Source organism: Pantoea sp. Cy-640 (genome assembly GCF_011752635.1).
GTDB classification, from domain to species: domain Bacteria; phylum Pseudomonadota; class Gammaproteobacteria; order Enterobacterales; family Enterobacteriaceae; genus Pantoea; species Pantoea dispersa.
The window spans coordinates 56,539-171,881 of record NZ_VWXB01000004.1 but is presented as its reverse complement, the minus strand read 5'-3'; the positions used below and the strand labels follow the sequence as shown (position 1 = coordinate 171,881).

At 58.1% G+C, this 115,343-nt stretch carries 97 protein-coding genes, 1 tRNA gene and 1 pseudogene (2 of these 99 only partly in view); 45 read left to right on the top strand and 54 right to left on the bottom strand.

Translation table 11 applies throughout. The features are described 5' to 3' along the window. The 8 genes from lptC to npr all read left to right on the top strand — a co-directional run. Positions 1 to 339: the 3' portion of an LPS export ABC transporter periplasmic protein LptC gene (lptC, locus tag F3J36_RS12290; RefSeq protein ID WP_021507740.1), read on the top strand. It extends 234 nt beyond the left edge of the window; 339 of the gene's 573 nt are visible here — the last part of the coding sequence; its start codon lies off the left edge, out of view; its stop codon occupies positions 337 to 339. Further along, complete coding sequence (gene lptA / locus F3J36_RS12285; protein ID WP_031279739.1) at positions 314 to 868, top strand: lipopolysaccharide ABC transporter substrate-binding protein LptA; 555 nt, start codon at positions 314 to 316, stop codon at positions 866 to 868. The genes lptC and lptA overlap by 26 nt, the downstream gene beginning before the upstream one ends. Positions 869 to 873: 5 nt before the next feature. Next, positions 874 to 1,599, top strand: coding sequence for an LPS export ABC transporter ATP-binding protein (lptB, locus tag F3J36_RS12280; protein WP_010618248.1), 726 nt, complete (start codon positions 874 to 876; stop codon positions 1,597 to 1,599). A gap of 48 nt (positions 1,600 to 1,647) precedes the next feature. Further along, positions 1,648 to 3,081, top strand: coding sequence for an RNA polymerase factor sigma-54 (gene rpoN / locus F3J36_RS12275; RefSeq protein WP_031279740.1), 1,434 nt, complete (start codon positions 1,648 to 1,650; stop codon positions 3,079 to 3,081). Between the two features lie 21 nt (positions 3,082 to 3,102). Next, entirely contained in the window at positions 3,103 to 3,390 is a 288-nt protein-coding gene (gene hpf, locus F3J36_RS12270; protein ID WP_010618250.1) for a ribosome hibernation promoting factor, read from the top strand. A 166-nt stretch (positions 3,391 to 3,556) separates the two neighbouring features. After that, positions 3,557 to 4,039 carry a PTS IIA-like nitrogen regulatory protein PtsN gene (gene ptsN / locus F3J36_RS12265; protein WP_031279741.1) on the top strand — a complete coding sequence of 161 codons (483 nt, stop codon included), beginning with the start codon at positions 3,557 to 3,559 and terminating at the stop codon, positions 4,037 to 4,039. A 52-nt stretch (positions 4,040 to 4,091) separates the two neighbouring features. After that, complete coding sequence (rapZ, locus tag F3J36_RS12260) at positions 4,092 to 4,946, top strand: RNase adapter RapZ (protein WP_021507744.1); 855 nt, start codon at positions 4,092 to 4,094, stop codon at positions 4,944 to 4,946. Further along, the gene (gene npr, locus F3J36_RS12255; RefSeq protein ID WP_058759594.1) at positions 4,943 to 5,215 is read left to right on the top strand and encodes a PTS phosphocarrier protein NPr; all 273 of its coding nucleotides are present in this window, start codon (positions 4,943 to 4,945) and stop codon (positions 5,213 to 5,215) included. Before rapZ ends, npr begins: the two co-directional genes overlap by 4 nt. Positions 5,216 to 5,220: 5 nt before the next feature. Here the strand turns inward: npr and mtgA are convergent, their stop codons facing one another. Beyond that, on the bottom strand, positions 5,221 to 5,943 hold the full coding sequence (gene mtgA, locus F3J36_RS12250; RefSeq protein WP_031279742.1) for a monofunctional biosynthetic peptidoglycan transglycosylase: 723 nt from the start codon (positions 5,941 to 5,943) through the stop codon (positions 5,221 to 5,223). A 306-nt stretch (positions 5,944 to 6,249) separates the two neighbouring features. On the opposite strand from mtgA, the gene F3J36_RS12245 reads away from it, so the two are divergent. Continuing rightward, the gene (locus tag F3J36_RS12245) at positions 6,250 to 6,594 is read left to right on the top strand and encodes a hypothetical protein (protein ID WP_166719796.1); all 345 of its coding nucleotides are present in this window, start codon (positions 6,250 to 6,252) and stop codon (positions 6,592 to 6,594) included. A gap of 248 nt (positions 6,595 to 6,842) precedes the next feature. Here F3J36_RS12245 and arcB read toward each other — a convergent pair whose 3' ends face one another. Further along, positions 6,843 to 9,176 (bottom strand): aerobic respiration two-component sensor histidine kinase ArcB, encoded by a 2,334-nt coding sequence (gene arcB / locus F3J36_RS12240; protein WP_058759597.1) that lies wholly within the window; start codon positions 9,174 to 9,176, stop codon positions 6,843 to 6,845. 884 nt (positions 9,177 to 10,060) lie between these two features. On the opposite strand from arcB, the gene F3J36_RS12235 reads away from it, so the two are divergent. Together F3J36_RS12235 and F3J36_RS12230 are read left to right on the top strand one after the other, a co-directional pair. Beyond that, the gene (locus F3J36_RS12235; RefSeq protein ID WP_166719795.1) at positions 10,061 to 15,592 is read left to right on the top strand and encodes a glutamate synthase-related protein; all 5,532 of its coding nucleotides are present in this window, start codon (positions 10,061 to 10,063) and stop codon (positions 15,590 to 15,592) included. 53 nt (positions 15,593 to 15,645) lie between these two features. Continuing rightward, complete coding sequence (locus F3J36_RS12230) at positions 15,646 to 17,400, top strand: sulfite reductase subunit alpha (protein ID WP_166719794.1); 1,755 nt, start codon at positions 15,646 to 15,648, stop codon at positions 17,398 to 17,400. Positions 17,401 to 17,511: 111 nt separating this feature from the next. Here the strand turns inward: F3J36_RS12230 and sspB are convergent, their stop codons facing one another. The 5 genes from sspB to zapE form a co-directional block, all read right to left on the bottom strand. Next, the gene (gene sspB, locus F3J36_RS12225; RefSeq protein ID WP_166719793.1) at positions 17,512 to 17,979 is read right to left on the bottom strand and encodes a ClpXP protease specificity-enhancing factor; all 468 of its coding nucleotides are present in this window, start codon (positions 17,977 to 17,979) and stop codon (positions 17,512 to 17,514) included. Between the two features lie 3 nt (positions 17,980 to 17,982). After that, positions 17,983 to 18,624, bottom strand: a complete 642-nt coding sequence (sspA, locus tag F3J36_RS12220) for a stringent starvation protein SspA (RefSeq protein ID WP_021507753.1) — start codon at positions 18,622 to 18,624, stop codon at positions 17,983 to 17,985. A gap of 329 nt (positions 18,625 to 18,953) precedes the next feature. Continuing rightward, the gene (gene rpsI / locus F3J36_RS12215; RefSeq protein WP_021507754.1) at positions 18,954 to 19,346 is read right to left on the bottom strand and encodes a 30S ribosomal protein S9; all 393 of its coding nucleotides are present in this window, start codon (positions 19,344 to 19,346) and stop codon (positions 18,954 to 18,956) included. Between the two features lie 15 nt (positions 19,347 to 19,361). Beyond that, on the bottom strand, positions 19,362 to 19,790 hold the full coding sequence (gene rplM / locus F3J36_RS12210) for a 50S ribosomal protein L13 (protein WP_021507755.1): 429 nt from the start codon (positions 19,788 to 19,790) through the stop codon (positions 19,362 to 19,364). Between the two features lie 238 nt (positions 19,791 to 20,028). Further along, complete coding sequence (zapE, locus tag F3J36_RS12205; protein ID WP_058759600.1) at positions 20,029 to 21,156, bottom strand: cell division protein ZapE; 1,128 nt, start codon at positions 21,154 to 21,156, stop codon at positions 20,029 to 20,031. Positions 21,157 to 21,340: 184 nt separating this feature from the next. Here zapE and zapG point away from each other — a divergent pair, with 184 nt between their 5' ends. The 3 genes from zapG to degS all read left to right on the top strand — a co-directional run bounded on the left by zapG (position 21,341) and on the right by degS (position 24,384). Continuing rightward, on the top strand, positions 21,341 to 21,745 hold the full coding sequence (gene zapG, locus F3J36_RS12200) for a Z-ring associated protein ZapG (protein WP_021507757.1): 405 nt from the start codon (positions 21,341 to 21,343) through the stop codon (positions 21,743 to 21,745). A 108-nt stretch (positions 21,746 to 21,853) separates the two neighbouring features. Further along, entirely contained in the window at positions 21,854 to 23,224 is a 1,371-nt protein-coding gene (gene degQ / locus F3J36_RS12195) for a serine endoprotease DegQ (protein ID WP_031279744.1), read from the top strand. 86 nt (positions 23,225 to 23,310) lie between these two features. Then, entirely contained in the window at positions 23,311 to 24,384 is a 1,074-nt protein-coding gene (gene degS / locus F3J36_RS12190; protein WP_021507759.1) for an outer membrane-stress sensor serine endopeptidase DegS, read from the top strand. A gap of 64 nt (positions 24,385 to 24,448) precedes the next feature. Here the strand turns inward: degS and epmA are convergent, their stop codons facing one another. The 3 genes from epmA to efp form a co-directional block, all read right to left on the bottom strand. Further along, the gene (gene epmA, locus F3J36_RS12185) at positions 24,449 to 25,426 is read right to left on the bottom strand and encodes an elongation factor P--(R)-beta-lysine ligase (protein WP_021507760.1); all 978 of its coding nucleotides are present in this window, start codon (positions 25,424 to 25,426) and stop codon (positions 24,449 to 24,451) included. A 164-nt stretch (positions 25,427 to 25,590) separates the two neighbouring features. After that, positions 25,591 to 25,725 carry an entericidin A/B family lipoprotein gene (locus F3J36_RS12180; protein ID WP_031279745.1) on the bottom strand — a complete coding sequence of 45 codons (135 nt, stop codon included), beginning with the start codon at positions 25,723 to 25,725 and terminating at the stop codon, positions 25,591 to 25,593. 151 nt (positions 25,726 to 25,876) lie between these two features. After that, on the bottom strand, positions 25,877 to 26,443 hold the full coding sequence (gene efp / locus F3J36_RS12175) for an elongation factor P (protein ID WP_021507762.1): 567 nt from the start codon (positions 26,441 to 26,443) through the stop codon (positions 25,877 to 25,879). Between the two features lie 40 nt (positions 26,444 to 26,483). On the opposite strand from efp, the gene epmB reads away from it, so the two are divergent. After that, a complete protein-coding gene (epmB, locus tag F3J36_RS12170) occupies positions 26,484 to 27,512 on the top strand; it encodes an EF-P beta-lysylation protein EpmB (RefSeq protein WP_058759602.1) in 1,029 nt (342 codons plus the stop codon). Positions 27,513 to 27,669: 157 nt separating this feature from the next. Here epmB and F3J36_RS12165 read toward each other — a convergent pair whose 3' ends face one another. The 4 genes from F3J36_RS12165 to F3J36_RS12150 all read right to left on the bottom strand — a co-directional run bounded on the left by F3J36_RS12165 (position 27,670) and on the right by F3J36_RS12150 (position 30,855). After that, positions 27,670 to 28,017 carry a DUF4156 domain-containing protein gene (locus tag F3J36_RS12165; protein ID WP_021507764.1) on the bottom strand — a complete coding sequence of 116 codons (348 nt, stop codon included), beginning with the start codon at positions 28,015 to 28,017 and terminating at the stop codon, positions 27,670 to 27,672. A gap of 195 nt (positions 28,018 to 28,212) precedes the next feature. Continuing rightward, positions 28,213 to 29,868: a chaperonin GroEL gene (groL, locus tag F3J36_RS12160; RefSeq protein WP_021507765.1), complete on the bottom strand. Its 1,656-nt coding sequence runs from the start codon at positions 29,866 to 29,868 to the stop codon at positions 28,213 to 28,215. Between the two features lie 46 nt (positions 29,869 to 29,914). Next, positions 29,915 to 30,208, bottom strand: a complete 294-nt coding sequence (locus tag F3J36_RS12155) for a co-chaperone GroES (protein ID WP_021507766.1) — start codon at positions 30,206 to 30,208, stop codon at positions 29,915 to 29,917. 194 nt (positions 30,209 to 30,402) lie between these two features. Next, on the bottom strand, positions 30,403 to 30,855 hold the full coding sequence (locus F3J36_RS12150) for an FxsA family protein (protein ID WP_021507767.1): 453 nt from the start codon (positions 30,853 to 30,855) through the stop codon (positions 30,403 to 30,405). A 375-nt stretch (positions 30,856 to 31,230) separates the two neighbouring features. On the opposite strand from F3J36_RS12150, the gene aspA reads away from it, so the two are divergent. The 6 genes and pseudogenes from aspA to F3J36_RS12120 all read left to right on the top strand — a co-directional run. After that, entirely contained in the window at positions 31,231 to 32,667 is a 1,437-nt protein-coding gene (gene aspA, locus F3J36_RS12145; protein WP_021507768.1) for an aspartate ammonia-lyase, read from the top strand. Between the two features lie 114 nt (positions 32,668 to 32,781). Beyond that, positions 32,782 to 34,083 (top strand): anaerobic C4-dicarboxylate transporter, encoded by a 1,302-nt coding sequence (locus tag F3J36_RS12140; RefSeq protein WP_104187997.1) that lies wholly within the window; start codon positions 32,782 to 32,784, stop codon positions 34,081 to 34,083. 86 nt (positions 34,084 to 34,169) lie between these two features. Continuing rightward, entirely contained in the window at positions 34,170 to 35,867 is a 1,698-nt protein-coding gene (locus F3J36_RS12135) for a protein-disulfide reductase DsbD (protein ID WP_166719792.1), read from the top strand. 66 nt (positions 35,868 to 35,933) lie between these two features. After that, positions 35,934 to 36,512 carry a transcriptional regulator gene (locus F3J36_RS12130; RefSeq protein ID WP_021507771.1) on the top strand — a complete coding sequence of 193 codons (579 nt, stop codon included), beginning with the start codon at positions 35,934 to 35,936 and terminating at the stop codon, positions 36,510 to 36,512. Between the two features lie 108 nt (positions 36,513 to 36,620). Continuing rightward, positions 36,621 to 36,696 (top strand) — tRNA-Phe (locus F3J36_RS12125). 347 nt (positions 36,697 to 37,043) lie between these two features. Next, positions 37,044 to 37,298, top strand: a pseudogene (locus tag F3J36_RS12120) (LysR family transcriptional regulator); the annotation flags it as partial. A 94-nt stretch (positions 37,299 to 37,392) separates the two neighbouring features. On the opposite strand, the gene F3J36_RS12115 reads toward F3J36_RS12120, so the two are convergent. Beyond that, positions 37,393 to 38,562 carry a Gfo/Idh/MocA family protein gene (locus F3J36_RS12115; RefSeq protein WP_166719791.1) on the bottom strand — a complete coding sequence of 390 codons (1,170 nt, stop codon included), beginning with the start codon at positions 38,560 to 38,562 and terminating at the stop codon, positions 37,393 to 37,395. A 10-nt stretch (positions 38,563 to 38,572) separates the two neighbouring features. Next, positions 38,573 to 39,496 carry a TIM barrel protein gene (locus tag F3J36_RS12110; protein ID WP_166719790.1) on the bottom strand — a complete coding sequence of 308 codons (924 nt, stop codon included), beginning with the start codon at positions 39,494 to 39,496 and terminating at the stop codon, positions 38,573 to 38,575. On the opposite strand from F3J36_RS12110, the gene F3J36_RS12105 reads away from it, so the two are divergent. Continuing rightward, positions 39,495 to 39,665 carry a hypothetical protein gene (locus F3J36_RS12105; RefSeq protein WP_166719789.1) on the top strand — a complete coding sequence of 57 codons (171 nt, stop codon included), beginning with the start codon at positions 39,495 to 39,497 and terminating at the stop codon, positions 39,663 to 39,665. The genes F3J36_RS12110 and F3J36_RS12105 overlap by 2 nt on opposite strands. A gap of 29 nt (positions 39,666 to 39,694) precedes the next feature. Here F3J36_RS12105 and F3J36_RS12100 read toward each other — a convergent pair whose 3' ends face one another. Further along, the gene (locus tag F3J36_RS12100) at positions 39,695 to 40,714 is read right to left on the bottom strand and encodes a LacI family DNA-binding transcriptional regulator (RefSeq protein ID WP_166719788.1); all 1,020 of its coding nucleotides are present in this window, start codon (positions 40,712 to 40,714) and stop codon (positions 39,695 to 39,697) included. 320 nt (positions 40,715 to 41,034) lie between these two features. Between F3J36_RS12100 and F3J36_RS12095 the strand changes: the two genes are divergently transcribed. Then, on the top strand, positions 41,035 to 41,919 hold the full coding sequence (locus tag F3J36_RS12095) for a sugar phosphate isomerase/epimerase family protein (RefSeq protein ID WP_021507777.1): 885 nt from the start codon (positions 41,035 to 41,037) through the stop codon (positions 41,917 to 41,919). Positions 41,920 to 42,072: 153 nt separating this feature from the next. On the opposite strand, the gene F3J36_RS12090 is transcribed toward F3J36_RS12095, so the two are convergent. Beyond that, positions 42,073 to 43,083, bottom strand: coding sequence for a Gfo/Idh/MocA family oxidoreductase (locus F3J36_RS12090; protein ID WP_166719787.1), 1,011 nt, complete (start codon positions 43,081 to 43,083; stop codon positions 42,073 to 42,075). A gap of 100 nt (positions 43,084 to 43,183) precedes the next feature. Between F3J36_RS12090 and F3J36_RS12085 the strand changes: the two genes are divergently transcribed. The 3 genes from F3J36_RS12085 to F3J36_RS12075 all read left to right on the top strand — a co-directional run bounded on the left by F3J36_RS12085 (position 43,184) and on the right by F3J36_RS12075 (position 45,476). Beyond that, complete coding sequence (locus tag F3J36_RS12085) at positions 43,184 to 44,203, top strand: LacI family DNA-binding transcriptional regulator (RefSeq protein WP_166719786.1); 1,020 nt, start codon at positions 43,184 to 43,186, stop codon at positions 44,201 to 44,203. A 101-nt stretch (positions 44,204 to 44,304) separates the two neighbouring features. After that, the gene (gene yghU, locus F3J36_RS12080) at positions 44,305 to 45,186 is read left to right on the top strand and encodes a glutathione-dependent disulfide-bond oxidoreductase (protein ID WP_166719785.1); all 882 of its coding nucleotides are present in this window, start codon (positions 44,305 to 44,307) and stop codon (positions 45,184 to 45,186) included. Next, on the top strand, positions 45,186 to 45,476 hold the full coding sequence (locus F3J36_RS12075) for a DUF1330 domain-containing protein (RefSeq protein ID WP_021507781.1): 291 nt from the start codon (positions 45,186 to 45,188) through the stop codon (positions 45,474 to 45,476). The genes yghU and F3J36_RS12075 overlap by 1 nt, the downstream gene beginning before the upstream one ends. 75 nt (positions 45,477 to 45,551) lie before the next feature. On the opposite strand, the gene F3J36_RS12070 is transcribed toward F3J36_RS12075, so the two are convergent. Next, positions 45,552 to 46,646 (bottom strand): YncE family protein, encoded by a 1,095-nt coding sequence (locus F3J36_RS12070; protein WP_021507782.1) that lies wholly within the window; start codon positions 46,644 to 46,646, stop codon positions 45,552 to 45,554. A gap of 205 nt (positions 46,647 to 46,851) precedes the next feature. Between F3J36_RS12070 and F3J36_RS12065 the strand changes: the two genes are divergently transcribed. Then, the gene (locus F3J36_RS12065) at positions 46,852 to 47,781 is read left to right on the top strand and encodes a glycosyltransferase family 2 protein (RefSeq protein WP_058780863.1); all 930 of its coding nucleotides are present in this window, start codon (positions 46,852 to 46,854) and stop codon (positions 47,779 to 47,781) included. Positions 47,782 to 47,810: 29 nt separating this feature from the next. On the opposite strand, the gene F3J36_RS12060 is transcribed toward F3J36_RS12065, so the two are convergent. The 6 genes from F3J36_RS12060 to F3J36_RS12035 form a co-directional block, all read right to left on the bottom strand. After that, entirely contained in the window at positions 47,811 to 49,058 is a 1,248-nt protein-coding gene (locus F3J36_RS12060) for an O-antigen ligase (protein ID WP_260467682.1), read from the bottom strand. After that, positions 49,059 to 50,027, bottom strand: a complete 969-nt coding sequence (locus F3J36_RS12055; protein ID WP_166719784.1) for a glycosyltransferase family 8 protein — start codon at positions 50,025 to 50,027, stop codon at positions 49,059 to 49,061. Between the two features lie 209 nt (positions 50,028 to 50,236). Next, positions 50,237 to 50,914 (bottom strand): SDR family NAD(P)-dependent oxidoreductase, encoded by a 678-nt coding sequence (locus F3J36_RS12050; RefSeq protein WP_166719783.1) that lies wholly within the window; start codon positions 50,912 to 50,914, stop codon positions 50,237 to 50,239. After that, positions 50,911 to 52,101, bottom strand: coding sequence for an exo-alpha-sialidase (locus F3J36_RS12045; protein ID WP_166719782.1), 1,191 nt, complete (start codon positions 52,099 to 52,101; stop codon positions 50,911 to 50,913). Before F3J36_RS12045 ends, F3J36_RS12050 begins: the two co-directional genes overlap by 4 nt. Before the next feature lies 1 nt (position 52,102). Further along, complete coding sequence (locus F3J36_RS12040; protein ID WP_058759283.1) at positions 52,103 to 53,524, bottom strand: sodium:solute symporter family protein; 1,422 nt, start codon at positions 53,522 to 53,524, stop codon at positions 52,103 to 52,105. Between the two features lie 310 nt (positions 53,525 to 53,834). Beyond that, positions 53,835 to 55,073 (bottom strand): MFS transporter, encoded by a 1,239-nt coding sequence (locus F3J36_RS12035; RefSeq protein WP_031279748.1) that lies wholly within the window; start codon positions 55,071 to 55,073, stop codon positions 53,835 to 53,837. Between the two features lie 418 nt (positions 55,074 to 55,491). On the opposite strand from F3J36_RS12035, the gene F3J36_RS12030 reads away from it, so the two are divergent. Continuing rightward, positions 55,492 to 56,091, top strand: a complete 600-nt coding sequence (locus F3J36_RS12030; RefSeq protein ID WP_166719781.1) for a hypothetical protein — start codon at positions 55,492 to 55,494, stop codon at positions 56,089 to 56,091. Positions 56,092 to 56,373: 282 nt separating this feature from the next. Continuing rightward, entirely contained in the window at positions 56,374 to 58,761 is a 2,388-nt protein-coding gene (locus F3J36_RS12025; protein ID WP_058770114.1) for a glucose/quinate/shikimate family membrane-bound PQQ-dependent dehydrogenase, read from the top strand. Positions 58,762 to 58,820: 59 nt separating this feature from the next. Here the strand turns inward: F3J36_RS12025 and F3J36_RS12020 are convergent, their stop codons facing one another. The 3 genes from F3J36_RS12020 to F3J36_RS12010 form a co-directional block, all read right to left on the bottom strand. Continuing rightward, positions 58,821 to 60,050, bottom strand: coding sequence for an MFS transporter (locus tag F3J36_RS12020; RefSeq protein ID WP_166719780.1), 1,230 nt, complete (start codon positions 60,048 to 60,050; stop codon positions 58,821 to 58,823). 112 nt (positions 60,051 to 60,162) lie between these two features. Next, on the bottom strand, positions 60,163 to 61,053 hold the full coding sequence (locus F3J36_RS12015) for a LysR family transcriptional regulator (RefSeq protein WP_058770045.1): 891 nt from the start codon (positions 61,051 to 61,053) through the stop codon (positions 60,163 to 60,165). 108 nt (positions 61,054 to 61,161) lie between these two features. Next, positions 61,162 to 61,530: a helix-turn-helix domain-containing protein gene (locus F3J36_RS12010; RefSeq protein ID WP_021507794.1), complete on the bottom strand. Its 369-nt coding sequence runs from the start codon at positions 61,528 to 61,530 to the stop codon at positions 61,162 to 61,164. 189 nt (positions 61,531 to 61,719) lie between these two features. Here F3J36_RS12010 and F3J36_RS12005 point away from each other — a divergent pair, with 189 nt between their 5' ends. Together F3J36_RS12005 and F3J36_RS12000 are read left to right on the top strand one after the other, a co-directional pair. Next, a complete protein-coding gene (locus tag F3J36_RS12005) occupies positions 61,720 to 62,379 on the top strand; it encodes a response regulator (protein WP_021507795.1) in 660 nt (219 codons plus the stop codon). Continuing rightward, positions 62,376 to 63,734, top strand: coding sequence for a HAMP domain-containing sensor histidine kinase (locus F3J36_RS12000; protein WP_166719779.1), 1,359 nt, complete (start codon positions 62,376 to 62,378; stop codon positions 63,732 to 63,734). The genes F3J36_RS12005 and F3J36_RS12000 overlap by 4 nt, the downstream gene beginning before the upstream one ends. A 226-nt stretch (positions 63,735 to 63,960) precedes the next feature. Here the strand turns inward: F3J36_RS12000 and F3J36_RS11995 are convergent, their stop codons facing one another. Next, entirely contained in the window at positions 63,961 to 64,275 is a 315-nt protein-coding gene (locus F3J36_RS11995) for a hypothetical protein (RefSeq protein ID WP_166719778.1), read from the bottom strand. Next, a complete protein-coding gene (locus tag F3J36_RS11990) occupies positions 64,272 to 64,520 on the bottom strand; it encodes a hypothetical protein (protein WP_166719777.1) in 249 nt (82 codons plus the stop codon). Before F3J36_RS11990 ends, F3J36_RS11995 begins: the two co-directional genes overlap by 4 nt. A 643-nt stretch (positions 64,521 to 65,163) precedes the next feature. Between F3J36_RS11990 and F3J36_RS11985 the strand changes: the two genes are divergently transcribed. Beyond that, entirely contained in the window at positions 65,164 to 66,030 is an 867-nt protein-coding gene (locus tag F3J36_RS11985) for a nucleoside-specific channel-forming protein Tsx (protein WP_021507798.1), read from the top strand. A 45-nt stretch (positions 66,031 to 66,075) separates the two neighbouring features. On the opposite strand, the gene yjdN is transcribed toward F3J36_RS11985, so the two are convergent. Both yjdN and F3J36_RS11975 read right to left on the bottom strand, forming a co-directional pair. Continuing rightward, positions 66,076 to 66,513, bottom strand: coding sequence for a VOC family metalloprotein YjdN (gene yjdN, locus F3J36_RS11980; protein WP_058774910.1), 438 nt, complete (start codon positions 66,511 to 66,513; stop codon positions 66,076 to 66,078). Positions 66,514 to 66,584: 71 nt separating this feature from the next. Beyond that, positions 66,585 to 67,484 carry a LysR family transcriptional regulator gene (locus tag F3J36_RS11975; RefSeq protein WP_058770043.1) on the bottom strand — a complete coding sequence of 300 codons (900 nt, stop codon included), beginning with the start codon at positions 67,482 to 67,484 and terminating at the stop codon, positions 66,585 to 66,587. Positions 67,485 to 67,597: 113 nt separating this feature from the next. Here F3J36_RS11975 and F3J36_RS11970 point away from each other — a divergent pair, with 113 nt between their 5' ends. The 4 genes from F3J36_RS11970 (at position 67,598) to F3J36_RS11955 (ending at position 73,648) form a co-directional block, all read left to right on the top strand. Beyond that, complete coding sequence (locus tag F3J36_RS11970; protein ID WP_059011921.1) at positions 67,598 to 68,911, top strand: amidohydrolase; 1,314 nt, start codon at positions 67,598 to 67,600, stop codon at positions 68,909 to 68,911. Further along, on the top strand, positions 68,908 to 70,347 hold the full coding sequence (locus tag F3J36_RS11965; protein ID WP_166719776.1) for a M20 family metallopeptidase: 1,440 nt from the start codon (positions 68,908 to 68,910) through the stop codon (positions 70,345 to 70,347). Before F3J36_RS11970 ends, F3J36_RS11965 begins: the two co-directional genes overlap by 4 nt. Positions 70,348 to 70,531: 184 nt before the next feature. Beyond that, positions 70,532 to 72,052: a p-aminobenzoyl-glutamate transporter gene (abgT, locus tag F3J36_RS11960; protein WP_058759275.1), complete on the top strand. Its 1,521-nt coding sequence runs from the start codon at positions 70,532 to 70,534 to the stop codon at positions 72,050 to 72,052. A gap of 186 nt (positions 72,053 to 72,238) precedes the next feature. Beyond that, positions 72,239 to 73,648: an MFS transporter gene (locus F3J36_RS11955; protein ID WP_166719775.1), complete on the top strand. Its 1,410-nt coding sequence runs from the start codon at positions 72,239 to 72,241 to the stop codon at positions 73,646 to 73,648. Positions 73,649 to 73,787: 139 nt separating this feature from the next. On the opposite strand, the gene F3J36_RS11950 is transcribed toward F3J36_RS11955, so the two are convergent. The 4 genes from F3J36_RS11950 to F3J36_RS11935 all read right to left on the bottom strand — a co-directional run bounded on the left by F3J36_RS11950 (position 73,788) and on the right by F3J36_RS11935 (position 81,345). Next, on the bottom strand, positions 73,788 to 77,291 hold the full coding sequence (locus F3J36_RS11950; RefSeq protein ID WP_166719774.1) for an Ig-like domain-containing protein: 3,504 nt from the start codon (positions 77,289 to 77,291) through the stop codon (positions 73,788 to 73,790). Positions 77,292 to 77,489: 198 nt separating this feature from the next. After that, the gene (locus tag F3J36_RS11945) at positions 77,490 to 78,809 is read right to left on the bottom strand and encodes a cytochrome c (RefSeq protein WP_166719773.1); all 1,320 of its coding nucleotides are present in this window, start codon (positions 78,807 to 78,809) and stop codon (positions 77,490 to 77,492) included. Positions 78,810 to 78,820: 11 nt separating this feature from the next. Next, positions 78,821 to 80,605: a GMC family oxidoreductase gene (locus F3J36_RS11940; protein WP_021507807.1), complete on the bottom strand. Its 1,785-nt coding sequence runs from the start codon at positions 80,603 to 80,605 to the stop codon at positions 78,821 to 78,823. A gap of 2 nt (positions 80,606 to 80,607) precedes the next feature. Further along, positions 80,608 to 81,345: a gluconate 2-dehydrogenase subunit 3 family protein gene (locus F3J36_RS11935; protein ID WP_058780874.1), complete on the bottom strand. Its 738-nt coding sequence runs from the start codon at positions 81,343 to 81,345 to the stop codon at positions 80,608 to 80,610. Positions 81,346 to 81,639: 294 nt separating this feature from the next. Here F3J36_RS11935 and sbmA point away from each other — a divergent pair, with 294 nt between their 5' ends. Further along, the gene (gene sbmA, locus F3J36_RS11930; RefSeq protein WP_021507809.1) at positions 81,640 to 82,875 is read left to right on the top strand and encodes a peptide antibiotic transporter SbmA; all 1,236 of its coding nucleotides are present in this window, start codon (positions 81,640 to 81,642) and stop codon (positions 82,873 to 82,875) included. Between the two features lie 118 nt (positions 82,876 to 82,993). On the opposite strand, the gene F3J36_RS11925 is transcribed toward sbmA, so the two are convergent. The 4 genes from F3J36_RS11925 to F3J36_RS11910 all read right to left on the bottom strand — a co-directional run bounded on the left by F3J36_RS11925 (position 82,994) and on the right by F3J36_RS11910 (position 87,710). Further along, positions 82,994 to 84,634, bottom strand: a complete 1,641-nt coding sequence (locus F3J36_RS11925; RefSeq protein ID WP_166719772.1) for a dihydroxyacetone kinase subunit DhaK — start codon at positions 84,632 to 84,634, stop codon at positions 82,994 to 82,996. 121 nt (positions 84,635 to 84,755) lie between these two features. Beyond that, positions 84,756 to 85,811 carry a YncE family protein gene (locus F3J36_RS11920; protein ID WP_166719771.1) on the bottom strand — a complete coding sequence of 352 codons (1,056 nt, stop codon included), beginning with the start codon at positions 85,809 to 85,811 and terminating at the stop codon, positions 84,756 to 84,758. Positions 85,812 to 86,022: 211 nt separating this feature from the next. Further along, positions 86,023 to 86,232 (bottom strand): DUF1471 domain-containing protein, encoded by a 210-nt coding sequence (locus F3J36_RS11915; protein ID WP_058757538.1) that lies wholly within the window; start codon positions 86,230 to 86,232, stop codon positions 86,023 to 86,025. A 290-nt stretch (positions 86,233 to 86,522) separates the two neighbouring features. Next, the gene (locus tag F3J36_RS11910; RefSeq protein WP_166719770.1) at positions 86,523 to 87,710 is read right to left on the bottom strand and encodes an MFS transporter; all 1,188 of its coding nucleotides are present in this window, start codon (positions 87,708 to 87,710) and stop codon (positions 86,523 to 86,525) included. 102 nt (positions 87,711 to 87,812) lie between these two features. On the opposite strand from F3J36_RS11910, the gene F3J36_RS11905 reads away from it, so the two are divergent. Continuing rightward, positions 87,813 to 88,769 (top strand): AraC family transcriptional regulator, encoded by a 957-nt coding sequence (locus F3J36_RS11905; protein WP_021507815.1) that lies wholly within the window; start codon positions 87,813 to 87,815, stop codon positions 88,767 to 88,769. Between the two features lie 3 nt (positions 88,770 to 88,772). On the opposite strand, the gene F3J36_RS11900 is transcribed toward F3J36_RS11905, so the two are convergent. Beyond that, positions 88,773 to 90,317 carry a PAS domain-containing methyl-accepting chemotaxis protein gene (locus F3J36_RS11900; protein ID WP_166719769.1) on the bottom strand — a complete coding sequence of 515 codons (1,545 nt, stop codon included), beginning with the start codon at positions 90,315 to 90,317 and terminating at the stop codon, positions 88,773 to 88,775. Positions 90,318 to 90,690: 373 nt separating this feature from the next. Further along, on the bottom strand, positions 90,691 to 96,750 hold the full coding sequence (locus F3J36_RS11895; RefSeq protein WP_166719768.1) for an autotransporter outer membrane beta-barrel domain-containing protein: 6,060 nt from the start codon (positions 96,748 to 96,750) through the stop codon (positions 90,691 to 90,693). Positions 96,751 to 96,881: 131 nt separating this feature from the next. On the opposite strand from F3J36_RS11895, the gene F3J36_RS11890 reads away from it, so the two are divergent. Continuing rightward, complete coding sequence (locus F3J36_RS11890; RefSeq protein ID WP_166719767.1) at positions 96,882 to 97,109, top strand: hypothetical protein; 228 nt, start codon at positions 96,882 to 96,884, stop codon at positions 97,107 to 97,109. 107 nt (positions 97,110 to 97,216) lie between these two features. Here F3J36_RS11890 and murP read toward each other — a convergent pair whose 3' ends face one another. From murP to gltP, 4 genes are all read right to left on the bottom strand, one after another. After that, positions 97,217 to 98,656, bottom strand: coding sequence for a PTS N-acetylmuramic acid transporter subunit IIBC (murP, locus tag F3J36_RS11885; RefSeq protein ID WP_058774923.1), 1,440 nt, complete (start codon positions 98,654 to 98,656; stop codon positions 97,217 to 97,219). Next, entirely contained in the window at positions 98,656 to 99,567 is a 912-nt protein-coding gene (gene murQ / locus F3J36_RS11880; RefSeq protein WP_166719766.1) for an N-acetylmuramic acid 6-phosphate etherase, read from the bottom strand. The genes murP and murQ overlap by 1 nt, the downstream gene beginning before the upstream one ends. A gap of 146 nt (positions 99,568 to 99,713) precedes the next feature. After that, the gene (locus tag F3J36_RS11875; protein ID WP_058757543.1) at positions 99,714 to 100,118 is read right to left on the bottom strand and encodes a type II toxin-antitoxin system HicB family antitoxin; all 405 of its coding nucleotides are present in this window, start codon (positions 100,116 to 100,118) and stop codon (positions 99,714 to 99,716) included. Between the two features lie 163 nt (positions 100,119 to 100,281). Beyond that, a complete protein-coding gene (gene gltP, locus F3J36_RS11870) occupies positions 100,282 to 101,583 on the bottom strand; it encodes a glutamate/aspartate:proton symporter GltP (RefSeq protein ID WP_021507820.1) in 1,302 nt (433 codons plus the stop codon). Positions 101,584 to 102,163: 580 nt separating this feature from the next. Here gltP and acs point away from each other — a divergent pair. From acs to F3J36_RS11855, 3 genes are all read left to right on the top strand, one after another. Further along, positions 102,164 to 104,119 (top strand): acetate--CoA ligase, encoded by a 1,956-nt coding sequence (acs, locus tag F3J36_RS11865; protein ID WP_166719765.1) that lies wholly within the window; start codon positions 102,164 to 102,166, stop codon positions 104,117 to 104,119. Positions 104,120 to 104,292: 173 nt separating this feature from the next. After that, the gene (locus F3J36_RS11860; RefSeq protein ID WP_058757546.1) at positions 104,293 to 104,622 is read left to right on the top strand and encodes a DUF485 domain-containing protein; all 330 of its coding nucleotides are present in this window, start codon (positions 104,293 to 104,295) and stop codon (positions 104,620 to 104,622) included. Further along, positions 104,619 to 106,271, top strand: a complete 1,653-nt coding sequence (locus F3J36_RS11855) for a cation acetate symporter (RefSeq protein WP_021507822.1) — start codon at positions 104,619 to 104,621, stop codon at positions 106,269 to 106,271. The genes F3J36_RS11860 and F3J36_RS11855 overlap by 4 nt, the downstream gene beginning before the upstream one ends. 127 nt (positions 106,272 to 106,398) lie before the next feature. On the opposite strand, the gene F3J36_RS11850 is transcribed toward F3J36_RS11855, so the two are convergent. From F3J36_RS11850 to F3J36_RS11840, 3 genes are all read right to left on the bottom strand, one after another. Beyond that, positions 106,399 to 106,944 (bottom strand): YfaZ family outer membrane protein, encoded by a 546-nt coding sequence (locus F3J36_RS11850; protein ID WP_166719764.1) that lies wholly within the window; start codon positions 106,942 to 106,944, stop codon positions 106,399 to 106,401. A 163-nt stretch (positions 106,945 to 107,107) separates the two neighbouring features. Beyond that, a complete protein-coding gene (locus F3J36_RS11845; RefSeq protein WP_021507825.1) occupies positions 107,108 to 107,803 on the bottom strand; it encodes an LrgB family protein in 696 nt (231 codons plus the stop codon). Further along, on the bottom strand, positions 107,796 to 108,221 hold the full coding sequence (locus F3J36_RS11840; protein WP_166719763.1) for a CidA/LrgA family protein: 426 nt from the start codon (positions 108,219 to 108,221) through the stop codon (positions 107,796 to 107,798). The genes F3J36_RS11845 and F3J36_RS11840 overlap by 8 nt, the downstream gene beginning before the upstream one ends. 103 nt (positions 108,222 to 108,324) lie before the next feature. Here F3J36_RS11840 and F3J36_RS11835 point away from each other — a divergent pair, with 103 nt between their 5' ends. Then, positions 108,325 to 109,227, top strand: a complete 903-nt coding sequence (locus F3J36_RS11835; RefSeq protein ID WP_021507827.1) for a LysR family transcriptional regulator — start codon at positions 108,325 to 108,327, stop codon at positions 109,225 to 109,227. A 60-nt stretch (positions 109,228 to 109,287) separates the two neighbouring features. Here the strand turns inward: F3J36_RS11835 and F3J36_RS11830 are convergent, their stop codons facing one another. The 4 genes from F3J36_RS11830 to soxR all read right to left on the bottom strand — a co-directional run bounded on the left by F3J36_RS11830 (position 109,288) and on the right by soxR (position 113,968). After that, a complete protein-coding gene (locus F3J36_RS11830) occupies positions 109,288 to 110,937 on the bottom strand; it encodes a Na+/H+ antiporter (protein ID WP_021507828.1) in 1,650 nt (549 codons plus the stop codon). Between the two features lie 136 nt (positions 110,938 to 111,073). After that, positions 111,074 to 112,423 (bottom strand): NCS2 family permease, encoded by a 1,350-nt coding sequence (locus F3J36_RS11825; protein ID WP_058757550.1) that lies wholly within the window; start codon positions 112,421 to 112,423, stop codon positions 111,074 to 111,076. Between the two features lie 356 nt (positions 112,424 to 112,779). Further along, complete coding sequence (locus F3J36_RS11820; RefSeq protein WP_166719762.1) at positions 112,780 to 113,448, bottom strand: glutathione S-transferase family protein; 669 nt, start codon at positions 113,446 to 113,448, stop codon at positions 112,780 to 112,782. A gap of 43 nt (positions 113,449 to 113,491) precedes the next feature. Further along, on the bottom strand, positions 113,492 to 113,968 hold the full coding sequence (soxR, locus tag F3J36_RS11815) for a redox-sensitive transcriptional activator SoxR (RefSeq protein WP_021507832.1): 477 nt from the start codon (positions 113,966 to 113,968) through the stop codon (positions 113,492 to 113,494). 99 nt (positions 113,969 to 114,067) lie between these two features. Here soxR and soxS point away from each other — a divergent pair, with 99 nt between their 5' ends. After that, positions 114,068 to 114,496: a superoxide response transcriptional regulator SoxS gene (gene soxS, locus F3J36_RS11810; protein WP_058757551.1), complete on the top strand. Its 429-nt coding sequence runs from the start codon at positions 114,068 to 114,070 to the stop codon at positions 114,494 to 114,496. A gap of 244 nt (positions 114,497 to 114,740) precedes the next feature. Then, complete coding sequence (locus F3J36_RS11805) at positions 114,741 to 115,022, top strand: YjcB family protein (protein WP_058770027.1); 282 nt, start codon at positions 114,741 to 114,743, stop codon at positions 115,020 to 115,022. A gap of 54 nt (positions 115,023 to 115,076) precedes the next feature. On the opposite strand, the gene F3J36_RS11800 is transcribed toward F3J36_RS11805, so the two are convergent. Further along, positions 115,077 to 115,343, bottom strand: partial view of an ATP-grasp fold amidoligase family protein gene (locus F3J36_RS11800; RefSeq protein WP_031279756.1) — the final stretch only. The gene runs 684 nt beyond the window's last position; 267 of the gene's 951 nt are visible here — the last part of the coding sequence; its start codon lies off the right edge, out of view; it ends in the stop codon at positions 115,077 to 115,079.

The window sequence follows — 115,343 nt, the reverse complement described above, 5'->3', positions numbered from 1 at the left end:
TTCGATAATCCGGTGATGACCACTTACGACGAAAACAAAGTGCCCACGTGGTCGGTTCGTGCTGACAAGGCAAAGCTGACGAAAGATCGTATGCTGTATCTTTATGGCCACGTTGAAGTACACACATTGACGCAGGATTCCCAGCTTGAGCGCATCATCACGGATAATGCTCAGGTTAATCTGGTCAGCCAGGATGTGACGTCTGACGATCAGGTCACCCTATTTGGCCGCAGTTTTAACTCCACTGGCATGAAGATGCGCGGCAACCTACGGACAAAGAATGCCGAGCTGCTTGAAAAGGTCAAAACCTCCTATGAAATTCAAAATGAACAAAAATAGCCTTAAGTTGCTGCTGGTGAGTGCGCTGCTGGCAACCAGCCTGCCGGCGCTGGCGTTAACGGGCGATTCGGACAAGCCGGTTAACATCGACTCGGTGAACCAGGCGCTCGATTTGCAGGGTAACGTCGCCACCTTTACCGGCAACGTGATCGTGACCCAGGGCACCATCAAAATTACCGCCGATAAAGTGGTGGTAACGCGTCCGGGCGGCGACAGCAATAAAACCATCGTTGATGCCTACGGCAATCCGGCCACCTTTTATCAGATGCAGGACAACGGCAAACCGGTGCAGGGTCACGCCGCCAAACTGCACTATGAGCTGGCCAACGATTTCGTCGAGCTGACCGGCAACGCCTTTATCGAGCAGCAGGACAGCAACATTAAAGGCGATCGCATCACCTATCTGGTGAAAGAGCAGAAAATGCAGGCCTACAGTCAGGGCCAGAGCAAGCGCGTCACCACCGTGCTGGTGCCGTCGCAGCTGCAGGATAAAAACGGTTCGTCTGCGAGCCCCAAAAAGAGTAACTGATCGCTATGGCCACATTAGTCGCTGAAAACCTGGCGAAAGCCTACAAAGGCCGTCGCGTAGTAGAAGATGTCAGCCTGCAGGTGAAATCCGGCGAGATTGTCGGCCTGCTGGGCCCCAACGGGGCCGGTAAAACCACCACCTTCTACATGGTGGTAGGCATCGTGCCGCGTGATGCCGGCCGCATCATCATTGATGAAGAAGATATCAGTATTCTGCCGCTGCATGCGCGCGCGCGTCGCGGCATCGGTTATCTGCCGCAGGAAGCGTCGATCTTTCGCCGTCTGAGCGTCTACGACAACCTGATGGCGGTACTGCAGGTGCGTGACGACCTGACGGAAGAGCAGCGTCAGGATCGCGCCAATGAGCTGATGGACGAGTTCCACATCGGCCATCTGCGCGACAGCATGGGCCAGGCGCTGTCGGGCGGTGAACGTCGCCGCGTCGAGATTGCCCGTGCGCTGGCCGCCAATCCAAAGTTTATCCTGCTGGATGAACCTTTTGCCGGCGTTGACCCCATCTCCGTTATCGATATCAAAAAGATCATCGAACACCTGCGTGACAGCGGCCTCGGCGTGCTGATCACCGACCACAACGTGCGTGAAACGCTCGCGGTGTGTGAGCGCGCATATATCGTCAGCCAGGGCCATCTGATTGCCCACGGCACGCCAGATGAAATTCTTGCAGATGAGCAGGTTAAGCGGGTTTATTTGGGCGAAGAGTTCAGACTCTGATAAGGTGTCGGCATACCCGACATTTGCTTAGGAAATTCTAGCCGGATTATGAAGCAAGGTTTGCAACTCAGGCTCAGCCAACAGCTGGCGATGACCCCCCAGTTGCAGCAGGCAATCCGCTTGCTGCAACTCTCTACGCTTGAACTCCAGCAGGAACTGCAACTGGCGCTGGAAAGCAATCCGCTGCTTGAACAAACCGATCTGCACGATGAAGTCGACGCCCGCGAGTTTCAGGAGAACGAGGCGTTAGATACTCGTGAGGCACTCGAACAGAAAGAGATGCCGGAAGAGCTGCCGCTCGATGCCACCTGGGACGAAATCTACACGGCCGGTACGCCCTCCGGCACCGGCACCGATTACCAGGACGACGAGCTGCCGGTGTATCAGGGTGAAACCACGCAGTCGCTGCAGGACTATCTGATGTGGCAGGTAGAACTGACGCCGTTCACCGACACCGACCGCGCCATCGCTACCTCCATCGTCGATGCCATCGACGATACCGGTTATCTCACCGTCAGCTTACAGGACATTTGTGACAGTATTGGTGACGAAGAGCTGACGCTGGAAGAGGTGGAAGCGGTGCTGAAGCGCGTACAGCGTTTCGATCCGGTGGGCGTCGGCGCACGCGATCTGCGTGACTGCCTGCTGGTACAGCTGTCGCAGTATGCGGCCGATATGCCGATGCTGAACGAAGCACGGCTGATTGTCAGCGAGCACCTCGACCTGCTGGCTAACCACGATTTCCGCAGCCTGATGCGCGTGACGCGGCTGAAAGAAGAGGTGCTGAAGGAAGCGATGCTGCTGATTCAGTCGCTCGATCCGCGCCCCGGGCAGTCCATCAATACCAGCGAGCCCGAGTATGTGATTCCCGATGTGCTGGTGCGCAAGACTGGCACGCGCTGGACGGTGGAGCTGAACGCTGACAGCCTGCCGCGCCTGAAGATTAATCAGCATTACGCCGCGATGGGCGGTTCTGCGCGTAATGACAGTGACAGTCAGTTTATTCGCAGCAACTTACAGGAAGCCCGCTGGCTGATTAAGAGCCTGGAGAGCCGCAACGACACGCTGCTGAAAGTGACGCGCTGTATTGTCGAACAGCAGCAGGCGTTTTTTGAACAGGGTGAAGAGTATATGCGTCCGATGGTGCTGGCGGATATCGCCCAGGCCGTGGATATGCATGAATCCACCATTTCCCGCGTCACCACGCAAAAGTATTTGCACAGCCCGCGTGGCATTTTTGAACTGAAGTATTTTTTCTCCAGTCACGTCAGCACCGAAGGCGGTGGCGAAGCCTCGTCGACGGCGATCCGTGCACTGGTGAAAAAATTAATCTCCGCGGAAAATCCCGCAAAACCCTTGAGCGACAGCAAACTGACCTCCATGTTATCTGAACAGGGCATCATGGTGGCGCGACGTACGGTTGCTAAGTATCGCGAGTCTTTATCTATACCGCCATCAAACCAGCGCAAGCAGCTGGTTTGACCGAAACAAGAAGGAAGACCTATGCAGCTAAACCTTACCGGACTGAATGTTGAGATAACCGACCCACTGCGCGAATTTGTAAATAACAAATTTGCCAAACTGGAACACTATTTTGATCGTATCAATCAGGTTTATATTGTTCTGAAAGTGGAGAAGGTGACGCAGATTGCGGAAGCAACCCTGCACGTCAACGGCGGGGAGCTGCACGCCACATCGGAAGCGGAAGACATGTACGCGGCCATCGACGGGCTGATTGACAAGCTGGCCCGTCAGCTGACCAAACACAAAGACAAACTGAAAAAACACTAACCTTCACGCTTGCAGAGTGCTGACGGGTTCGGCACTCAGAGGAGAAATGGGGCGGGTCACCGCCCCGTTTTGTCATCTGCGCAAGCGCCTGCAGTCACCTGCCCTGCCCGTTCGCGGTGTCCCGGTACGTGCCTTACGGCTATGTGAACACGCAAGTGAAACGATGATGAACAACGATCTGACACTGGAATTGAGCGCGGTCCTTTCGCTGGACTGCACCCGCAGCGGCGTACACTGCCAGAGTAAAAAGCGCGCGCTGGAAATTATCAGCGAGCTGGCCGCTAAGCAGCTCAATCTGCCGCACCAGACGCTTTTTGAAGCCATCCTGACCCGTGAACGCATGGGCAGTACCGGCATTGGCAACGGCATCGCCATCCCGCACGGCAAGCTGGAGGAGGATACGCTGCGCGCTGTTGGCGTGTTTATCAGCCTCGACCAGCCTATCGCCTTTGACGCCGTCGACAACCAGCCGGTTGACCTGCTGTTTGCCCTGCTGGTGCCCGCAGACCAGTGCAAAACCCATCTGCACACCCTGTCGCTGGTGGCGAAACGCCTGGCGGATAAAACCGTCTGCCGCCGTTTGCGCGCGGCACAGAGCGATGAAGAGCTCTACGCCATCATTACAGAAGCTCAGGAAGATCACGCTTAAGCGACAGACACTTTTACCGGCCTGCGTGCCGGTTTAACACGGGAGAAATGTGATGGTGCTGATGATCGTTAGCGGTCGGTCAGGCTCAGGAAAATCAGTCGCGCTGCGCGCCCTTGAGGATATGGGCTTCTACTGTGTCGATAACCTGCCGGTGGTGCTGCTGCCGGAGCTGGCGAACACCTTAACCGAGCGCAATATCTCAGCGGCGGTTAGCATTGACGTGCGCAACATGCCGGAATCACCGGAAGTGTTTGAGCAGGCACTGAACAATCTGCCGGAAGCGTTCTCGCCACAGCTGCTGTTTCTGGACGCCGATCGCAACACGCTGATCCGCCGCTACAGCGACACGCGCCGCCTGCATCCGCTCTCCAGCAAAAATCTGTCGCTGGAAAGCGCCATTGATGAGGAAAACGATCTGCTGGAGCCGCTGCGCTCGCGTGCGGATCTGATCATCGATACCTCAGAGATGTCGGTGCATGAGCTGGCAGAAATGCTGCGCACGCGCCTGCTGGGCAAGCGTGAGCGTGAACTCACCATGGTGTTTGAATCCTTCGGCTTCAAGCACGGCATCCCGATCGATGCCGATTACGTGTTTGACGTGCGTTTCCTGCCTAACCCGCACTGGGATCCGAAGCTGCGTCCGATGACCGGGCTCGATCGTCCGGTGGCGGCCTTCCTCGATCGTCACACCGAAGTGCACAACTTTATCTACCAGACGCGCAGCTATCTCGAGCTGTGGCTGCCGATGCTGGAAACCAATAACCGCAGCTATCTGACGGTGGCGATTGGCTGTACCGGCGGTAAGCACCGTTCGGTCTACATTGCCGAACAGCTGGCAGACTATTTCCGTTCGCGCGGTAAGAATGTGCAGTCCCGTCATCGCACCCTGGAAAAACGCAAATCATGACCGTGAAGCAAACCGTTGAGATTCGAAATAAGCTGGGTATGCATGCGCGCCCGGCGATGAAGCTGTTTGAGCTGGTGCAGAGTTTTGATGCGGAAGTGCTGCTGCGTAACGAGGCCGGTACCGAAGCCGAAGCCAGCAGCGTGATTGCGCTACTGATGCTCGACTCCGCTAAAGGCGGTCATATCGAAATCGAGGCCAGCGGCCCGCAGGAAACCCAGGCGCTGGCCGCGGTCATTGAGCTGTTTGAAGCCGGTTTTGACGAAGACTAACCGCGTCAGTGCAGCTGGTAACGGTTGAGGAAGCCCTCGCCGCCCAGCTGGCGCATCTGGCGCATAATCCACTGCTGGCGCTGACGAATGTAGCCGGACGGCGCATCCGCGCGGAAGCGAATCGGATTCGGCAGCACCGCCGCCAGCAAAGCGGCTTCCGCCATGCTCAGCCGACTGGCAGGCTTGTGGAAATAGCGCTGCGATGCCTCTTCCACACCAAACACTCCATTACCGAACTCCGCAATATTCAGGTACACCGTCAGAATGCGGCGTTTGGTCCATACCGTTTCCAGCCCCACCGTCAGCCCGGCCTCCAGCCCTTTGCGCACCCAACTGCGGCCATCCCACAAAAACAGGTTCTTCGCCGTCTGCTGAGACAGCGTTGATGCGCCGCGCATCCGTTCGCTGCCGTCATTGTCCAGCACCTGCTGAATGGCATGCACGTCAAAGCCCCAGTGCTCGGGGAATTTCTGATCTTCCGAGGCGATCACCGCCAGCGCCATCCACGGTGAAATCTCATCCATTCCCACCCAGTCTGAATGGGCGACATAATCGAAGCGTCCGCTGAACCACGCGCCAAGCTGCCGCTCCACCATTACCGCCGAAAACGGCACCGGCAAAAATGCGAACAGCACGATGCCGGCCAGCCACAGACCCAGCCATGCCAGAAGCACCCTGCCAGCCAGCCGCTTCAGGCGCTGGACCATCTTCCCTTTACTCTTACTCATGCAATCGTCTCTTACCGGTTCCCTGGATTAATCAATTACTCAGGTCATGATTTCAAATAGCGGTGATGCAAGCCGGAATTTTATCTCTGCGGCATCGCGACCACCAGCCAAACTCATTGCGCGGGCAACCATCGTTCCTCTATTAGAGCCAGTCGCATCAAGCACTTCCGGCAAAAAGGAATCGGTTCCATGCAGAAAAATCGCGCAGCGCGCACGGGCATAAATACTTAACCGATTGTGATGCCGCTCACGTTAAACCTTTCACGATGTTTAACTATCATCTTTAGTAGTCAGTGAAGATGTTCATTGACAACCGAGACCATTCTGAAAAACACGGCGCAAATAGCGACAATTACGCTTCAGACCAGGGCGCAACCTGTAAAACGTTTTACCGCCCATCCGGTTTACGCTAACCGTTCAATGCCCGAACTGGAACTTTCAGCCGGGGGTTTCCAAAACGTTTTGGATAACCGCCGCAAAATCTGGTTATTCATTATTAGAATCAATAACATGAGCATAAAAACGGCCGTTGCGCTGCGCTTTTTGCCGTTTCCCTTCGCCGCGCAGCGCTTTCCGGACCGCGACTGTGGGAAAACCAGGCAAAAAAGCGAACATTTGCTCAAAAATAGTGCAATACGCCAAAGAAATTGATTCCTTGCTTGACTGTGTCAGCAAATTAATGTTTTCTGTATTTAAACGCTGCTCAACATCACACAATTTAATGAATCTTGTCACAAGCTGTGGCGAATTTGCTAAGGTGATTTTGAAGCGTTAACCAATACCACGCTGTTGCTTTTGTATTCGATTTCTAATAATAGCAGCAGCGCCCATTTCCCTGGTGTTGGCGCAGTATTCGCGCACCCCGGTTTCGACTGGGGTCATTTTTTTTCTGGCCCGCGCTATTTTTCCCGCTCCGCAACCCAGTTCCGTAATACTTCAACGTCGTGCCGCCATTCGTGCTTTAGCTCGTCAACCCACTCCTGCACGTTGTCCCACCAGGCGGGCAATTCAGGTGACTGAATCTGTTTCGCCAGCTTCTGCAGATGCAGCAGGCCGACGGATCCCGCCGCGCCTTTGATCTTGTGCCCCTCTTCGGCGATGCCCTTCTGGTCACGCGCCATCATGTTGGAGTCCAGCACTTCAAGATAACCCGGCATCATCTGCTCGAACATCGTCAGGCTTTGGGTGATCAGCCCCGGACCAACCAGCTCGATATACTGCTCCAGCATGTCGACATCCAGCAGCGTGCGTGACTGTTCCGCGTCGGCGTCACTCACCACCGCTTCGGCTTCGGCCTGGTAATCCCAGAATTTCTTGATCATCGCGGTCAGCGCCGGCACCGCCAGCGGTTTGCTCAGCACATCGTCCATGCCGGCATCGAGATACTCTTTTTTATCCTTCAGCACGTTGGCAGTCAGCGCCACCAGCGGCGGCAGCGTCACGCCGGCGTGCTGCTGATGAATGGCGCGCGACACATCGAGGCCGGTCATGTCCGGCAGCTGGATATCCAGCAGCACCAGGTCGAACTCCTGCGGATCGAACATCGCCAGCGCCTCACCGCCGGTCATCGCCACTTCCACGCTGCAACCCAGCTTCTCCAGTACCGAGCGCGCCACAATCACGTTGAGTTCGATATCTTCTACCAGCAGCACGTGCAGCGCCGGCAGCGGCATGCTGTCGTCCTGATCCTCATCTTCCACTTCATCCGCCACGCGCGGCGCGTGGATTTCCACGGTAAAGCACGAGCCCTGACCCGGTGCGCTGCTGACGGTGATATCGCCGCCCATCGCCTGCGCCAGCCGGCGTGACACCGCCAGGCCAATCCCGGTGCCGGTGGCCGGTTTACCGCCGTGCTGATCTTTCACCTGGTAATACATGGCGAAGATTTTGTCCTGCTCTTCCTGCGGAATGCCCATCCCGGAGTCCTGCACCTCAAAGTGCAGCGTTTCGTCCTGGCGATAAGCGACGCGCACCACGATTTCGCCCTGCCGGGTAAACTTCACAGCATTGCCAATCAGGTTCCACAGAATCTGGCGCAGGCGCGTGCCGTCGGCGGAGATCTTGTGCGGCAGCGGCAACTCCGGTGCCATGACGAACTTCAGCCCTTTCGGCTGCGCCAGCAGGCCGGAGAGGTTTTCCAGGTCGGCGAGGAAGCCGGTGAAATCCAGCGGCTGGTTATCCAGCTGCACTTTGCGCCGCTCAATCTTGTCGACTTCAATCACATCATTAAAGATGTTGCCGAGGGTGATGGCCGAGACGTGAATGGTTTTCAGGTACTTCAGCTGCTCCTGATTGAGATCGGTATCCAGCAGGATGCGGCTTAATCCGACGATGCCGTTAAGCGGCGTACGCAGCTCGTGGCTGATGGTGGAGATAAAGGTGGTCTTTTCACGGCTGGCGTTCTCCAGCGCGTCCTGATAGCGCTTACGCTCGGTAATATCGCGTCCGAAGCCCATCAGGCCGCTGCGCTTACCGACGCGGTCGTAATACGGCACTTTGCGGATTTCAAAGCAGGCTTTGCGCCCGTCCGGATACTGCAGCCACTGTTCATAGGTGAGCGACACATTGTGGCGAAACACCTTCTCATCGGTCTCCAGCACTTTGGTGGCGGCATCTTCGTCATAAATGTCGCGCGGCGTCAGGCCAATCAGCTGCTTCTCGCTCAGGCCGGTGAGCAGTTCCATGGCGCGGTTACAGCCGGAGAACTGTTTGTCGATGTTGCGATAGAACACCAGGTCGGGCGAGGCATCAAGGAACGAACGCAGGAAGGAAGATTGCTGCTCCAGCTCAATCTGCGCCTGTTCACGCCGCGTCATCTCTTCGCGCAGCTTATCCATCACCTGCTCGCGCGCCTGCTCTGCTTTAATACGGTCGCTGATTTCCTGGTTCAGCTGGCTGATGGTCTCTTTCATCTGCTGATTCAGTTCAAGGTCGCGCGTGCGCATCTCCTCCAGCTTGTCCACCAGCTTCGACAGCCGCTGGCGCGACTCCTCCAGCTGATCGACCACCACGGAGAGAAAGTAGACCGCCCACGGGGTAATCAGCAGGCCAAAAAACACCGAACGCACCACGTCGATACTTTCAACGTGGCCACGCAGCACCATGGTGACCGCCATCTGCACCACCATTGCCAGCACCACCAGCGCCGAAGCCAGCAGCAGCGAAAACCGCACCAGCCCGAGCTTGACCATTAAATCCACGTAGTACTGTGCTAAAAGACGAATCTGTTTCATTACGCGCTCCCTGAACGAATCTGGCTCATCATAGCGTAATTATCTGCGCGCTGCGCCGCCGCACGCGCCGTGCGGACTGACTTTACGCCCTGTTATGGTGCAGCAGCGCGGCGTTTCGCCGACGTTCGCGCCTTTATGCCTAAAGCGCTTGACTAATTCTGCTAACTGAATAATCTGGAGGGCCGCGCTTTTGCGGGTCCCGGTGCCGCGTGCCCGGCGCATCCGCTTTCTGCAGCCATCCCTCCTGATGGTTGCCTTCCGTTATTGCATATCCATTCAGCTTAAGTGCTGTTTTAATCACACCCTGGTTAATTAATTTTACTAATGGCAACCGCGTTTTGATTCAAATGTTCCGCCATAAGAAAAACAGATACATGCTGTGCACGAAACGGTCCAAACAGAATTTTGTGCTGGCATCCCCACATTCAACAGCATGGTCTGGAAATATGAGGCCGATCACACAGTGAGACGGCTCACACTTCATAAGGGAATCAGCAAGGTCAGATTGACATATATTTACGTAATAAAAACATAATAATCATACAGTTAAATCGCAAAAAGGCTGATTAACCGTAATAAAGCTGGCTATTTGACCTGAGTTCGCTTTCCCGATAAGTTGGAATTCCGCTGGATGCTTTCCAGTCGGGACTGTGTCTCGGCATATCTATGCAGCAAGAAGACTCCCTCTGGATGCAAGTTATCTCCCTTAGAGACCGGATTTTATGGACAGCCAATCAAGGACGTGAATCAGTGCCTTGATTGTCGTTGTCCGGTGTTGCGACGTCCGCGTAAAAGCGCGCGAAAACAAATTGATACAGCACGCAGCAGCGCTCTGTGCCTGAAATAATGCAGGTAATGTCTAAAGCAGTTTAAGGAGACCCTCAATGTCCACTCAACAACCTAACCCCTGGGGTTTGTATGATCCATCAGCAGGAAGCGACAGCTGTGGTGTAGGTTTCATTACCCGCAAGGACGGCGAGCAGACCCATGAAATCCTGCAGATGGCGCATAGCGCCCTGTGCACGGTACCGCACCGTGGCGGGATGTCTGCAGAGGGTGTGGGCGATGGCGCGGGCGTTAACGTTGACCTCTCCCTGAACTTCTTCCGTAAGCTGACCGGTCAGGCGCTGGAAGCGGGCCGCTTTGGCGTGGGCAACTTCTTTGTGCCAAAAGATGCGGCGCTGCGCGCGAACGCAGAGCGTCTGGTTGAAGAGACGCTGGCGGCTTACAACTTCCCGGTGCTGCTGAAGCGTGATATGCCGCTGGACAACAGCGTCACGCGCCCGGCCGCACAGCAGTTCCAGCTGCCGATCGTGCAGTGGGTGTTTGCCGCACCGCAGGACGTTACCGAGCAGAGCGACTTCGAGCGCCACATTTACCGTGCGCTGCTGGACATCGAAGCACGCGCCTTTACCGAAAGCGAATTCGGCGGCCTTTATCCGCTGTCGCTGTCGTCGCGCACTCAGGTGTTCAAAGCCCGCCTGAACTCCAATGAAGTGATTCCCTACTTCAAAGATCTGACCGATCCCGATCATCAGGTGCGCGGACTGTTTTTCCATACCCGCTTCTCCACCAATACCGATCCGCATACCACGATGGCGCAGCCGTTCCGCCTGATGGCGCACAACGGTGAGCTGAACACGGACCGTAAAAACCGCATCGCGGAAGCGGCACTGATGCTGGCGCGCGGCAAAAAGATCGTGCGGCCAAAAGGCCAGTCTGACAGTTCGCGTCTCGATCAGAGCATCCACAGCCGTCTGATGGAAGATAACCTCGATCTGATCAACGCCGTGGTTTCAATGATGCCGCCGGCGTGGGAAAACGACACCTCGCTGTCGGCTGAAGTGCGTGCCATGCTGGAATACTTCTCGCTGTATGAAGAGAAGAACGACGGCCCCGCCGCGCTGATCTTCGGAAACGGCGAAGTGATTGGCGCACGGCTGGACCGTCTTGGTCTGCGTCCGCTGCGCTCCGTCGAAACCGCTGAGTACATCGGTGCGATGTCAGAAGCCGGCCAGATCGCCTTCCCACCGGAGAGCGTGCTGCGCCGTGGCCGTATCGAAGCTGGCGGCATGCTCTATTACGATCACAAAGAGAAACGCTCTTACACCACCGTGCAGGCGCTGGAAAAGCTGGCGGCGGAAAAAGATTATCTGTCCCTGGTGCAGGCGGCACGCGTTGAACTGCAGCAGCTGCCGGAAGTGCCGGCAGAGAAACTCGGCTCGCCGCTGCGCTATCGCGGCGACCTGAAAACCTATCAGCGCTTTGTGGCTTACTACTACAACCAGGAAAGCTTCAAATTCATGATGGATCCGATGCTGCAAACCGGCGCTGAGAAGATCTCCGCGATGGGTTACGGCAACGCCATCAATGGCCTGTCCGATCATGAAGGCGGCATGGCGCACTACTTCTCGCAGCGCTTTGCACAGGTCACCAACCCGCCGCTCGACTCCATCCGTGAAGCGGACGGCATGACGCTGCGCGTGGCGCTCGGCGCCAAACCGCATCTCGGCCGCAGTAAAGGCCAGCAGATCATCGTGCCAAGCCCGATCCTGACGCACCTGGACATGCTGCGTCTGCGCGAGCAGAAAGTGGCGCCGTATGCGCGCTTCGAGATGCTGTATGAGCCGGTCATCGGTAAAGACATCGTCAGCCGCGCCGCCAACGCCAAAGCGCTGGAAAACGCTATCGATAACCTGGCGCAGCAGGTGGTGGATTTTGCCCGTCAGCAGGGCGGCATCGCGGTGATCACCGATCGCCATATCTCTTCAACCCATGCTGCCATTCCGATGCTGCTGATGGTGTCGGCCATCAACCAGCGTCTGGTGCAGGAAGGTCTGCGTCTGGATGTGTCACTGGTGGTCGAGAGCGGCCAGAGCATCTCCTCACACCACATCGCCGCCACGCTCGGCTTCGGCGCCTCTGCCGTGTATCCGCTGGGCGTACAAATGCGCGCGGAAGAGAAGTTTGGTGAAGGTGAAGAAGGCAACAAAGCGTTCAAACGCTATGCCAAAGCGGCAGAAAAAGCGCTGATGAAAACCATGGGCAAAGTGGGCCTGTGTACCGTTGAGAGCTACAGCTGCGGTGAGTTCTTCGAGCCGAACTTCCTCGATACCGAAGATCCGGTGCTGAAGAAATATTTCCCGAATATCAAAACTCCGGTGGGCGGCGCGGGCTTCCCGGCCATCGCGCAGATGGCGGTGGACTGGCACCAGAGCGCACTGAAAATTCAGGGCGAAGCCGAAGTGCCACTGCTGGGTCTGTTCAAAGAACGTTCTGAGGGTGCGGGCCACTCGTATGGCACCATCGCAGTACGTACCTTTATTGATATGACAGAGCAGCCGATTCGTTTCGCCGACAAAGCGCGCGAAGAGGACAACTTTATCCGTCTGATGACGCTGGCCAGGCTGGACAACGCGTTCAGCATCAAAGCCGAGTCGTTTAAAGACAGCAGCTTCGAGCGCATCCCGAATGCGGTGATCGACAGCTTTGCTATCACGCCGGATTACCGTCAGTTCTCCAGCCTGATGCACGCTGAGCGTAAGCGTCGTCCGGCGGCGCTGCGCGACATCCTCGCGCTGCCGTGCGATCTGACCCACGTGGACAGCGAAGCCGAATTTGGCCGCAAGCTGGGCCGCTACTCGCTGGTCAACAACGGCTTCGCCATTCGCGGCCTGCGCTGCGAAGCGGTGAACGGCAGCCTCAACCAGTTTGAGCTGCGTCTGATTGATGCCATTGCTGGCCTGAAGCCGGAGAGCGAGCGTCTGGCCGCGCTGTCACGCGCGCTGAAAACCCGCTTCAACGATGAAATCGAAAGCAGCAGCATCACTGAAGGCGTGTTGCACATTACCGCTTACGGTCAGGCAGCAGATTATCTGGCGAAAATCTTTACCGCGCTGCCCTCGCTGCCGCTGGAAGAGATCCAGCCGGCGCACGAAATCACCCGTACCTTCGCCTCAGGCGCCATGAGCCACGGCGCGCTGGTCGCGCCGGCGCACGAAGCGGTAGCGCACGGCACCAATATGGTGGGCGGAATGAGTAACTGTGGTGAAGGTGGCGAACACTATTCACGCCACGGCACCATTCGCGCATCGCGCATCAAACAGCTGGCGTCCGGTCGTTTCGGCGTGTGGGCGGCTTATCTGGCCGACCCGATGCTGGAAGAGCTGGAGATCAAAATCGGTCAGGGCGCTAAACCGGGCGAAGGCGGTCAGCTGCCGGCACCGAAAGTGACGGTGGAGATTGCGGCCGCACGTGGCGGTACGCCGGGCGTTGAGCTGGTATCACCGCCGCCGCATCACGATACTTATTCTATCGAGGATTTGGCGCAGCTGATCCACGACTGTAAAGCGGCGCGCGTGCGCGTTATCGTCAAACTGGTGTCGTCTGAAGGCATCGGCACTATCGCAGTCGGCGTGGCAAAAGCCGGCGCAGACGTCATCAACGTCGCCGGTAACACCGGCGGCACCGGCGCGGCGTCGGTCACCAGCCTGAAATACACCGGGCGCGTGGCGGAAATCGGTATCGCCGAAGTACACCAGGCGCTGTGCGCTAACGGGCTGCGTGACAAAGTGCAGCTGCGCTGTTCCGGCGCACAACAGACCGGCAGCGACGTGATCAAATCGGCCCTGCTCGGCGGCGACAGCTTCGAGTTTGGCACCACCGCGCTGATGATGCTGAAATGCGTGATGGCGAAAAACTGTAACGTCAAATGCCCGGCTGGCCTCACCACTAACGCTGAAGCCTTCGATGGCGATCCGCGTCAGCTGGCGCAGTACTTCATCAACGTGGCGCAGGAAGTGCGTGAGTTCCTCGCACGCCTCGGTCTGCGTTCGCTGCGTGAAGCGCGCGGCCGCTCTGACCTGCTGCACCTGATGGATCATCCGCTGGAAGTGGGCAAACTCGATCTGCGCGCCATGCTGACCGTGGTGCCGGAGCAGAAGATCGCTCAGCCGGTGTATCTGGAAAAAGATTTCGAACTGGACGATGGCTGGGTAGACGAGCTGAAAGCGCAGCTGGTTGATACCGCCCGCCGCGAGGCTACGCTGGGTAACGGCGTAACGCTGAACAACCGTAACAAGAGCGTTGGCGGTCAGCTGGCGATCGATATTGAGCGCATGCTGAACCACGAGCTGTCGGCGCAGCAGCTGGCCGCGCTGCCGGCGGTACTGCAGGATGACCGTGGCCGGAAATATCTGGCACCGCGCACAGTGCAGATTGATACCCGCGGGTCAGCCGGTCAGTCATTTGGCGCGTTCTGCAACGACGGCATGCAGATGAAGCATTACGGCACCTGTAACGATGGCGTCAGTAAAGGTCAGTGTGGCGGCGAACTGGTGGTGATGTCACCGGGCGGCGGCGCACAGGACAGCGACGGCAACGTGCTGATCGGTAACTTTGCGCTGTTCGGCGCGACCGGCGGTCGTCTGTTTGTTCAGGGCCAGGCCGGTGACCGTTTCGCCGTGCGTAACTCGGGCGCCACCGCGGTGGTGGAAGGCGTCGGCGACTTCTGCTGTGAATACATGACCAACGGCGCGATTCTTAACCTCGGCACCTTTGGTAAAGGTTTCGGTAACGGCATGAGCGGCGGCTTCGCCTATCAGTATGATCCGTACCGTTCCCTGGCCGCGCACGCCGCCGGTGATTCGGTGCTGTTCGGCTCCATCGCTGACGAAGACGAAATGGCGCAGGTGCACAAGCAGGCAGTGCTGACCATGCTGCACTGGCACCTCGAAGCTACCCAGTCGCCGCGCGCGGCGTGGCTGCTGGAGAACTGGGAAACCGAGTGTCAGCACTTCGTTTATGTGATGCCGCGCTCGCTGCTGCTGTATCAGGACGGCGGCGAAATTCTGAAAGCGAAAACGCGTAAGGATCTGCTGGAAGAGCTGTCCACGTCGCTGGCCGCGCATCAGGTTGCCAAGTTCAAATCAGCCTGGCGTGCGGGCAAAACCATCGCCGACGGTGCGGTACCGGCCTACGGCGCGACCGATACGCAGGAGATGTTTGTTCTGCTGAATAACTACACCGTTCTGAGCTTCGCGCAGCAGCTGGCGCTGGGCAAACTGCCGAAAGGCACAGCGGTGGAAGATGCGGCAGTCGAGAAAGCGGTTCGTAACCTGCTGATGACCGAAGATTTCGCGCTGGTCAGCAAGCTGCAGCGTCATGCCCGTGCGGCCATTGAGAACTACAGTGATGATGAGCTGGCAAGCCTGATCGCTGCCAAACGTATGTCGGATTACAAAGCCGCGCTGACGCAGCGCAACATTCGCTCCATGGACAGCCTGGCAACCTATGGCTGGATCATTTATCAGGACGCCTGCAACCGTGAGGTGCTGGGCCATCTGCCTGATTTTGAAGAGCTGTTTGCACGCGCCGCACTGCCAGAGATTGCCGCCGCGGTCGGGAAACTCTCCTGATTGCGCTGCGAAAGAAGATTGATGACGATAAAACGGTTTGAGTACTGATATCCATGAAGATTCCTTACATTCCTGAAGACGCGCCGTTTAACGGCGAACAGAAATACTGGCTGGCGGGGTTTCTCGCCGGTCTCCACTCGCGCCTGCTGGTATTAGAAGACAAGCAGACCGCACCGGCAGCGGGCGCCAGCGCCACCACCCAGCTGCATATTCTGTTTGGTTCCCAGACCGGTAACGCCGAAGCGCTGGCGCAGACCGCAGCCAAAGCGGCGCGCGCTAAAGGCCTGGTGCCGGTAGTGCAGGCGCTGGGTGAAGTGGATCTGGATGTGTTCGCCACCATGCGTCATGTACTGATCGTCACCTCCACCTACGGCGAAGGCGAAATGCCGGACAACGCACAGCTGTTCTGGCAGGCCATCTCAGCCAGCACCGCGCCGCGTCTGGAGCAGATGCACTTTGCCGTGCTGGCAATCGGCGATACCGGCTACGACGGTTTCTGCCAGGCCGGTAAGTTCATTGATATGCGCCTGGAGCAGCTGGGGGCGAAACGCGTGGTGGATCGCATCGACTGCGACATCGATTACGAAGAGCCTTCCAGCGAGTGGATTGGCAGCGCCATGCCACAGTTTGCCGCCAGCGCGGGCAGCAGCGGCACGGTGCTGGAGAGCGCGCCGGAAGCGCCGGTAATCCCGGGCAGCAACAAGCAAAACCCGTACGCGGCGGCGCTGGTGACCAATAAGCGTCTGTCCGGCGAGCAGTCCGCCAAAGATATCCGTCACTTCGAATTTGACCTGAGCGACAGCGGCCTGAAATACGAAGCCGGCGATGCGCTGGGCGTGATCCCGGTGAACGATGCCGGGCTGGTGAGCCTGCTGCTGAGCGAACTGAAAGCCGACTACGAAACCCCGGTGCCGGGCTTTGACCGTAACCTCGGCGATCTGCTGACCTATCAGTTTGAGATTTCTGAGCCGTCGCGCAAGCTGATTGAGTGGGTCGGACAGCACACCACTAATCAGGAGCTGCTGCACGTCCTGCAGCACGACGATAAAGACACGCTGGCCAACTGGCTGTGGGGCAAAGATACGCTGGATCTGCTGCAGCTCGAGCTGAAGCGTAATCTGTCGGTGCCGGAGCTGGTGGCGATGCTGCGTCCGCTGCAGCACCGTGCTTACTCCATTTCGTCCAGCTCGAAGGCGCACCCTAACCAGGTGCATCTGACCATCGCTTCCGTGTGCTATCACAGCGGTGGCCGCGAGCGTAAAGGCGTGTGCTCCACCTATCTGGCTGAACGCGTGCGTCGCGGAGAGAAGCCGGCGATCTTTATTTCGCCGAACAAAGCGTTCCGCGTGCCGGCGAACAATAACGCCCCGCTGATCATGGTCGGTCCGGGTACCGGCATCGCGCCGTTCCGCGCCTTCCTGCAGGAGCGTCAGGCGACCGGTGCTGAAGGTAAAAACTGGCTGTTCTTCGGCGACCAGCATCAGGAACATGATTATATTTACGCGGATGAGCTGGCGGGTTGGCAGCAGAGCGGTTTGCTGACGCATCTCGACCTGGCCTTCTCCCGCGATCAGGAAGAGAAGATTTACGTGCAGAACCGCATGCTGGAGAAAGGCGCTGAGCTGTACGCCTGGCTGCAGGAAGGCGCCTACTTCTACGTCTGTGGCGATGCCTCACGCATGGCGAAAGATGTCGATGCCGCGCTGTATGAAGTGGTGCGTCAGTTCGGTGGTCTTTCCAGCGAACGTGCCGCAGCCTATATCGATCAGCTGAAGAAAGATAAGCGTTATCTGCGCGACGTTTATTAAGATCGGTACAAAGGGAGCGCTACGCTCCCTTTGGTCTGCTGCGCACTAAGCCGCGCCGCGACACAGGCATAAAAAAACGGGCTAATCAGCCCGTTTTTTATTTTCCGCGATTTACTTCACTACGCGCAGTGAAGGACGTCCACCGCGCGGCGGCGGTTCGTCATCCGTCGCATCGTCCGGACGGTCACCATCAATCACCGACATCAGCGTCTCTTCCTGGCCGCCTTCCTGCTCGTCGCCGGACAGCTCATAAGCAGGCTCCGGTTCGAACATGGTGCCGGCGCCGTTTTCGCGCGCGTAAATCGCCAGCACCGCAGCCATCGGCACGGATACCTGGCGCGGCACGCCGCCGAAACGCGCATTGAAGCGCACCTGATCGTTGGCAAGCTCAAGGTTACCCACCGCGCGCGGTGCGATGTTCAGGACAATCTGTCCGTCACGAGCGTACTCCAGCGGCACCTGTACGCCAGGCAGATTGATATCCACCACCAGATGCGGCGTCAGCTGGTTGTCGAGCAGCCATTCATAAAAGGCCCGCAGCAGATAGGGACGGCGGGCAGTAAGTTGCGACATTTCCATAGATTAGCCCCGGGCTTGCAGGCGCATTTCACGTTCGGCTTCCGTCAAAGAAGCGAGGAAGGAGTCACGTTCAAATACGCGCGTCATGTAGCCTTTCAGCTCTTTCGAACCTGCGCCAGCCAGATCCACACCCAGCTGCGGCAGACGCCACAACAGCGGCGCCAGATAGCAATCAACCAGGCTGAACTCTTCGCTCATAAAGAACGGCGTACGTGAGAACAGCGGCGCAATGGCCAGCAGCTCTTCGCGCAGTTGCTTGCGCGCGGCATCGGCTTCGGCACCGCTGCTGGTTTCAATGGTACGCATCAGGCTGTACCAGTCCTGCTCAATGCGGTGCATCATCAGACGGCTTTCACCGCGCGCGACCGGATAAACCGGCATCAGTGGCGGATGCGGGAAACGCTCATCGAGGTATTCCATGATGATGCGGGATTCATACAGCGTCAGTTCACGGTCGACCAGCGTTGGCACAGTGCGATACGGGTTGAGGTCAATCAGATCCTGCGGCAGATTATCCGTTTCAACCTGCTCGATCTCCACGCTGACGCCCTTCTCAGCCAGCACGATACGTACCTGATGGCTGAAAATGTCAGTCGGACCAGAAAACAGCGTCATTACCGAACGTTTGTTGGCAGCGACAGCCATGAAAACCTCCAAGTTTGTTCACAAAAAAATACTGCGAATAGCCAACCACGCGGCGACTCACCTGCTCATCAGATTCGCACACAGCCGGGCGTTACGGGCATTGTCCGGTCGTCCCGACAGGAGCAGTATGCACAACGCCGCGACTCGCGGGCGCAAAGTGTCAGTCAGTTTACCAGATTTTAAGCAGCTTGTGGGGCGGGGATAATCATTTGCGGGCAAAATGCGGGGAAAGCTCGCGTTTTTGCGCTGAAAAAGCCGCGATTCAGGCAATAAAAAACCCGCCGAAGCGGGTTTTTTGAGCCAATTGTAACTGCCGAAGCAGCCAGCAATTAACGCTTGGAGAACTGTGGACGACGGCGTGCTTTACGCAGACCGACTTTCTTACGTTCAACCTGACGCGCGTCACGGGTAACGAAGCCCGCTTTACGCAGTTCAGAACGCAGAGACTCGTCGTATTCCATCAGAGCGCGGGTGATACCGTGACGGATCGCACCAGCCTGACCAGAAATACCACCACCTTTAACGGTGATGTACAGGTCCAGTTTACCAACCATATCAACCAGCTCCAGCGGCTGACGCACGACCATGCGTGCAGTCTCACGACCGAAGTACTGCTCCAGAGAGCGCTGGTTAATTACGATGTTACCGCTACCCGGCTTGATAAAGACGCGAGCGGCAGAGCTTTTGCGGCGACCAGTGCCGTAGTTTTGAGTTTCAGCCATTGCCTATAATCCCGATTAAATGTCAAGAACTTGCGGTTGCTGCGCCGCGTGGTTGTGCTCGTTACCTGCGTAAACTTTCAGTTTACGGTACATAGCACGACCCAGTGGGCCTTTTGGCAGCATGCCTTTAACCGCGATTTCAATCACACGCTCAGGACGGCGTTCGATCATCTCTGCAAAGGTCGCTTGCTTGATACCACCGATGTGGCCAGTGTGGTGATAGTAAATCTTGTCGTTACGCTTGTTGCCGGTTACAGCAACTTTGTCAGCGTTCAGAACGATGATGTAATCACCGGTATCAACGTGCGGAGTGTATTCCGCTTTGTGCTTACCACGCAGACGGCGCGCCAGTTCAGTCGCCAGGCGACCCAGGGTTTTGCCAGTTGCGTCAACAACATACCAGTCACGCTGTACGGTTTCTGGTTTAGCTGTAAAAGTTTTCATTGAAAAGCTTACCCAAATAAAAGTTACACGTTGGTGAAATCCCAAACGCTAAGTTAACGATTGAGGCTCACACGACCAATTCGCCCAGCAAGCCCACCCCCTCAGGTAGAGTTACCGGATCACACAGTTTTCCGGGAAAAGAAAGCCTGTGCTGTAACGTGGGGTCGCAAGATTATAGAGAAGTCGAATCTAAAGATCGACTCTTTTTGCGCCCGAAGCGGTGATTTCTGTTTGCCCCTCAGGGCAGGTGCGGCAGGCGAAGATACTCCTCGCTCTGCATCTCCTGCAGGCGCGACAGACAGCGCTGATATTCGAATTTCAGCCGCGTGCCCTGATAGATTTCAAACAGCGAGGTTTCTGCCGCCACCACCAGCTTGACGTGGCGCTCGTAGAACTCATCCACCAGCGCGAGGAACCGCCGCGCCTGGTCTTCCGTTTTGTAAATCATCACCGGCACATCGTACAGCAGCACGCTGTGGAAGCGGCGCGACAGCTCAATGTAATCGTGCTGGCTGCGTCCTTCACCGCACAGCGCGAGGAAATTGATGGCCAGTACGCCTTCGTGAACGCCAAGCGTCGGCAGCTGGCGATGGTTAATCTCCAGCACCGGCGCGTCGCCGCGCGGTTTACCGGACAGCGCGCTGAACATGCGCTCCATCTCCGCGTGCGTTGCGTCGTTAAGCGGGAAATTCCACAGATGGGCTGATGTCAGGGTGCGCAGGCGATAATCAATGCCGGCATCGACATTCATCACATCGCAGTGGCGCTTAATCTGCTCGATAGCCGGCAGAAAACGCGCCCGCTGCAGGCCGTTGCGGTACAGCTCATCCGGAGGAATGTTGGAGGTCGCCACCAGCGTAATGCCGCGGGCAAACAGCGCTTCCATCAGGGTACCAAGCAGCATTGCGTCGGTAATGTCGGAGACGAAAAACTCGTCGAAACAGAGAATATCGGTTTCCGCTTTGAAACGGTCAGCGACAATCAGCAGCGGGTCGCTGTGGCCCTGCAGCTGCGTTAACTCTTCGTGCACCCGCAGCATGAAGCGATGGAAATGCAGACGCAGCTTGCGATCGCCAGGAATAGACTGAAAAAACAGATCCATTACCCAGGTTTTACCGCGTCCGACGCCGCCCCACATATACAGGCCACGCACCGGCGCTTCATGGCTCTCCGGCGCTTTATTCATCAGCTTTGATAAGCGGCCAAACAGCCCTTTAGCTGCCGGTTGCGGCTGCTGCTGACGGGCAATCAGGCCTTGCTGAATGCGATCTAAACGGGTGATGGCGTCACGTTGTACATCGTCCGGACGAAACTCGCCCTGCGACAGCGCCTGCTCATAGCGCGCAAGCGGAGATGAGGTTTGCATGGTTCTCTCAGAATCCCTGAAAAAGTCCGATTCACGTGTCGGTTGTCGAAAATTAGGCCGCTCTACACTAAGCGATACAGCCCGAGGATTCCACTTCCGATGGATTAACGGGTATAGTGGCTACTATTGAAGTTGAAACAGAAGCAATGCCCTACGAAGCAACGGAAATTACACGGGAGTCATTATGACCTGGGAATACGGGCTGATTGGTTTAGTGATTGGCATTATTGTCGGCGCGGTAGCGATGCGTTTTGGCAACAAAAAGCTGCGTGAGCAGCGCAGCATGCAGTACGAACTGGAAAAATCCAAAGCGGAGCTGGCGGATTACCGCGAAGAGCTCACCAACCACTTTGCGCGCAGCGCAGAGTTGCTGGACAACATGGCGCGCGACTATCGCCAGCTGTATCAGCACATGGCGAAAGGGTCGAATGACCTGCTGCCAAATCTGCCGGGCGAGAAAAACCCGTTTGCTTACCAGCTGACGGAAGCCGAGGCCGATAACGACCAGGCGCCGGTGCAGATCCCGCGCGACTACTCTGAAGGCGCATCGGGCCTGCTGCGCAGCGGCGAACGCACCACCCGCAGTTAATCGTTTTGGGGCACAGCATGGCTGTGCCCTTTTTGTTTTCCGAACGCTTATTACCAATAACTGTCACACTTCTTTTATCCCCCTTTTCGCAGCGAGAGCGTCATAGCAATGAAAAAACCAGCACGACTGTTAAGCGCATTAGCCTTGAGCATTGGGATGAGTCTGGCGGCGACGCCGGGTGCCATGGCCACGTTGCCGGCACAGATTCAGGGACAAGCACTGCCAAGCCTGGCACCGATGCTGGAAAAAGTGCTGCCGGCGGTGGTCAGCGTGCATGTCGAGGGCACCGACAGCGGTCAGCAGGGCCAGGATATTCCCGAGCCGCTGAAGCGCTTCTTTGGCCAGGCGCCCGGCCAGTCTCAGCCACAGCCATTTGAAGGACTGGGTTCCGGCGTCATCATCGACGCGGCCAAAGGCTACATTCTGACCAACAATCACGTGGTAAACGGTGCGGATAAAATCAGCGTGCAGCTGAGCGATGGCAACGAATATGACGCAAAGCTGATTGGTCATGACGAGCAAACCGACATCGCGCTGATTCAGGTAGAAGGCGCAAAAAACCTCACGCAGGTGAAAATTGCTGATTCTGACGCGCTGAAAGTGGGTGACTTCGCCGTGGCGATCGGCAACCCGTTCGGCCTCGGCCAGACGGCGACGTCCGGCATTATTTCGGCGCTGGGCCGCAGCGGGCTGAATCTGGAAGGGCTGGAGAACTTTATTCAGACCGATGCCGCCATCAACCGTGGCAACTCCGGCGGCGCGCTGGTGAACCTCAACGGCGAGCTGATCGGCATTAACACCGCCATTCTGGCGTCGAGCGGCGGCAACATTGGTATTGGCTTTGCCATCCCCAGCAATATGGCGATGAATCTGGCGCAGCAGCTGATTCAGTTCGGCGAAGTGAAGCGCGGTCAGCTCGGGATCAAAGGGACAGAAATGACCGCCGATATCGCGAAAGCGTTTAACGTCGATGCGCAGCGCGGGGCATTTGTCTCTGAAGTGCTGCCGAAGTCGGCGGCGGAACAGGCGGGCATCAAAGCGGGCGACATCATCACCGCCATTAACGATAAGCCAATCACCAGCTTTGCCGAGCTGCGGGTGAAAGTCGGCACTACGCCGCCAGGCCAGCAGGTGAAAATCGGTCTGCTGCGCGATGGCAAACCGCTGACGGTGACCGTAACGCTGGAACAGAGCGCGCAGAGCACCGCCAGCGCCCAGCTGATGTCGCCGGCGCTGCAGGGCGCCACGCTCAGTGACGGCAATACCAAAGCCGGCGATAAAGGGGTCAAAGTCGATACCATCGAAAAAGGCACGCCGGCAGAACAGGTTGGCCTGCAGAAAGATGATGTGATTGTCGGCGTCAACCGTACGCGGGTGCAGAGCCTCGCCGAGATGCGCAAAGTGCTGGAGGGCAAACCGCCGGTACTGGCGCTGAACGTGGTGCGCGGCGACGAGAGTATTTACCTGCTTCTGCGATAATCCTCGCAACAGGCGGACAAGCAGGTGTTTGTCCGCCCTTCTCGTGCTATTCTGCCCTGCGATCAACTCTTGCCTGAAATAACACCATGTTTCTTAAACTTTTACGTTCTGTGGTGATGGGCCTGATCGTGGCAGGTTTACTGCTTGTCGCGATCCCGGCGCTGCGAATGGGCAGCAACGTCACCTTTGATCACGACAGCAGCGCCGATGAAGCGCCCTTCAGTTTCAATCAGGGCGTGCGCCGTGCTGTGCCGGCGGTGGTCAACGTCTATAACCGCAGCGCGCACGGTAACAATAATCGCGGCATTACCACGCTCGGTTCCGGCGTCATCATGAACGCGAAAGGCTACATCCTCACCAACAAACATGTCATCAATAACGCTGACCAGATTATCGTCGCGCTGCAGGACGGACGCTTTTTTGAAGCGACGCTGGTGGGCTCCGACGCCATGACCGATCTGGCGGTGTTAAAAATCAGCGCCTCCAATCTGCCGGTAATTCCGATTAACGCCAAACGTGTCGCGCATATTGGTGATGTGGTGATGGCGATTGGCAACCCGTACAACCTCGGCCAGACGGTCACCCAGGGCATCATCAGCGCCACCGGCCGCATCGGTCTGAGCTCCTCCGGTCGGCAGAACTTCCTGCAAACCGATGCCTCGATCAACCAGGGGAACTCCGGCGGCGCACTGATTAACTCGCTGGGTGAGCTGATGGGCATCAACACGCTGACCTTCGACAAAAGCAACGACGGCGAAACCCCGGAAGGCATTGGTTTTGCCATTCCGACCGCGCTGGCGACCAAAATTATGGATAAGCTGATTCGCGATGGCCGGGTGATCCGCGGTTATATCGGTATTACCGGGCGCGAGCTGCCGCCGCTGCACGGTCAGGGCAGCAACCTCGATCGGGTGCAGGGCATTATTGTTAGTGAAGTGACGCCGGGCGGTCCGGCGGATCGCGCCGGCATTCAGGCCAACGATGTCCTGCTGCAGGTGAACGGTAAGCCGGCGCTGTCCGCGCAGGAGACCATGGACCAGGTGGCGGAAATCCGCCCGGGATCGGTGATTGATGTGCAGGTGCTGCGCAATGAGCAGAAGATGACGCTACCGGTTACCATCCAGGAGTTTCCGGAAGCGGCCAATAATACCTCGCCGTAAACGCACCCGGCCGCGGCTCAGCGATGGCGCTGTCCGCGGCCGGGTGTGCAGAACCGCGGCGTAACTAGCTGCGATCGACCGGGAAAGCGATCACCTCACTGAGCGCATCGGCCTTCAGCGCCAGCATAATCAGGCGATCGACGCCCAGCGCCACGCCGGAACAGGCCGGCATGCCGTGCGCCAGCGCATCCAGCAGGTAAGTATCAATCGGATGCTGTGGCAAACCGCGCGCAGCGCGACGGCGATTATCCTGCTCAAAGCGCTGACGCTGTTCGCGGCTATCGGTCAGTTCGCGGAAACCGTTGGCGAGCTCCACGCCTTTGTAATAGACCTCAAAACGCTCTGCCACGCGGTGATCTTCGGTACTGATCTCCGCCAGCGCCGCCTGACTGGCCGGGAAGTGATAGACGAAGCACGGCTTATCGAGACCAATTTTCGGTTCCACGCCCAGCATAAACAGCAACTGCAGCAGCGTGTCGCGATCGTCTTCGCGATTCGCCAGCTCGCCCTCACCCAGCTTTTCCGCCGCTTCGCGCAGCTGCGCCTTGTCCGCCGACAGCGGATCGATCTCCAGATGACGGATAAACGCCTGCTGATACGATAGCGATTCGGCGCTGTCGCACTCCAGCACCTGCTGCAGCAGGTCGTCGACTTCGTTCATCAGCCGATACATGTCGTAGTGCGGCCGATACCACTCCAGCATGGTGAATTCCGGATTATGGTGGCGCCCGGCCTCTTCATTACGGAAGCAGCGCCCCATCTGATAAATCGGGCCGCTGCCCGCCGCCAGCAGGCGCTTCATGTGATATTCCGGACTGGTCATCAGCCACAGATCGCGCCCGTCTGCCGCGCCAGGTCCGACAAAGCGCGTCTGGAATGGCACCAGGTGGATGTCGGTGATCGTCGCCTGGCTCATGGCAGGCGTATCCACTTCCAGTACGCCGCGATCGGCAAAGAAACGCCGGATTTCCGCCAGGATGGCGGCGCGTTTCAACAAATTGGCAATGGGTGCGCTCGGCTGCCAGCTTGCCGTTTCGCTCATGGTGATGACTCCTTATACAGACAAGGGGAGGAAGTCTACCCGTATTGCTGACGGCAAACAACGGCACCGCCGTCGCGGTAGGCAGTTTCAGAAATCACAGGCGCTGGCAGGACAACAGGAGGAAGAGAAAGCCGGTACGAAAGCAGGTTTCGCACCGGTTTTAGTTACTGCGCGCTGCGCTGAATTGCCTGACCGCCCGCTTCAACATCTTCGCCTACGCCACGCGTGGTGTTACAGGCTGAAAGCAGCGAGGAAAGCACCAGTACCGAGAAAATCGCGACAATACTTTTCTTTAACATAGCCATATCCTTGTTGGTTGCAGTAAAAGTACAGCTTTTAAAGCATAGACCGGATACGCCATGATGGCGGTTAAGCTGCTGAAAAAAGACGCGGTGCGGGGATGAGCGCGGAAATAAAAAAGGCGCATCAATGATGCGCCTGATTTGACGATTATTTTACGCGGGAAACGTATTCGCCAGAGCGGGTGTCCACTTTTACCACTTCGCCAATCTGTACGAACAGTGGCACTTTGATCACGGCGCCGGTAGACAGCGTCGCTGGCTTGCCGCCGGTACCGGCAGTATCACCTTTCAGACCTGGGTCAGTTTCGGTGATTTCAGCTTCGATGAAGTTCGGTGGCTGAACGGCGATCGGTTTATCGTTCCACAGGGTTACGATACACTCGGCGTTGTCCTGCAGCCATTTGGTCACGTCGTCCAGTACCTTGGCTTCAACCTGATACTGTTCGAAGGTTTCCGGGTGCATGAAGTAGAAGAAGTCACCGTCGTTGTAGGAGTACTGCAGCGTCATGTCACGCACGTCTGCGCCTTCGGCGGAGTCGGTAGACTTGAAGGTTTTCTCAACGCGTGAACCGGTCAGCAGACGACGCATTTTAACACGTGCAAACGCCTGGCCTTTACCCGGCTTAACGAATTCACTGGATTCGATGGCATACGGTTCGCCTTCAAACATGATTTTAAGACCGGCACGAAAATCGTTGCTAAGATAAGTCGCCATAAAGGCCCTCTGTAGATATTAACTGGTAATAGCCAAAAAAATGGCACACATTGTAACCCTAAATCCCCCCGTCAGAGAAGATTGGTTGCAGCAACTTGCTGATGTTGTCACCGATCCTGCTGAATTACTGCAACTTTTAGCCCTCGAAAACCACGCGGATCTGGCAGCCGGGAGCGAAGCGCGCCGTCTGTTTGCCCTGCGCGTACCGCGCGCCTTTATTCAGCGCATGCAGCGCGGCAATGCGCAGGACCCGCTGCTGCTGCAGGTGCTGACCAGCCGTCAGGAGTTTACCGATGCGCCGGGCTACAGTACCGATCCGCTCGATGAGCAGAGCAGCGTGGTGCCGGGCTTACTGCATAAGTATAGAAACCGTGCGCTGCTGCTGGTCAAGGGCGGCTGCGCGGTGAACTGTCGCTACTGCTTCCGCCGGCATTTCCCCTATCAGGATAATCAGGGCAACAAGCGCAACTGGCAGGCGGCGATTGATTACATTGCCGCCCATCCCGAGCTCGACGAGATCATCTTCTCCGGCGGCGATCCGCTGATGGCGAAAGATCAGGAGCTGGCGTGGCTGATTGGCGCGCTGGAAAACATTCCGCACCTGAAACGCCTGCGCATTCACAGCCGGCTGCCGGTAGTGATCCCGGCGCGCATTACCGAAGGGCTATGCCAGCTGCTGGCGGATACGCGTCTGCAGGTGCTGCTGGTCAGCCACATCAACCACGCGCAGGAGATTGACGAGGCGCTGCGCGAACGCATGCAGAGGCTGAAGCGCGCCGGCGTCACCCTGCTGAACCAGAGCGTGCTGCTGCGCGGCGTTAATGACGATGCGCAGACCCTGGCACAGCTCAGCAATGCGCTGTTTGATGCCGGCATCCTGCCCTACTATTTACATGTGCTGGATAAGGTGCAGGGGGCGGCGCACTTCTTTGTGCCGGATGAGCAGGCGCGGGCGCTGGTGCGGCAGCTGCTGACCATGGTGTCGGGCTATATGGTGCCGAAGCTGGCGCGGGAAATTGGTGGTGAGCCGAGCAAAACGCCGCTGGATCTGCAGCTGCGTCAGGAGTGACGTTCCCTGCCAGCTGCCCGGTGCGCATGAATGCGCACCCTACAGTATTCCTGTGGCGGCGCCATCACCGTAGTGTCGCCATTGATGGCGACTACGCAGGGGCTGAACTCAAAAACAAAAAAGCCGCTCTCGCGGCTTTTTTATTGCTGCTCTGCCATTACGGGCACTTATACACCTGACCCGACATTTTGCTGTCGAGCGGGGCAAAGGCAGACAGCAGGTTCTGCGTCGGGCTGGTGGCACCATAAATTACGTTGCCGCCCATCTCCGCTGCGCGGTTACGCAGGTCGTTGGCCGCACCGCGCAGTGAACTGCCTTCACCGCCTGAGCCGGTCAGCCAATTGCTCTGCGAGCCGGTAACATTGCCCAGCAGCTGACATTGGCTGCCTGGCTGTTGATCAACAAAGGTGACACGTTCGCCGGCGGCACTCAGTTGGTTGGAGGTGCTACAGCCCGCCAGCAGTAAGGTACCGACTGCCAGTCCGAGCGAGAGGTTAATCCGCATTATAATCCCCATTTATTATCATCAGTGTCGGGCGGCAGCGTAGCAGAAAAGCGCACATTTTTTCTGAACATTCATTGCCCTAAACCCGCAAAGCCGAAGTATTGCGCCCTTACTTATACCTTGTTCGCCGGCAAAAGAAAAACCCCCGACCGTTTCCGATCGGGGGTTTCTCAACAGCTCAGACGTTCAGGGCAATTACATCATGCCGCCCATACCGCCCATGCCACCCATGCCGCCAGCGCCAGCACCTAAGTCAGGTGCGTCGCCTTTCGGCAGGTCGGTGACCATCGCTTCGGTGGTGATCATCAGACCGGCCACAGAAGATGCGTACTGCAGTGCAGAACGGGTCACTTTGGTTGGATCAAGGATACCGAAGTCGATCATGTTGCCGTACTCTTCGGTCTGTGCGTTGTAACCGTAGTTACCGTCGCCGGCTTTCACGTTGTTAGCAACCACAGATGGCTCTTCACCGGCGTTAGAAACGATCTGACGCAGTGGCGCTTCCATCGCACGCAGAGCAACCTTGATACCGACGTTCTGGTCTTCGTTCTGACCTTTCAGGCCAGATGCTGCGATTTTCGCCGCAACACGCACCAGTGCGACACCACCACCGGCAACCACGCCTTCTTCAACCGCAGCACGGGTAGCGTGCAGGGCATCTTCAACGCGTGCTTTCTTCTCTTTCATTTCAACTTCAGTCGCTGCGCCTACTTTCAGTACGGCTACACCGCCTGCCAGTTTAGCAACGCGCTCCTGCAGTTTCTCTTTGTCGTAGTCAGACGTCGCTTCTTCGATCTGCTGACGGATCTGCGTCACGCGGCCAGAGATTGCGCCCTGATCGCCCACACCATCGATGATGGTGGTGGTGTCTTTGTTGATCACCACGCGTTTTGCCTGACCCAGGTCTTCCAGCGTCGCTTTTTCCAGCTCCATACCGATCTCTTCAGAGATCACGGTACCGCCAGTCAGGATAGCAATGTCCTGCAGCATCGCTTTACGACGGTCGCCGAAGCCCGGTGCTTTCACCGCAGCCACTTTCACGATACCGCGCATGGTGTTGACCACCAGCGTAGCCAGCGCTTCGCCTTCCACGTCTTCTGCGATGATCAGCAGTGGTTTGCCGGCTTTCGCCACAGCTTCCAGCACTGGCAGCATTTCGCGGATGTTAGAGATTTTCTTGTCAGCCAGCAGGATGAATGGGCTTTCCAGCTCCACTGCACCGGTTTCTGGCTTGTTGATGAAGTACGGAGACAGGTAGCCACGGTCGAACTGCATACCTTCAACCACGTCCAGCTCGTCCTGCAGACCGGTGCCTTCTTCAACGGTGATTACGCCTTCTTTACCCACTTTGTCCATCGCCTGAGCGATCAGGGTACCGACGCTTTCATCGGAGTTGGCAGAAATGGTACCTACCTGCGCGATAGCGCGGGAATCCTGGCAGGGTACAGACAGGGTTTTCAGCTCTTCAACGGCTGCCGCAACGGCTTTATCGATACCGCGCTTCAGATCCATTGGGTTCATGCCCGCCGCGACGGCTTTCAGGCCTTCGTTGACGATAGCCTGTGCCAGAACGGTAGCGGTGGTGGTGCCGTCGCCTGCTGCGTCGTTGGCTTTAGAAGCGACTTCTTTCACCATCTGCGCACCCATGTTTTCGAACTTGTCTTCCAGCTCGATTTCACGTGCCACAGAAACACCATCTTTAGTGATGGTCGGTGCACCAAAAGATTTATCCAGAACCACGTTACGGCCTTTCGGGCCCAGGGTAACTTTTACTGCATCTGCCAGTACGTTCACGCCACGCAGCATTTTTACGCGTGCGTCATTACCGAATTTTACGTCTTTAGCTGCCATTTCAAATATCCCTTAAATTCGTTTCGTTCAGTGAATTACGCGTAAATTACGCTTCAACAATCGCCAGAATGTCGCTTTCAGAGATGATCAGAACTTCTTCGTTGTCGATTTTCTCAGTCTTGGCACCGTAGCCTTCGCTGAAAATCACCAGATCACCCACTTTCACGTCCAGCGGCTTCACGTCGCCGTTTTCCAGGATGCGGCCATTGCCAACAGCCAGTACTTCACCGCGGGTTGATTTGCCTGCTGCAGAGCCGGTCAGAACGATACCGCCAGCAGATTTGGCTTCAACTTCTTTACGCTTGACGATAACGCGATCGTGCAACGGACGAATTTTCATTTGATAGCTCTCCTTTGAGAAGTCCAATCATTCATTTTTGGGTTGAACGCCGGGCTTGAGGGTTCCGGCCTCGTGGAGAGAGAGATAGGGGCAGAAAAGGGGCTTTCAAGGGCAAAAAAATAAAAAATTTTCGTTTGCGTAACAGATGACGAAAAAGACAGCAAAAAGGGCGGCTTACGCCGCCCCGCTTACATTCAGCGATCTTTATCGTGACCGATACGATCCTGATCTTTGCGCTCAAACTCGCCGTCCATGGTGACGCCGCTGTCCGGGCCCTGCCCCGGGCCGCGCCATACGCGCAGGTGCGGCATCAGCTTCAGCGTCAGGTGTTTCTGCACCGGCGGCAGCAACAGCAGCAGGCCGAGGAAATCGGTGAAGAAGCCCGGTAGCAGCAGCAGAAAACCGGCGATGATCAGCGACACGCTTTTGATCATCTCCGCCGCCGGGCTCTCGTTACGCGCCAGCTTCTCCTGCATCAGCATAAAGTTCTTCATGCCCTGGTTTTTCACCAGCGACACACCAATGCACGAGGTAAAAATCACCAGCAGCATGGTCAGCAGCACGCCGAGCGCGTGCGCTACCTGGATGAAAATCGAGATCTCAATCCAGGCCAGAACAAAAAAAATCACTAACGGTAACCAGCGCACCGATATCTCCTGTGAGTCGCGCCGCCACGCAGCGTGCGGGGCAGCAAAATTGAAGGGTCAGCATGACCATAACGTATGAGATGGGCACGCGGCCGGGGAAATTCAACCGCCGCTGTTAAATTTATGCCACTGACTTAAAATTGCGAAGTACATCACATATCGTTATTACCGCTGGGCCAGCAAATGTCCGTAAAGTGATCTGTGCACAAGCATTTCTGCAGTGACAGAATATGATCGTGCTCGCCAGCCCGAAGATGGATAAAATGTCGGCACTGGTATTCCACGACAATATAATTGCTTCACCTGCACGTTATTCGCCGCCCATCCATTCCGGATGCCCGGCAGTAACACAGCAGCAATAATAAGAAGGTAATCATGGCGAACAACATTCGTATCGAAGAAGACCTGTTAGGCATGCGTGAAGTTCCGGCAGATGCCTATTACGGTGTTCATACTCTGCGTGCGATTGAGAACTTCTATATCAGTAACAGTAAAATCAGCGACATCCCCGAGTTTGTTCGCGGCATGGTGATGGTGAAAAAAGCCGCCGCGCTCGCCAACAAAGAGCTGCAAACCATCCCCCGCCACATCGCCAACACCATCATTCAGGCCTGTGATGAAGTGCTGAACAACGGTAAGTGCATGGACCAGTTCCCGGTTGATGTCTATCAGGGCGGCGCGGGCACCTCGGTCAACATGAACACCAACGAGGTGCTGGCTAACATCGGTCTGGAGCTGATGGGTCACCAGAAAGGTGAATATCAGTATCTCAACCCAAACGATCACGTGAATAAGTGTCAGTCCACTAACGACGCTTATCCTACCGGTTTCCGCATTGCGGTTTACGCCTCGATTCTCAAACTGCTCGACGCGATTGGCCAGCTGAGCGAAGGTTTTCAGCGCAAAGCGGTGGAGTTTGAAAACATCCTGAAGATGGGCCGCACCCAGCTGCAGGATGCGGTGCCGATGTCGCTCGGTCAGGAGTTCCACGCGTTTAACGTACTGTTGAACGAAGAGACGCGCAGCATTCTGCGCACCGCCGAACTGTTGCTGGAGGTCAACCTCGGCGCCACGGCAATCGGTACCCGCCTCAACACGCCGGACGGCTACCAGCAGCTGGCAGTACAGCGCCTGGCGGAAGTCAGCAACCTGCCGGTGGTGCCCGCCGAAGATCTGATTGAAGCCACCTCAGACTGCGGCGCTTACGTCATGGTGCACTCAGCGCTGAAGCGCCTGGCGGTGAAACTGTCGAAAATCTGTAACGACCTGCGCCTGCTGTCATCCGGTCCGCGCGCCGGCCTGAACGAAATCAACCTGCCGGAACTGCAGGCCGGTTCTTCGATCATGCCTGCGAAAGTTAACCCGGTGGTACCGGAAGTGGTCAATCAGGTGTGCTTTAAAGTGATTGGCAACGACACCACGGTGACCATGGCTTCTGAAGCCGGTCAGCTGCAGCTCAACGTGATGGAACCGGTGATTGGCCAGGCGCTGTTTGAGTCGATCAGCATCCTGACCAACGCCTGCTACAACCTGCTGGAAAAATGCGTTAACGGCATCACCGCCAACAAAGCGGTCTGTGAAGCCTACGTGTTCAACTCCATCGGTATCGTCACTTACCTCAACCCGTACATCGGCCATCACAACGGTGATATCGTCGGGAAAATTTGTGCTGAAACCGGTAAGAGCGTACGCGAAGTGGTGCTGGAACGCGGTCTGCTGACCGAAGCCGAGCTGGACGATATTTTCTCCATCCAGAACCTGATGCACCCGGAATACAAAGCCAAACGCTACACCGACGAAAACGAACAGTAATCCGTTCCGGATCAAGTCGTCTGAAGCACGCCTGTATACAATACGGCGTGCTTTTTTATTTTGACGTCTATAACTAAAGTGGCTGCGTGTGGCGGCACTTCAGGGAGTGAAACTATGGTAGTGGTGGAATTGCTCATCGTCCTGCTGGCGATCTGGCTGGGTGCGCGCCTTGGCGGCATCGGCATTGGCTTTGCCGGCGGTTTAGGCGTGCTGGTGCTGACGCTGGTTTGCGGCATGAAACCCGGCGCGATCCCGTTTGATGTCATCGAGATCATTATGGCGGTGATTGCGGCCATCGCCGCGATGCAGGTGGCCGGCGGCATGGATTATCTGGTCGGGCTGGCGGAACGCCTGCTGCGCCGCCATCCGCGCTATGTCACGTTCCTTGCGCCGCTGGTGACCTATGTGATGACGCTGCTGGCGGGTACCGGGCACACCGCTTTTTCTACCCTGCCGGTGATTGCGGAAGTGGCCAAAGAGCAAGGCGTACGCCCTTCGCGCCCGCTGTCGATAGCCGTAGTGGCGTCGCAAATCGCCATCACCGCCTCGCCGCTTTCAGCCGCGGTGGTATTTTTTGCCTCGATTCTTGAACCGCGCGGCGTCAGTTATCTGGCGCTGCTCGGCGTCGCACTGCCTGCCACCATGCTGGCCATTTTCTGTGCCGCCGTGATCACCAACTTCCTCGGCAAAGAGCTCAAAGAAGATGACGTCTACCAGGCGCGCCTGGCGAAAGGTGAAGTGACGCTGCGCGGTGAGCAGGTTTATCACATCAAGCCGGGAGCCAGACGCGCGGTGCTGCTGTTCCTGATCGGTATTGCGGCGGTCGTGCTGTACGCGACGGCAATCAGCGACAGCGTGGGCCTGATCAGCAATCCGGTGCTGCCGCGTAACGAAGCCATTGTGGTGTTTATGCTGACGGTTGCTACGCTGATTTGCCTGACCTGCAAAGTGGAAACCGGTGAAATCCTCAGTGCCAGCACGTTTAAATCCGGCATGAGCGCCTGTATCTGCGTGATGGGCGTCGCCTGGCTGGGCGATACCTTTGTCAAAGCGCACCTGAGCGACATCCAGACGCTGGCCGGCGACATGCTGCAGAGCTATCCGTGGATGCTGGCGCTGGTGCTGTTCTTTGCTGCCACGTTGCTCTACTCGCAGGCGGCCACCACCAAAGCGCTGATGCCGGCGGCACTGATGCTCGGCGTATCGCCGCTGGCGGCGGTCGCCTCCTTCGCCGCAGTGTCCGCGCTGTTCGTGCTGCCCACCTACCCGACGCTGCTGGCCGCGGTGGAGATGGACGACACCGGCTCGACCCGCATTGGGAAGTACGTGTTCAACCACTCGTTTATCATTCCCGGCGTACTGGCAATTACCTTCTCGGTGGCGTTTGGCTTCCTGTTCGGCAGCCTGATTCTGTAGCGTCGTGGTTACATCCTGAAAACCTCGTGGCGAATGAGCCGTGTTATTATCGCGGCTCATTCGCCACCGGAGCTGATTAATTCGTCATGGCTGCTCGATTTTCCCGCCTGCTAAGCCTGTGCCTGGCGCTGCTGTTTTGCCTGTCGGCGCAGGCCAGCCTGTTCTCGCCCACCACCAACAACCGCTTTGTGCCGGTCGATCAGGCCTTTGGCTTCGATTTCAGCCAGCAGGGCCATCAGCTGACGCTGAGCTGGAAAGTGAAGGACGGCTATTACCTCTATCGCCAGCAATTCCACATCAGCGCGCAACACGCGCAGCTGGCGCCGGTCACGCTGCCACCGGGCCAGCCGCACGAAGATGAGTTTTACGGCAAGAGCGAAATCTATCCGCAGGACGTAAAGCTGCCGATCACCCTGCGCCAGGCCGATGCCGGTGCAACGCTCAGCGTGACCTATCAGGGCTGCGCCGCGGCCGGTTTCTGCTATCCGCCGGAGACCCGCTCCGTGCCGCTGACGGCGATGGCTGCCGATAGCGCCGCGCCGGCAATCGCGGCATCACCGGCCGCTGACCGCACGCCGCTGCCGTTTTCGCCGCTGTGGGCGCTGCTGATTGGCATCGGCGTGGCCTTTACGCCGTGCGTGCTGCCCATGTATCCGCTGATCTCCGGCATCATTCTTGGTGGCCAGCGCCGCTACTCGCTGGGCCGGCTGTTCGCCCTCGCACTGGTTTACGTGCAGGGCATGGCGCTGACTTACACCCTGCTCGGTATGGTGGTGGCAGCGGCGGGGCTGCGTTTCCAGGCTGCGCTGCAGCATCCTTACGTGTTGATCGGCTTCTCCGTGCTGTTTGTGCTGCTGGCGCTGTCGATGTTTGGCCTGTTCACGCTGCAGCTGCCTGCCAGCCTCCAGACGCGTCTGACGCTGTGGAGCAACCGTCAGCAAGGCGGCTCGCTGGCGGGCGTGTTTATGATGGGCGCACTGGCTGGGCTAATCTGCTCACCCTGCACCACCGCGCCGCTCAGCGCCATCCTGCTGTATATCGCGCAGAGCGGTAATCTGTGGGCCGGTGCCGGCACGCTGTGGCTGTACGCCTTCGGCATGGGACTGCCGCTGATTGCTGTAACGATGTTCGGCAACCGGCTGCTGCCGAAAAGCGGTCCGTGGATGCAGAGCGTAAAAGAGGGTTTTGGCTTTGTGATTCTGGCGCTGCCGGTGTTTCTGCTGGAGCGCGTGCTGGGCGATATCTGGGGACTGCGGCTGTGGAGCCTGCTCGGCGTGGCGTTTTTTGCCTGGGCGTTCAGCCTGAGTCTCAGCGCGCGCGGCACAGCGCGCGTGCTGCCGATCATCATGCTGGCGGCCGCGCTGGTGGTGGCGCGCCCGCTGCAGGACTGGGCATTTGGCAGCAGCAGTACGCAAAGCGTCGCGCATCTGCCGTTTCAGCGCATCAGCAGCAGCCAGCAGCTGGATAGCGCATTACAGCAGGCGCAGGGGCGTATCACCATGGTCGATCTCTATGCCGACTGGTGCGTGGCCTGCAAAGAGTTTGAAAAATACACCTTCAGTGATGACGGCGTGCGCAGTGCCCTGAGCAACGTGCAGCTGCTGCAGGCTAACGTGACAGCCAACAACACGCAGGATAACGCGCTGCTGCAGCATCTGCAGGTGCTTGGCCTGCCGACCATCCTGTTCTTTGATGCGCAGGGCAAAGAGATTGCCGATTCACGCGTCACCGGGTTCCTTAACGCCGCGGATTTCCGCGCCCATTTGCACAATCTGCCGCGTTAAACGAAACTGGTTGCACGACACTGCCCGGGCGTACGCGCCCGGGCCCGCATTCCGGAGGAGAGTCTTTTGCAACGCGAACAGATCCTTGAGCATGCGCTGAATGTGCTCGAACAGAGCGGCCTGGCCGCGACCACCTCGCTGCAGCAGCTGGCTGGCGAAAGCGGCCTCGCCAGCGATCAGCTGGAGCGCTACTGGCCCGATCGCGATGCCCTGCTGTATGACGCGCTGCGCTTTCACGGCCAGCAGATCGACAGCTGGCGCCGCCAGGTGCAGCTGGATGAGCGCCTCAGTGCGGCACAAAAGCTGCTGGCGCGTTACGACGTGCTGGCAGAGCACGTCAGTAAAGGCCGCTTTCCCGGCTGCCTGTTTATTGCCGCCTGCAGTTTCTATCCCCAGCCGGATCAGCCGGTGCACCAGCTCGCCGAACAGCAGAAGCGCAGTTCCTGGCAGTTCACCCATGAAATCCTCGTCGACCTGGCGCTGGACAACCCCAGCATGGTGGCCGATCAGATGGAGCTGATCCTCGAAGGCTGTCTGAGTAAGCTGCTGGTGAAGCGCAACGTGCAGGATGTCGCTACCGCGCGGCGTCTGGCTGAAGATGTGCTGAGCATCGCGCTGTGCCGGCAAAACGGTGCGCTGGCGTAGGCTTTTTGTTCACCCTGCCTGAAAAGCAGGCAATCAGTCACGATTGCTACGCTTTTTTTACGAAACCCGTTGACGGCTGTGAGCCATTAGGGTTTAATGCGCCCCGTTGCCCGGATAGCTCAGTCGGTAGAGCAGGGGATTGAAAATCCCCGTGTCCGTGGTTCGATTCCGCGTCCGGGCACCACTATTCAGAAAACCCAGCCTTATGGCTGGGTTTTTGCTTTTCTGCGTCGGCATATTGATTCGCTATATCGCCGGTCTTAGCGCTAAAAATTCGCAGCTGTATCGCTGCTATTTCTCTCTTTCCAGTCCCCCATTTGCGCGACGCGTCGCACACTTTTGCGATTGCGCCCAAACCTTTCCAGCGAATTGCGCCACCGGTCACGCCGCGTGGCGCGTGTCGATGTTAAAAAACTGTTAATCGCAGTACCTGCCTGCCGTCGTGGCTTTTGTCCTTAACTTAGCGTCTGCTGCATCTCATCGTGCCGGACGCATTTGATACACCGAATCGTGTCGCCAGAGGGAGTAATCGTGAACCTTCGTCGCCTTAAATATTTCATCAAAATCGTCGACGCGGGCAGCCTGACGCAGGCCGCTGAAAGTTTGCATATTGCGCAACCGGCGCTAAGCCAGCAGCTTGCCACGCTGGAAGGAGAAGTGAATCAGCAGTTACTGATCCGCACCAAACGCGGCGTAACGCCTACCGAAGCGGGGAAAATGCTTTACCATCATGCCTTCACTATTTTGCATCAGTGCGAACAGGCACAGCGCGCCATTGACCAGATCGCCGCAGCGACTGCAGAAGGCATGCGCAGCGGCTCCCAGTAAAGCACGGATGCCGCCTCGCTGCCTCTCACTCCGGTTAAATTTCGTCAGCTAATCAGCACTCAACCCACACCGCACCGGCATCCGCCGATTTGACACACTGTTCCACCCAGCGTACCCCCATCAGCCCGGCGTGTACGTCCGGATACCAGAAGTCCTGCAGGAAAGCGTGATCGCCGCGGTCGGTGGCGTCCATCGCCAGCGCAAAACGGCGATAGAGATTCGACCAGGCTTCAAATAATCCTTCGGGATGGCCGCCACCAATACGGTCATCGGCCAGCGCGCTGGCGTGCAGATAACCCATGCCGCGCTCAAGAATCTGCACCGGCTCGCCCTGCACTTCATAGCGCAGCTGGTTTGGCTGTTCGTCCCACCACTCCAGACTGGCTCGGGCCCCCACCACGCGAATTTTCTGGCCGTGCATCGATCCGCAGTTCACCGCTGACGCCCACAGCGTACCGACCGCGCCGTTGTCGTATTCCATCATCACAAAGGCGTTATCTTCCAGCGGCGCACGCGAGGCCACAAAGCTCTGGCGGCTGCACAGCAGACGTTTTATTTGCAACTGCGGCAACAGAGTTTCAGCGATAAACAGCGGATGGGTGGCCAGATCGCCCAGCACATAGCTCGGGCCGACAAAACTCGGATCGACGCGCCAGCGGGTGCTGGCGTTCTGTAGCTCCACCGCTTCGTGATGAAAGCCGTGAGCAAACTGCATGTTCACAATGCGGATCTCACCCAACAGCCCGTCAGCAATCATGGTGCGCGCCTGCTGAATCAGCTGATGCCCGGCATAACCGTAGGTCACGCCGATGATCTTCTGCTGCGCTTTACACAGTTGCTGCAGTTCCTCAGCTTCAGCGGAGGTGAAACACAACGGTTTTTCACACACCACGTGCAGCCCGGCGCTGAGCGCGGCGCGGCAGATAGCAAAGTGCGTATTGTTCGGCGTGGCGATGGAGACGGCTTCAATGCCATCAGCACGCGCGGCTTCCGCTTTAAACAGGGTTTCGTAATCGCTATAGCAGCGCTCCGCCGCCACGCCCAGCGCGCGACCAAACGCTTGTCCGCGCTCCGCATCAATATCAAACGCACCCGCCACTAAGGTAAAGTTGCCGTCGCGTAAAGCAGCGGAACGGTGGATGTAACCGATCTGGCTGGTGCCGCCGCCGCCCACCATGCCCCAGCGCAGCGCGCGATCCAGTACTTTGCTCCCATTAATCATGCTGTTCTCCTCAGAATCCGATGAAATGCAGGTAGTGCAGGCTGGCCGTGACGTCCAGCAGACTGGTGGCGGCGTTGCGCGGATCGCGCTCCTGCTCAATGGTGATCCAGCCCTGATAGTGACGTTCAGCGAGAAACGCCCGCAGCGCCGGGTAATCAATCGCGCCCTGGCCAAGCGGGCACATCACGCCCTCGGCACAGGCAGTGAAAAAGTCGACGCCGCGCGCAATCACATCGCGCCAGACGGCCGCATTAATGTCTTTGAAATGCAGATAGTCGATGCGCGACCAGTAGCGTTGCAGCCAGGTCTGCGGATCCATACCGGAATAAAAAAGATGGCCGGTATCGAGACACAGTCCGGCGACCTCGTGCGGGATGTCCTGCACCAGCTGTTCCAGTTCATCAGCAAACTCAATGCAGCCACCGGCATGAGGATGAATCACCGGTCGCACGCCGTAATCATGCCAGGCGATGTGACTGAGCTGAGTGATGTGCTGCATCATGCGCTGCCAGTCCGCGGGTGCCAGGCGTGGCGCTTTCTCTGTCTGACCAGCAAATTGCGCCCGCAGCGGGTTGCCGAAATCGATAATCACCAGATAGGGCGCGGGCCGGTTATCACCGTGCGTGCGTGCCGCGCACGGCACCTGCGACAGGTTGCGGCAGATGTTGTGCGTCAGCTCAACCATCGCCGGGAAATTCGCCTCGCTGACCAAATCATCAAAAATGGTGCCGGCCACCAGCGACAGCTGATGCACTTCCAGCTGCTGGCGCAGTTCGGCGGCATCGGTCGGCAGATAGCGCCACGGCCCGAGTTCAATGCTGCGGTAACCGGCCTGGGCCGCCTCGCGCAGCACCGTTTGCCATGGCGGCAGAAAAGGATTGTCAGGATCGTCTACGCCCCAGCTGCAGGGCGCATTGGCAATGTGTAGGGTCATGATGGTTCCTTATGATGAGGGCTGGTGTCAGTATCAAATAGATATTTCACCAACCTCAATCATGGAACTTTCATTCTTTGATAGCGATCATAAATTTAATTATCAAATTTTTGATAATTTTTTATCAAATACGGTCGTCATGCGCCCTGCCGCGGCTGTCGCCCGGTGAGCAATCATAAAGGGTAACGGCGCAACGCCTCAGACATTTTCCCGCATGACGATCTCAAATGGCAGGGTGACCTGAGAAAAATGATCGCTGCGCTCAGCGTGACGTTGCTGCACGGTTTGCGCCAGCTGTCGTGCCATGTCATCGATCTGATGGCGCAGCATCACCGTGATAGTGCCATCTATCAGCGCCAGGTCGCCATCATTGACCGGGCCGTGACAAATCAGCGCCACCTTACGCTGCGGCTGCTCACGCAGCGCCTGAACGACCCCTTCTATGCCACCGCACGGCGCATAGATCAGCGCCAGATCGGCATGTTGCTCCAGCAGCTGGCGAGTCGCCTGATAACCACCGGCAATCGATTCGTGGGTTTTGAGCGGCTCCAGCACGCGGCGCGCACTGTCCTGCTCGCGCAGATACGAGCGAAAACCACTCTCGCAGTTCTCCTGACAGATAAAGCGGTGATCCCCCAGCAGCACGCCCGCCGGCCCCGGCTGATGCAGCAGATGGCTGGCGATCCAGCCCGCGCTGCGCCCGGCTTTCTGATTATCCAGGCCGAAATAGCCAGCATGCCCACAGGGCGAAAAGTCAGAAAACAGCGCGTAGACGCGCACGCCCTGACGCGAAACGTGCGCTATCGCGTGGCGGATCAGCGGATGATCCAGCGCCACCACGCCGATAGCCTCCACCTGCTCAGCCAGCCGGTAGAGCGAATCCACCACCGCTGCCACCTCATCAATCTCGTGCCAGACAAACAGCGGCTCGCTGCCGGCCGGATGAAATGGCTGCGTCTGCTGGCGCAGCGCATCGGTTAGCGTTTGATAAAAAGAGTACGAAGCCGACAGCAGGATAAACCCCATGCGCAGCGTCACGCCGTCACTCTGCGCACTGAGCGGGGCGTGGCTACTGCGGTAACCCAGCCGATGCGCCGCTGCCAGTACTTTCTGTTCGGTCTGCGCCCGCACCGGCGCGCGGCGATTGAGCACCCGATCCACGGTGGCGATCCCCACCCCGGCAGCGGCGGCAATCGCGCTCATGGTAATTTTGCTCATTGTTAAGCCCCTTAATGATAATAAACTATCAAAAATAATGCCTGACGTTATGCTTTCACGCCATATAAGCCGGTCGTTATCTCTCAATTAATGAGAATATCCTCTCATTCTTTTGATCGCTGTCGCACAAACACCATCATTCGTTTCATTTTTCACATAAATAGAATAATTATTTGGCAAACGATCGCCGCAGCGTGTCGCCGGCACTGATGGAAATGCATCAGCAAAGCATTAGAGCCGGTGCCGGGCTGTTTTTATAGTTGACGCGACACCAGCCGCCGATTGCGGTGGTGGGTAACGTAACGCGCAGGAGAACAACAATGAAAATCGCTTTTGATGTGGATGTTATCCGCGATCTCGGCATCACGCGTATGGTGCATCAGGTCGCGGAGTGGGGTTATAAATACATTGAACAGTCGCCGCATCCGCAGATCAATCCGTTCTATAAACACCCGAAAGCCAGCCGGGAGATCATGCGCGAGTACAAAAATGCGCTCAACGCTACCGGACTGGAAATCTCCTCGTTTATTACCGTCTATCGCTGGTCGGGACCGGATGAGCTGCGGCGCCAGGCGGCGGTGAAAAACTGGAAGCGAATGATTGAGATTGCCGTGGAGATGGGCGTGCAGGTGATCAATACCGAGCTCTCCGGTAACCCGAACGAGCCCGAAATCTGCGAAGAGATGTTCTATCGCTCAATGGACGAGCTGCTGCCGATTTTCGAGCGTGAAGGGATTCGCGTGGAAATTCAGGCGCATCCGTGGGATTTCTGCGAAGAGAGCAATGAAACGGCCGATATCGTCAAGTCGTTCCGCAGCGACAACGTCAAATACATCTACAGCGCACCGCATACGTTCTACTATGACAAGGGCAAAGGCGACGTGAAGAGTATGCTGCATTACGCTGGCGACGATCTGTCGCACATGCTGATTGCCGATACCATGAACCACACCAAACACTGTCGCTACATCGTTAACCCGCCGGGTGTCGATGCCACCATCCACCAGCACGTGGCCGTTGGCGAAGGTGAGGTGAATTTCGACGCGCTGTTCGAAGCGCTGCGCGAGATGGATTTCGCTAACCGCCACTATAAAGTGGGCGGCGAGTCGATTATCTCCGCCGCGCTGTTTGGCTATCCGGAGAAGATGAAGTATCAGGCGGTGGAAACCCGCGAGCTGATTGAGCGCGAGCTGCTGAATCTGTAAATCGCCCGCACAATCACCCCCTTTCCCGCCAGCGATAAAGGGACGCACAATCAGCCCCCTCTCCCGCTAATGACAGATAGGCGCACAATCAGCTCCCTCTCCCGCCTGCGGGAGAGGGTTGGGGTGAGGGCAAACGCCATCGCCCACTCCCCATTAAACCGTCACCCACTCCACCTCAACAAACTCGCCGCGCGTCAGCGACAGCTGCGCCGCTTCCGCGATGGCCTGCGCGCGCAGCCCGTCAATCAGCCCCGGCAGACCGGCCACTTTCTCGCCGCCAAGATGGCGCACAAACGCATCGAGATGGCTGTAATAGGTCTCCTGTACCCGGCTGAACCAGTCCGCATACAGTCCCGGCTGGCGGATGTGCTGCCCCTGATAAAGGGTCGCACCGCGCACCGCCTGGCTTTCCGACGCCAGCATGCCCAGGCTGCCCATCACGCTGATGCGCTCGTCATAACCGTAAGCGGTACGACGGGCATTATCGAGCTGCGCCAGCGCACCCTGCTGCAGGCGCATAATCAGCACCGAGGTATCGACGTCAATGTCGCGGATCGCCGGCATCGCCAGCGCGGCACCGAGCGCGCCCACGGTGACCACTTCATCCTCAGTTAGCCAGCGCAGCAGATCGAAAAAGTGGATGGCCTGGTCGCGCATCTGTCCGCCGGACGCCTGCAGATAGCTCAGCGGCGGCAGTTCAGAGGCGCGGCACACCATCTGGATGAGCTCGCTGCGTCCAATCACGCCCTGCTGCAGCTGGGCTTTCAGTTGTGCATGGCTGCGATCAAAACGCCGATTAAAGCCTACCGTCACCGGCACCTGCAGCGGGGAGATGCTGGCTACTACTTCCCGGGCGCGTGACAGCGACAAATCGATCGGTTTTTCACAGTACACCGCTTTGCCCGCCAGCACCGCCTGCTCCAGTAGCGGAGCATGAGTCGGCGTCGCACTGGCAATCAGCACCGCATCAATGGCCTTACTGCTCAGCGCCTGCGGCACGCTGGCGGCCCGCGCCCCAAACTGCTCTGCCAGCGCAGCGGCGCGCGCGGCGTCAATATCGCACACCAGCGCCAGCTCAGCGCCGGGATGGCGCGCCAGGTTTGCGGCATGCACCTGGCCAATAAATCCACAGCCAATCAAGGCAAAACGTTGCGCACTGCGCATGATAACGCTCCTGTTGCTCACACTTCGGCATCGTCGGTCTTGTCAAAATATCGCTTTCTGGCAGGCTGTCTGAACGCGGTTTTTGATGGAATTCACTCAGATGAAAACAATGACGCTGGCCGAACTGGCTAAGCGGGTGGGCGTGGGCGTCGCCACGGTAGATCGGGTGCTGAACGACCGGGGCGGCGTGTCGCCCGCGATGACGAAAAAGATTTTACTGGCGGCGCGCGAAGCGGGTTTGAAACGCATCCTGCCGGAGGAGCACCGCCACGCGTGGCAGATAGAGGTGCTGCTGAGCGGTAACGGTTCCTTCTTCTTTCAACAGCTGGCGCAGGATTTTGCCCGGCTGGCTGATGAGCTCGGCTATCGTCGCCTGCGGCTGCACCGCACGCTGATTCCGGAGCATGCGCCCGAAAAGCTGGCGGCGCATATCGAAGCCAGCAGCAAAAAGATGGACGGGCTGATTGTTTTCGCCCATGAAAATCCGCTGATTTACACGGCGCTTGAGGCCTGTAAAGCGCGTGGCGTACCGGTCATTACGCTGGTGGCCGATCTGCCTGATGCGCCGCGCCTGTGTCATGTCGGTGTTGATCAGCTGAAGGCCGGACGCACCGCCGCGCTGATGCTCGGCAGCATGCTGCCCGTGGCGGGAGATGTGGTGCTGGTTAGCGGTCGCGCTGATTACGCCGCGCACCGTCTGCGCATCGAAGGGTTTCAGGCAGTGCTGGCGGAGCGTTTCCCGCATCTGCGGCTGCGGGAGATCATCGCAGGCCAGGACGAGCGCGAGCGCATCAGCCGGCTGCTGGAGAAAACGCTGGCCGCATCGCAGCAGATTGTCGGCTTGTACAATACCGGCATGGGCAACACGCAGATTCACGAAGCGCTGGCGCGCCACCGGCTGTGCGGCAAGGTGGTGTATGTGACGCACGAACTTTACCAAACCACCCGTGAGCTGCTGGCCAAACGCGTGCTGACGCTGACGCTCGATCAAAACACCCTGCGTCACGCACAACTGGCGCTGACGCTGCTGCTGCGACATCTGGAAGAGGGTGAGCAACCAGAGACCTATCAGCCCGGCAAAGTCGACTTTATGCTGTTTACGCAAGAGAATTTTGCCTGATTCGACTTTGTCTTTTATCGCCAGCGCGGTTAAATCGGCGTGATAGCGTGCTGCTACACTCAGTAGCAGCAAAAATCTTCTCACAACAAGGCGAACGCATTATGTCGGAAAATCAGTATCAGCCCGCGAAAGTCTGGACCTGGGACCCGGAAGCCAAAGGTAACGGGGCAAAGACTAACCGTCCAACCGCCGGGCCGACGCATGAGCAAACGCTGCCGGTCGGTAAGCATCCGCTGCAGCTCTATTCGCTGGGGACGCCAAACGGCCTGAAAGTGACCATCCTGCTGGAAGAGCTGCTGGCGCTCGGCGTGCAGGAAGCGGAGTATGACGCCTGGCTGATCCGCATCGGCGACGGCGATCAGTTCTCCAGCGGCTTCGTTGAGGTTAACCCCAACTCAAAAATTCCGGCGCTGCGCGACCACTCGATCACGCCGCCACTGCGCGTGTTTGAATCCGGCAATATCCTGCTCTATCTGGCAGATAAATTCGGCCACTTTATTCCCTCTGACGTGGCGGGCCGCACGGAAACCCTGAACTGGCTGTTCTGGTTGCAGGGATCCGCGCCTTACCTTGGCGGCGGTTTCGGCCACTTCTATCACTACGCGCCAGAAAAAATAGAATACGCCATTAACCGCTTCACGCTGGAAGCCAAACGTCAGCTTGATGTGCTGGATCGCCAGCTGGCGGACCACCGTTTCCTCGCCGGCGACGAATATACCATTGCCGATATCGCAACCTGGCCGTGGTACGGCAATCTGGTGCTGAACAACCAGTACGGCGGCGGCGAATTCCTCGATGTGCAGTCGTACAAAAATGTGGTGCGCTGGGCAAAAGAGATTGCCGACCGTCCGGCGGTGATCCGCGGGCGTAAAGTGAACCGGGCATTTGGCGCCGAGCCGCAGGATCAGCTGCTGGAACGGCACGATGCGAGCGATTTTGATACCAATACTGAAGACAAGCGTCAGGCGCGAGGCGAACAATAATGGCCGCATATGTCGTTATGATTAAAGACGAAACGCTGGACAAAGACGAGCTGGCCACCTATTCGCAGAAAGCCGGCGCGGCGCGTGGCGATCACCACATCACGCCACTGGCTTTTTACGGCGATCTGGAGGTACTGGAAGGGCGCGATGCTGAAGGCGTGGTGGTGCTGCAGTTTGAAGATGCCGAGGCCGCCAAAGCCTGGTACTTCAGCCCGGCCTACCAGGAAGCCAAAGCGCATCGCCTGAAAGGCGCCAACTACCGCGTACTGCTGGTGAACGGCGTGGCGTAATGGATGACGTAACCCGTTGCTCAGCACGGGTTATCTGCGGCGCGATCCCTCGCGCCGCGATTAAATCCAGCGCGGTTAATCCAGCGTAATCCGCACCACGCTATCCGGCCCTTGCGGCGAGCGATCTTTATTAAGTCCCTGCTTCACCGTCACGTACAGCGTCTGACCATCTGGCGACACCAGCAGGCTGTTAGGATGGGTCGGCAGCGTCCAGCTATTTTTCACTGCGTAGGTCGTCGCGTCCAGCTGCAGCACTTTGCCGCCGAGTCGCTGGCTGATGTAAATCTCGTTGCGCTTCGCATTGAATTTGATGCCAAGCGAATCGCCGACATCCAGGCGTTTGATCACCTTACCGCTGCGCTCATCGAACACCAGCGTGGTTTTGCCCTTAGAATTATCAGTGACGTACAGGCGGCCATTGGCGGCATCTTCGGCCAGATTTAGCAGCAGATACTCTTTGCCATCGCCTGGCGTCCAGCGCTGCTCAATTTTGTGACTGCGCGGATTGATCACCAGCACTTCGCCACTGCCGTTCGCCGCGTAAATACGGTCGGTTGACGCCGAATAGAGCAACCCGGTCACCCACTTGCCGGCGTTTTTGATGGTGGTTTTCAGCCGCAGCGTATTCGCATCGACCACCCAAATCATCGCCGGATTCTCAATCGCACCGATGTACAGCAGGCCGTCATGCAGCAGGATTTCACGCGCGCCAACCGGATTGCCTTTGTCGTTTTTCAGGCCAAACAGCAGACGCTGCAGCACTTTACCGCTTCTGGCGTCCACTTTCGTCACGCCCCCGTCCAGCGTGTTGGTAATGTACAGCACGCTGCCGTCCGGTGAAGCCGTCATGCCAAAGTTTTTCAGATCGGTGTGGGTTTCGCCCAGCGTTGCCAGCGTGCGGGCATCCAGGCGATACAGCACGCCACCGTTGACGGTTTTAAACGCCTGCGCGCTGGCCACATACAGCGCAGCCGGATCGCCCGGCACATAGGCCATTTCATACAGGCCGTCGCCCAGTTCACGCTGCTGTACCTTCTCCGCTGCCGCTGGCTTAGCCGCGGCGGCAGGCGCTACTGATTTTTTAGCCGGCGCCTGACAGGCGCTCAGGCTCATGGCTGCCAGCAGCGCCAGAGCCAGCGCGGTGGCGCGCGGGCGTAATGATGAAGTCATTGCTGTCTCCGGTAAGGACCGATGGGTTACCTGCGCGAGCAGGAAGCATAAAAAGGAATGAGAATCATACGCATTATTGTATCAGTCGTAAATGTGCCTGATCGGTGGCAGGAGGCGCAGGGCTGCGCTGCGTCAATGCCCTCCCCTCAAATTGCCACTTGTAGTATGCTTGACGGCATTCCAGCCTTAGATGTTGACTTAAAAAATGATGGTTCCTGACTATTTAATCAGTGTGTTGCTAACGGCCCATAACAGTGAAAAATTTCTGCCTGACACGCTGGCGAGTTTAGAAAAGGCCTGTCATGGTGTTGAGCAGTATATTGAATTTATTCTTATCAATGACGCATCCGTCGACAACACAGCAGCGTTACTCGATGATTTTTCCCGGCGGCATCCGCAGGCGAAAGTATTTAATATTGATTACCGCAACATTGGCCGGGTGCGTAATTTTGGCGTTCAGCAGTGCAGCGGTGAATATATTACGATGCTGGATGGCGACGATCAGTTGCTGGCCGACGCCCTCGCCGATATTGTCCGCTACCTGAAAAGCCATCGTCCGGATGCACTGTTCACGGCGCTTAATGAGGTATATGAATCCCGGCCTCAGCACATCACGTGGCAGGGCCTGCAGGCGGAAACACTGTCACGGCATCAGGCCATTGAAAAATTCCTGATCCATCGCGATTTGCAGGCGCACTTTATCGGTCAGTTTATTAAGCGCACCATGCTGCTGGCACATCCCTTCCCGGATTATACCTGCTACGAGGACGCCTGGCTTTTCCCGGAAATCCTGGTCAGCAGTGATGCAATCGCTTATAGCCGCCAGAGCCCTTATCTCTATTTTAAACGCGGCAACAGTTTATCCAGCCAGCTGGATAAACACAAAATTTCACTCTTAGTGAGCGCAACGCAGCATATGGATGAGGTGTTGCAGGAGCGCTATCGCAATCTGCTATCCTGCCACTGGATTAATATTGCACATAAACATCGGCAAGCCCTGGATAATCCTGACGACAGAAAGCAGGTTATTGAGGCGATCACTAAAATCAGGCCGCTGTCTTTTCTTTTCGATAGTAAAATCAGAACCAGCTTTAAAAAGAAATATCTGGCTCTGAAGTTAAACAAACCGCTGTAACTACCGGGCGCTATGCCAGCGCCGGTTTATCAGGACGATGCTTTCTCAGGCGGATGAATCATGGCATAGCTGATGATAATCGCCATCACCAGGATTAGCACCGAACCACTCTGAATTAACACCGTGTCGGTCAGCCCAAAGATGATAATTGACAGCGGCAGCAGTGTTAATCCGGCGACGCCGCGGCGTGCGGCTACTATCAGCAGCACCAGGTAAAAAATCAGCAGGGAAAGTGCGCCAGCGATCCCCTGCAGCGAAAGCGTTTCAAGGAAATCATCGTGCAGGTGATACATGACGTTTTTATACGCTTCGGGATTGTGGCGTTCATGCTGCGTGATGTATTCCCGCGCTTTTGCCGTACGCTGATCCGGACTTTGCCCCAGCAGCGACCACGAAACGCTGTGCCAGCCGCCTTTCCAGATAGAGAAACGGGCACCAATCGAGGTGTTGTTGTTGGTTTGATAAGTATCGACTTCATTGTGGATGCTGTCTAAGCGCTGCCAGACGCTGCCCGGCATAAATAAAGCGCCCACGATAATAAACAGCGCTAACACCACCAGCGAAATTTTCCCCGCCCAGCGGTGGGTAAAATAAAACCAGGCCAGATAAATCAGTGGCAGGGTTAATACGCCGGCGCGTGACTCGGTCAGAATCATCAGCATCATATTCACGACAAAAACCGCGCTGAATAAGATCATTTGTCCGCCGCGATGGGTGATTACCCGGTGGCCGGTGTACAAAGTACAGAGCGCCAGCGCGGTAATCAGATAAGAGACGGTACCGGCGGAATCGGTCAGCAATCTGATGCGGGTCAGCGTTTTTGCGTGTTCACTGATAGCGAAACCTAACGTCACCAGCAGCCCGACAAATAAGATGGCGCTGCAGGTTATCAGGAGTGGACGGCTAAGGTAGTGGCGCCAGGCGACGATAAAATAGCTGAGAAAAGCCGCGATAATAAACAGCTTACCGCCCTGGAAGTAGTTATTCACCACGTCACTGAATTCAGCGTGGGAAAACATCTTTGCCCAGATGAGCCTGACCAGCCCAATGAACAGCAGCGGAAGCGCTACCGTTATGGCCGTTTTATCTGTTAGCCACTGTTTTTTCACCGCCAGAATTACTAAATACAGAGCCACCAGATAACTGGAAAAATAGAATATTTTGCGCGGTAAGGCTTCAACCACCAGTGACGACGCCAGCGCGATACTCAGCAGCACAAAACAGAGCTGGTAAATATTTTTTCCCGTCATCAGCTGGCGAAAAGCGTGAGCTTGCACTTAACAATACCTCATCTTGATATGTTTCAGGCGCCACAGCATGGCCTGCCACCATCTTTTTTGACGAAAAAGCGACTTATACATTCTTTTTGCCTGCTGCGCATTGGCTGGCTGGTCAAACGCCATGGTGGACAGCGGTGAATCCTGATAAATATCGCGATAATGGTGGACCACAAACTGTTGATTCCATACCTGCCAGGGCTTATCCGCACCGGCATAATGAATCAGGCAGGTTTCCGCTGGCACGTCGAGCGTATAGCCACGATCGTCATGGCCCAGCATGGTCAGGGTATTGAAGCGAGGAGAAACAAAGGTCACTTTATCTTCCAGTAAAATATTCAACGCATCCTGGTCGAGATACTGGAAGTTTCGCCCGTGTTCGGACAGTAAAGTAAACGCGCGTTCGCTGATATTGTCAGCGCGCCATTGCGCTACATCAATCAGCATCATGCCGGCGTTAAAATAGCGCTCGCCGCGCAAGCCGGCATTCTTCGCCAGCACCGGCTGCAGCGAGGCAATTTCACCGACCACCAGCGCAACCGCCTCGGGGCCGGTCGGGATCTGCCACAGTTCATTGAGCGGATTAATGCACACCATATCGGCATCAAGATAAAGCAGTTTTTCCGCCTGCGGCAAAATCAGCGGTGCCAGAAAGCGATAGTAGGTCGCACGGGTAAAAAGTTCGGTAACCGGCAGCGTGGCAAACAGCTGGTCCGGCAGATGATGCAGCGTCACGCCGTGGCGCGATCCCTGAAACAGCCTGGCGAGCCGGGGGTTATCGGCCGGTGTCAGTTCTGACGAGATCAGATGGAAATGATACACGCGGTCTCCGGCGTGTTTCATGATGGACAGAATCGTGATTAGCGCATGCGCTTTAAACTTTCCGTCAACGCCAAAAACAATATGTTGATCGCTCTGTACCGGAAAAAGTGGTTCGGCGTTTATTTCCTGAAGAACATCATGATTCATTGCGCGCTTCTCTGCTGCGGAGCGCTACACTCCGTAACCACTTAATATGTAGACAATAAAATTGGGTTTACCAAAACGGTGAAAAGATTACCATTTTGGTAAACCCAAAGAAAGCGTAGCACGATAAGCCAGGAGTTTTCGCAGACGAGACATAATCAGCCTCTCCCATCCTGTTTTTTACGATGGGAGAGGCACGCTGGAGAATAAAGCTACAGCGACGCGCCGCCGCAAATTACCAGCTCCTGTCCGGTAATGGCAGCGGCAGCCGGCGACAGCACAAAGCCAGCCAGCGCGGCCACCTCTTCGGGATGGATATAGCGTCCGATAGGCGGCAGTTGCGGCGGCGAGCTGGCGCGGTCCGGCTGCAGCAGCATCGGCGTGGCGGTGGCACCGGGAGCGATCACATTGACCGTAATGCCCTGCGGAGCCAGTTCGGCGGCCCAGCTGCGCGCCATGCCCACCATCGCCGCCTTGGTGCTGACATACTGGCTGCGATTCGCCGCGCCGCGTGACGTGCGGCTGCCGAGCAGCAGGATACGATCGCCGTGGCCCATCTGCGGCAGCAAGGTGTTGGCCATGATTTGCGCCACCTGCACGTGCAGATACCACAGCCGCGCCCCCTGCTCTTCCTCCAGCTCACCCAGCGGCGCGGCCAGCATCATGCCTGCCGCGTGCACCAGCGCATCCACCTTCGCCAGCCCGGCCAAAGCCCGTTTCAGCTGACCGGCGTCAAACAGGTCGACGCTGACGGAGGTAAACGCCGGATGATCTTTCTCTACCGGCGTACGGCTAAAACCGGTGACCTGCCAGCCCTGCGTCAGCAGCTCATCGGCAATCGCCGCACCAATGCCGGAACTGACACCGGTCACCAGCGCGTGGCGGCTCATGCTTTGTCCCTCACCCAGCGTTCGTCGACGCGCACGTATTTGATGGCCTGGCGGAAATAGGTGTAGGCAATGTGCAGTGCGCCGTCCGCGCTCTGCTTAATGCTGGGATAGGAGAACTCGCGGTTCAGTTTCTGCTGTGAATTGTTGGTCATGCAGTAGCCGTCCCCCTCATCCAGATTACGCTGCCACGGCCAGCTCACTCCGCCATCGGCAGAAATAGCCAGCGTCATCGGTGCGCGCGGAGCTCCCCAGAAGGCGGTGCGTGCGCCCTGAACCACCGGCTGCGCCGCCACGGCCACCGCGGCGTCATCTTCGTCTTCGATTTCGTCGTACAGTGACAGGCGACGCTCGCTGGCATCACGTGCGCTCATGGCGTTAAACACCAGCGCCAGATGGCCGTTGTGCAGCGTAGTCACCTGAATCGATGAGTTATTATTTGGCAGATCGGTTGCCTGCGGCGTGCTCCAGCTTTCACCGCCGTCGTCCGAACGACTCTGGTAGATATAATCAGCCCAGCGGCTGCGATACAGCGCCAGCAGGCTGCCATCCTGCAGCAGCGTAATGTTCATGTGCACGCAGCCGAGACTGTCCGGCACCGCCACATCGCGCCAGCTCTGGCCTTTGTCACTGGAGATTTTTACCGCACTGATGTCATCATTGCCCACCCATTTCACTCCCGGCTGGGTGCGACAATAGAACACCGGCAGCAGCCAGTTACCGTTTGGCAGCACCACCAGCGGCTGGCGGATAAACGTGCCCGGCTGATCGAGCAGCGTATCGATGGCACTCCAGCTGTGACCCAAATCGTGTGACTGGCGATAGCGCACAATTGCCGTGTCCTGATTACCGGACTTCTGCGCGGTCCACAGCAGCCACAGCACGCCCTCGGGATCGAGAAACAGCACCGGATTCTGTTCCGATCGCGCCGGATCGTCGGATAACTGCAAGGGATCGCTCCACTGCGCGCTGCCCTGCGCCAGCCGCGAGCACCACACCGAAATATCCGCGATGCCTTCCTGCGTGCCGCCAAACCACACGCACAGCAGGTCGCCGTTCGGTAACGGCAGCAGATTAGCGGCGTGGTTCTGCGGACAGACCGAAGGCAGCATCGCCGTGAGCTGCTGCGCGTCCTGCGCGTGCGGATGAAGCTTACCGTTACGTTCGACGGTAATGGTTGAGTCGGTCATGTCAGGCTCCACTGTTTTGCATTGATGAATCAGGTGCATTTTTGCGCTGCGGCTGGCGTGACGGGATCAGGCGGTCAATCAGCATGATCACCGCCGGTGTGACCAGCGCGACGTACATATTGTTGATGCCGAACGGATCGCCCAGCAGATACCACAGCGAGGTCATGACGCAGGCACCAATCAGGCCGGCGTTCGCGCCGCGCGTACTTTTATAAAACGGCAGGTAGAAAGCGATGATCGCCACCACCGAAATTGACAGGCGAATGGCGCGGGTAAAGAACGATAGCTTCAGCACTTCCGGTACGAACAGCACGAAGATCAGCGGCAGGAAACCGATCAGCAGTGACAGCCAGCGCGTCATGCGAAATTCGCGTTCCGGCGTCGGATTACGGTATGGCACATAAAAGTCCTTCACCACCAGCGAAGCGATGGCCAGCGCCACGGTGCTGACGCTGACAAAAATCGATGCCACCAGCGAAGTGGTGACAATCCCTGCCAGCCACGGGCTCATGTCCTGCAGGAACACCGGCAGCGCGTACAGGCTGTTGATCTCCGGATGCAGATACTTTGCCGCCACGCCAATCAGCGCAATGGCGATGGCAATCGGCATACAGAAGAAGAACGCGACCCAGGTGGCCCGCTTCGCAGACGCCGCACTTTTGGTCGAGGCAATGGCCTGAATCACAAACTGGGTGCAGAAGATCGACCCGATGGTGCCAATCATCCAGGCAAAAATGGTGCTGGCGCCCACGTTACCGTCCCAGGTCCAGTAAAAGTGCGGCATCTCTTTGATCATCGGGCTGACGCCGCCAGTCATGTGCAGCGCCACGCCGAGAATGACCAGAATACCGATATATTTCAGGCCGCTGTGCAGCAGCGTCACCCAGGCGATGCCTTTCATGCCGCCGAACATAAAATAGAAGGTACTGACCAGCGCGGTGATCACCGCCGCCGTGGTGAGGTCAAGGTTTAGTACCGTAGAGATCGCCGCCGCACCGCTGACATAGTTACCGACGTTCACCAGCAGCAGCGCGTAGATCATGATGATAGAAATAATATTTTTGGTGGAGTTGCCATAGCGCTCGGCAATCGCGCCGGAAATGGTGATTTTGCCGGTGTTGTAGATACGTTTGACCAGCAAAATACCAAACAGCGGAAAGCCGATGGCGGCACCGATCACCGACCAGGACGCGGCGAAGCCATCCTCAAAAGCCGCCTGCGCCGTACCGATGGTTGACTTGGCGCCAATGTATTCAGACATCAGCATCACGCCGACCACAAACGCTGGCATCACGTTTGAACCCGCCATGAAGTCGCCGCTGTTTTTACTGCGCAACCGCCAGGTCAGCCAGGTAGTGAACAGGATGTAGGCAATGACAATCCCGACAATAATCACCATCCCTTCTGCAGAGAACTGTTTCATGTTCGCCTCATTGATAACGTAGGGTCGTGGTGCGTGCCGGGCTTCACACACACCGTTAATGAGGCAGCCATGATTATTGTTGTTGCGTCGCTGCGCTGGCTACCCCGCACCGTGCAAAATGATTCACTTCACTCAAAAATGAATAAATTTACGCACAGGCAGGGCAATTTATAGATTAACTGGCGCTTAATTAGTTTGATCATGCTCACAAACAGTCAAATGTGATTAATAATAATCAAACCTGACTGTGTGAGATAGCGAGGCAGACGGCGTGCCTGGCCGCGGCCACCGCGCCGGGCAGCCGCGAACGTCAGGCGAGACTGTCGTTTTCCAGTTTCTGCCGTTTGCGCAGATGAGGGAACAGCGCCATCCACAGCGCCACGACCACCAGGGTGCCGACACCGCCAATCGCCGCTGCGGGCACCGCACCGAACCATGCGGCCAACAGGCCGGATTCGAACTCCCCCAGCTGGTTAGAGGTATTAATGAAGATTGCGTTGACCGCATTGACGCGCCCGCGCATCTCATCCGGCGTGTCCAGCTGCACCAGCGCGCCGCGAATCACCATGCTCACCATATCGAAGCCGCCGAGTGCCGCCAGCGCCAGCAGCGAGAGCCACAGCTGCGTCGATAGCGCAAATACCAGCGTAGCCAGACCAAAACCGGCTACCGAGCCAAACATGATCATGCCCACGTGCTTTTCCAGCTTGTGACGGCTGAGCCACACCCCGACCAGCAGCGCCCCGACCGACGGGGCACCGCGCAGCATGCCCAGCCCCCACGGACCGGTATGGAGAATATCCTGGGCGAAGATCGGCAGCAGCGCCGTGGCGCCGCCCAGCAGCACGGCAAACAGATCGAGCGAGATCACCCCAAGCACATCTTTGCGTTCGCGGATGAAGCGGACGCCGGCAAACATGGTGCTGAGGCTGGCCGGAATACGTGCCTGCGGCGGTCGTTCGTAGCGCAATCGGCTGACCAGCACAATCGACAGCAGATAGAACAGCGCCGAAACACCGTACACCACCTCCGGCCCGGCCACGTACAGTAAGCCGCCCAGCGTCGGACCGACAATCACCGCCGCCTGACCGCCCACCGAGCTGGCCGCCATGGCGCGCGCGAGGATGGGCGGCGGTACCAACGCTGGCAGCATTGAGGTGATTGCCGGCCACTCCAGCGCTTTGGCCAGCGAAATCAGGAATACCAGACCCCAGATTTCAATCCGGCCCGCCCAGTGCAGCAGCGTCAGCGCCACCAGCCCGAGCAGCGCCAGCCACTCAATCAGCTGCCCCAGCAGCACGATGCGGCGACGGTCATACTGATCCGCAAGGTGACCCGCCGGCAGCGCCAGCAATACTGAAGGTAAAAATTGCATCAGACCGATCATGCCCAGCGCCATAGCACTGTGGGTAAGCGCATAGATTTGCCAGCTGACGGCCACGGAGAACATCTGAAAACCAAACGATGAACAGGTACGCGCCAGCCAGAAGGCGACGAACGACCTGTGTCGCAGCAGCGAATCTTCCGCTGCGGTGACCGGTGAACCCATAGTTTTATCCCATCCTGAAGCAGAACCGGCCGGCGTCATGGCACCGGCCTGGTGAAAAGCCACCATCGGCTTTCCTTATGTTTTTCACGCCATAGAGTGCGATAACTGACCGGGGCAGGCAATGGCTGGATGTGCGCTGTAAAAACAGGTGCTTATCCGGATTGACAGTTATACATGGCGTTCTGAATATTAGCAGACTGATTGTTTTACTTTGAAAATAGCCGAATCATTCCAGATAATTCAGTAAAGCGTTAATTAATGCCTGACCAATTCTTTTTATCTCTTTATCAGAAACAGCTAAAAAAGGTGATCTTTGCCGGCGAATCGATCTATATTGCCCCCTGTGATAATCACAGCAGTCTTCCCGTCCTTATAATAATTAAGACGCTATCGTTCATTAATTTATTCATAGAGATAAATGGAAAACAATTCATACCATCCTTATGTTACTGAGCGTGTCTGTCGCTTCGACGGCACACCTATCGGCGCATGCTATTCAGCGTCCTTAATGCATTGCGTACCGAAACGTGATGCATTACTTCATGAAGGCGAGATAATTACTCAACATTATCAGTCAGCGGATGCTGCGGGATTAATAATTATTCCACTGGCGGGAAATAGTGTGATGTCCTTTTTGCATGACGTGGATAATTATTCCAGCCTGCAACATGAGAATGTAAGGCTGGCGATCAACTATGCCACTTTACGTCAGTCAGGATCCGCCTTACGCGCTGTGGCGTCTCGTTTTTCCTTCTGGCTTTACGATCTCGCGCCGCCGGGAACCGAGTGGAAAAATATTACCGATTTTCCCTTCAGCGGTATTGTTCTGAGCGATGACTTCTTCCGCGAAAATTATCTCAAGTTCAGCTTTCCTTTTCTGCTCGCTTCGCTGCGGGAAACACAAGCAGAGGTAATATTACGTACGCCCCAGCTCCAATTACCGGCCGAAGATTACCTGCATTTACAGCTAAGCGGCTGGCAAACGCAGCGGAACTGTCATCCGCTCTTCCCGGGGTAAACGTTTACACAAAATTCTGCGCGTCGGCGTTATCACCCGATTACGCCGGACAGGATGGCGCAATATCCTCATAAAATGTCGTGTCACTGCCTGATAAAAAGAGCAAAGCGCTAAAAAAATCAAACCTGTTAACGTTTTTAAGATAAAATTTAACGCAAAGGGATCATCCTGCTTAACGGAAAAGCACTGACAGAACACCTTAAGTCACTTCGTACTCTATGTCGGGATACAGCCTAATCGGTTGTTTCCTTTGATTTTATGGCAAAGAAAGAGGTCAATATTATGGGGAAAGCTTCCTCATCTTTTGGCGTAATTCGCTTCCTGACGGTGCTGTTTGCACTGCTGACGGGCGCATTTATGCTGATTGGCGGCGTTTGGTTAGCCGCCATTGGAGGTTCCTGGTACTACGTTATTGGCGGTGTGATTATGCTGATCACCGCTGTTCTGCTGTGGCGCCGTAGCGGTTCCGCACTGCTGCTGTATGCCCTGTTACTGCTGGCAACGCTGGTGTGGGGCGTATGGGAAGTCGGCTTCGACTTCTGGGCGCTGGCACCACGTACCGACGTGCTGGTGATCTTCGGTATCTGGCTGATTCTGCCGTTTGTGTATCGCGGCCTGAATCATGCGGGTAAAGGTGCGCTGGGTGCGATGGCCGTTGCGCTGGTAGCCAGCGTACTGGTGCTGGCGTGGGCAGTATTCCACGATCCGCAGGAGCTGAATGGCAACCTGCCGGAAGCCGCTAACGTCCCGCAGGCCCAGCCGCTGAGTAACATCAACGATGCTGACTGGCCAGCCTACGCGCGTGACCAGCAGGGCACCCGCTTCTCGCCGCTGAAGCAGATCAACACCAGCAACGTGAAAGAGTTGCAGGTTGCCTGGCAGTTCCAGACCGGCGATCTCAAAACCGCCAACGATCCGGGTGAAATCACTGACGAAGTGACGCCGATTAAAATCCGCGACACGCTGTACCTTTGCTCGCCACACCAGATTCTGTTTGCGCTGGATGCGACGACCGGTAAGCAGAAGTGGAAATTCGATCCGGGCCTGAAGCCGAATCCAACCTTCCAGCACGTGACCTGCCGCGGTGTTTCATACCATGAAGTGCCTGCCGCTGCCGATGCCGCCAACAGCCAGCCTGCGCTGTGCTCACGCCGCATCTACCTGCCAGTGAACGACGGTCGTCTGTTCGCGCTGGATGCCGATACCGGTGCCCGTTGCCCATCCTTTGGCAACAACGGTGAGCTGGATCTGCAGCACAAGCAGCCGGTACAGACGCCAGGCCAGTATGAGCCTACGTCACCGCCAGTTATCACTGACACCACCATCGTCATTGCTGGTGCGGTCACCGATAACTACTCTACCCGTGAGCCGTCTGGTGCCATCCGTGGCTTCGACGTCAACACCGGTAAACTGCTGTGGGTGTTCGACCCGGGCGCGAAAGATCCTAACGCGATTCCGGCCGATGAACACACCTTCACCATGAACTCGCCGAACTCGTGGGCGCCGGCGGTATACGATCCAAAACTGGATACCGTTTACCTGCCAATGGGCGTTTCCACCCCGGATATCTGGGGCGGTAACCGCACACCAGAGCAGGAGCGCTACGCGAGCAGCGTTCTGGCGCTGAACGCCACCACCGGTAAGCTGGTGTGGTCGTATCAGACCGTGCACCACGATCTGTGGGATATGGACCTGCCGTCACAGCCGACGCTGGCCGATATCACGGACAAAGATGGCAACACCGTACCGGTGATTTATGCCCCGGCGAAAACCGGTAACATCTTTGTGCTGGATCGTCGTACCGGTAAGCCGGTCGTGCCTGCACCGGAGACGCCGGTACCGCAGGGCGCGGCGAAAGGTGACCACGTGGCACCGACCCAGCCGTACTCCGAACTGACCTTCCGTCCGAAGCAGAACCTGACGGACAAGGACATGTGGGGCGCGACGATGTATGACCAGCTGGTGTGCCGCGTGATCTTCAAGCGTCTGCGCTACGAAGGTCCGTTCACGCCGCCGTCTGAGCAGGGTACGCTGGTGTTCCCGGGCAACCTCGGTATGTTCGAGTGGGGCGGCATCGCGGTTGATCCACATCGTCAGATCGCGATTGCTAACCCAATGGCGCTGCCGTTTGTGTCTAAGCTGATTCCGCGCGGTCCGGGCAACCCGATTGAACCACCGCAGGGCGCAGAAGGCGGTTCCGGTACCGAAACCGGCATTCAGCCGCAGTACGGTGTGCCGTTTGGCGTCGAGCTGAACCCGTTCCTGTCGCCGTTTGGTCTGCCGTGTAAACAGCCGGCCTGGGGTTACGTTTCAGCGATCGACCTGAAGACCAACGAAACCGTGTGGAAGAAACGTATCGGTACCGTTCGCGATAGCGCACCGGTTCCGCTGCCGTTCAAAATGGGTATGCCAATGCTGGGTGGCCCAATCACCACCGCCGGTAACGTGTTCTTCATCGGCGCGACCGCAGATAACTACCTGCGCGCGTTCGATACCAACACCGGTGAGATGCTGTGGCAGGCGCGTCTGCCAGCGGGTGGCCAGGCTACGCCGATGACCTATGAAGTGAATGGCAAACAGTACGTTGTCATCGCGGCCGGTGGTCACGGTTCGTTTGGTACCAAGCTGGGCGATTACGTGATTGCCTATGCGCTGCCAGATGCGAAGTAATTTTTCGCACTGAAGTAAAAAAGCGGGCAATGCCCGCTTTTTTTATATGCCGGTCGGCATTACACTCGATCCTGCGGTTGAGGTTTACGCAGCACCCGCGCATTCAATAGCGCGCACAGCGCCATAATCACACAGGTGGCGAGAAACACCGGGCGCATGCCAAACGCGCCGCCGATAAAGCCACCGAACAGCGGGCCGCTCACCTGGCCGACATACTGGGCTGAGGTCGCATAGCCCAGCATTTTCCCGACCTGCCGCTGCGGCACATTATGACGAATCAACGCCGTCACGCAGGGCATCAGGCCGCCCAGCGCCATCCCCATCAGGAAACGCAGCACCACCAGTTGCCATGCCGCGCTAATAAATGCCTGCGGAATCAGCAGCAGCGCGCAGACCAGCAGGCCATAAATCAGCACGCGCGCATGTCCGATGCGATCGGCCAGCCGGCCAAGGCGCGGCGCGGAGAGAATGCTGCCCAGCGCAGCGGCCGCCATCACCAGTCCGGCCGTCACCGTCACCGCATGATCGCCGTGAACAAACTGCGCGATATACAGCGTGATAATCGGCTCAATCGACATGTTGGCAAAAATCAGCAGCATGCCCGACAGCCACATCAGCCGCACCACTGGCCGGTTGATCGACGCCTCCGGCTCATCACCCTCCCCGGCTGCGGCTTTCTTCGCCGCACGTGGCGCTTCTTTCAGCAGAAAAGTGGTGGCGAGAAACGCGAGAAAAATCACCGCACCGGTGAGCCAGAAAGTGTGGCGGATACCGATCAGCGGTGGCAGCACACCGCCCAGCAGCGGGCCGACCACGTTACCGGCCATGATGCCGGAGGACAGCACGCCCAGCGCCCAGCCGGTCTGCGCTTTCGGCGTTTGCGCCGCCACCAGAATGGTGGAACCCGACGCATAGCCACCGAGCAGGCCGGCCAGCAGGCGCAGCGCCACTAGCTGCCACGGCGCGGTGGCCATACCAATCAGCGACATGGCGACGGCCATTCCGAGGCTGGCGCGGATCAGCATCAGCTTGCGGCCATAGCGATCCGCCAGTTTGCCCCACAGCGGTGCCGTCAGCGCCGCGCTAAGAAAAGTGGCACCGTAGGCGGCGCCTGACCAGCGCGCAATTGCTGCCGGTTCCTGCACGCCCAGCTGCTTTACATAAAGGGGCAGAAAGGGCAGCAGCAGGGTCATGGCGACGATAGTACTGAACGAGCCCAGCACGCAAACCCACAAATTGCGCCGCCAGTGTTGCTGCTCAGGCGCTAACGCGATAGAAGAGTGCGACATAGTGATATCCCTGTTTTTGGCTTTTTTAGCAGGCTATCAGCGGTAGCACACATAAAACAGGGAGAAGCGGATATTTGCCAGCCAGCGCGCTATTGTTGCCAGAAAACAATAATCATGACGCACCCAGCGCGGTGATCAGCGCGTCGCAGAGCAAGGTGATCGGTGACGAGGGCTGCGGCTGCTCTTTCAGCAGCAGGTAACTGTGCAGGCGATCCATCTGCCATTCCGGCAGCACCTGCTGAATCTCGCCGCGCGCCAGCGCCTCCTGCGTCATATAGGCCGGCAGATACGCCACGCCGGTTCCGGCCAGGGCCGCATTGAGCAGCGCCATGCTGTTATTCGCGCGAAAGCGGCTGTGCACATCCAGCGCCAGGCGCTGCTTATCACGGCGAAACGGCAACGCCGCCGTGTGTGCCGGGCCGTGAAACAGCAGCAGATCGTGGCGCATCAGACGTTCAGGATGATCGATGGCCGGATGCGCGGCCAGATACGCTGGCGACGCATATAGTCCCCAGTCAATGCTGCTCAGCTCGCGGTAGTTCGCCACCTCCGGCGCACGTGCGCGGATCACAATCGCCACGTCCGCACTGGGCTGCGGATCGTCGCTGGTGGTCAGTTCGAGATCGACGTTGATGTGAATGTGACGGCGGATAAAGGTATTCAGCGTCGGCACCACGCACTGGCAGCCGAAGGTGATCGGCGCCTGCAGCCGCACGTTGCCGGCAGGCTGCTGATGCACCTGCTGCACAAACGCGTCGGCGCGATGCATCTCTTCCAGCATGCGGGTGCAGAACGGATAGTAAGCCTGGCCCAGCTCGGTCAGCGCCACTTTGCGCGTGGTGCGCTGCAGCAGTTTGATACCCAGCCGCACCTCCAGCCGGGCGATTTCGCGGCTGACGTGCGATTTTGATACCCCCAGCGTACGGGCCGCTTCGCTGAAGCTTTGCCGCTCAACGACGCGTGCAAACAGCATCATGGCGGTGAGATTATCGCTGTTGTCCATGTTCTCTGGCTGATTCGAAAGAGTGAGAACCGCAGCTTAAAAGTAAACACGCGAATGCGCACCCGATTTCCCGTTACGCAGCGGCCACGGGAAATCGGGCGAGGGATGTCACACCGCCACCGCTAGCGGAAACAGCAGGCGGTCCGGCTCGACGCGACGCTGACGCCGCAGCTGGCCTGGCGTGACGCGAAAATAATTTTTAAAGGTGCGGGTGTAAGCCTGCTGGGTATCAAAGCCGTAGCTCATCGCTACCTGCAGAATCGCCTCATCACTGTTGATCAGCGTGAGCGCTGACTCAGTCAGCCGGCGCTGGCGAATGTATTCTGCCAGGGAAAAACCGGTGTGCTGACGGAACAGACGTTGCAGATGCCAGCGGGAATATCCCGAGCGGCGTGCTACTTCATCCAGATGCAGATCGTGCCCTAAATTTTTTTCAATCCACTCCAGCAAACTACGGATAAATTCGCGCTGATTCATGACTTCCTCCGGCGTCGGTAAAATGTCCAGTGACGTCACTGTAGCGCGTTAAATTTATCCCTTAATTAGCAGAAAATTAGCGCAGAATTAGCAAGCAAAAAAACGGCTTTCCCGACGAAACAGCGCGCCAGGTTAATTCTGCGCTAATTATCGGGCGCTACACTGCGACAAGTTATTCAGGAGGGCATCATGCGTGTGCTGCTGGTAGAAGATGATGAAATGATCGGCGCCAACCTGCAGCAGGCGCTGGAGGCCGCCGGCTGGTCGGTGGACTGGGTGCGTGACGGCGTATTTGCCAGCAACGCCTGGCAGGAAGGCGGTTATACCTGCGTCCTGCTCGATCTCGGTTTACCGCGTGAAGATGGCATCAATGTGCTGCGGCGTGCGCGCACGCGCGGTGACATGACGCCAGTGCTGGTGCTGACCGCGCGTGATACCGTGCAGCAGCGCATCCAGGGCCTGGACAGCGGCGCCGATGACTACTTACTCAAACCCTTTGATCTGCAAGAGGTTCTGGCGCGTATGCGAGCCATCACCCGACGCCGCCACGGTGCGGCGGACTCCCTGCTGGGCAACGGCGACGTGCAGCTCGATATGATGACGCGTGAAGTGCTGTACAAAGGCCAGCGCGAGCAGCTAACCGCACGTGAATACGCCCTGCTCTATGCGCTGCTGGAACGTCCGGGGGCGATCCTGTCGCGTGAGCAGTTAGAAAACCGCATCTACGGCTGGGGCGAAGAGGTCACCAGCAACGCCGTGGACGTGCTGATCCACGGCATGCGGCGCAAACTCGATAACGAAGTGATTCGCAACGTGCGCGGTCTGGGCTGGCGGGTGCCGGCAATATGAGATCCTTTACGTTTATGCGGTCGCTGCGCAACAAACTGCTGGCCACGCTGGTGCTGCTGCATCTGGCGATGATCGGCGGTGTCACCTGGTATTTCTACCACTGCTATGGCGACATGATGGGCACCATGAAGGACGACCAGCTCGCCAAAATTGCCGATGCCTGGTCAAGCAGCCAGCGCATGCCGGCACTGATGCCGATGGTGATGCAGCAGGAGAAACTGAAAAGTACCTATATCGTTCAGCTCTGGGACACCAATAATCACCTGCGCGCCAGTTCCTGGCCGGCGCTGCATGCGCCCCTGCAGAGCAAAAAAGGCTGGTCAGATTTAAAAGTTGGCGACTGCGGCGATGACTGCCAGTGGCGCGTTTACACCCGACCCGGCGAGCTGGGCAGCGAGATCGGCAATATTCAGGTGCTGCACAACGTCGGCTACATGAAGAGCCTGATGGTGAAACGCGTACTCTCCGCCATCATTCCGCTCATCCTGATGATGCCGCTGTCGCTGCTGGTGATCTGGCTGGTAGTGCGGGCCATTACGCGCGATCTGCGCGTGGCGTCGCGCCAGATTGCGGCGCAGGAAACCCTGCATCCGCACAGCGTGTCGCCGGACGGTCTGCCGGACGAAGTGCTGCCGCTGGTGGATGCCTATAACTCGCTACTGGATAAACTACGCGCGGCCTGGTCGTCACAGCGCCAGTTCCTTGAGGATGCCGCGCATGAACTGCGCACGCCGGTCACCGCCGTCACATTACAGCTGGAGAACCTGCGTCAGCACATCCTGCCGGGCGAAGCCAGCCGCCAGTTTGATCAGCTGGAAGCGGGCGTCACGCGCACGCGCCATCTGGTGACGCAGTTGCTTAATATTTCACGCCAGGAGGATCAGTCCGTGGTCGCCAGCGTCGAGACCATTGAGCTTGATGACCTGCTGAAGGAGAGCATTGAGCAGCTGATGGTGGTGGCGGACAAGCGCGGCATTGATATCGGCTTCAACGGCACCGCGCACTATCGTCTGCACGCCAGCCGCTCCGATCTGCGCAGCCTGTTCGATAACCTGATCGGCAACGCCATGCTGCACACGCCGGAAGGCAGCCTGGTGGATGTGCTGCTGCACCGCGTCGGTCATCATACGGTGGTGGATATTGTCGATAACGGCCCCGGCATGCCGGAGTCGTTTATCGAGCGCGCCTTCGATCGCTTTACCCGCTCGCCGGATGTCCAGGCGCAGGGCAGCGGCTTAGGATTATCGATCGTGCGCAGCGTGGCGCAGAAGCATCAGATGCAGGTGGCGCTGTCGAATTGCCTTAACCCGCAGGGTGAGATCTGTGGATTACAGGTAAGAGTGACACTACCGTAAGGTTTGAGCGGGCGCTGCCGCAGGGTTAACAGGGCTATAAACATCAAAGGTTAGAGCTCTATGCATATAGCATGGCAAGACTCATTATTGAGCCTCAGACATGCCGTTTTCCATTCCCTGCCCCCAACCATGTCAGAGATATAAAAACATGCGTCTTTTTTTCCTGACATTGAATATATCATGACTCAATGTCTATAAGATCCATTCACAATGACATGAAAGAAAATTAAAGTTTCTTTTTAAACATGAATGCTTTGAAACCCAGCTTCATGGGTGTCATAAAATAAATTATAGGGATGACGACCAGCATCGTAAAAGAATATGACAAAATCTCTGCTTTATCCCCAGTGAAAATATAAAATATCCATACGGAAGTCAAAATCGCAAGCAGGACACAAAAAACGATAAATCGTCTCCTCAACTCTCCAAGCAATGATGAATACGTTGCGCCATCCTCCCCCAGGTATTGTCGTATCGCGGCAATATCTTTGCCGGTGAAGCCGTTTCTGGCAAGTGTCTCTTCAAATTCGATATTGTTCATTTTGTAGCCTCTTCAGTCTGAGAAAGGCTACGTATACGGGGTGTCAGTGACAGACCATATCCAATACAGCCAACAGCCAGAATCACGTGAAAAAGAAGCGCTGCGGGTTCTTCCGGACCGGTGAACACATTCAGTAGGGTCTGCATACCCACGGCAGCGCCGCCAATAATACTCCAGAGCCTCAGCCGTTTCGTCTTACGCAGCAGTTTACCCGCATCTTGCGGCTTAGTTTTATCTCGCTTCATCCTTGTCCTTTTCGTTGACTGACCGATACGCTGTGACTTAGTGCCTCATAAAGCAGGTGATGTCAATAACGGGAAAAATGATCCGCTTATCGGTCAACAGCTCTTCACCCTTTCATACCCATCAAAGTCCGCCTTCGGAGCGGGCTATATGGAAGCGTTAGCTGAAAATTTAAATCAATGCGCGCAGCGCATCAAAGTTTAAATAGCTCAATCCTTAATTACAACGCGGACTGGCATCGCTGATGCACGGAAATTATTTCAGGTCGAGCCAACAGAGTGTCGGTGAAAGCTGGCGTTTAACCCTGTCTGGCAAATCACTGTCGGTCCAACGAAGGCAATTACACCTCTCTCTTCGGGTTCAGACAAGGTTCCGCATAATCCCGACAACGTAAACGGTTGCGGGGTTCCGTTCGTTACACGGCCTTTATGTGATCAACTTCACATATTTACTGAATCCAAATGCAACACTTTTTGACAAACGTGATCAAAATCTATTTTCTATCGCTCTGTTACAGGCACATTACGCGGGCCTGAAAATCCGGCGCGTCAGACCGGCGACAACAGCACACTGCCCATCCCCTGGGATCGATTTCACCCGATCGCAGCATTTGCGCGGCGATCACGAGCAAGTGGTTAAAAAATAATGAAATTTAAAACGTTGATAGCAGGGGCCTTACTGGCCAGTAGCTGGACCGGCGCCGCACAGGCGGCGGAAAGCGATCCGCAGTACCTTTCTGACTGGTGGCATCAGAGCGTGAACGTGGTAGGCAGTTATCACACCCGCTTCGGACCTCAGTTCAACAATGATGTGTATCTCGAATACGAAGCCTTTACTAAAAAGGACTGGTTTGATTTCTACGGCTACCTTGACCTGACCAACTTCTTTGGCGTGGGTAACAGCAATGCCAACGGTATTTTTGACCACGGTTCGCCGATGTTCATGGAAATTGAGCCACGCTTCTCCATCGATAAGCTGACCGGCACCAGCCTGGCGTTCGGACCGTTCAAAGAGTGGTACTTCGCTAACAACTACATCTACGACATGGGTCGCAACAGCGACAGCCGTCAGAACACCTGGTATATGGGTCTGGGTACTGACATCGATACCCATAGCGATATCGGCCTGTCACTGAACGTGTACGCGAAATACCAGTGGGAAAACTACGGTGCGGCGAACGAAAACAGCTGGGATGGTTATCGCTTCAAGGTGAAATACTTTGTGCCGATCACTGATCTGTGGGGCGGCAAGCTGAGTTATATCGGCTTCACCAACTTTGACTGGGGTTCCGATCTGCGTGACAAGTCTGACCGCTCGCGCACCAGCAACTCGATTGCCTCCAGCCACATTCTGTCGCTGAACTACGATCACTGGCATGTCTCTACCGTGGCGCGTTACTTCCACAACGGCGGCCAGTGGGCTGATGGCCAGGAGCTCAACTTCGGCAACGGTCCGTTTGAAGTGAAATCAACCGGCTGGGGTTACTACCTGGTGGTGGGTTACAACTTCTAAACCACTTCCGGCGTGGCCGCTCACCATCGCGGCCACGCCAGTCTGTTACGCCTGTGGCTTCACCACGTTGATGCGCCATGGGATGCCAAACTTATCGATAAACATCCCGAAGCCGTTCGACCAGAAGGTTTTCTGCCATTCAGTGGTCACTTTGCCGCCCGCAGAGAGCTTATCAAACCAGGCTTTACCCTCCGCTTCATCTGGCGTGGCCAGGCTCACCGCATAACCGGCATGTTCGGACGCCGGTGGCTGGGCGGTATTGCCATCACTCAGCATCAGCTCGCCCTGACCAATGCGCAGATGCGCATGCATAATCTTTTCCGGCGGCAGCGGCGGCGCCGACCGATCGCCCACCTGTTCGCCCTGCTCCGGCATATCGCCAAACGTCATTTTTTGCAGAATTTCGCCGCCGGTGGCCTCCAGATAGAAGGCAATGGCTTCTTCACAGCGGCCGTAGAGAAATAAATAAGGACTCACCTGCATCGTAACCTCCGTTGAGAGTGCGTTAACGCGTGTCGTACACCTAAAGTGTAGACGATGCAGTTTTTCGCCCGTCACGGCTGGCAGTAGCGGCGGAACAGCTGCGCCATGTAAGCGCTCATCGGCGTCAGCGCGGTGTCTTTACGCTGAATCAGATAGAAGGTGGCTTTCGGCAGCGGATCGTCGAGATCCAGCGCGATCAGCTGCCCGCCGTGCGTAGGGTCTTCAATCACGTCGCGCGAAATGATGCTGACAAAATCACTCTTCGCCACCAGGCTGGTGCAGGCCATAAAGGTCTCGCAGGTCACCGCGATTTTGGGTGCCATGCCGCGCTCACCGAACAGGTCATGCAGCAGTCGGTAATAACTGCCCTGCGGTGTCGGCATAGTCCAGTCGCAGTGCTGCAACTCGGCCAGCGAGCGCGCATGCGCCATCGGATGCCCTTTACGCATCACCACCTGATACTCGCGCTGCATCAGCCGCTCGAAAATCAGCTCCTGATCGAAGTGATGCCGGTCGTAGGTATTGATGGTGAAATCCAGCGCGCCCTGACGCAGTTCATGCACCATCGACACCAGCTGGCCCTCCACGATACGCACTTTCACCAGTGGATATTCACGATGAAACTGTGTTATCACCTGCGGCATCACGGTACGCGCAATGCTGCCGCCCACCCCAATATTCACTTTGCCACCGGCCAGACCGAGCCGCTGCTGGATATCCTCCTGCGCCACGCGCAGTTCCTCCAGCACCAGACAGGCATGACGAAAAAAGGTTTCACCGACATCGGTCAGCATCACGCCCTGCTGGCGACGCTCGAACAGGCGCGCCCCCAGCGCCAGTTCCAGTTCCTGAATCGCTTTGGTTAACGCCGGCTGTGACAGGCCCGACAGCCGGCTGGCGGCGCGAATACTGCCCTGGCGCGCCACGTCAACAAAGGCGCGCAGCTGATGAAGTTTGAGATTGGCCGCCATGATCAGGTGATAACCGTTGTCTATCGGTCACAAGATATTCGCATCTTATGCGCCCTAATACCATTGTGTAGATTCGGTTGAATGCATAAAAAACCAACACTAAGGAACAGCCGATGAACACCCTTTCCGACCTCGTCAACGCGCGGATACCGCAGATGCAGACATGGCGCCGCGACCTGCACCAGTATGCTGAATCCGGCTGGCTGGAGTTCCGCACCGCCACGCTGGTGGCGGAAGAGCTGCATCGTCTTGGTTATCAGCTGCAGCTGGGCCGTGAGGTGATTGATGCCGATGCGCGCATGGGCCTGCCGTCTGCTGAAGTGCTGGCGCAGCAGGAAGCGCGGGCGCTGCAGCAGGGCGCGCTGCCACAGTGGCTGCCCCACTTCTCCGGCGGTTTCTGCGGCGTGGTGGCAACGCTGGACACCGGACGTCCCGGTCCGGTGATGGGCTTTCGTGTTGATATGGACGCGCTCGACCAGACGGAAAGCGCCGCCGCCGATCACCTGCCGACGCGCGAAGGCTTCGCCTCGTGCAATCCCGGCATGATGCACGCCTGCGGCCACGACGGTCACACCACCATAGGTCTGGCGCTGGCGGGCGTGCTGATGGCGATGAAGCACCAGCTGAGCGGTCGCATAAAACTCATTTTTCAGCCGGCGGAAGAAGGCGTACGCGGTGCCAAAGCCATGGTGGCCGCGGGCGTGCTTGATGATGTCGATCTGTTCACCGCCATTCACCTTGGAACCGGCGTGCCGCCGGGCGAGATCGTCTGCGGCAGTGACAGCTTTCTCGCCACGACCAAACTGGACGTGCGTTTTACCGGGGTCGGCGCGCATGCCGGTGGCAAACCGGAAGAGGGACGCAACGCACTGCTGGCGGCGGCGCAGGCTACGCTGGCGCTGCACACTCTGCCACAGCACAGCGGCGGCGTGGCGCGCGTTAACGTTGGTGTCTTACAGGCCGGCAGCGGACGCAACGTAGTGCCGGATGTTGCGCTGATGAAGGTGGAAACGCGCGGCGCGAGTAATCAGGTTAATGACGATATCTATCAGCAGGCGCTGCGCGTGATTGCCGGTGCCGCGGCGATGTACGGCGTTGAGCACGAGGTCACGCTGATGGGCGGTGCACGCAGCTGCACGCCGAGCCCGGCGTGGGTCAGTTTTATCCATCAGCAGGCCGAAGCGCTGGGTCTGTTCAGTTCGGTGATAGACAGCAAACAGCAGGCGGCCGGTTCCGAAGATGCCACCTATATGATGGAGCGCGTGCAGCAGCGCGGCGGCCAGGCGTCTTACGTCATCTTCGGCTGCGAGCTGGCGGCGGGCCACCACAATGCGCGGTTCGATTTTGATGAAGCGGTGATGGCTACTGCCGTGCAGATGCTGGCTACGCTGGCGCTTAACCAGACGCAATTCGGCGGTGCCCGATGAGCGCACACGACTTTATCGATCGCTATATCGACCAGCATCAGGCGCGCTTCAGTGCCCTCAGCGATGCCATCTGGGACGTGCCGGAAACCCGTTTCGAAGAGACGCAATCGTCTGCGCTGCTGGCCGATGCGCTGGCGCAGGAGGGGTTTGAGGTCGAGTGCGGCGTCGGCGGTCTCGATACCGCATTTATCGCCTCAATCGGCCACGGCCAGCCGGTGATCGCCATCCTCGGCGAGTTTGATGCGTTGGCCGGCCTGAGCCAGCAGGCGGGCTGCGCCACGCCCAGCCCGCTGGTGGAAAACGGCAACGGTCACGGCTGCGGCCACAACCTGCTCGGTACCGCCGGCCTGGCCGCCGCTTTCGCCATCAAAGCCTGGTGGGCAGAACAGGGCGGACGCGGCACGCTGCGCTTTTACGGCTGCCCTGGCGAGGAGGGCGGCTCGGGTAAAACCTTTATGGTGCGCGAGGGGCTGTTTGATGATGTCGATGCTGCCGTGACCTGGCACCCGGAAGGCTTCAGCGGCATGTTCAACCTCAGCACCCTCGCCAATATTCAGGCGGCGTTTCACTTCAAAGGCGTGGCAGCGCATGCCGCTAACTCGCCGCATCTCGGGCGCAGCGCGCTGGACGCGGTGACGCTGATGAATACCGGCGCAAATTTCCTGCGCGAGCACATCGTGCAGGAGGCGCGCCTGCACTATGCGGTCACCCAAACCGGCGGCGTATCGCCCAACGTGGTGCAGGCCGATGCCGAAGTGCTGTACCTGATTCGCGCGCCGCAGCTCGACCAGGCCCAGGATATCTACCAGCGCGTGATCAACATCGCCAAAGGCGCGGCGCTGATGACCGATACGCAGATGACGGTACGTTTTGATAAAGCCTGCTCCAACTATGTGCCCAACCGCGCGCTGGAAGCGGTGATGGAACGTAATTTGCACCTTTTTGGTCTGCCGCACTACAGCGCGCAGGAACAGGCGTTTGCGGCAGAGATCCGCGCCACGCTGAGCAAAGACGATCTGCGTAACGCGCGACTGAATGCGGCGCGCACCGGCGGCGAAGCGGGTATCGCCTGGGCTGAGGCGCTGGGGGATAAAGTGCTGATGGATGAGGTAGCGCCGTATGCGGTCACGCGAGAGTTGCTGTACGGCTCAACTGACGTTGGGGATGTTAGCTGGGTAACGCCGACGGCGCAGTGTTTTGCCCCCTGCTTTGCCTTCGGCACGCCGCTGCACACCTGGCAGCTGGTGGCACAGGGCCGCACGCCGATTGCCCACAAAGGGATGTGCCTCGCCGCCAAAGTGCTGGCCGCCACCGCGCTGACGCTGTTGCACGATGCCGCCGCGCTGGCGCGCTGTCGTGAAGAGTTTGACCGCGTGCGCCGTGAGCAGCCGTACGTGTGCCCGATTCCGGCCGGCGTGCAGCCATCGACATTATAAAGCGAAGCGCACTGGCCCGTAGCGGCGCGATTAATCGCGCGGGTTTAACAAGACGCGCAATAAATTGCGCCGCTACAGGCTGGTGTGAAAGGTCACTCCGCAACACATGCGGAAGCAGTAAATAAAAAAATAAAAAATAACAGCCCTTCCGGGCATGCAAATACAACATGACGAGGATCTACCGATGGAAGTGATGACCGAAAATCGCAGCCCCGGCAAGCTGTTCAGCTGGATTGAGCGGGTCGGCAACAAAGTGCCGAACCCGTTCTTACTGTTTGTCTACCTGATCGTGGTGCTGATGATCGCCACCGCGCTTCTCAGCAGCCTCGATGTGGCTGTTAAAAATCCGGCCAATGGCGAACTGGTGCGGGTCAATAACCTGCTGAGCGTGGCGGGCATTCAGTGGATCCTGCCCAACATCATCAAAAACTTCAGCGGCTTCACCCCACTGGGCTCCATTCTGGCGCTGGTGATCGGGGCCGGGCTGGCGGAAAAAGTCGGCCTGCTGCAGTCGCTGATGGTGAAGATGGCGTCGCGCGTCAGCCGTCGCTACGCCAGCTATATGGTGCTGTTTATCGCGTTCTTCAGCCATATCTCTTCCGACGCCGCACTGGTGGTGATGCCGCCGCTCGGCGCGCTGATCTTCCTTGCCGTCGGGCGTCATCCGGTGGCGGGCCTGCTGGCGGCGATTGCCGGCGTCGCGTCGGGTTTTACCGCGAATCTGCTGATCGTCACCACCGACGTACTGCTCTCCGGCATCAGTACAGAGGCCGCCAAAGCGGTCAGCGACACGGTCCACGTCAGCGTGATCGATAACTGGTTCTTCATGGCCAGCTCGGTCATCGTACTGACTGTGGCCGGCGCGCTGCTGACCGATAAATTTGTCGAACCGCGCCTGCCCGTCTGGAACAGCGGCCATCACGATCGCCTGCCACCGCTGACGGCGCAGGAGAATCGCGGCCTGAAGGCGGCCGGTCTCGCCGCACTGGTGTTCATCGGCGTGATGGCGCTGCTGGTGGTGCCGGAGCATGCGCCGCTGCGCAACCCGAAAACCGGCGGCATCATCCCTTCGCCGTTTATTCAGGGCATCGTGCCGATCATCATCCTGTTCTTCTTTGTGGTGGCGATTGCCTATGGCGCGGTGACGCAGCAGATTCGCCGCGCTGACGACATCCCCCGACTGCTGGTGGATCCGATGAAGAGCATGGCCGGCTTTATCGTCATGGTATTTCCGCTGTCGCAGTTCGTGGCGTTCTTTAACTGGAGCAACATGGGCAAGTTTATGGCCATCGGCCTGACCGATATGCTGGAGAGCGCCGGCATCAGCGGTGCGCCGGCCTTTCTCGGCCTGATGTTCCTCTCGGCGTTTCTGTGCATGTTTATCGCCAGCGGCTCGGCGATCTGGTCGATCCTCGCGCCGGTGTTTGTGCCGATGTTTATGCTGCTCGGCTTTCACCCGGCGTTTGCCCAGATGATTTTCCGCATCGCCGATTCCGCCGTGCTGCCGCTGGCGCCGATGTCGCCGTTTCTGCCGCTGTTCCTCGGTTTCCTGCAGCGCTATCAAAAAGACGCGCAGCTCGGCACCTATTACGTGCTGATCTTCCCATATCCGCTGGTGTTCTTTGTGACGTGGATCGCGCTGCTGCTGGTGTGGTATCTGCTGGGCCTGCCCATCGGTCCGGGCGTTTATCCGCATCTGCCCTGACCTGGCGCCATGGACGGCGTACCGCTTTCTGTGAACTGCAACGCACGTTGCCAAAATGTCACCGCTGCGCCTCTCGGCAACCCCGGACGAATTGATTATTCTGCTATTTCTTCGCTTGCTAACGGTTAATGATTTCTGACAAACCACCACCGGGCGGATCCTGCAAACACCGAGGTAACAATCATAATGACAACCACCTATTCGACAGGGGTGGCGACCGATCGCATCGCGACCGAACGCCAGACGCTGGCCGGGCGCATCGACGCTCTGCCCTCTTCCGCCGGGCTGTGGCGCTTTATTACGCTGCTGGCGCTCGGCGGCTTCTTCGAGCTGTACGATCTGTTTGAAACCGGCTACATCAGCGCTGGGCTGGTCGCCGCAGGCGTGTTCCACACCGGCACCGCTGGCGTGTTTGGTATCGCCGATCAGGCGGCGTTCGCCTCGGCGACTTTTCTCGGCCTGTTTGTCGGTGCCAGCCTGCTGACGCCCTATGCTGACCGCTTCGGCCGTCGCCTGACCTTTATGTGCGCGCTGGCGTGGTACGGTGCGTTCTCACTGCTGATGGCGTTCCAGCACAGCGCGGAGATGATTATTCTGTGCCGCTTTCTGGTCGGAATCGGTCTGGGCGTCGAGCTGGTGACCATCGATACCTATCTGTCGGAGTGGGTGCCGGCCCATCTGCGCAGCCGCGCGTTTGCCTTCTCTTTTTTCATTCAGTTCCTGTCGGTGCCGACGGTAGCGCTGATGTCATGGTGGCTGGTACCGCAAACCCTGCTCGGCCTCGAAGGCTGGCGCTGGGTCGTGATCGCCGGTGCGCTGTGCTCGCTGGTGATCTGGTTTATCCGGAAAAACCTGCCGGAGTCGGCGCGCTGGCTGGCGCAGCAGGGGCGGCATCAGGACGCGCACCGGGTGCTGAGCGAGATGGAAAAACGCTGCGGCATTGCGCCGGGAAACGATTTCTCTCAGCGTGATGCGGCGGTACAGCTGCCGAAAAAAGGGCGTTTTAGCGAAATCTGGGCACCGGCTTATCGCCAGCGTACGCTGATGCTGGTGGTGATGAACTTCTTCCAGGCGATTGGCTTCTTCGGCTTCGGTAACTGGCTGCCGGCGCTGCTGTCCGGTAAGGGCGCCACCGTTACCCACAGCCTGCTGTACGCCTTTTTCATCACGCTGGCCTATCCGCTCGGCTCGCTGATCTGCAGCCGCTACGCCGACCGGCTGGAAAACAAATGGCAGATCGTTTTTTCATCACTGATGACGGTGGTGTTCGGCACGCTGTTCGCGCTGACCAGCAACCCGCTGCTGATGGTGGTGTGCGGTTTCCTGATCACCTACAGCAACGCCTGGCTCACCTTCAGCTATCACGCTTATCAGACTGAGATCTTCCCGACGCACATTCGTGCGCGCGCCGTCGGCTTCTGCTATTCATTCAGCCGGCTGTCGACCGCTTTCAGCAGTATTCTGATTGGCCTGATTCTGCAGTATGCCGGCAGTCAGGGAGTGATCGTGTTTATCGTGCTGAGTATGCTGATGGTGATGCTGTCGGTCGGGATTTACGGGCCGAAGACACGGGGGCTGGATCTGGAGAACATTTAAACCGGATGGGCGCAGGGTGAGCGGCGGCCGGTTTAGCCCGGCAATGCGCACTCTTTGGAGCGGCACGATTCATCGCGCGATAAATCGCGCCGCTACGTCCTGGTGCAAACTTTTGGGGGCGTTTCCGCCCCCGCCAGATTTACACCAGTTCGGTTTTCACCCCTTCCTGGATCAGCACGTCGGCATCGACGCCGCTGTGGCTGTAAACCTGATATTTCACGCCAGCCACCGTGGTGCTGCCCTGCTGTTTCACCCAATCGCCCACGTCACCGCCGTCGCCGAGGATGTCATCCAGTTTTACCACGTCCTGCGCATCGCCTTTGATCAGCAACTGGGTTTTGCCGTCTTTCACGAACAGATCCTGACTTCCAACCTGCAGGATATCGTCAACCGCTACGCTCAGGACGTTTTTGCCGTGACCCGTCATATCGATGGTGCTGCCCTGCTTGCCCTGCGCCAGCACATCGCTCAGGGAAACGGCGAATTCATCGCCCAGGGTGATGACGGCAGGAACATCAAAGGCGGTGATACCGACATGATCATCATGCATGCCCCATTCAACGTCACTGATGCGCACGCCGCCCGGATTGTTCACCGAATCCACTTCTGCCGGATTGACGCGCACCACGGCTGAACCGATCAGCTTACCGGCCGGGGCGTGGTACTCGACAATGTCGCTTCGCAGGGTGCCAGGATGCGCCTTCAGCTCATAGCTGTGCAGCAATTTACCTTGCGTGTCATAGAAATCGATGTAATTGCCTTTGCTGTGCACATAATCCGATTTCAGCACCACTTTCTCCGCCACGCCGTCGAAATCCAGCTTCATCTGGCCGCCACGGCCAACAATGATTTCGCCATGCTTCAGCGTTTTTTGCTCGCCGCCGATATTCGGTCCTTTAATCAGCGTCATTTTCAGACTGTCGTCGATGGTATAACTGACCCCGGTTTTAAAATCGATATAGCGCGGATGACCGTTAGCGTCTTTCACCAGATCAGGTTGTCCACGAACCCGGCTGATTTCTTTAACCCCGATGTTGTCGATAGCGAAATCGTTGCCGTTACCGTTATTAACCTCATTGGTTACCGCCACGCGAACCACTTCTGTTTTGCTGGCGGTATACAGTCCGCTGAAATGATTCCAGGCAGCATCCAGCCCCATGTTGGGAATCACTTTCTGTCCATTAACGTCCAGACCGATTTTCGGTTTCAGGCTACCGCCAGGAATACGGTAGCCATCAAAATCGAACTGGTAGGTTTTACCCGCTTCAACCTGAATATAGCGATAAACCACTTCTCCTTTGAACCCGTTGGTGTTTGAACCGTTGGTCATGGAACCCAACTCATAAGAGGAATTGCCTGCGCTCCAGCGCTTAACCGCAATGTTGTCATTTTTGTGATACAGACCGCTGGCGATCCAGCCCTGCTGGGTGCCGTCGTTGAAATTCCACAATAACCCCTTGTGATCGACCTTTGGCGGATCGACATTGATCTCCAGCAGAAAGGTTGGCGCATTCACATCACGAATGGCGCTATCACTGACCTGAAATTGCGTCAGTCCTTTCCACGGCGAGCGATCGTAAGACTGGTAGCTCCAGTTACCCGTAGCATCCGCTGTGACCGAGTCCATTAATACCCAGTGGCCCTCAATATGGCAGCCGAAAATGTACACCACCTTATTGGGTGCAGACGTGCCTTTCAGGGTTGGCGTCATATCATCGGTGATATCACCGCTTTTCAGCTGGCCCTGCTTTGGTCCGCTATCATCCCATGCAGAAATAATCTCCGTCTTGCCGGAGATAATCGTCAGGTCGAAAACGTCGGCGGCGGCGTCACGCACCGGGCTGTCTGACACCTGGAACTCGTATTTGCCAAAGCCGCCGCGTAACGCACGCACTTCGCTTTGCCAGTGACCATGAGCATCCGCAACGGCGCTGCCGAGCGTCACCCATACCCCGTTCACGTGACGGGCATAGATATAAACCACGCTGTTTGCTGCAGCATGGCCTTTCAGCGTTGGCGTCAGGTCATCAGTGACATCGCCCTGATGCAGCACGCCGGTCTGCGCGCCAAAATTATCCCAGGCAGAAACGATGCCGGGTTTTTCCGGCACCATGTTGAGACTGAACACCTCGGCGCTGGTGTCGCGATCAAAAGTTTTGGCAGCCTGAAACTCATAAGTGCCGTATCCCCCGCGCAGCGCGCGCACTTCCGTTATCCAGTTGCCCCAGGCATCGGCCTTAACGCTGCCTAATACCACCCAGTGGCCATCAATATGCCGCGCATGGATATACACCATGCTGTTGGCTTCGGCTTTGCCCTGCAGCGTCGGTGCCATGTCATCGGTGGTGGCGCCGTTGATTAATTTGCCCTGCTCGGGCCCGACATTATCGTGCGCCGCGTTGATGGTGGGCTTCAGGCGGGTGCCGTTGTCTGACACATACAGGTCGAACAGCGGCGCAGCGGGATCGCGCGTCGGGCTGTTACTGGCCTGGAAGTGATACGGGCCGGCACCGCCATCCAGTCGGGCGATTTCCACCTGCCAGTGGCCAAAGGCATCCGCCTGGGTGCTGCCTTTCAGCCACCAGCTGCCGTTTTCGCGTGTGGCATACACGTAGACGATACTGTTGGCTTCCGCCGTGCCTTTGAGCGTGGGGGTGAAGTCATCGGTCAGCGCGCCGTTTTCCAGTTTGCCCTGTGCCGTGCCAAAATTATCCAGCGCATACTCAATCTTCACCGGCGCGGTGGGCACCACCGTATAGGTAAACGGCTCGCTCGCATCGCTCAACTCACCACGGTTATTTTGCGCGCGGGTAGTAATGGTGTTTTCACCGTAGCCCAGCAGATCAACGTTGCTCTCCCAGCGCCACTGCCCGTCAATCACCGGTGCCACGCCGACGCGTACCCCGTTGACGTAGATGATGACGTTTTCTGCGTCCAGCGGCGCGTTGCCGCTCAGGCGCGGGCTACGATCGTCGCTTGCGCTACCGGCTTTGATCACACCGGTGTTCACCCCTTCATTATCATAGACTTCAAGCAGCTGCGGCTTATCGATGCGCGGCGAATTGACGTAAAGCGTATAGACCGGGGAATCAAAACTGACCTGACCGAATTTATCGGTGGCGGTGACGTACAGGCGCTGTTCACCGTCACTCAGTTCCGGCGTGATGGTCCACTGACCATTTTTCGCCGCCTGCACGCTACCAATCAGCACGCCGTTGCTGTACAGGCGGACAATGCTGTCCGGCTCGGCATAACCGGAAATGGCTGGCGTTTTATCATCGGTAAAGCCTTTGTTGCCAACCGGGCCCTGCACCGGTCCGAAATCATCCAGTACGCGCATAATCGCCGGCATATCGGGCGGGCTGAGATCGACCTCCAGCCGTGTCTGAACCGGAATCCCGGCGTTGCCGGCCCGGTCGAAAAAGCGGATGGTGAGATTATGCCCACCTTCCTCCAGCCGCAGCGGCAGCTGATACTCCCAGCTACCGTCCGCGTTTACCTGCGTAGTAAAAAGCTGGCCGTTAATGGCAAATTCGATATAGCTGACGCTCTTATCTTCAACCACCCCTTTCCAGTACTGATAAGGTGAATTGACGAAATTTTCTTGTCCCGGTTTGGTCGGGTCGTAATAGCCAACTGACATAGGGTCATCCTTTTCGCTAAAGTTAATATCGTTAAAGTAACGCTTAATAAGCGGCAGGGATTTTTAAACGTGGGGGAAGAAATCTCTTACAAGAAACGTCTGAAAGGAAAATCGTAAAATAATGAATTTTAGTGGGATTTTTCGCACCCCTCAGGTCATGAACCGCGTCATGACCTGAAGGTAATGCTTAAGACAGGCTTACTGCTTTTCCAGCACCCGGATATCCGCGCTGCCCTGTTTTGGCTGCACGCTGTCATCCTGGCGCAGTTTCGCCACCTGTTTCGCCGTGACTTTGGTCTGCACGCCGTTGCCCCAGCTGCTGCGGATAAAGTTCACCACATCCGCCACCTGGCTGTCGTTCAGACGCCAGCCAAACGCCGGCATGGTGATCGCCGTCGGTGCGCCTTGCACGACCGGCAGCGTGCCGCCGACCAGTACGATGTGAATCAGCGACGTCGGATCCTCTGCCATCACCACCGGATTCCCGCGCAGTGCCGGATAGAAGCGTTGATAGCCGCTGCCGTCGGTTTTATGACACGCCGCACAGCTGTCGACATACACGCCGGCACCCGGCTGGCTGTCGTCACCTTTCCACAGCGCCCGGGCCACTGCGTCATCCTCACGGAACACCGCCTGAGACGGATCTTTCGCGCCGAGCGATTTCAGGTAACGGGCAATCGCGCTGATATCCGCATCGCTGAGATACTGCAGGCTGTGCTGCACCACCTCGGTCATGCCACCAAACGCCGCCGTGTGATCGTTACGGCCATAGCGCAGGAACTGCTGCAGATCCGCTTCGCTCCAGCGCCCCAGACCATCGCGGTTGTCACCGCGCAGGTTGCTGGCGGTCCAGCCGTCAATCGGCGCGCTGCTGCCGGCAAGGTAATCATTGCCCTGGCCGTTATTCAGCGCCTTCTCCTGCATAGTGAAGCTGCGCGGCGTGTGGCAGGCACCGCAGTGGCCCAGTCCTTCCACCAGATAGCGACCGCGCGCCAGCGCCGGATCTTCCTGCGCGGCCGGCTGGAACGCCTTCACATCTGGCGCAAACAGGCCGCGCCAGATCGCCAGCGGCCAGCGCATCGACAGCGGCCACGGAATGTCGCTCTCTTTGTTAGCCTGTGCCACCGGTGCCACGCCGTGCATAAAGTAGGCATACAGCGCCTTCATGTCGTCATCGCTGACCACCGCATAGGACGGATACGGCATCGCCGGATAGAGCGTGTCGCCGTTTTTCGCCACGCCATGACGCACCGCTTTCTGGAAGTCGTCATAGCTGTAGTCACCAATGCCGGTTGCCTTATCCGGCGTGATATTGGTGGAGTAGATGGTGCCAATCGGCGTCGCCATCGGCAGGCCGCCGGCAAACGGTTTGCCGCCTGCGGTGCTGTGGCAAGCGACGCAGTCACCGGCGCGCGCCAGATACTCACCGCGCTGCACCAGCGCATCGGCAGCGGTGTCCTCCGCCAGCGCGGCGAACGACAGGGTGCCCAGCAACAGGGCTGTTAAACTTTTGATCATCGCCATGTTCCTTATGCCTGTACCAGCGGGCCGGGGTTCTTCAGATACTGTTCACGAATCGCTTTAGCGGACCAGTAGCTCAGCGCCGCCACCATGCCGGTGGGGTTGTAGCCCAGCCCCTGCGGGAAGGCAGAAGCGCCGGCGACAAACACGTTAGGCACATCCCAGCTCTGGAGATAGCGGTTCACCGCGCTGGTTTTAGGATCTTCGCCCATGATGGCGCCGCCGCTCATGTGCGTGGTCTGGTACACGGTAGTATCGAAATGGGCACCCGGCCCTTTCGCGCCGCCAATGATCATCTTCGGATTCATCGCTTCGGTGATTTTGCGCATCTTGCCGATCATGAACTGCGCCATTTTGATGTCGTTGTCCTGCCAGTCAAAGGTCATACGCAGCAGCGGCTGGCCGTAAGCATCTTTGTAGTTGGGATCGAGATCGAGGTAGTTAGCGCGATACGACTGGTGCGCACCGTGCGCATCCATCGACACGTGATGGTTATAGGTATCCGCCACCGCCGCTTTCCACTGGCTGCCCCAGTTCGGCGTGCCTGTTGGCGTCGGCAGGCCGGAGATCGGCTTGGTGCCCGCCTGGTTGACCCAGAACGGTGAACCGCCGACAAAGCCGTACGGACCATGGTCAAAGTTATCGGCGTTGTAATCATCCACCGCCACGCCCGCGCCACCGGCACCGATGAACGGATTGGTGGTGGTGTTTTTATCAAACAGCGCCTTCAGCGTGGAGATGTTCTGATAGGCAAAGTTACGGCCGACCACACCCTCGTTGCTGATAGGGTTGTACGGCTTGCCGATGCCGGACAGCAGCATCAGATGCACGTTGTGGAACTGGAAGGCGGAGAGGATCACCAGATCCGCCGGCTGCTCCACTTCACGTCCCTGACCGTCCAGATAGGTGACGCCGGTCGCGCGTTTTTTATCGTCGGTCAGATTGACGCGCAGCACATACGCGTTGTTGCGCAGCTCAAACTTCGGCTCCTGGCGCAGCGCGGGCAGAATGTTAACGTTCGGCGACGCTTTGGAGTACATGTAGCAGGCGTAGCCGCTGCAGTAGCCGCAGAAGTTGCACGGCCCCATCTGCGCGCCGTAAGTATTGGTGTAAGGACCGGAGGTGTTGGCCGACGGCATATCGTAAGGGTGATAGCCCACCGATTCCGCCGCCTGGGCAAACAGCTGGGCCGACCAGGTGCGCTTCTGCGCGGGCAGCGGGAAGTCGCTGGAGCGATCCGGCGCATACGGGTTGCCGCCTTTCTCTTTGCCCACCACTTTGCCCTTGATTGACCAGGCGCTGCCGGAGGTGCCGAACACTTTTTCCGCCTGATCGAAGAACGGTTCCAGCTCGTCATAGCTGACGCCGAAATCCTGAATGGTCATGCCTTCCGGGATAAAGTTTTTGCCGTAACGCTGCTCGTAGTGACTGCGCAGATTCAGCTCGACCGGGTCGACGCGGAAGTGCACGCCCGACCAGTGCAGGCCGGCGCCGCCGGTGCCGGTGCCCGGCAGGAATGCCGCCAGCTGACGATACGGTACGGCGGTTTGTGAGGCATCGTGACGGATAGTTACGGTGCTTTTTGACAGATCCTGGAACAGCTTTTTGCGGATGTTATACGTCAGTTCATCAATGGACTGTGGATAGGATCCATCCGGATAGGTATCGCGATGCGGCCCGCGCTCCAGCGCCACCACATGCAGACCGGCCTCGGTCAGCTCTTTCGCCATGATCGCCCCGGCCCAGCCGAAACCGACGATCGCCACATCCACTTTTTTTAACGCATTTGCCACGGTTACGCCCTCTCGCCGCGAATATCAACTGACGGGAACGGATAACGTTCGCCGCGCTCTACCCAATCCATAAAGTCGGCGCGTGCGCCAGGGAAGCCGATCAGCTTCCAGCCCACCATGCCCTGATTGCCGCCGTGGATCGGATCGCTGAAGTAGCCCTCGCGGGTGTTTTGCAACAGAAAGGCGAAGAAGGTTTTGGCCGGCACCTGCGGGAATTGCGCGCTGCCGTTTTCGAAGGCGCTCAGCAGCGCGTCCTGCTGTGTGGGCGTCAGCTCAGCAAATACCTTGCCGTGCTGCTGTTTGCTCCAGCCATCGGCATCGGCCAGGCCGAGACGGTAGATCTGCTGCGGCACCAGCGGCAGTTGATAGCCGAGCTCTTTTGGCAGATCCGGATTAAACGGTCCCTGCATATACCAGTTGCTGCCGGTGGCATACGGCGTATTCATCTGGCGATCGATAAACTCCGGTACGCCGGCTTCCAGCGCGCCAGGACCACGTTCATCGTTGGGGATCAGGCGCGCCACGGCGGCTTTGATGAAGGCAAACTCTTCGGCGGTAAACCACACCGGTTGATACTCGCGCGCCTGCTGCGGCGCAGCGGCCGACGACGCTGCCGCACCGGCGGCCATTGGCGCGACCAGTGCGCCCATCGCCGTACTGCCTACCGCCATTGCCGGCGCCAGGGTAATGGTTCTCAGCAGGAAATCCCGGCGAGTGTGACCCTTTTTTTCTTCTGACATGACATTGCCTCATTACCGCATATAATGCGGCATGAAAGTTAAGTAGTTGCGTTGTAATGATTTTTATTGGCGTTTTAAGGGATACAGCAAGACTGTTACCGGTAACAGTTGACGTAGTGTAACACCATCGCCGTTAATAATTTAGTTTCCCGAAACAAATGAGCACAAAAAACTTAACAACTAACTCTGCCGCTTTACATAAATGCGGCGATGCTGTCATCGTCGGATACAACCGACAACAGACAGATAAATGCCGGAAGCGGTATAAAGAGTACACACAACAGCGGAGTGCCTATGTTTAAGTCCTATTTTCCGCGGCCGGCGCTGTTTTTCAGCTCGGCCGCGATTTGGAGCCTGATTGCCATTTTTGCCTGGTTTGGCTTTTTCAATGATTTTCCGGCGCGCTTTCCCGCTTTGCAGGCGGCGATGCAGCAGCCGCTGCCGACCAACGCCAGCCGCTTTATCCACGCCAGCCAGCTGTGGTTTTATGCCTATTACTGGATCATGGGCGGCGCCTTTGCGCTGGTGTGGCGCATCATCGACAACCATCCGTGGCAGCGCTGGTCGGTATGGGGATCGTTACTGATTATCTTTGTCACCTGGTTTGGCGTGCAGGTTGGCGTCGGCGTTAACGCCTGGTATGGTCCGTTTTACGACATGATTCAGCAGGCGCTGACCAAAGCTGGCTCGGTGAGCATCAATCAGTTCTATGTGCAGGTACTGGCGTTTCTCGGCATTGCGCTGATCGCGGTAGTGATCGGCGTGATGAACTCGTTTTTCGTCAGCCACTGGGTGTTCCGCTGGCGTACCGCGATGAACAACTACTACATGCATAACTGGCAGCGCCTGCGTCTGGTAGAAGGTGCCGCACAGCGTGTGCAGGAAGACACCATGCGCTTCGCCAGTACGCTGCAGGACTGGGGCATTAGCTTTATTCAGGCCATCATGACGCTGGTGGCGTTTCTGCCGGTGCTGGTGACGCTATCGCATCACGTGAAAGAAGTACCGATCCTCGGCAATATCCCTTATGCGCTGGTGATCGCCGCGCTGCTGTGGTCGCTGTTTGGTACCGCGCTGCTGGCGCTGGTGGGGATTAAACTGCCGGGGCTGGAGTTTCGCAATCAGCGCGTGGAAGCCGCGTACCGTAAAGAACTGGTGTACGGCGAGGACGATCCGCAGCGCGCCGCGCCGCCTACGGTGCAGGAGCTCTTCAGCCGCGTGCGTCACAACTATTTCCGCCTCTATTTCCACTATCTCTATTTCAACATCACGCGCATTCTCTATCTGCAGGTGGACAATGTGTTCGGGCTGTTCGTGCTGTTCCCCTCGATTGTTGCGGGCACCATCACGCTGGGGCTGCTTAACCAGATCACCAACGTGTTCGACCAGGTGCGCTCCTCCTTTCAGTATCTGATCACCTCGTGGTCCACGCTGATTACGCTGATGTCGATCTATAAACGTCTGCGCAGCTTCGAGCAGATTCTGCAGGATATTCCGCACGACGAGATGCTGCGCGAAGCCTCGGAGTAAGCGGAAAAGCTCGGCGGCAGAAGCGCGCGCGACTTCAGCATCACTCCGGACAGTCCCCTCTCCCGCCCGCGGGAGAGGGTTAGGGTGAGGGCGAACTCCGCACCCATCCGCCCCATCCTCAGCCCGCCAGCACCGCAAACACCTTCTCGATGGCGTACGCGCCCGGATCCTTCACGCCATCCAGACTCTGCTGATTCAGATAAGCCGAACGACCCGCCTTCGCACTCTGCATCTGCGCCGTCGCGTCGGCACCCTGTTGCGCAGCGGCCGCCGCCGCAGCCAGCGACTCTCCGGCCGCTAACGCCTCCAGTGCCGGCTGCAGCGCGTCCACCAGAGTGCGATGTCCCGGCTGCGCGCCGCCGTAGTGCTTCACCCGTTCCAGCCCGTGCATCAGCGCCTGCGGCAGCGTGCTGCCCTCTTCCAGCTGCTGTCCGGCCGAAGTAAACAGAATCGACATCAGCACGCCGCTCGATCCGCCCATCACCGTCGCCAGCTGTTCGCCCACCAGCGCCAGCAGCGTAGGCAGCTCATCCAGCGGTAGCTGCTGTTCACGCAGGCCGCGCTGGATTTTCTTCGCGCCGGCGGCAAAGGTCGAGCCGGTATCGCCATCGCCGACTTTGGCGTCCAGCGCATTCAGCTCGCTCTCCAGATCGATCAGCGTCTGCGTCACGCGCTCAACCACCTGCGCCACTTCAGCGTTATCGGAAGGATCGAAATCCAGCACGCTGCCGATGCGTTCAGCGCGCTGCAGGCTGATGGGCGCAAAGTCGTACATCGGCGTCCAGCCCAGCACCTGCACCGGCGCATGCAGCGCCTCGAAAAACGCCTCTTCCAGCGCCAGCAGCGTCAGCGAAAACCCTTTCATATCCAGCGCGCTGACCAGGGTTGCCGGGCCAATTAAATGGGTGATGCGTGCCGCCAGCGGCGACTGCAGTACCTCGCGCGTGAGCAGCGCCAGCTCCAGCTGGGAAAAGCCGCCGAGATTGTTGATCATCAACAGCGCCTGTTTGCCGTCGGGCAGCGCCTGCGCCAGCTGATCGGTCATAATGCTGGTAATTTTGCGGCTGTTTTGCGTATCCAGCGTGATCACGCCCGGCTCACCGTGAATGCCCATCCCCAGCTCGCTATGACCGGCTGCCACGCGATCGTCGCGCTTTTCACCCGGAATGTGACAGGTGGCAAACGCCAGGCCGATAGAGGACGTGGCGTCGATGGTGCGCTGCGCCAGCGCTTTAACCTCTTCAAGCGATTGGCCGTGCTCCGCAGCGAAGCCGGCGATTTTGTGCACCAGCACGGTGCCGGCAATGCCGCGTGGCTGCGGGTTCTCCGGCAGTGCGATATCGTCCTGCACCATCACCAGCTCCACCTTGTAACCGAGATTTTTCGCCTTCTCCGCGGCGAGGCCAAAGTTGAGCCGGTCACCGGTGTAATTTTTCACAATCAGCAGACAGCCCGCCTCACCGGTGACGTTAACGATGGCGTTCAGCACCGCATCTACGCTCGGCGAGGCGAAGATATCGCCGCACACCGCAGCGGTCAGCATTCCTTTGCCGACAAAGCCCGCGTGCGCCGGTTCGTGGCCGGAGCCACCGCCGGAAATCAGTGCGACTTTGCTTTTATCCCAGTCCGAACGCACCACCACGCGAATCTCATCGCCCAGATCGAGACGGGTCAGGTTGTGCCACGGTGTGCTGAGTAACACGCCTTCGATCGCTTCGTTCACCAGATCGTTTTTTTCATGCATAAAAAACTGGCTCATTGCACTCTCCCCTTAGGTGTTGTCGTCCTAAAGGTAGCGTAAGCCGGGCGGGAAAGGGGGGATCAAGGCCGGAAATGCAAAGGGCGACACACGTCGCCCCTGAGTTTCGGATAATTACGCCCTACAGCGCGATGCGTAACACGCTGTCCGGGTTTTTTGGCGGTTCCTTGCGTGAGCCCGGCTGCTTGATGCTGACGAACAGCGTGTTGCCATCGGCGGAGAGCGCCAGGCTGTTCGGCAGGCCCGGCGCTTTCACCGTGCGTTTCACTTTATAGCTGCTGGCATCGATGATGCTGATCTCACCGGCTTTACGGTGCGTGACATACAGCTCGTCACGGTCAGCATTGAACAGCACCGCCAGCGATTCCGGTACCTCAATACGCTGAATCACCTGCTGTGTCCGGGTATCCAGCACCAGTACCTGCGGCTGCTTCGCATCGCTGAGGAAAGCACGGTGGCCTTTGCTATCCAGCGCAATATTCAGGAAAAAGTGCTCTTTATTACCGTCAATTTTCTGGCGCTTTTCAATCGCGTTCAGGCGGGTATTGATGGTGACCAGTTCACCATCGGCATTGGTGACATACAGTTTCTGCGCGGCAGCATCCAGTGCCAGCCCGGTGCCCATTTTGCCGGTATTCGGGATAGTGCTGATGAGCTGTAGCGTTTTGCCATCCACTACCCACACCACGCTTTGCGCGCCGAGACCGGTGATGTACACGCGATTGGTTAGCGCATCCGCGACCAGTTCACGCGGCTGCAGCGGACGAACCGTATCACCGCGCTTGCGGCCATCCAGCACCAGCGTGTTGATCACCTTACCGCTGCTGGCATCCACTGCCGTCAGCGCACCGTTGACCGTGTTGCCAAAGTACAGCACGTTGGTGTGCTGATTGATGGCGGCACCAAAGGTCTTCAGCTCAGTGCTGATGGTTTGTTTCACCGCCAGATTCTGCGGATCGAGACGGTACACGGTACCGCCCTGCGCATTGCCGGCGTTTTGCGCCGTGGCGAGGAACAGCGCGTTGTCGCTGTTGCTGAAGGCCAGTTCGTAGGCACCTTTGGCGATCGGCTGATTGAGCGGCTGCGTTTCCGCCGCCTGCAGCGCGCTGCAGGACAGCAGCGCCGTGGCCACCAGTAGCGGACGCAGCGCCCACTGCATTGTTTTATTCGCTTTCATAACTTCTCCATAGCAAAACCACCGCCGTGCGGCAGTGAAATGAAAGCCCGACATTGCAACCAATAGGAAATTCAGCCCGAGGCGAGCCGATAAGGATGTTAGTTTTTGCGAATAATAATCATTTATGCGGAAAAGGGACAGGATTTTATGGCGTTAGCAACGCCGCCAGGGCGCCCGAAGGCACCCTGTCAGCACAGAGGGTAAGGCGAACTTATTGGGTCAGTTCTGCGGTCATGTGAACGCCGTTGTTGAAGTTGGCTTCAGTCACTTTGTAGGAAGCACCAAGTTCCTGCGCTTTAGCAGCGATTTGCGCTTCAGCACCGTCAAGCGTAGAGGCGGTAGCGGTCACGCTTTGCGCGAAGCTGGCAAATGGCAGAACAGAGAGAGCAATAACAGCAGCAAAAGTTTTGATGGTTTTCATGGTCATTTCCTTAAAGATGTTTGATTGAATAAGGCGACATCGCCTTGATGAAAGATATAGTAGGCCGGCAACCGATCAAAAAAAAGCGCAGAGATTTGCCTAAGTCATTCGAATATTTTGACTATAAAAAGCACATTTAGCGCAACCTGTGCGCAAAGGGTTAAAAAACCACGATTTGATTAAAAGGCAGGATTTATTGCTGTGATTGGTGAGACCAGCATGGGCGGCAAAAGCGGCGCCGCGACACACCCTGAAGCGTGTCGCGCCGCGCCGGATGGCGGTAAACGGATTTAACCGTGATGCCGCACGCGGGTAAAGATGGTGATGGCGGCCAGCAGCATCAGCACGCCGCTGGCAAGGAATACGCCGCCCGCGCCCTGCAGATCGAACATCCAGCCACCGGCTGCCGCACCGGCGGTGATCGCCAGCTGAATAGTTGCCACCAGCAGCCCGCCGCCCGATTCGGCGTCGTCCGGCACCGCGCGCGACAGCCAGGTTGACCAGCCAGTCGGCATTGAACCAAACGCCAGCCCCCACAGCGCGACGCCGCTCGCCACCAGCCAGGAGACGTGGCCAAAGCTCACCAGCAGCACCGCCGTCACGCTCATCACCAGCGCCATGCCGGTCAGCGTCAGCGACACGCTGCGCGTCACCAGCCACGCAGCCAGCGAGGTGCCGAAGAAGTTCGCCACGCCGAACGCCAGCAGCACCAGCGACAGCTGATTCACATTCAGCTGCGCGCTGGTTTCCAGGAACGGGCGCAGATAGGTAAAGAAAGCAAAATGGCCGGTAAACATCATGATCACCGCCAGCATGCCCCAGCGCATCACGCTCTGACGCAGCAGGTCCAGCACGCCGGCGCTGCGCGCTTTGTTCTCCGGCGGCATCGACGGCAGGGTGAAGAACTGCCAGAACAGCGCCAGCACGCCCAAAACACCGGTCAGCAGGAAGATGTTACGCCAGCCAATCAACCCGCCAAGGTAGCTGCCCAGCGGCGCGGCAATGATGGTGGCCAGCGAAATACCGCTGAACACAATCGACAGCGCGCGCGGCACCTGATCGGCGGGCACCAGCCGCATGGTAATGGCGGTCGACAGCGTCCAGAAGCCGCCAATCGCCATGCCGAGCAGCACGCGCGCCAGTAAAATCATCGGCAGATTTTCGGCAAACGCCACCAGCAGCGCCGAGGCGATGAGCAGCAACGTGAACGCCAGCATCACCAGGCGGCGGTCGAGGCGGCGCGTGACGTTACCAATCACCAGGCTGGTCAGCAGCGCCACCAGCGCGGTAACCGTGACCGTCTGGCCCGCCTGCCCTTCGCTGACGCGCAGCGAGTCGGCAATCGGTGTCAGCAAGCTCACCGGCAGAAATTCTGCGGTGATCAGGCCGAAGACGCCAAACGCCATTGCGAACACCGCGCCCCATGCGGGTTTCTCTACCGCAATGCTTGTTTCCACTACTTCAGTATCCAGACTCATCTGCGATCCCCATCACAAAATATCAGGCTGTAAGCATAGAGAGACGACGCAAGACGATCTATGATACAGAAACTTTGTTTTTTGATAATTCGTCTGGATTGTATGAGCCGCTATGAAGATTTGACCAGCGAACTGCTGATGGGCATGCGCCTGTACGGCGTCAAATATCAGCGCATCGCGCTGCATGCGCCGTTTGGCCTGCAATATGATGACGCGCCGGGCAAGGCACAGCTGCATTTTGTTGGCCGCGGCTCGCTGCTGATTCGCTCCGCTTCCGGCACCGTCTATCCGCTGCAGGCGGGCGATGCGCTGCTGATTCCGCACGGTAAGCCGCACGCGCTGATCTCCGGCGAAGATGCGGTGTGCGTGCCGATCGCTACCTTTAACAGCAAACCCATCTGCGACAGCGTGTGCGCCATCAACGATGCGCCGGATGCGGATGCCTGCCCGGATGACAGCGATGTGATTTTATTCAGCGCTTGCATGGCGTTTGAGCTGGGCGGCATGCAGCCGCTGGTGCACACCATGCCGGATGTAATGCTGGTCAGCACGCTGCTGGCGCAATACCCGGAAATCCAGCCGATTCTGGATGCCATGGAGCGTGAAACACGTCAGCGCAAAGCGGGCTTTGCCGGCATTTTGTCGCGGCTGGCCGATGTGGTGGCGGCGCAAATTGTGCGGGGCTGGGTGGAGAATGGCTGTGGTCAGGGCAGCGGGCTGGTGCAGGCCCTGCGCGATCCGCGCCTCAGCCTGGCGATGGCGGCCATGCACCGCGCGCCCGGCGAAAACTGGACGGTGGAGCGGCTGGCGCGCGAATCCGGCAGTTCACGCTCGGTGTTTGCCGCGCGCTTTCAAAACGCCACCGGCATGACGCCGCTGCGCTACCTTACCGAACTGCGCATGCGTCTGGCGGTGGAGCGTATTGTTAACGATGGCGAAGCGGTGGAGAGCGTAGCGTTCCACCTCGGTTACGGTTCACTGGCCGCCTTCAGTCGCGCCTTCAAACGCATTGTCGGCACACCGCCCGGCGCGCTGCGCGCCGGACGTGAAGCGTCGTGAAACTTAGCGAAACACGCTGATCGCTTCAACCAGCCGGTTGGCCTGATGCGCCATTCGGCCGGAGGCTTCTGCGCCTTCCGCCACGCGCGCCGCGTTCTGATGGGTGATGTCGTCGAGATCCTCCACCGCGCTACTGACTTCGCTCAGCGCGATGGATTGTTCGGCCGTCGCCGCGCTGATTTGCGCGATCAGGGCGGTGACATTCTGCACCTGATCGACAATCGCCTGCATCGTGTGGCCGGCCGCATCGGCGTGATCGCTGCCCGACTGCACGCGGCCGGCGCTGGTTTCCACCAGGTTTTTGATCTCGCTGGCGGCTTTGGCGCTGCGCTGTGCCAGACTGCGCACCTCGCCCGCCACCACCGCAAAGCCTTTGCCCTGCTCACCGGCACGTGCCGCCTCCACCGCCGCGTTCAGCGCCAGAATATTGGTCTGGAAAGCGATGCCGTCAATCACGCTGGTGATGTTGGCGATACGCTTCGAGCTGTCGGCAATTTCCGCCATCATGCCGACCATCTCCTGCATCACTTCACCGCCTTTGATCGCCGCTGCGCTGGTGCTGGCCGACAGCGTATTCACTTCGCTGGCGGTTTCCGTGTTGCTTTTGACCGTAGCGGTCATTTCGTTCATGGTCGCCGCCGTTTGCTGCACGTTCGCCGCCGCCTGCTCGGTGCGACGGCTCAGTTCATCATTGCTGCGCGCGATGGCGTCGCTGGCACTCAGGACGTTGATCGCCTGGCCGCTGACGTCATCCACCAGCCAGCGGAACATCAGGCCCAGCTGGCCGATAGCGCGCTGCGTCATGCCGATCTCATCCACCCGATCGATGTGCTCGACTTTGTGGCTGGCGCCGGTGGCCACGCTCAGCGCCTGGCGACACATGCGCTCCATCGGGCGCGAGATTTGATGCTCCAGCCACAGGCTGGCCAGCAGCAGCAACCCGGCCATGCCGCCGCTGAAGCAGCCGATCGCCAGCGGTGCCATGCCCAGCAGCCAGACGCTCAGCACCGACAACGGCAGCAGCGCGATCAGCGTGCTGCGGATGCGCCAGCGCAGCGGCAGCGTTTTCAGCACTGAGGTCAGTCGCCGCCAGCCGCTGCCGACAATCAGCCCTTTATGGAAGCGACGCCCTTTGGCACGCCCTTCACGAAAATCACGGTACAGCGCCTCGCACTGACGGATCTCCTCCGCCGACGGTTTGGTGCGTACCGACATATAGCCCTGCAGCTTGCCCTCGCGCACCACCGGAATGGCATTGGCGCGCACCCAGTAGTGATCGCCATTCTTGCGCCGGTTTTTGACCAGCGCAGTCCAGGGTTCGCCCTGCTTCAGCGTGCTCCACATATCGGCGAACGCTTCCGGCGGCATATCCGGATGACGCACCATGTTGTGCGGCTGGCCGTTGACCTCTTCCGGGCTGAATCCGCTGACCTCAATAAAGGCGTCATTGGCGTAGGTGATGTGGCTGTTGAGATCGGTGGTCGACATCAGCGTGGCGCGATCGTCGAAGACGAATTCACGCTGGGTGATGGGCTGGTTATTACGCATGTGTGAGTCCTTGCAAAACGCAGGCTGAAGAGAAATCGATAATACTTTTTTACCTTTTCGGCAGCACAATGGCCTGGCTTTAGCGCGGCTATTTAATTTTTGTTCTTAATAAAGCCGGAGTGCGCGGCGCTTCACAGTTCTGGCCGCGGGCGGGATCGATAAAAAATCATTTAGGGTAAATGAGATCGAGCTTTGGCTGAGTACGATAAGTTTGTCAGTTGAACCTCAAACTGCTCGACAATCGTTGCACATTTGGTAGCGGCGCAATTTATTGCGCGATAAATCGCGCCGCTACAAATTTTGTGCGATTTGCGGCTGCCCTGACCGGTCGGCATTACACCGTTCACGGCGACCGCGCCATGCACACATACTGTCAGAACTGCCAGCGCACGCCGAGGTTGTAACGCCAGCCTCTGGCGCCGTTGCCGTCGATCTCCTTGCGGTAATCCGCTTCGGCATACAGCGACACATCCTGCTGCAGCGTCACCGTGCCGCCGGCACCCACTTCCCACATCTGGCCAAAATTACCGCTGCTGAAGCTGGCGCCGAGCGCCGGATTATCGGCAGCCGACACCGATGTCTGCGCCGTACCGCCCCAGCCTTTGTAATAATTCGCGCGCAGATAAGGCGTGTACTGGCGGTTGCTGTCATCGGTCCAGCTGCGGTCGAGACGCGCGCCGAGACGGCCAATCGTCTGGTGATAATCGCCATAGCGCACCTGGTTATTGTCCTCATCCGTGAAATCATTCATGTTCAGTTTCAGGTACATCAACTGCGCCTGCGGCTCCAGCTTGTAGCCCTCGCCGAGTTCAAACGGATAGCCGCTCTCCAGCGAGGCGGTCCAGCCGTGGCCCTTCAGCCTGGCCTCGCGCTGCTGGCGCGCAATGTCAGTTTCACCTCGATGCCAGTCAAACGACAGCACGCCGTCGAGGTAAAAGCCGCTCTGGCGCTGCCAGGTGCCGTACAGCGCCAGGCTGTCGCTATCGAAGCTGGTGCTGCTGTAACCGTCTGCCGCCTGCGGACGGATGCGCGTATTGCCGCGCGTGTAGGCCACGCCGCCGCGCAGGCTGTCCTGCTCACCGTCGAGACGCAGCAGGTTGCCGCCAAGCTGCACCGCGCTGTAGTCGAGGTCAAAACCGTAGCCGTAATCGCTAAAGCTGCGGTCGCTTTTGTATTTCAGGTTTGAGCCGATATAGCGCAGGAACATCTCACCGCCGTTACCCGCCGGGCGCGTCTGCTCGTGACGCAGTTCGCCGAGACGCTTGTGCAGGTCATCAATAATCGCGGCGGTGTAATAGGCGAGGCCAACCGGTGCTGAAATGTACGAGGGCACCTGCGGCACCACCGCCGGACGCGCATCGTAGCGCTGTGGCGTGCCAAATCCGCTGGTCACCAGCGCTGGCTGGCAGCTGTCGCTGTCCTCGCACACGTAGTAGTTTGCCAGCCGGTAATCCCAGTAATTGTTGCCGCTGCCGCTCAGCAGGCGCTGCGCCGGATCGCTGCTGCCCGGCGCGAAGCTGTACAGCCGGTACTGCCACGGTCCGGCACCGAGATAGCCATCCCTGAGCGCAAAGCTGTTCTGGCCGGCGTTGCCGCCCACCTGCGCCAGCGAAATGCCTTCATTGCCCTCAATGCCGCCGTTGCGGTTGCGATCGGTGAGCGCCGCGCTGCTTGCCGCATCGAGCCTGACGTTGAGCAGCGTGGTGCCGCTGGCGTTACCGCTGACGTTGATGTGGTCGGTGAACTGGTTGCTCAGCGCGCCGCCGTCATTCAGGCGCGTCACCAGATTCGCCTGACCGCCCAGCGACGCCAGCGAGCCGTTGATGTCCAGCGTATTGCCCGGCGAACCGCCGCCATTGGTGAGATCCAGCGTGCCGCTGTTATTTACCTGCAGCGAATCCGCTGTGCCGCCCGCCAGCGTGGGATGCACGTTGTCACCGGCATACAGCGTCGAGCGCCCATCAATGTTGATGGTGCTGTGCGCCAGCTGCAGATTGTCGGTCAGCGTCCAGCGGCTATCCGCGAAGTTAATGATGCTCCAGCCGCTGCCGAGGTTAACGCCTTTGCTCAGGTCATCCGCGCTGAAGCTGCCGCCGCGCGCCGTAATCTGGTCAAAGGTCAGGCTGTTACCGGTGCCGTTGCCGCTGGTGAGATGGTAAGTGGTGCTGAGATCGACGCCGCTGACGTCGGCAATATTGTTGTTGTCTGCGCCCATGGTCAGGCTGCCGTTGAGCGTGCCGCCGGTCCAGCGGAACGTGTCGCTGCCGCCGCCAGGATTGATGTCGCCCAGCACGTCACCCTGCGTCAGCAAAATCACATCGTCGGCGTTACTGCCCGCCACCGCCACGCTTTGCGCCGTGGCCGTCACGATAGTACCGAGGTTCTCAAATACCGTTTTGCCGCCGCGCAGATCGACCACCGGTGCCGTCAGGCTGCTGGAGCGCAGCGTCCCGCGGTTGACGATGGTGCCGGCGGTGCTGGAGACCAGCGCCGAACCGCCTGCCGCATTAGTGATATTGACGCTGGCAGCGGTGACGATATTTCCTGTGGTGTTGGCGCGAATCCCGGTACCGCCAGCGCCGGTAACATTGAAAACGTAACCCGAACCCAGCAGCAGATCGCCGCCGGTGGTCGATCCATCGGCGTTGGCGATAGTCAGGCCGTTACCGCTGCCGGACACGTTGGTGGTCACGGTGGAGGCGGGATCGAACGCGACGGCGGTGCGGATGCCGTTGCCATCGCCAACGTTGAGCGTCAGGTTGCTCAGGCTCACGTTGTCCAGCTCCGCGCGGTTTTCGATGCCGTTGCCGCTGCCCAGCACGTTGATGGTGGCGTCGCGCGCGCTGAGCGCCGCCGCGCCGCTGTCGAGCAAAATGCCATGCGCCGTGCCGCGCGTGGTAATCAGCGTATTGCTGCCGGTCAATGCCAGCTGCGCGCCGTCGCTGATGCGCACGCCGGCCACGCCGTTATCGACATTGATGCTGCCGCCCTGCGCCAGCGTGGTGCCGCTGCCGCCGACGTCTAACCCGGTGCCGCTGCTGACGTTAACCACGCCATTGTTGGTCAGCGTGCTGCCGGCGCGCGAGCGCATGCCGATGCTGTTGCTGCCGGTCAGCGTCAGTGCGCCATTGTTCTCCAGTGCCGCGCCGTTGGTCAGGTCAAAGCCAACGGCACCGTTGCCAGCGCCGCTGATGCGGGCGTTGCTGGTGACGCGGGTGGCGGCAGCGCTGCCGTCCAGCGCATTACTGAGATCGCTGCGCAGCGTATTCACCAGCACGCCCACCGCGTTGTTGCCGCTGAGCGTGATGGTGCTGCTGCCGTCAAGCGTCGCCGCTGCGCCGCCCTCGACGCGCACGGCGGTGCTCTCCTCGCCGCTGGCGGTCAGATTGAGGTTGGCGCTGTTGAGGCTGCTGCCGCTGCCGGAGACAATCACGCCGGTGCTGCTGGCGGCGCTGGCGCTCAGGCTGTTCGGCGTGCTGAAGCTCAGCGCCGCGCCGTCGTCAAGGCGGTAGCCGATGGAACCACGCGTGCTGACATCCAGCGCGCTGGTGGCGGCGCGGATGCGCGAACCGTTACCTGCAGCGTGATAGGCGATCTGGTCGCTATTGTTAAAGATCGGCGTCGATCCGGCGGCGATATTCACCAGCGCACCGTCCAGCGCTTCGGCGCCGATGGCACCACTGCCGTTGAGCGTGAGCGTGCCGCCGTTGAGGTTCGCCACCGCCTGGCTACCGCTGGCGCTGACGCCGCGCGAACGGCGGGTGCTGCTGCCGCCATTGACGTCGATGTTGCCGCTGTTGCTGGCGGTGGTGGCGAAGGTGCTGCCCGCGCTGTTCACCGCGATACCGGTGCCGCCGTCGCTGATGCTGATATTGCCGCTGTTGCTGCCGGTCGCCCCGCTCTCCACGCGCAGGCCGGTGGTATTGGCCCCGCTGAAGTTGATGTTGCCGCTGTTGCTGAGCTGCGCGCGGTTGCGTGCCAGATAGCCGGTGATGCCGTTCTGCGCCGAGTTGAGTTCTGCGGCGGAGGTCAGCCGCGTGCTGGCGACCGGCGCACGGCTGTTGGCGCCGGTCTGCGTATGTTTCTGCCCGTCGGCAATCGCGCCCGTGGCGTTGCTGCCACTGAGGGTAATGGTGGTCGCCGCGTCAATGTTGCCCTGCGCACCGCCCTCGATATTGACGCCGATGGCACTGGTGCCGCTGACGTTGATCGTGGCGTTGTTGGTCTTCACCAACGTTCCGCCACCGCCGGTGCCGTTCACCGCCACCGCACCCGCGCCGGAGGCGGTCAGCGTGGTATTAGTCCCGTCAAACGTCGCGCCCTGTTCGATGCGGAAGAGCGTCGAGTTAGTGGTGGTGACGTCAAACGCGTTGTTGTCGTCTACGTTGATCAGCGCATTCGGGCCATAGGCAAAAAAACCAATTTGATTGCTGCCGGTGCTGAAACGGGGAATGGCATTCTGCGTGACATTAACCGTGGCGTTGCCGCGCGCGTGCACGCCAATCGCGCCGTTGCCGGTGAGGTTAATCGGCCCGTCCACGTTCGCTGCGGCAGTGCCGCTGCCCTGACCTTCCACCCAAACGCCAAAGTTGCGCGTGCCGCTGGCCGGATCGGCTCCGCCCGCCACGTTGATGGTCCCGGTGGAGCTGGCGGCGGCGCTGTTACCACTGGTGGCCAGCACTTTCAGGCCGGTGCCGTTAACGCCGTTGAGGTTGATGGTGCCGCGATTCTCCAGCGTACCGTTGCTGTTAGTGACCAGCATGCCGACGTTCTCGCGCGGCACGCGCGCAGCGCTGCCGTTGACGTCGATGGTGCCGCTGTTGATCAGCGTGGCATTGCTGGCACCGCTGACTGACATCCCGGCGGCGTTCTGTACGCGCGAGCCAATCACAATCGCCCCGTCGTTGGTGGCGCTGCCGTTGGCCACCAGCGCAATGCCGCTGGTCAGCCCGCTCTGGTTCAGGGCGGTCTCCGCCACGTTGTCGCTCAGGCTGTTCTGCGCGCCTCGCCCGAGGTAAATCGTGCCGCCGCTGTTGTTGGTAAATCGGCTGCTGTCGGTGGTAAGCAGCACGCCGGAGGTGGTGCCGCGCGCGCTGGAGCCGTTGACGCCCACGTTGATATTGCCGCTGTTGCTGGCCTGCGCATTGGCATCAAGGCGGATGCCCGCCACGCCGTTGGTCAAATTGCTGCCGGTGGTACCGAGGTTAAGTACGCCATTGTTAATGAAATCGCCGCCGTTTTGCACCGTTACCGCAGTCGCGTTGTTGCTGGCCGCGCCGACGCCGGTGCCATCAATACGGTTGAGGAAGCCGCCGTTGATAACGCCGCTGCTGCTGTTGGTAGCCGTCGCGCCATCCAGCGCCAGCGCGGTGCCGCGGCTCGCCAGTTTCCCGTCGATGGTGGCATTGGCCCCGCTGGCAACGCGTACCGCGCCATCGCTGGCCCCTACCACTTCCAGCGTTTTACCGGCGGCGATAGTGACCTGCGAACCGGCGCCTTCGGCATTGATCACCACGCGGCTACCTATCGGCTGCGTCACTTCATCCGGCGCCGTGGCGCTGACGTTATAGACAATATCGCCGTTGGTGATAGTGACCGCCTGATTGAACGCGCTGAGGTAGCTGGCCGGCGCGAGATTACCGGCCTGCAGCTGGCTCACCAGCCAGTTATTGTAGCTTTGCAGCTGGCTGGCATTGGTGACGTTGAAGGCGGTGGTTTTGCCGTCCAGCGTCTGCACGCTAAAGCTGCCGTTATAGGTCGCGAGGTTTTGTACCGCCAGGCTGTCGGTCACCTGGCCGCCGGAGACGTTGGCCGCAGAACCGTTAAAGGTGATGCGGTTGTTGTTGTTCCAGTTGAGGGTGCCGCCGTTACTGACCTGAAACAGCGTGGTGTTTTTGGCCGCCATGGTCCAGGCGTTGGTGCTGGCGCTGCTGTTGGCGTTAGCCTGACCAATGCTGACATCCAGCGAACTGCCGCTGCCGCTGACGTCGGCGATGCGCGCGTCGATATACTGATTGTCATTCACGTTTTGCAGATCCGGCACCACCGTGCTGGCGGTAACCGGTGCCTGCGCCACCAGGCTGGCGGTATCAAAAACCTGAAAGGTGGTGTTGCCGCCGGTAGTGGGATCCGGCACGGTGATGGCGAGATTTTGCGGACCGGGATCGAGACGTGCCTGATTAAGGTATTGTGCGCCCGCCGCGATGGTCACCTGGCCGAGCGTGGTGTTGACCGCCCCGTCAATGCCCGGCTCAAACGCCTGATTACCGGTTAAGGTTGCGCTACCGCCGTTAACGATCAGCGCGCCGCTCTGCTGGTCGTTATCGCGCGGATTATACGCGCCCAGTGTTGCCGCTTCCCCCACGCCGGGGAAATAAAACACCGCCTGCGCAGCGACGATCCCTAACGCAATGGGATTCCGGGTGAATCTCATACAACCTCCAGTAACAAGCAATCAGCGACGCTGTGAAAGCACAGCGAAAAAAGAACAAAGGGGCAGATGGGCGAACTCTATTTTCACAAAACGAATCAAGTGGTTAATTATGGGCACAGAGAGTGCCGCTGATGCGTGAAAATCAGGAGAAAGCTGTTGCTTATATAGACTTTATAGCTGCACAGATCAAAAGCGAGCCCGGAGATATTTATCAGGATGAAATAAGAATTTCGCAGGAAATGAAAGGCTATAACCCTGGTTTAAATAAGGCTTATAGTGATAACACATTAATATCACGTCATTTATTTTTCAGCCACTCCAGTAAAGTCTGGATGGGTGATAATTCTCCCGCTCAATAATAAGCAGCGCTAACGAAATGCTGCAATTGTGAGCCAACCCACAATTGCAGCAAAATCATCCATTTAATAACATCAGACCTCTTGACGGTCTGCCGGCGCGGGCTTTTCTAGCTTAAATCGACGTTTTTGGTGCCGCCCCACCAGGTAAAGACGAAGCCGCCGATCCACGCCACGATCAGCCCCACCAGATAGACCGCCATACCGGCAAAGATGCCCTGCGAAGAGGTCATCAGCGGCAGCGTCACCAGTCCTGACGGGCCAAACACCGTGTTCATGCCCACCGGCAGTCCGAGCCACGCCACCAGCCCGATAAAGAAGCCGCCCAGCGCACCGCCGAAGCAGGCGGTAATAAACGGTTTAAGACGCGGCAGCGTCACGCCATAGATGAGCGGCTCACCGACGCCCAGCAGACCTGGCACGATAGCGCCTTTAATCTGGCTGCGCAGCAGCGAGTGCTTGTCGGCTTTGCACCACAGCGCCAGCGAAGCACCGACCTGACCGGCTCCGGCCATGGCGAGTATCGGGAACAGCGAATTGAAACCCTGGGTTTCCATCAGCGCAAAATAGACCGGAATAAAGCCCTGATGAATGCCGAACATCACCGCAATCAGGAATAAACCGGCCAGAATGGCACAGCCGAACGGGTTATTGTTCAGGTGGATAAATAGCCACGACATGCCTTTAAACAGCTCGCCGCCAATCGGCATGATCACCAGGAACGTCACTGCGCCGGTAATTAACAGCGTCAGCAGCGAGGTGAGGATCATATCGAGATTATCCGGGATAATTTTGCGCAGCTGTTTCTCCAGCCAGGCACCAAATATCGCCGCCAGCAGCACGCCAATAATATTGCCGCGCGGATCGATAGTCAGGCCAAAGAAATCCTGCATGCCGCTGTAATAGCCGACGGTCGCGTTCGGGACATAACCCAGCACAAACAGCGAGGCGATGATCGCACCGTTCACGCCAGTGCCGCCAAACGCTTTCTGCGCGTTATAGCCGATTAAGATGCTGAGGAAGGTGAACAACCCTTTGCCGAACACCTTCATATAAGCCACGGTATCCAGCAGCCAGCGGGCGTGTTCCCCGGGCTGATTAAGATGGCACACCTGCTCAATCAGCGTGGCAAACCCCAGCAGCAATCCGGCACCGATAAAGCCCGGGATCAGCGGGGTAAAAATGGTGGCAAAGCAGGAGAGAAAACGGTGCAGCGCGCTGGTTTGCTTCGCTTTCATCTGCTGCTTCTGCGCGCTGGCGATGCTGTGCAGATCGCCCGGCGCCTCTGGCGTGGCGCTGTTCAGCATCGCCTGCATTTTTTCCGCTGCGGTTTGCGCTTTGCCAGGGCCGAGCACAATCTGTAGCTGGGCATCGCTGTCAATCACGCCCAGCACGCCGGGCAGCGTTTTCAGCCGGGCGCTGTCGACCCGCGCGGCATCGGCCAGCGTCAGACGCAGACGCGTCATGCAGTTACCGCAGTGCACGACGTTGCCTGCGCCGCCGACCGCCTGCAGGATATCGCGCAATAAGCTTTCAGTGATCGCCGCCATCATTGCGCTCCTGCGTGGTGTAATGCATGGCGGATAAAGCCGTGATTCTGCGCCAGCAGCGCCTGCGCTTCATCGGCGCTCAGGTCTGCCAGTATCATCACAATGGCGGTTTTACAGTGGCCGCCGCACGCTGCCAGCGCCTGCTGCGCGCGGGCATCGTCACATTCGGTGGCCTGCTTAACGATGTTGATTTGCCGCTGCACCAGTTTCTGATTGGTGGCTTCTACGTCGACCATCAGGTTGCCGTACACTTTGCCGCTGCGGATCATGGCGCCGGTGGTCAGCATATTGAGCACCAGCTTCTGCGCGGTGCCGGCTTTCATGCGTGACGAGCCGGTGACCACTTCCGGCCCCACCACCGGCGTCAGGGCGACGTCCGCCGCCTGCGACATGGCGCTGTTGGGATTACAGGTCAGCGCGGCGGTGAAGGCGCCCTGCTGCTTCGCCCAGGCCAGCGCACCAAGCACATAAGGCGTGCGGCCGCTGGCAGCAATGCCGACCAGCACATCGCGTGCCGAAAAGTCGATATCTTTTAAATCCTGCGCGCCCTGTTCGCGGTTGTCCTCGGCGTTTTCCACCGCCTGTAAAATGGCGGTATGGCCGCCGGCGATCAGCCCGACCACCTGACTGCGCGGCGTGCCGAACGTGGGCGGGCATTCGCTGGCATCGAGAATACCGAGCCGGCCAGAGGTCCCGGCACCGCAGTAAATCAGACGTCCGCCCTGGCTGAATGCCGCCGTGATGGCATCCACCACCTCAGCAATCTGCGGCACGATAGCTTCCACCGCCAGCGCCACCTTTTTGTCTTCATCGTTAATGACGCGCAGCATCGCTTCCGTGTTCAGCTCGTCAATGTTCTGGCTCGCCGGGTTGCGGCCCTCGGTGATCATCTGGCTCAGATCGATGTTCATGTTCGCTCCCTTCAGGAATAATTTATTCTTTAAAATATATACCATACAGAATTGTTAATTCCTCCTGCTCAGGTCAATTTTTTTGCCTTTTGCGGCAGCGGGCATAAAAAAACCCGCCAGAAGGCGGGTTGGATTAAGGAGAAGCGCTAGATGTTTGCCAGCTCTCTGCGTGCCAGCGCGGCGAGAAAGCCGCTACGGGAGCCGTATTCGCGGTGTGCTTCTACGTGGCTATCGATTTTGGTCAGTAAGTTTTGCGGCAGGGTGATGTTCAGCTTCACCGCTTTACCTTCGTAACGACTGAGATCAATCTCAACGAAAGCCCAGTAACCTCCCTGGCACTCTTCATCATTAATATGGGTTTCAACGCTGGCTGCTTTTGGAATGGCCTTGCCTGCGTCCGCTAACGATTCCACATGCGCATCGATTGCACCAAATGCATCGCTTAACGCCTCGTCAACGGTGTTGCCCGCAAAAAAACATCCCTGCACGTCAGGTACGAAACCTGACCAGCTGCCGTTTTCTGTTTTGTGCAAATAAACGGGGAATCTCATGGTGAGTCCTTATGTAAATTGCCTTCTTGATTATCTACGGCGGATGCGAGTGGTTATGGTGGGTATAAATTTAAACTTTCTTCAGCCGCTCACCACGACAGGACTTGTCTGCAAAATATAAAAAAACCCGCCAGAAGGCGGGTTCAGTCAAAGAGCATGTCGCTTAGCTGGCGTTTTGCGTTCGCAGCTGCAACTCGTAGGCGGCGGCCTGTTTGGTATCAAACTGGTTTTCCCAGCGGGCGATAACCAGCACCGCCAGCGCGTTGCCGATGACGTTGAGCGCGGTGCGCGCCATGTCCATGATACGGTCGACGCCGGCGATAAACGCCAGACCTTCCAGTGGAATACCGACGCTGCCCAGCGTAGCCAGCAGCACCACAAACGAGACGCCCGGCACACCCGCGATGCCTTTCGACGTCACCATCAGGGTCAGCACCAGAATGATTTCATCGGTCAGCGACAGGTCAATGCCGTACAGCTGGGCGATAAAGATCGCCGCAATGCTCTGATACAGCGTTGAACCATCCAGATTGAACGAATAGCCGGTTGGCACCACAAAGCTGGTGATCGCCTTCGGCGCGCCGTAGGCTTCCATCTTCTGCATGATGCGCGGCAGCACGGTCTCTGAGCTGGAGGTGGAATACGCCAGAATCAGCTCATCTTTCAGAATGCGCATCAGGGTCGTAATACGCAGCTTGCAGAAGCGCGCCACCGCGCCCAGCACCACAAATGCAAAGAACAGAATCGCCACGTACACCAGCAGCACCAGCTTGGCCAGCGGATAGAGCGAAGCAAAACCGAAGTTAGCAATGGTGACGGCAATCAGCGCAAACACCCCGACCGGCGCATAGCGCATGATCATGTGCGTCACTTTAAACATGGTTTCGGAAATGGAACGGAATACGGTCACCAGCGGATCGCGATGCTCCGACGGCAGCGCCGACAGTCCCATGCCAAACAGTACCGAGAAGAAGATAATCGGCAGCATGTCGCCTTTGACCAGCGAGGCGAAAATGTTCTGCGGGATCAGTGACAGAATCGTAGTCACCAGGCCATGTGGCGCACCCTGCACGGCTTCCGTTGTGGCTTCATATTTAGAGATGTCCACCGTTGCCAGCGTTGACATATCAATGCCGCTGCCGGGTTGGAATACGTTGGCCAGCGTGATGCCGACCACAATGGCAATGGTGGTAATCACTTCAAAATAGATGATGGTTTTCACACCAATCCGCCCGAGCTTTTTCGCATCACCCACGCCGGCGATGCCGACAATCAGTGAGGAAATAACAATCGGCACCACAATCATCTTGATGAGATGAATAAAGATGTCGCCGGCAGGAGTAAGAATGTTAGTGATTAACCATTCACGATCGTCTGGCTGATTATGCAGCACGGTTCCGACGATAACGCCGAGAATCAGGGCAATCAGAATCTGCCACGCGAGGGTGAGTTTAAAACCTTTCATAACGCGTTATTTCCTCAGTTAAAACCCCTTTGCTCTGCTGCGAAGGTGCAGAAGACATTACACACAGGGAAGTGAGCAAAAGCCCGATAAAATAGAGGGTTATAATGGACTGCATCGGTTACCGCTGCGCCGGCATTATGCGCCCGCGCGATGATGCAGCCTGAGTTGATACCTGCTGAACAGGGCCGAGATAAGTACCATTTTCACTACGGTAAATGCAACCCCTGGGGCGATAGCTTAAATCCTGCACAGCCAGGCAGCATAAAATGCTGCTGACATGCGCCTATCATAACTCGCTGTTATGAAAAGTGTTAATTCGATAATTTTCCGCATAGCTATTCAGGATTGATGAAAAAACGTGCCGGTCTGTTTGCTGCTTATTTAACCGGCTGGTTCATAATTTTATTGATCCAGCCAGTGGTTTTGCCTCATTTCCTGCGCCGGTAAACAGATTGAATTGGGTGACTTTTCAGCCTTACACAAGGTCGTGATCCAGACTGCAAAACAGAAACAAAGCCCGGCCTCACTCTTCAATTAACCTTTGATTGACATATGATTAACATCTTCAAGGAGGTCAGCCATGAGCCAAATACACAAGCATCCCGTACCCGCTGCCATTGCAGCGAATGCCCTGATTAATGCCGATCAGTATGCGGCGCTGTATCAACAGTCGGTTGACGATCCTGAGGCCTTTTGGGGCGGACAGGGCAAAATCCTCGACTGGATGACGCCCTACAGCAAAGTGAAAAATACCTCGTTTGCCCCCGGCAATATTTCGATTCGCTGGTATGAAGATGGCGCGCTGAACCTTGCCGCCAACTGTCTCGATCGCCACCTGGCTACGCGCGGCGATCACCCGGCGATTATCTGGGAAGGCGATGACGCCAGCGAGAGCAAAACCCTGACTTACCGTGAACTGCACGCCGACGTCTGCCGCTTCGCCAACGTGCTGACCGGCCTTGGCGTGAAGAAAGGCGATGTGGTGGCGATCTACATGCCGATGGTACCGGAAGCCGCGGTCGCCATGCTGGCCTGCGCGCGCATCGGCGCCGTGCACTCGGTCATTTTTGGCGGCTTCTCACCTGAAGCGGTGGCCGGACGCGTAGTGGATTCCAGTGCAAAACTGGTTATTACCGCTGACGAAGGCGTGCGTGCCGGACGCAGCATTCCGCTGAAGAAAAACGTGGATGATGCGCTGAACAATCCAAACGTCACCAGCGTGAAAAACGTGGTGGTGTTCCAGCGCTCCGGCAAAGAGACCGGCTGGCACGAAGGCCGCGATCTGTGGTGGCATGAACTGATGGCGAAAGCCAGCGATCAGCATCAGCCGGTAGCGGTCGAGGCCGAACATCCGCTGTTTATCCTTTATACCTCTGGCTCCACCGGCAAGCCGAAAGGCGTGCTGCACACCACCGGTGGTTATCTGGTGTATGCCGCCACCACCTTCAAATATGTTTTTGATTATCATGACGATGATGTGTACTGGTGCACCGCCGACGTGGGCTGGATTACCGGGCACAGCTATCTGATCTACGGTCCGCTGGCCTGCGGGGCCACCACGCTGATGTTCGAAGGCGTACCCAACTGGCCACAGCCCAGCCGCATGGCGGAAGTGGTGGATAAACATAAGGTCACGCTGCTGTACACCGCGCCAACCGCTATCCGCGCGCTGATGGCCGAGGGTGATAAAGCGATTGCCGGCACCCAGCGCAGCAGCCTGCGCATCATGGGATCGGTCGGCGAGCCCATCAACCCGGAAGCCTGGGAGTGGTATTACAAAAAGATTGGCGACAGCCGTTGCCCGATCGTCGATACCTGGTGGCAGACCGAAACCGGCGGCTTCATGATTACGCCGCTGCCCGGTGCCACCGAGCTGAAGGCCGGTTCGGCCACTAAACCGTTCTTTGGCGTCCAGCCGGCGCTGGTGGATAACGAAGGTAATACGCTGGACGGTGCCACCGAGGGTAACCTGGTGATTGTCGACTCATGGCCCGGCCAGGCACGCACGCTGTTTGGCGATCACGATCGCTTCGAGCAAACCTACTTCTCGACGTTTAAAAATCGCTACTTCAGCGGCGACGGCGCGCGCCGTGACGAAGATGGCTATTACTGGATCACCGGCCGCGTCGATGACGTGCTGAACGTCTCCGGCCACCGGCTTGGCACGGCGGAGATCGAGTCCGCGCTGGTCTCGCATCCGAAAATTGCCGAAGCCGCGGTGGTGGGGATTCCGCACAGCATTAAAGGCCAGGCGATCTATGCTTATATCACGCTGAATCACGGCGAAGAGCCGTCGCCAGAGCTGTACAGCGAAGTGCGCAACTGGGTGCGTAAAGAGATCGGCCCGATTGCCACGCCAGACGTGTTGCACTGGACCGATTCGCTGCCAAAAACCCGCTCCGGCAAAATCATGCGCCGTATTCTGCGCAAGATCGCCGCCGGCGATACCAGCAACTTTGGCGATACTTCAACGCTAGCCGATCCGGGCGTGGTGGAGAAATTGCTCGAGGAGAAACAGTCGATCACCATGCCATAACCGGCATTGACCCGGCGGAGAGTATCAGCCTGTCCCCGGCAGGCAGCTCTCCGCTCTTCCATCCTTACGCCGTATGCTTTTCACCATCGCACAACCTTTATAACTAGAATATTCAGCCAGTTAAATCACGTTGCCGTGAGTTTCCTGTCTGCCTTGCCTCTGGAGAAAATGTGATGAACGAAGCCCTGAACCAACAGGAAGCCGTCTGGCAACAAATCGAAAGCAATCCGCGTTTTCAGGAGCTGGTGCACAAACGTCAGTCGTTTGCGCTGCTGCTCAGCCTCATCATGCTGATACTGTACGTCGGCTTTATTCTGCTGATTGCCTTCGCGCCCGGCTGGCTCGGCACGCCCTTGCACGCCGGCACCAATGTGACGCGCGGCATCCCCATCGGCGTCGGCCTGATTGTGGTGTCGTTTCTGCTGACCGGCGTTTATGTCTGGCGCGCCAACGGCGAGTTTGATCGTCTGACCAAACAGATTGTCAGCGAGGTGAAATCATGAAGCGCCTGCTCTCCGCCTCGCTGGCTATCGTACCAGCCAGCGTATTTGCCGCCGATGCCATTACCGGCGCGGTGCAAAAACAGGCCACCAACTACGAAGCGATCATCATGTTCGTGGTCTTCGTGGCAGCCACGCTCGGCATTACTTACTGGGCGTCCAAACGCACCCGCTCGCGCAGCGATTACTACACTGCCGGCGGCAACATCACCGGTTTCCAGAATGGCCTGGCGATGGCCGGTGACTTTATGTCGGCCGCCTCGTTTCTCGGTATCTCCGCGCTGGTCTACACCTCCGGCTACGACGGGCTGATCTACTCGCTCGGCTTCCTCGTCGGCTGGCCCATGATTCTGTTCCTGATTGCCGAACGCCTGCGCAACCTGGGCCGCTATACCTTTGCCGATGTGGCGTCCTATCGCCTGCAGCAAAAGCCCATCCGCACCCTTTCCGCCTGCGGTTCGCTGGTGGTGGTGGCGCTGTATCTGATTGCGCAGATGGTGGGGGCCGGTAAGCTGATCCAGCTGCTGTTCGGTCTCGACTACCACATCGCCGTGGTGCTGGTCGGCATTCTGATGGTGCTATACGTGCTGTTTGGCGGCATGCTGGCCACCACCTGGGTGCAGATTATCAAAGCGGTGCTGCTGCTGTTTGGTGCCAGCTTCATGGCCATCATGGTGATGAAAGCCACCGGTTTCAGCTTTAATACGCTGTTTACCGAGGCGATGGCGGTGCACCCGAAAGGAAGCGCGATCATGCAGCCAGGCGGTCTGGTGAAAGACCCGATCTCCGCGCTGTCGCTCGGTCTGGGCCTGATGTTTGGCACCGCCGGCCTGCCGCATATTCTGATGCGTTTCTTTACCGTCGCCGATGCGCGGGAAGCACGCAAAAGCGTGTTCTGGGCCACCGGCTTTATGGGCTACTTCTACTTCCTGACCTTTATTATCGGCTTCGGCGCGATTCTGCTGGTCGGCGCTAATCCGGCCTTCAAAGACGCCAGCGGCGCGCTGATTGGCGGCACTAACATGGCGGCAGTGCATCTCTCCAATGCGGTCGGCGGTAGCCTGTTCCTCGGCTTTATCTCGGCGGTAGCCTTCGCCACCATTCTGGCGGTAGTGGCCGGACTGACGCTGGCCGGTGCTTCGGCGGTGTCGCATGACCTGTATGCCAGCGTGATCCGTAAAGGTCAGGCCACCGAGCGTGAAGAGTTACGGGTGTCGAAAATTACCGTGCTGGTGCTGGGCGTGGTGGCGATTGCGCTGGGGATTCTGTTTGAGAAACAGAACATTGCCTTCATGGTCGGCCTGGCGTTCTCGATTGCCGCCAGCTGTAACTTCCCGATTATTTTGCTGTCGATGTACTGGTCAAAACTGACCACGCGCGGCGCCATGGTGGGAGGCTGGCTGGGCCTGCTGACGGCGGTGGTGCTGATGATTCTCGGCCCGACCATTTGGGTGCAGGTACTGGGACACGCAACGCCAGTCTATCCGTATGAGTATCCGGCGCTGTTCTCGATGCTGGTCGCGTTTGTCGGCACCTGGCTGTTTTCCATTACCGATCATTCCCAGCAGGGGGCGCTGGAGCGGGCGAAATTCCGCGGACAGTTTATCCGTTCACAGACGGGCGTCGGGATTTCGCAGGGGAAAGCGCATTAAGATTGAAGCAGTGCGGTGATTGACCAGGTCGCCATGAACGTAGTGCGGTGATTGACCAGGTCGCCATAAATGGCGACCCTACGGGGAGTTTCGTAGGGTGCGCATTCATGCGCACCTGGTCCCGTCATCAGAAACGCAGCGACGCACCGACGTACGGGCCGTCGACCAGCACGTTATCTTTACGGTCGCCTTTGTTGTTCAGCTCAATGTACTGATAGCCAACGCGCAGGTTCAGCAGCGAAATCGGCGTAAAGCTCAGGCCGCCTGAGGCTTCTTTATAGCTGTCCAGACGATCGGAGAACGCTTCCGGCGCATAGTAATATTCGCCGTACAGGCCCCACATGCTGTTGAAGTTATACTGCGCACCGGCACCCAGCGCCACGGTGAAGCCATCACGGCCATCTTCCGGATGGGTGAACAGCGCTTTCGCCGTCGGTGCCACGCGGAAATCACCCACATCCAGGTTATAACCCATACCAAGGCCGTAGGTGCTGCCGTCGTGATCGCTGCGCAGCCAGTTGCCTTTCAGAAACAGACCCGGTGAAGCGGTGCCGAGGCCAAGGTTCAGGTTGGTGCTGTGCTCACCCACGTCAACACTGCCCTCAATCGCCTGCGCGCCGCCGCTCAGCAGTGCCAGACCTAAAAGGCTTCCCGTAACAAGTTGCTTAAACATAACAATCCACTCCATGAAGGACACATAATTCGGCGCAAAGGGTAAACAGCGCGGCGACGTGACACAACTTTATTTGGAAAGCTTTACGTAAAAATGGGTTACAGCGGGCAGAAACTGACCGCATCCGATAACACGCAGGACGATGCGGGCGCCGATTTGCCCGTCAGGCATGCCACAACAGCTGTCCCAGCAGCGGGGCCAGCAGCACCGTGAGCACGCCGGAGAGCATCATCACCAGGCTGGAGACCACGCCCTCCTGCTGGCCGAGCTGATAAGCGCGTGCCGTGCCGGCACCGTGCGAGGCCGCGCCAAAGCCGGCGCCTTTCGCCACGCCCTGCTTAATCGCGATCCGTAAAAACAGCACGTCGCCCACCGCCATGCCAAACACGCCGGTAATCACCACGAACAGCGCGACTAAATCGGGCTGGCCGCCAATCGGCTGGGCCGCTGCCAGCGCAAAAGGCGTGGTGATGGAGCGCACCGCCAGGCTGCGCTGGATGCTCTCCGGTAACGTCAGCAACCGCGCCAGCCACACCGAACTGCACACGGCCACCAGCGTGGCGGTGATCACGCCCACGCTCAGCGACAGCCAGTGGCGGCGGATAATGTGCAGGTTTTCGTAAACCGGCACCGCAAAAGCCAGCGTCGCCGGACCCAGCAGCCACAGCAGCCAGTGGCTTTCGGCGATGTAATCCTGCCAGCTGACGTGCGTCAGCAGCAGCAGCGCCACCAGCACCAGCGGCGTTAACACCAGCGGCATCAGCAGCAGTGTGGGCCTGCGCCGGTACAGGCGTTTATTGAGGTAGTAAACCAGCAGCGTCAGCGCCAGACACAACAGGCTAATGATAAAGTCAGTCACGATTGCCCTGCTTACGCGCCGCGCGCGCCAGTTCGAAGCGGTATAAGCGGTCGACCACCAGTGAGGTGGCCGCCAGCACCATCAGCGTACTGACGGCGATCACCACACAGATGCGCCAGCCTTCACTGCGCAGCAGGTCGCTGTAATTCACCACCGCCACCACCGCCGGAATAAAAAACAGCAGCATTTCGGCCAGCAGCCAGTTGGCCCCGGCTTTGACCCAGCGCAGCGGCACGATACCGCTGACGATCAACAGTAACAGCAACACCATACCCACGACGTTGGCCGGTAACGGCAGATGCAGCCAGCTCACCAGCTGACCACTGGCAACGAACAGGGCGATATACAGCACCAGCTGCAGCGGCACCGTGACGCGTTGCAGGATATCCGTGGTGCGCGGACGAAGCGCGGACGCCATTTCTCTCTTCCCCCCTCAAAATTCAGGGTTTCAGTATAAATCCGCGCCAGAGTGTGAAAGAAATGAATTAAAATTATTCAAACTATGCCAAAAAGGAATGTTTATGGACGTGCGTGCGCTGCGATATTTTACCGAAGTGGTGCGTCAGCAGAGCTTTACCCGCGCGGCGGAGAAGCTGTTCGTCACGCAACCCACCATCAGCAAAATGCTGCGCCAGCTGGAAGAAGAGCTGGGCTGCACGCTGCTGCTGCGCGAGGGACGCAAGCTGCATCTCACCGACAGCGGCCAGGCGGTATATCAGCGCGGCCTGGCGATTTTGCAGGAGTTTCATCAGCTGGAGGCGCAAATCAGTGACATCAACCAGCTGAAAACCGGTGAGCTGCGGCTGGGCATTCCGCCGATGGTCGGCATGCAGATTGCCGGATCGATCTCCGCGTTCCGCCGCCGCTATCCCGGCGTACAGCTGAAAATCTCCGAATTTGGTGGCCTGACGGTGCAGCAGGCGGTACTGAGCGGCGGGCTGGATATTGCGCTGACCGCCCTGCCGATTGATGCGGAGCTGCCGCTGAACACGCTTGAACTGATGCGCCATCCGCTGTGCGTGCTGCTGCCGCGCAGCGCGCGCTGGCTCAACCGCACCAGCCTGACGCTGGCCGAGCTGGCTCAGCATCCCCTGCTGATCCTCAACGAAGAGTTTTCGCTTAACCGCCAGCTGATGAAAGCGTTTCAGCGCCAGGGAGTGATGCCGGATATCGCGCTGCGTAGCGCGCAGTGGGATTTTCTTGCCGCGATGGTGCAGGCGGATATGGGGCTGGCGATCCTGCCGGAGCCGATCTGCCAGCGGCTGGATAAACAGGCCTTGCTGTGGCTGCCGCTGGAGTCGGAGCTGCAGTGGCGTCTGGGGCTAATCTGGCGCGAAGGCAGTTATCTGTCGCGCAGCGCGCAGGCGTGGATTGCCTGCTGCCGTGAACACTGGCCGGATAACGCGCCACGGCTATCGCTGTAACAAAGCGGCCGCCCTGTCTGTCAGGCGGCCGCGGGATCGGAGAGCAGCAAAACGCGGCGGCTATTCCTCTTTCTCTATCAGCAGCGCTTCCAGCAGGTCGAGATCGCGCAGCAGGCGCTGCATGGTCTCGTTGGAGATCTGCTGAGTGGCGCGCAGATGATAAACCTCGGCACGCTCGGCGCGCAGCGCGGTCAGGCGGAAACGGCGCTCCAGATTTTCCGCAAACAGCGCCTGTTCCATATCATCTTTGCCATCGACGCGACGACGCAGATTACCAATCACCCGCAGGCTGACCTCTTTCAGCAGCTCAGGATCGATGTTCTCTTCAGCGTCGTTTTCCAGCCGCTGCTCCATTTTGTGCAGGCTTTCGATCGCCACGCCGGCCATCGCAGCACGCGCGCTCTGGATTTCGCGACGGTGCCCCACTTTGTCGTGGCTCTCCATGCCGCGCAGCAGAATCGGCAGCAGAATCACGCCGACAAACAGCGAGAACAGAATCACGCCGGTGGCGATAAACACCAGTTCGTAGCGCGCCGGAAAAGGTTCGCCATTGCTGAGGAACAGCGGAATCGACAGCACACCGGCCAGGGTGATAGCACCGCGCACGCCGGCAAAAGAGGCGATCAGCAGTTCACGCAGCGAGTAGCTGGAAAACTCCAGCGGCTTCTTCTTCAGCAGGCGCAGGCTGGTGCGCTTCATGATCCACAGCCAGCCGAAGCGCACGATCATCAGCGCCGCATAGACCAGCCCGACGTCAGCGAACAGCATCCACAGCTCGACGTTAGGATCGGCGTTCGCCTGAGCAATCGAGGTGGAGAGAATGTCCGGCAGCTGCAGGCCCAGCATCAGGAACACCATGCCGTTGAACACAAACTCCAGCATCTGCCATACGCTGTTGGCGCGCAGGCGCATTGCCAGCGGTGCCTGACGGATGATGCCGGAACGGGTGATGGTCATACCGGCCGCTACCGCCGCCAGAATGCCGGAGACGCCGAGGTGTTCAGCAATCAGATAAGAGGCGAACGGCAGCAGCAGCAGCAGTACGGTTTGCGTTGCCGGATCGTCACCGCTCCAGCGGCTGAGCAGGCGCAGCGAACGGCCATACAGCCAGCAAACGGCGACACCTGCCACCAGGCCGCCAATCGCCACTTTAAGGAATTCGACGCTGGCGCCGCCCCAGGTGAACACCATGGTGCCCATCGCCACCGCGACGGCAAACTTGAGTGACACCAGGCCCGACGCGTCATTCATCAGCGCCTCGCCCTGGACAATCGACATGATCTTTTTCGGGATGCGCCCTTCGCCGACGATGCCGGAGAGCGCCACCGCATCGGTCGGAGACAGCACCGCCGCCAGCGCGAACGCCGGAATCAGCGGAATGCCCGGCACCAGCCAGTAAATCAGGTAGCCGATACCGACCACGGTAATCAGCACCAGCACCAGCGCCAGGCCGATAATTTCACGGCCGTGATGCAGAAACTCGTTGATCGGTGTTTTCCAGCCATCGGCAAACAGCAGCGGCGGAATAAACAGCACGAGGAACAGTTCGGGGTCAAAATCGACGTGCAGACCAAAGGTTGGCCAGGCCAGCAGCGCGCCGGCCGCGATCTGTACCAGCGGGAGCGGGATCTGAAACGGCAGGATACGTGCCGCAACGCCGGACAGCGAAACCACCAGCGTCATGATGAGAATAGTAAAGAAGATTTCCATGCTTTCCTTAGGCGAATCATATTAATCGAAGCGATGTTGCGTCGGAAAGTGTAAAACAAAACGCCGCCCGGCGGGGCTACCCGATGTGCGGCGTGTGCGATAAAGAGAATAATCCGGACTGACGCCCGGATTGCGGTCAGATAGCCCAGCCGCCCGCGTAGAACGCCACCAGCGCCACAGCAATCACCACCGTGCCAGCGTTGAGCTTGCGCCACTCGCCGGCAAACAGGCGGCCAATCACCAGCGCGGCAAAGCCGAGCATGATGCCGGTGACGATGTTGCAGGTCAGTACGATGAATACCGCCGTCAGCAGGCCAGACATCGCATCGACGAAATCATTGAAGTCGATTTTGGCCACGTTGCTCAGCATCAGCAGGCCGACATACATCAGCGCGGGTGCGGTGGCATAGGCTGGAACCAGATAAGCCAGCGGCGACATAAACAGAATCAGCAGGAACAACAGACCCACGACAATCGCTGTCAGGCCGGTTTTACCGCCGGCGGCAGTACCCGCAGCGGACTCGATATACACTGCGGCGGGCGAGGCACCCACCAGTCCGGCAAACAGGCTGCTGATAGAGTCGGTGGTCAGCGCGCGACCGCCATTGATAATCTGGCCCTCTTTATCCAGCAGGTTCGCCTGCCCGGCCACCGCACGAATGGTGCCGGTGGCGTCAAACACCGCGGTCATCACCAGCGCCAGCACGCTCGGCAATACCACCGGCTGCAGCGCGCCCATGATATCCAGGCTAAACATTGCCGACTGGCCGCTGGCATCACGCAGGCTCGGCATGGCAAACAGCCCCTGCCACTTTACCGCCGGGTCGAAAATCAACCCAAGCAGCGAAATCGCAATGATGGTCAGCAGAATGCCGCCCGGTACCCGTCGTTTTTCCAGACCAAAAATCGCCGCCAGCCCGATCAGCGCCATAATCACCGGGAAAGAGGTGAAGTGACCAAGCGCCACCGGCAGGCCTGCCGCCGGGTTTTTTACCACCAGACCAATGCCATCGGCGGCAATCAGCAGCAGAAACAGGCCGATACCGACGCCGGTACCGTGCGCCACGCCCATCGGCAGGTTACGCAGAATCCACGCGCGAATGCCGGTCACGGAAATCAGCGTGAACAGCAGGCCCATCAGGAAGACCGCGCCCAGCGCCACCGGCACGCTAATGTGCTGGCCCAGTACCAGGCTGAACGCGGTGAAGGCGGTCAGGGAGATGGCACAACCAATCGCCATCGGCAGGTTGGCCCACAGTCCCATGATGAGGGAGCCAAAGCTGGCCACCAGACAGGTGGCGACAAACACCGCCGTCGGTGAGAAGCCCGCTTTACCGAGCATGCCAGGCACCACGATGACCGAATAGACCATCGCTAAAAAGGTGGTGAGGCCAGCCAGCACTTCCTGCCGCACGCTGCTGCCGCGTGCTGAAATGTGGAACCAGGCGTCCAGTTTTCCCCTGGCCGGGCGTGATTCGCCAGACATAGTTATTCCTCTGTGTTTTTTAAGATATAGGTCACCGCGCGGCTCGCGTTTGCGCATCATCCTGGTGAAGATGTCTCAGAGAGAAAAGCAGGCAAACGATTACGTGGCCGCGTATTCCAGGTCAAAAAGGGGTGACGCGGAAAAAAGGCAAACGATTATCTGGCGTTTGGGGTGGCGTTTTCAACTGCTAATCACCTGGCAGGCAGGATAATGCGCAGCTCTGGCGCAATTATGGCTGGCGTTACGCTAGCGGGAGCAGGAAATCATGGAGGAAAAAGGCTGGCATTTCAGATGGTTTGCTGCGGTGCCGCGACAGCGCGTCGCGGCGTCCTGTTTCGTTGCGTTACCGCTGCGCCTCAGCCGTTATTGAACTGAATCGGGCCGCCCTGCTCCAGCGCGCGCTGCCACGCGGCGCGCTGCTGCATATTCTCCAGCCAGCGCGCCGTGGCGGGCATCTCACCCAGCGCGCCGCGCATCTGCAATGCCAGCAGCGGAAAACTCATCTGCACATCGGCAATACTGAAGCGTGCACCGGCAAAAAAGCGCTGCTGGCTCAGATGCTGCTCAATCACGCGCCCGTGGAGTGCCAGCTGCTTGTTCAGCCACGCTTTCTGAATGCCTTTACTCAGCGCCACGCCGGCCGGGCGCAGCAGCCATGGCACCGGCTTTTTGCCCAGTTGCGCAAACACCAGCTTCATTACCAGCAGCGGCATCAGCGAACCTTCAGCATAATGCAGCCAGTAGCGCGCCTGAATTTGCTCCTCTTCCTCATGCAGCGCCAGCAGATGCTCGCTGTCGTATTTCAGCTGCAGATATTCGAGGATGGCGCCCGATTCGGCGATCACCCGATTGCCATCGGTAATCACCGGCGATTTACCCAGCGGATGCACTTTCTTTAATTCGTCCGGCGCCAGCAGGGTATTTTCCCGCTGATAGCGTTTGATTTGATACGGCACCGCCAGCTCTTCCAGCAGCCACAGCACCCGATGAGAACGGGAGTTTTCCAGATGGTGAACGGTAATCATGCGCGATTCCTTGCTGCTAAGGGTTGGCATCTAGTATAGCGGATTAACGCTGCGGCTCGTCCTGTTGCGGATCGAGCAGGACCGCTCCGGAGCCCTGCTGTCCCAGACGGTCACCTGGATTGCGCAGCGGACAGTCGCGCATCGACAGGCAGCCGCAACCAATGCAGCCGTCAAGATCGTTGCGCAGACGCGTCAGGGTTTCGATGCGTTTATCCAGCTCTTCGCGCCAGTGCTGCGTCAGCGCGTCCCACTCCTGCGTCGACATGCGCTTATTCGCCGGCACGTGCATCAGGCTGTCGCTGACCGTCGCCAGCGGAATCCCGATGCGCTGGGCAATTTTGATGATTGCCACACGGCGCAGCACATCACGGCTGTAGCGGCGCTGATTACCGCCATTGCGCGTGCTGCTGATCAAGCCTTTGCTTTCATAAAAGTGCAGCGCCGATACCGCCACGCCGCTGCGTTTCGCCACTTCGCCCGGCGTCAGCACCGGTTTTGGGTAATTGCGTTCTTTTTTCATTTAGGGCCTTTACCTCAAGTTAACTTGAGGAATTATACTCGCACCCCAGCAAAACAGCGAATTTCAAACCAGGCGATAACCTTGCAGAAGGAACAGGCTATGATGCAACAGGAAATCATCCATTCACTGACTAACTGGATCGATCAGAATCTGGATAAAACATTGTCGATTGATGAAGTGGCGGCAAAATCGGGTTACTCGAAATGGCACCTGCAGCGTATGTTCCGTACGGTTACGAAACAAACGCTGGGTGGTTATATTCGTGAACGCCGTCTCACGCTGGCCGCCGAAGCCTTGCGTCAGACGCAGCGTCCGGTATTCGACATTGCGATGCAGTACGGCTACGACTCGCAGCAGACCTTTTCGCGCGTGTTCCGCCGTCAGTTCTCGCAAACCCCTACCGCTTACCGTCACAGCATGCGTCGCCAGGCGATGGTGCAGCGTCCGCGTCTGGTCAACTTTGACTGCAGCGAAGGCATGAACAGCTTTGCCCAGCGCACCACCGGCGAGTGCTGCCCGGTACGCTGAAGTCAGTGCGCCCCACGCGGGCGCGCCTTTCCCCTCCTCTTCACCTTCCTCCAGCCCTTTCTTTGCCTGCCATACCAGGTCTAAATTTTGTTCAAATTTTCAAATCCAGTGATATAATGTGACCCAAGTCACAGATTCAAGCTGTATGAAGACGACAGAAGGGCTTCCCTGACCTCCCTTGTCTGCCGCCAGTGATGTCCGATGAATGTCAGGGATATTACTGATCTCAAGAGGTTTTTCGCCGATGGCTACGTTAACTACCAGTCTGATCGTCATGCGTTGGGAACTGCTCAGCGCGCTAATGATGTTCTTCGCCAGCACCATGAAAATTAAATTGCGTCAGAACAGCCACCACGTGATGGCGCTGATGTGCGGCGGCGTGGGCGTAGCGATGTCATGCTGGTTCGTTACCGGTCTGCTCGGCATTACGCTGAGCATGGAAAACGTGCATAACTTTATGTCCATCACCAAAGAAGCGTTTATTCAGGTGATGAGTCAGACACCCGCCGACTGGCCAATGCCGTAAACGCGGCGCATAAAAAACCCCGCTAAGCGGGGTTTTTTATTTTGCTGTGTGATTTCAAATTTTCTTCAATACGGCTGGAAGTGGTACTTCCGGCACCGTGACGTCCGATCTCTGCGTATCGCGACGATCCTGAATCCACATATCACCCATCATCTGATTAAGCCCCCGATCCAACCCGGTGACCAGCCCGGCGCCTGGCGTGAACGTCAGCTCACCGAAGTAGATCTGTTCGCCATCGATATACCAGTCCACACGCACATAATCGAAGTCGCTAGCCAGCGTTTTACTCAGCGCCAGCGCGTGCTGCAGCTGTGGCAGCAG

What these genes read in the sequence shown, in the direction of transcription:
- lptA (WP_031279739.1), top strand. Translation starts at nt 314, where the DNA reads ATGAAATTCAAAATGAACAAAAATAGCCTTAAGTTGCTGCTGGTGAGT.
- lptB (WP_010618248.1), top strand. Translation starts at nt 874, where the DNA reads ATGGCCACATTAGTCGCTGAAAACCTGGCGAAAGCCTACAAAGGCCGT.
- rpoN (WP_031279740.1), top strand. Translation starts at nt 1,648, where the DNA reads ATGAAGCAAGGTTTGCAACTCAGGCTCAGCCAACAGCTGGCGATGACC.
- hpf (WP_010618250.1), top strand. Translation starts at nt 3,103, where the DNA reads ATGCAGCTAAACCTTACCGGACTGAATGTTGAGATAACCGACCCACTG.
- ptsN (WP_031279741.1), top strand. Translation starts at nt 3,557, where the DNA reads ATGAACAACGATCTGACACTGGAATTGAGCGCGGTCCTTTCGCTGGAC.
- rapZ (WP_021507744.1), top strand. Translation starts at nt 4,092, where the DNA reads ATGGTGCTGATGATCGTTAGCGGTCGGTCAGGCTCAGGAAAATCAGTC.
- npr (WP_058759594.1), top strand. Translation starts at nt 4,943, where the DNA reads ATGACCGTGAAGCAAACCGTTGAGATTCGAAATAAGCTGGGTATGCAT.
- mtgA (WP_031279742.1), bottom strand. Translation starts at nt 5,943, where the DNA reads ATGAGTAAGAGTAAAGGGAAGATGGTCCAGCGCCTGAAGCGGCTGGCT.
- arcB (WP_058759597.1), bottom strand. Translation starts at nt 9,176, where the DNA reads ATGAAACAGATTCGTCTTTTAGCACAGTACTACGTGGATTTAATGGTC.
- F3J36_RS12235 (WP_166719795.1), top strand. Translation starts at nt 10,061, where the DNA reads ATGTCCACTCAACAACCTAACCCCTGGGGTTTGTATGATCCATCAGCA.
- F3J36_RS12230 (WP_166719794.1), top strand. Translation starts at nt 15,646, where the DNA reads ATGAAGATTCCTTACATTCCTGAAGACGCGCCGTTTAACGGCGAACAG.
- sspB (WP_166719793.1), bottom strand. Translation starts at nt 17,979, where the DNA reads ATGGAAATGTCGCAACTTACTGCCCGCCGTCCCTATCTGCTGCGGGCC.
- sspA (WP_021507753.1), bottom strand. Translation starts at nt 18,624, where the DNA reads ATGGCTGTCGCTGCCAACAAACGTTCGGTAATGACGCTGTTTTCTGGT.
- rpsI (WP_021507754.1), bottom strand. Translation starts at nt 19,346, where the DNA reads ATGGCTGAAACTCAAAACTACGGCACTGGTCGCCGCAAAAGCTCTGCC.
- rplM (WP_021507755.1), bottom strand. Translation starts at nt 19,790, where the DNA reads ATGAAAACTTTTACAGCTAAACCAGAAACCGTACAGCGTGACTGGTAT.
- zapE (WP_058759600.1), bottom strand. Translation starts at nt 21,156, where the DNA reads ATGCAAACCTCATCTCCGCTTGCGCGCTATGAGCAGGCGCTGTCGCAG.
- zapG (WP_021507757.1), top strand. Translation starts at nt 21,341, where the DNA reads ATGACCTGGGAATACGGGCTGATTGGTTTAGTGATTGGCATTATTGTC.
- degQ (WP_031279744.1), top strand. Translation starts at nt 21,854, where the DNA reads ATGAAAAAACCAGCACGACTGTTAAGCGCATTAGCCTTGAGCATTGGG.
- degS (WP_021507759.1), top strand. Translation starts at nt 23,311, where the DNA reads ATGTTTCTTAAACTTTTACGTTCTGTGGTGATGGGCCTGATCGTGGCA.
- epmA (WP_021507760.1), bottom strand. Translation starts at nt 25,426, where the DNA reads ATGAGCGAAACGGCAAGCTGGCAGCCGAGCGCACCCATTGCCAATTTG.
- F3J36_RS12180 (WP_031279745.1), bottom strand. Translation starts at nt 25,725, where the DNA reads ATGTTAAAGAAAAGTATTGTCGCGATTTTCTCGGTACTGGTGCTTTCC.
- efp (WP_021507762.1), bottom strand. Translation starts at nt 26,443, where the DNA reads ATGGCGACTTATCTTAGCAACGATTTTCGTGCCGGTCTTAAAATCATG.
- epmB (WP_058759602.1), top strand. Translation starts at nt 26,484, where the DNA reads ATGGCACACATTGTAACCCTAAATCCCCCCGTCAGAGAAGATTGGTTG.
- F3J36_RS12165 (WP_021507764.1), bottom strand. Translation starts at nt 28,017, where the DNA reads ATGCGGATTAACCTCTCGCTCGGACTGGCAGTCGGTACCTTACTGCTG.
- groL (WP_021507765.1), bottom strand. Translation starts at nt 29,868, where the DNA reads ATGGCAGCTAAAGACGTAAAATTCGGTAATGACGCACGCGTAAAAATG.
- F3J36_RS12155 (WP_021507766.1), bottom strand. Translation starts at nt 30,208, where the DNA reads ATGAAAATTCGTCCGTTGCACGATCGCGTTATCGTCAAGCGTAAAGAA.
- aspA (WP_021507768.1), top strand. Translation starts at nt 31,231, where the DNA reads ATGGCGAACAACATTCGTATCGAAGAAGACCTGTTAGGCATGCGTGAA.
- F3J36_RS12140 (WP_104187997.1), top strand. Translation starts at nt 32,782, where the DNA reads ATGGTAGTGGTGGAATTGCTCATCGTCCTGCTGGCGATCTGGCTGGGT.
- F3J36_RS12135 (WP_166719792.1), top strand. Translation starts at nt 34,170, where the DNA reads ATGGCTGCTCGATTTTCCCGCCTGCTAAGCCTGTGCCTGGCGCTGCTG.
- F3J36_RS12115 (WP_166719791.1), bottom strand. Translation starts at nt 38,562, where the DNA reads ATGATTAATGGGAGCAAAGTACTGGATCGCGCGCTGCGCTGGGGCATG.
- F3J36_RS12105 (WP_166719789.1), top strand. Translation starts at nt 39,495, where the DNA reads ATGATGGTTCCTTATGATGAGGGCTGGTGTCAGTATCAAATAGATATT.
- F3J36_RS12110 (WP_166719790.1), bottom strand. Translation starts at nt 39,496, where the DNA reads ATGACCCTACACATTGCCAATGCGCCCTGCAGCTGGGGCGTAGACGAT.
- F3J36_RS12100 (WP_166719788.1), bottom strand. Translation starts at nt 40,714, where the DNA reads ATGAGCAAAATTACCATGAGCGCGATTGCCGCCGCTGCCGGGGTGGGG.
- F3J36_RS12095 (WP_021507777.1), top strand. Translation starts at nt 41,035, where the DNA reads ATGAAAATCGCTTTTGATGTGGATGTTATCCGCGATCTCGGCATCACG.
- F3J36_RS12090 (WP_166719787.1), bottom strand. Translation starts at nt 43,083, where the DNA reads ATGCGCAGTGCGCAACGTTTTGCCTTGATTGGCTGTGGATTTATTGGC.
- F3J36_RS12085 (WP_166719786.1), top strand. Translation starts at nt 43,184, where the DNA reads ATGAAAACAATGACGCTGGCCGAACTGGCTAAGCGGGTGGGCGTGGGC.
- yghU (WP_166719785.1), top strand. Translation starts at nt 44,305, where the DNA reads ATGTCGGAAAATCAGTATCAGCCCGCGAAAGTCTGGACCTGGGACCCG.
- F3J36_RS12075 (WP_021507781.1), top strand. Translation starts at nt 45,186, where the DNA reads ATGGCCGCATATGTCGTTATGATTAAAGACGAAACGCTGGACAAAGAC.
- F3J36_RS12070 (WP_021507782.1), bottom strand. Translation starts at nt 46,646, where the DNA reads ATGACTTCATCATTACGCCCGCGCGCCACCGCGCTGGCTCTGGCGCTG.
- F3J36_RS12065 (WP_058780863.1), top strand. Translation starts at nt 46,852, where the DNA reads ATGATGGTTCCTGACTATTTAATCAGTGTGTTGCTAACGGCCCATAAC.
- F3J36_RS12055 (WP_166719784.1), bottom strand. Translation starts at nt 50,027, where the DNA reads ATGAATCATGATGTTCTTCAGGAAATAAACGCCGAACCACTTTTTCCG.
- F3J36_RS12050 (WP_166719783.1), bottom strand. Translation starts at nt 50,914, where the DNA reads ATGAGCCGCCACGCGCTGGTGACCGGTGTCAGTTCCGGCATTGGTGCG.
- F3J36_RS12045 (WP_166719782.1), bottom strand. Translation starts at nt 52,101, where the DNA reads ATGACCGACTCAACCATTACCGTCGAACGTAACGGTAAGCTTCATCCG.
- F3J36_RS12040 (WP_058759283.1), bottom strand. Translation starts at nt 53,524, where the DNA reads ATGAAACAGTTCTCTGCAGAAGGGATGGTGATTATTGTCGGGATTGTC.
- F3J36_RS12035 (WP_031279748.1), bottom strand. Translation starts at nt 55,073, where the DNA reads ATGGGTTCACCGGTCACCGCAGCGGAAGATTCGCTGCTGCGACACAGG.
- F3J36_RS12030 (WP_166719781.1), top strand. Translation starts at nt 55,492, where the DNA reads ATGGAAAACAATTCATACCATCCTTATGTTACTGAGCGTGTCTGTCGC.
- F3J36_RS12025 (WP_058770114.1), top strand. Translation starts at nt 56,374, where the DNA reads ATGGGGAAAGCTTCCTCATCTTTTGGCGTAATTCGCTTCCTGACGGTG.
- F3J36_RS12020 (WP_166719780.1), bottom strand. Translation starts at nt 60,050, where the DNA reads ATGTCGCACTCTTCTATCGCGTTAGCGCCTGAGCAGCAACACTGGCGG.
- F3J36_RS12015 (WP_058770045.1), bottom strand. Translation starts at nt 61,053, where the DNA reads ATGGACAACAGCGATAATCTCACCGCCATGATGCTGTTTGCACGCGTC.
- F3J36_RS12010 (WP_021507794.1), bottom strand. Translation starts at nt 61,530, where the DNA reads ATGAATCAGCGCGAATTTATCCGTAGTTTGCTGGAGTGGATTGAAAAA.
- F3J36_RS12005 (WP_021507795.1), top strand. Translation starts at nt 61,720, where the DNA reads ATGCGTGTGCTGCTGGTAGAAGATGATGAAATGATCGGCGCCAACCTG.
- F3J36_RS12000 (WP_166719779.1), top strand. Translation starts at nt 62,376, where the DNA reads ATGAGATCCTTTACGTTTATGCGGTCGCTGCGCAACAAACTGCTGGCC.
- F3J36_RS11995 (WP_166719778.1), bottom strand. Translation starts at nt 64,275, where the DNA reads ATGAACAATATCGAATTTGAAGAGACACTTGCCAGAAACGGCTTCACC.
- F3J36_RS11990 (WP_166719777.1), bottom strand. Translation starts at nt 64,520, where the DNA reads ATGAAGCGAGATAAAACTAAGCCGCAAGATGCGGGTAAACTGCTGCGT.
- F3J36_RS11985 (WP_021507798.1), top strand. Translation starts at nt 65,164, where the DNA reads ATGAAATTTAAAACGTTGATAGCAGGGGCCTTACTGGCCAGTAGCTGG.
- yjdN (WP_058774910.1), bottom strand. Translation starts at nt 66,513, where the DNA reads ATGCAGGTGAGTCCTTATTTATTTCTCTACGGCCGCTGTGAAGAAGCC.
- F3J36_RS11975 (WP_058770043.1), bottom strand. Translation starts at nt 67,484, where the DNA reads ATGGCGGCCAATCTCAAACTTCATCAGCTGCGCGCCTTTGTTGACGTG.
- F3J36_RS11970 (WP_059011921.1), top strand. Translation starts at nt 67,598, where the DNA reads ATGAACACCCTTTCCGACCTCGTCAACGCGCGGATACCGCAGATGCAG.
- F3J36_RS11965 (WP_166719776.1), top strand. Translation starts at nt 68,908, where the DNA reads ATGAGCGCACACGACTTTATCGATCGCTATATCGACCAGCATCAGGCG.
- abgT (WP_058759275.1), top strand. Translation starts at nt 70,532, where the DNA reads ATGGAAGTGATGACCGAAAATCGCAGCCCCGGCAAGCTGTTCAGCTGG.
- F3J36_RS11955 (WP_166719775.1), top strand. Translation starts at nt 72,239, where the DNA reads ATGACAACCACCTATTCGACAGGGGTGGCGACCGATCGCATCGCGACC.
- F3J36_RS11950 (WP_166719774.1), bottom strand. Translation starts at nt 77,291, where the DNA reads ATGTCAGTTGGCTATTACGACCCGACCAAACCGGGACAAGAAAATTTC.
- F3J36_RS11945 (WP_166719773.1), bottom strand. Translation starts at nt 78,809, where the DNA reads ATGATCAAAAGTTTAACAGCCCTGTTGCTGGGCACCCTGTCGTTCGCC.
- F3J36_RS11935 (WP_058780874.1), bottom strand. Translation starts at nt 81,345, where the DNA reads ATGTCAGAAGAAAAAAAGGGTCACACTCGCCGGGATTTCCTGCTGAGA.
- sbmA (WP_021507809.1), top strand. Translation starts at nt 81,640, where the DNA reads ATGTTTAAGTCCTATTTTCCGCGGCCGGCGCTGTTTTTCAGCTCGGCC.
- F3J36_RS11925 (WP_166719772.1), bottom strand. Translation starts at nt 84,634, where the DNA reads ATGAGCCAGTTTTTTATGCATGAAAAAAACGATCTGGTGAACGAAGCG.
- F3J36_RS11920 (WP_166719771.1), bottom strand. Translation starts at nt 85,811, where the DNA reads ATGAAAGCGAATAAAACAATGCAGTGGGCGCTGCGTCCGCTACTGGTG.
- F3J36_RS11915 (WP_058757538.1), bottom strand. Translation starts at nt 86,232, where the DNA reads ATGAAAACCATCAAAACTTTTGCTGCTGTTATTGCTCTCTCTGTTCTG.
- F3J36_RS11910 (WP_166719770.1), bottom strand. Translation starts at nt 87,710, where the DNA reads ATGAGTCTGGATACTGAAGTAGTGGAAACAAGCATTGCGGTAGAGAAA.
- F3J36_RS11905 (WP_021507815.1), top strand. Translation starts at nt 87,813, where the DNA reads ATGAGCCGCTATGAAGATTTGACCAGCGAACTGCTGATGGGCATGCGC.
- F3J36_RS11900 (WP_166719769.1), bottom strand. Translation starts at nt 90,317, where the DNA reads ATGCGTAATAACCAGCCCATCACCCAGCGTGAATTCGTCTTCGACGAT.
- F3J36_RS11895 (WP_166719768.1), bottom strand. Translation starts at nt 96,750, where the DNA reads ATGAGATTCACCCGGAATCCCATTGCGTTAGGGATCGTCGCTGCGCAG.
- F3J36_RS11890 (WP_166719767.1), top strand. Translation starts at nt 96,882, where the DNA reads ATGCGTGAAAATCAGGAGAAAGCTGTTGCTTATATAGACTTTATAGCT.
- murP (WP_058774923.1), bottom strand. Translation starts at nt 98,656, where the DNA reads ATGGCGGCGATCACTGAAAGCTTATTGCGCGATATCCTGCAGGCGGTC.
- murQ (WP_166719766.1), bottom strand. Translation starts at nt 99,567, where the DNA reads ATGAACATCGATCTGAGCCAGATGATCACCGAGGGCCGCAACCCGGCG.
- F3J36_RS11875 (WP_058757543.1), bottom strand. Translation starts at nt 100,118, where the DNA reads ATGAGATTCCCCGTTTATTTGCACAAAACAGAAAACGGCAGCTGGTCA.
- gltP (WP_021507820.1), bottom strand. Translation starts at nt 101,583, where the DNA reads ATGAAAGGTTTTAAACTCACCCTCGCGTGGCAGATTCTGATTGCCCTG.
- acs (WP_166719765.1), top strand. Translation starts at nt 102,164, where the DNA reads ATGAGCCAAATACACAAGCATCCCGTACCCGCTGCCATTGCAGCGAAT.
- F3J36_RS11860 (WP_058757546.1), top strand. Translation starts at nt 104,293, where the DNA reads ATGAACGAAGCCCTGAACCAACAGGAAGCCGTCTGGCAACAAATCGAA.
- F3J36_RS11855 (WP_021507822.1), top strand. Translation starts at nt 104,619, where the DNA reads ATGAAGCGCCTGCTCTCCGCCTCGCTGGCTATCGTACCAGCCAGCGTA.
- F3J36_RS11850 (WP_166719764.1), bottom strand. Translation starts at nt 106,944, where the DNA reads ATGTTTAAGCAACTTGTTACGGGAAGCCTTTTAGGTCTGGCACTGCTG.
- F3J36_RS11840 (WP_166719763.1), bottom strand. Translation starts at nt 108,221, where the DNA reads ATGGCGTCCGCGCTTCGTCCGCGCACCACGGATATCCTGCAACGCGTC.
- F3J36_RS11835 (WP_021507827.1), top strand. Translation starts at nt 108,325, where the DNA reads ATGGACGTGCGTGCGCTGCGATATTTTACCGAAGTGGTGCGTCAGCAG.
- F3J36_RS11830 (WP_021507828.1), bottom strand. Translation starts at nt 110,937, where the DNA reads ATGGAAATCTTCTTTACTATTCTCATCATGACGCTGGTGGTTTCGCTG.
- F3J36_RS11825 (WP_058757550.1), bottom strand. Translation starts at nt 112,423, where the DNA reads ATGTCTGGCGAATCACGCCCGGCCAGGGGAAAACTGGACGCCTGGTTC.
- F3J36_RS11820 (WP_166719762.1), bottom strand. Translation starts at nt 113,448, where the DNA reads ATGATTACCGTTCACCATCTGGAAAACTCCCGTTCTCATCGGGTGCTG.
- soxR (WP_021507832.1), bottom strand. Translation starts at nt 113,968, where the DNA reads ATGAAAAAAGAACGCAATTACCCAAAACCGGTGCTGACGCCGGGCGAA.
- soxS (WP_058757551.1), top strand. Translation starts at nt 114,068, where the DNA reads ATGATGCAACAGGAAATCATCCATTCACTGACTAACTGGATCGATCAG.
- F3J36_RS11805 (WP_058770027.1), top strand. Translation starts at nt 114,741, where the DNA reads ATGGCTACGTTAACTACCAGTCTGATCGTCATGCGTTGGGAACTGCTC.